At 64.4% G+C, this 109589-nt stretch carries 118 protein-coding genes, 1 tRNA gene and 1 riboswitch (2 of these 120 cut by a window edge); of the genes, 59 read left to right on the plus strand and 60 right to left on the minus strand.

The window, feature by feature from the left end; translation table 11 throughout:
- Positions 1 to 441: the 3' portion of a threonine aldolase family protein gene (locus tag ACP7BL_RS10195; RefSeq protein WP_426258269.1), read on the plus strand. 561 nt of this gene lie to the left of the window's left edge; the window shows 441 of its 1002 coding nt (coding positions 562–1002); its start codon lies off the left edge, out of view; the stop codon is at positions 439 to 441.
- Entirely contained in the window at positions 438 to 1355 is a 918-nt protein-coding gene (locus ACP7BL_RS10200) for a DMT family transporter (protein WP_426258270.1), read from the plus strand. The genes ACP7BL_RS10195 and ACP7BL_RS10200 overlap by 4 nt, the downstream gene beginning before the upstream one ends.
- Here ACP7BL_RS10200 and ACP7BL_RS10205 read toward each other — a convergent pair.
- Both ACP7BL_RS10205 and ACP7BL_RS10210 read right to left on the minus strand, forming a co-directional pair.
- Entirely contained in the window at positions 1265 to 2101 is an 837-nt protein-coding gene (locus tag ACP7BL_RS10205; RefSeq protein ID WP_426258271.1) for an NAD(P)-dependent oxidoreductase, read from the minus strand. The two genes, ACP7BL_RS10200 and ACP7BL_RS10205, sit on opposite strands and share 91 nt — an antisense overlap.
- A 1-nt stretch (position 2102) precedes the next feature.
- On the minus strand, positions 2103 to 3710 hold the full coding sequence (locus ACP7BL_RS10210; RefSeq protein ID WP_426258272.1) for a M28 family metallopeptidase: 1608 nt from the start codon (positions 3708 to 3710) through the stop codon (positions 2103 to 2105).
- 97 nt (positions 3711 to 3807) lie between these two features.
- Here ACP7BL_RS10210 and pepN point away from each other — a divergent pair, with 97 nt between their 5' ends.
- Positions 3808 to 6423 (plus strand): aminopeptidase N, encoded by a 2616-nt coding sequence (gene pepN / locus ACP7BL_RS10215; protein ID WP_426258273.1) that lies wholly within the window; start codon positions 3808 to 3810, stop codon positions 6421 to 6423.
- 52 nt (positions 6424 to 6475) lie between these two features.
- Here pepN and ACP7BL_RS10220 read toward each other — a convergent pair whose 3' ends face one another.
- From ACP7BL_RS10220 to rpmF, 5 genes are all read right to left on the minus strand, one after another.
- On the minus strand, positions 6476 to 6865 hold the full coding sequence (locus ACP7BL_RS10220; protein ID WP_033965869.1) for a MerR family transcriptional regulator: 390 nt from the start codon (positions 6863 to 6865) through the stop codon (positions 6476 to 6478).
- Between the two features lie 8 nt (positions 6866 to 6873).
- A complete protein-coding gene (locus ACP7BL_RS10225) occupies positions 6874 to 7173 on the minus strand; it encodes an integration host factor subunit alpha (protein ID WP_029622769.1) in 300 nt (99 codons plus the stop codon).
- A 91-nt stretch (positions 7174 to 7264) separates the two neighbouring features.
- On the minus strand, positions 7265 to 8224 hold the full coding sequence (locus tag ACP7BL_RS10230; RefSeq protein WP_033965871.1) for a beta-ketoacyl-ACP synthase III: 960 nt from the start codon (positions 8222 to 8224) through the stop codon (positions 7265 to 7267).
- Positions 8221 to 9252, minus strand: a complete 1032-nt coding sequence (gene plsX, locus ACP7BL_RS10235; protein WP_033965872.1) for a phosphate acyltransferase PlsX — start codon at positions 9250 to 9252, stop codon at positions 8221 to 8223. Before plsX ends, ACP7BL_RS10230 begins: the two co-directional genes overlap by 4 nt.
- Positions 9253 to 9292: 40 nt before the next feature.
- Complete coding sequence (rpmF, locus tag ACP7BL_RS10240; protein WP_010406047.1) at positions 9293 to 9472, minus strand: 50S ribosomal protein L32; 180 nt, start codon at positions 9470 to 9472, stop codon at positions 9293 to 9295.
- A gap of 213 nt (positions 9473 to 9685) precedes the next feature.
- Between rpmF and ACP7BL_RS10245 the strand changes: the two genes are divergently transcribed.
- Positions 9686 to 10123, plus strand: a complete 438-nt coding sequence (locus tag ACP7BL_RS10245; protein ID WP_426258274.1) for an MAPEG family protein — start codon at positions 9686 to 9688, stop codon at positions 10121 to 10123.
- A gap of 3 nt (positions 10124 to 10126) precedes the next feature.
- Here the strand turns inward: ACP7BL_RS10245 and ACP7BL_RS10250 are convergent, their stop codons facing one another.
- On the minus strand, positions 10127 to 10798 hold the full coding sequence (locus ACP7BL_RS10250; protein ID WP_426258275.1) for an MBL fold metallo-hydrolase: 672 nt from the start codon (positions 10796 to 10798) through the stop codon (positions 10127 to 10129).
- 96 nt (positions 10799 to 10894) lie between these two features.
- Here ACP7BL_RS10250 and pabB point away from each other — a divergent pair, with 96 nt between their 5' ends.
- The 3 genes from pabB to ACP7BL_RS10265 all read left to right on the plus strand — a co-directional run bounded on the left by pabB (position 10895) and on the right by ACP7BL_RS10265 (position 14212).
- Positions 10895 to 12697, plus strand: a complete 1803-nt coding sequence (gene pabB, locus ACP7BL_RS10255) for an aminodeoxychorismate synthase component I (protein ID WP_426258276.1) — start codon at positions 10895 to 10897, stop codon at positions 12695 to 12697.
- A 51-nt stretch (positions 12698 to 12748) separates the two neighbouring features.
- Entirely contained in the window at positions 12749 to 13948 is a 1200-nt protein-coding gene (locus ACP7BL_RS10260) for a pyridoxal phosphate-dependent aminotransferase (protein ID WP_426258277.1), read from the plus strand.
- A gap of 120 nt (positions 13949 to 14068) precedes the next feature.
- Positions 14069 to 14212, plus strand: a complete 144-nt coding sequence (locus ACP7BL_RS10265; protein ID WP_171010460.1) for a hypothetical protein — start codon at positions 14069 to 14071, stop codon at positions 14210 to 14212.
- Here the strand turns inward: ACP7BL_RS10265 and ACP7BL_RS10270 are convergent.
- From ACP7BL_RS10270 to recQ, 6 genes are all read right to left on the minus strand, one after another.
- Entirely contained in the window at positions 14202 to 14390 is a 189-nt protein-coding gene (locus ACP7BL_RS10270) for a hypothetical protein (protein ID WP_426258278.1), read from the minus strand. The genes ACP7BL_RS10265 and ACP7BL_RS10270 overlap by 11 nt on opposite strands.
- A gap of 17 nt (positions 14391 to 14407) precedes the next feature.
- Positions 14408 to 15994 carry a GMC family oxidoreductase gene (locus tag ACP7BL_RS10275; RefSeq protein ID WP_426258279.1) on the minus strand — a complete coding sequence of 529 codons (1587 nt, stop codon included), beginning with the start codon at positions 15992 to 15994 and terminating at the stop codon, positions 14408 to 14410.
- A gap of 24 nt (positions 15995 to 16018) precedes the next feature.
- Positions 16019 to 16939, minus strand: a complete 921-nt coding sequence (locus ACP7BL_RS10280; RefSeq protein ID WP_426258280.1) for a sterol desaturase family protein — start codon at positions 16937 to 16939, stop codon at positions 16019 to 16021.
- A 33-nt stretch (positions 16940 to 16972) separates the two neighbouring features.
- Positions 16973 to 17386, minus strand: a complete 414-nt coding sequence (locus ACP7BL_RS10285) for a hypothetical protein (RefSeq protein WP_033965882.1) — start codon at positions 17384 to 17386, stop codon at positions 16973 to 16975.
- The gene (locus ACP7BL_RS10290) at positions 17383 to 17817 is read right to left on the minus strand and encodes a TIGR01244 family sulfur transferase (protein ID WP_137902473.1); all 435 of its coding nucleotides are present in this window, start codon (positions 17815 to 17817) and stop codon (positions 17383 to 17385) included. The genes ACP7BL_RS10285 and ACP7BL_RS10290 overlap by 4 nt, the downstream gene beginning before the upstream one ends.
- 162 nt (positions 17818 to 17979) lie before the next feature.
- Positions 17980 to 19749: a DNA helicase RecQ gene (gene recQ / locus ACP7BL_RS10295; protein ID WP_426258281.1), complete on the minus strand. Its 1770-nt coding sequence runs from the start codon at positions 19747 to 19749 to the stop codon at positions 17980 to 17982.
- A 131-nt stretch (positions 19750 to 19880) separates the two neighbouring features.
- Here recQ and ACP7BL_RS10300 point away from each other — a divergent pair, with 131 nt between their 5' ends.
- Both ACP7BL_RS10300 and ACP7BL_RS10305 read left to right on the plus strand, forming a co-directional pair.
- Complete coding sequence (locus tag ACP7BL_RS10300) at positions 19881 to 20915, plus strand: sterol desaturase family protein (RefSeq protein ID WP_426258282.1); 1035 nt, start codon at positions 19881 to 19883, stop codon at positions 20913 to 20915.
- The gene (locus tag ACP7BL_RS10305; protein ID WP_426258283.1) at positions 20887 to 21159 is read left to right on the plus strand and encodes a GNAT family N-acetyltransferase; all 273 of its coding nucleotides are present in this window, start codon (positions 20887 to 20889) and stop codon (positions 21157 to 21159) included. The genes ACP7BL_RS10300 and ACP7BL_RS10305 overlap by 29 nt, the downstream gene beginning before the upstream one ends.
- Positions 21160 to 21310: 151 nt before the next feature.
- Here the strand turns inward: ACP7BL_RS10305 and ACP7BL_RS10310 are convergent, their stop codons facing one another.
- Positions 21311 to 23134 carry an ABCB family ABC transporter ATP-binding protein/permease gene (locus tag ACP7BL_RS10310; RefSeq protein ID WP_426258284.1) on the minus strand — a complete coding sequence of 608 codons (1824 nt, stop codon included), beginning with the start codon at positions 23132 to 23134 and terminating at the stop codon, positions 21311 to 21313.
- Between the two features lie 94 nt (positions 23135 to 23228).
- Between ACP7BL_RS10310 and ACP7BL_RS10315 the strand changes: the two genes are divergently transcribed.
- Positions 23229 to 23459: a hypothetical protein gene (locus tag ACP7BL_RS10315; RefSeq protein WP_033963578.1), complete on the plus strand. Its 231-nt coding sequence runs from the start codon at positions 23229 to 23231 to the stop codon at positions 23457 to 23459.
- Between the two features lie 56 nt (positions 23460 to 23515).
- Positions 23516 to 23929, plus strand: a complete 414-nt coding sequence (locus tag ACP7BL_RS10320) for a hypothetical protein (RefSeq protein WP_033963579.1) — start codon at positions 23516 to 23518, stop codon at positions 23927 to 23929.
- Position 23930: 1 nt separating this feature from the next.
- Here the strand turns inward: ACP7BL_RS10320 and ACP7BL_RS10325 are convergent, their stop codons facing one another.
- From ACP7BL_RS10325 to crtY, 4 genes are read right to left on the minus strand one after another with little or no spacing between them, the layout of a single operon-like run.
- On the minus strand, positions 23931 to 24878 hold the full coding sequence (locus ACP7BL_RS10325) for a phytoene/squalene synthase family protein (protein WP_033963580.1): 948 nt from the start codon (positions 24876 to 24878) through the stop codon (positions 23931 to 23933).
- Positions 24875 to 25456 carry a TIGR00730 family Rossman fold protein gene (locus ACP7BL_RS10330; RefSeq protein WP_426258285.1) on the minus strand — a complete coding sequence of 194 codons (582 nt, stop codon included), beginning with the start codon at positions 25454 to 25456 and terminating at the stop codon, positions 24875 to 24877. The genes ACP7BL_RS10325 and ACP7BL_RS10330 overlap by 4 nt, the downstream gene beginning before the upstream one ends.
- On the minus strand, positions 25453 to 26958 hold the full coding sequence (locus ACP7BL_RS10335; RefSeq protein ID WP_341204051.1) for a phytoene desaturase: 1506 nt from the start codon (positions 26956 to 26958) through the stop codon (positions 25453 to 25455). The genes ACP7BL_RS10330 and ACP7BL_RS10335 overlap by 4 nt, the downstream gene beginning before the upstream one ends.
- The gene (crtY, locus tag ACP7BL_RS10340) at positions 26955 to 28145 is read right to left on the minus strand and encodes a lycopene beta-cyclase CrtY (protein WP_426258364.1); all 1191 of its coding nucleotides are present in this window, start codon (positions 28143 to 28145) and stop codon (positions 26955 to 26957) included. Before crtY ends, ACP7BL_RS10335 begins: the two co-directional genes overlap by 4 nt.
- A 91-nt stretch (positions 28146 to 28236) precedes the next feature.
- Here crtY and ACP7BL_RS10345 point away from each other — a divergent pair, with 91 nt between their 5' ends.
- From ACP7BL_RS10345 to ACP7BL_RS10375, 7 genes are all read left to right on the plus strand, one after another.
- Complete coding sequence (locus ACP7BL_RS10345; protein WP_426258286.1) at positions 28237 to 29037, plus strand: sterol desaturase family protein; 801 nt, start codon at positions 28237 to 28239, stop codon at positions 29035 to 29037.
- Positions 28994 to 29398, plus strand: coding sequence for a DUF2141 domain-containing protein (locus ACP7BL_RS10350; protein ID WP_029622763.1), 405 nt, complete (start codon positions 28994 to 28996; stop codon positions 29396 to 29398). Before ACP7BL_RS10345 ends, ACP7BL_RS10350 begins: the two co-directional genes overlap by 44 nt.
- Before the next feature lie 69 nt (positions 29399 to 29467).
- Entirely contained in the window at positions 29468 to 30340 is an 873-nt protein-coding gene (locus tag ACP7BL_RS10355; RefSeq protein WP_426258287.1) for a MipA/OmpV family protein, read from the plus strand.
- A gap of 217 nt (positions 30341 to 30557) precedes the next feature.
- Positions 30558 to 31571 (plus strand): ferritin-like domain-containing protein, encoded by a 1014-nt coding sequence (locus tag ACP7BL_RS10360; RefSeq protein ID WP_426258288.1) that lies wholly within the window; start codon positions 30558 to 30560, stop codon positions 31569 to 31571.
- 43 nt (positions 31572 to 31614) lie between these two features.
- On the plus strand, positions 31615 to 32631 hold the full coding sequence (locus ACP7BL_RS10365) for a ferritin-like domain-containing protein (protein ID WP_033963587.1): 1017 nt from the start codon (positions 31615 to 31617) through the stop codon (positions 32629 to 32631).
- 46 nt (positions 32632 to 32677) lie between these two features.
- A riboswitch (TPP riboswitch) is annotated at positions 32678 to 32786 on the plus strand.
- 44 nt (positions 32787 to 32830) lie between these two features.
- The gene (gene thiC, locus ACP7BL_RS10370) at positions 32831 to 34732 is read left to right on the plus strand and encodes a phosphomethylpyrimidine synthase ThiC (protein ID WP_426258289.1); all 1902 of its coding nucleotides are present in this window, start codon (positions 32831 to 32833) and stop codon (positions 34730 to 34732) included.
- Between the two features lie 59 nt (positions 34733 to 34791).
- On the plus strand, positions 34792 to 36576 hold the full coding sequence (locus ACP7BL_RS10375; RefSeq protein ID WP_299109400.1) for an ATP-dependent nuclease: 1785 nt from the start codon (positions 34792 to 34794) through the stop codon (positions 36574 to 36576).
- Here ACP7BL_RS10375 and ACP7BL_RS10380 read toward each other — a convergent pair whose 3' ends face one another.
- From ACP7BL_RS10380 to ACP7BL_RS10390, 3 genes are read right to left on the minus strand one after another with little or no spacing between them, the layout of a single operon-like run.
- Entirely contained in the window at positions 36577 to 36759 is a 183-nt protein-coding gene (locus tag ACP7BL_RS10380; RefSeq protein WP_299109398.1) for a ribbon-helix-helix domain-containing protein, read from the minus strand.
- Positions 36760 to 36799: 40 nt separating this feature from the next.
- On the minus strand, positions 36800 to 37066 hold the full coding sequence (locus ACP7BL_RS10385) for a Txe/YoeB family addiction module toxin (RefSeq protein WP_299109395.1): 267 nt from the start codon (positions 37064 to 37066) through the stop codon (positions 36800 to 36802).
- Complete coding sequence (locus tag ACP7BL_RS10390; RefSeq protein ID WP_299109392.1) at positions 37063 to 37311, minus strand: type II toxin-antitoxin system Phd/YefM family antitoxin; 249 nt, start codon at positions 37309 to 37311, stop codon at positions 37063 to 37065. Before ACP7BL_RS10390 ends, ACP7BL_RS10385 begins: the two co-directional genes overlap by 4 nt.
- Before the next feature lie 117 nt (positions 37312 to 37428).
- Between ACP7BL_RS10390 and ACP7BL_RS10395 the strand changes: the two genes are divergently transcribed.
- Complete coding sequence (locus ACP7BL_RS10395; protein ID WP_126845840.1) at positions 37429 to 37911, plus strand: hypothetical protein; 483 nt, start codon at positions 37429 to 37431, stop codon at positions 37909 to 37911.
- Between the two features lie 9 nt (positions 37912 to 37920).
- Here ACP7BL_RS10395 and ung read toward each other — a convergent pair whose 3' ends face one another.
- From ung to ACP7BL_RS10410, 3 genes are read right to left on the minus strand one after another with little or no spacing between them, the layout of a single operon-like run.
- On the minus strand, positions 37921 to 38625 hold the full coding sequence (gene ung / locus ACP7BL_RS10400; RefSeq protein WP_126845838.1) for a uracil-DNA glycosylase: 705 nt from the start codon (positions 38623 to 38625) through the stop codon (positions 37921 to 37923).
- 9 nt (positions 38626 to 38634) lie between these two features.
- Positions 38635 to 38943: an alkylphosphonate utilization protein gene (locus tag ACP7BL_RS10405; RefSeq protein ID WP_299109382.1), complete on the minus strand. Its 309-nt coding sequence runs from the start codon at positions 38941 to 38943 to the stop codon at positions 38635 to 38637.
- 2 nt (positions 38944 to 38945) lie between these two features.
- A complete protein-coding gene (locus ACP7BL_RS10410; RefSeq protein WP_260591484.1) occupies positions 38946 to 39074 on the minus strand; it encodes a hypothetical protein in 129 nt (42 codons plus the stop codon).
- A 225-nt stretch (positions 39075 to 39299) separates the two neighbouring features.
- Between ACP7BL_RS10410 and ACP7BL_RS10415 the strand changes: the two genes are divergently transcribed.
- Positions 39300 to 39821 carry a ferritin-like domain-containing protein gene (locus ACP7BL_RS10415; protein WP_126845836.1) on the plus strand — a complete coding sequence of 174 codons (522 nt, stop codon included), beginning with the start codon at positions 39300 to 39302 and terminating at the stop codon, positions 39819 to 39821.
- 16 nt (positions 39822 to 39837) lie between these two features.
- Here the strand turns inward: ACP7BL_RS10415 and ACP7BL_RS10420 are convergent, their stop codons facing one another.
- Both ACP7BL_RS10420 and ACP7BL_RS10425 read right to left on the minus strand, forming a co-directional pair.
- Positions 39838 to 41148 (minus strand): S41 family peptidase, encoded by a 1311-nt coding sequence (locus ACP7BL_RS10420; RefSeq protein ID WP_126846165.1) that lies wholly within the window; start codon positions 41146 to 41148, stop codon positions 39838 to 39840.
- Positions 41149 to 41664: 516 nt separating this feature from the next.
- Complete coding sequence (locus ACP7BL_RS10425) at positions 41665 to 42717, minus strand: GGDEF domain-containing protein (RefSeq protein ID WP_033963597.1); 1053 nt, start codon at positions 42715 to 42717, stop codon at positions 41665 to 41667.
- Between the two features lie 173 nt (positions 42718 to 42890).
- Between ACP7BL_RS10425 and hisN the strand changes: the two genes are divergently transcribed.
- From hisN to ACP7BL_RS10465, 8 genes are all read left to right on the plus strand, one after another.
- Positions 42891 to 43673 (plus strand): histidinol-phosphatase, encoded by a 783-nt coding sequence (gene hisN / locus ACP7BL_RS10430; protein ID WP_033963624.1) that lies wholly within the window; start codon positions 42891 to 42893, stop codon positions 43671 to 43673.
- Between the two features lie 119 nt (positions 43674 to 43792).
- Complete coding sequence (rpmI, locus tag ACP7BL_RS10435) at positions 43793 to 43996, plus strand: 50S ribosomal protein L35 (RefSeq protein WP_010406001.1); 204 nt, start codon at positions 43793 to 43795, stop codon at positions 43994 to 43996.
- An 18-nt stretch (positions 43997 to 44014) separates the two neighbouring features.
- Positions 44015 to 44380: a 50S ribosomal protein L20 gene (gene rplT / locus ACP7BL_RS10440; protein WP_010406000.1), complete on the plus strand. Its 366-nt coding sequence runs from the start codon at positions 44015 to 44017 to the stop codon at positions 44378 to 44380.
- 198 nt (positions 44381 to 44578) lie between these two features.
- Positions 44579 to 44938, plus strand: coding sequence for a GIY-YIG nuclease family protein (locus tag ACP7BL_RS10445; protein ID WP_299109355.1), 360 nt, complete (start codon positions 44579 to 44581; stop codon positions 44936 to 44938).
- Positions 44916 to 46001 (plus strand): phenylalanine--tRNA ligase subunit alpha, encoded by a 1086-nt coding sequence (gene pheS, locus ACP7BL_RS10450; protein ID WP_299109352.1) that lies wholly within the window; start codon positions 44916 to 44918, stop codon positions 45999 to 46001. Before ACP7BL_RS10445 ends, pheS begins: the two co-directional genes overlap by 23 nt.
- A complete protein-coding gene (pheT, locus tag ACP7BL_RS10455; RefSeq protein ID WP_299109350.1) occupies positions 45998 to 48358 on the plus strand; it encodes a phenylalanine--tRNA ligase subunit beta in 2361 nt (786 codons plus the stop codon). Before pheS ends, pheT begins: the two co-directional genes overlap by 4 nt.
- A gap of 151 nt (positions 48359 to 48509) precedes the next feature.
- Positions 48510 to 49388 carry an aldose 1-epimerase family protein gene (locus ACP7BL_RS10460; protein WP_426258290.1) on the plus strand — a complete coding sequence of 293 codons (879 nt, stop codon included), beginning with the start codon at positions 48510 to 48512 and terminating at the stop codon, positions 49386 to 49388.
- 17 nt (positions 49389 to 49405) lie between these two features.
- Positions 49406 to 50992, plus strand: a complete 1587-nt coding sequence (locus ACP7BL_RS10465; RefSeq protein WP_426258365.1) for a peptide chain release factor 3 — start codon at positions 49406 to 49408, stop codon at positions 50990 to 50992.
- On the opposite strand, the gene ACP7BL_RS10470 is transcribed toward ACP7BL_RS10465, so the two are convergent.
- Both ACP7BL_RS10470 and ACP7BL_RS10475 read right to left on the minus strand, forming a co-directional pair.
- The gene (locus ACP7BL_RS10470; protein ID WP_426258291.1) at positions 50989 to 52743 is read right to left on the minus strand and encodes a sulfatase-like hydrolase/transferase; all 1755 of its coding nucleotides are present in this window, start codon (positions 52741 to 52743) and stop codon (positions 50989 to 50991) included. The two genes, ACP7BL_RS10465 and ACP7BL_RS10470, sit on opposite strands and share 4 nt — an antisense overlap.
- A 26-nt stretch (positions 52744 to 52769) precedes the next feature.
- Positions 52770 to 53852 (minus strand): MBL fold metallo-hydrolase, encoded by a 1083-nt coding sequence (locus ACP7BL_RS10475; protein ID WP_426258292.1) that lies wholly within the window; start codon positions 53850 to 53852, stop codon positions 52770 to 52772.
- A gap of 141 nt (positions 53853 to 53993) precedes the next feature.
- On the opposite strand from ACP7BL_RS10475, the gene ACP7BL_RS10480 reads away from it, so the two are divergent.
- Positions 53994 to 54599: a TetR/AcrR family transcriptional regulator gene (locus ACP7BL_RS10480; protein ID WP_310065935.1), complete on the plus strand. Its 606-nt coding sequence runs from the start codon at positions 53994 to 53996 to the stop codon at positions 54597 to 54599.
- Between the two features lie 22 nt (positions 54600 to 54621).
- Here ACP7BL_RS10480 and ACP7BL_RS10485 read toward each other — a convergent pair whose 3' ends face one another.
- The 3 genes from ACP7BL_RS10485 to cydD form a co-directional block, all read right to left on the minus strand.
- A complete protein-coding gene (locus ACP7BL_RS10485; RefSeq protein ID WP_249340808.1) occupies positions 54622 to 55413 on the minus strand; it encodes a formylglycine-generating enzyme family protein in 792 nt (263 codons plus the stop codon).
- Positions 55414 to 55564: 151 nt separating this feature from the next.
- On the minus strand, positions 55565 to 57187 hold the full coding sequence (locus ACP7BL_RS10490; RefSeq protein WP_137902483.1) for an ATP-binding cassette domain-containing protein: 1623 nt from the start codon (positions 57185 to 57187) through the stop codon (positions 55565 to 55567).
- Positions 57184 to 58848 carry a thiol reductant ABC exporter subunit CydD gene (cydD, locus tag ACP7BL_RS10495; RefSeq protein WP_137902484.1) on the minus strand — a complete coding sequence of 555 codons (1665 nt, stop codon included), beginning with the start codon at positions 58846 to 58848 and terminating at the stop codon, positions 57184 to 57186. Before cydD ends, ACP7BL_RS10490 begins: the two co-directional genes overlap by 4 nt.
- A 137-nt stretch (positions 58849 to 58985) precedes the next feature.
- On the opposite strand from cydD, the gene ACP7BL_RS10500 reads away from it, so the two are divergent.
- From ACP7BL_RS10500 to ACP7BL_RS10520, 5 genes are all read left to right on the plus strand, one after another.
- Entirely contained in the window at positions 58986 to 60557 is a 1572-nt protein-coding gene (locus tag ACP7BL_RS10500; RefSeq protein WP_137902485.1) for a cytochrome ubiquinol oxidase subunit I, read from the plus strand.
- 11 nt (positions 60558 to 60568) lie between these two features.
- Positions 60569 to 61717, plus strand: a complete 1149-nt coding sequence (gene cydB, locus ACP7BL_RS10505; protein WP_033965554.1) for a cytochrome d ubiquinol oxidase subunit II — start codon at positions 60569 to 60571, stop codon at positions 61715 to 61717.
- Positions 61718 to 61734: 17 nt separating this feature from the next.
- Complete coding sequence (gene cydX / locus ACP7BL_RS10510) at positions 61735 to 61839, plus strand: cytochrome bd-I oxidase subunit CydX (RefSeq protein WP_010405986.1); 105 nt, start codon at positions 61735 to 61737, stop codon at positions 61837 to 61839.
- A 287-nt stretch (positions 61840 to 62126) separates the two neighbouring features.
- Positions 62127 to 63464 (plus strand): oxygen-independent coproporphyrinogen III oxidase, encoded by a 1338-nt coding sequence (hemN, locus tag ACP7BL_RS10515; protein ID WP_137902545.1) that lies wholly within the window; start codon positions 62127 to 62129, stop codon positions 63462 to 63464.
- A gap of 77 nt (positions 63465 to 63541) precedes the next feature.
- On the plus strand, positions 63542 to 64345 hold the full coding sequence (locus ACP7BL_RS10520) for a universal stress protein (RefSeq protein WP_426258293.1): 804 nt from the start codon (positions 63542 to 63544) through the stop codon (positions 64343 to 64345).
- A 60-nt stretch (positions 64346 to 64405) separates the two neighbouring features.
- Here the strand turns inward: ACP7BL_RS10520 and ACP7BL_RS10525 are convergent, their stop codons facing one another.
- On the minus strand, positions 64406 to 65062 hold the full coding sequence (locus ACP7BL_RS10525; protein WP_209515872.1) for an OmpW/AlkL family protein: 657 nt from the start codon (positions 65060 to 65062) through the stop codon (positions 64406 to 64408).
- Between the two features lie 132 nt (positions 65063 to 65194).
- On the opposite strand from ACP7BL_RS10525, the gene ACP7BL_RS10530 reads away from it, so the two are divergent.
- The 8 genes from ACP7BL_RS10530 to ACP7BL_RS10565 all read left to right on the plus strand — a co-directional run bounded on the left by ACP7BL_RS10530 (position 65195) and on the right by ACP7BL_RS10565 (position 73469).
- Complete coding sequence (locus tag ACP7BL_RS10530) at positions 65195 to 66700, plus strand: PAS domain-containing sensor histidine kinase (protein ID WP_426258294.1); 1506 nt, start codon at positions 65195 to 65197, stop codon at positions 66698 to 66700.
- Positions 66697 to 67317 carry a response regulator transcription factor gene (locus ACP7BL_RS10535; RefSeq protein WP_033967485.1) on the plus strand — a complete coding sequence of 207 codons (621 nt, stop codon included), beginning with the start codon at positions 66697 to 66699 and terminating at the stop codon, positions 67315 to 67317. The genes ACP7BL_RS10530 and ACP7BL_RS10535 overlap by 4 nt, the downstream gene beginning before the upstream one ends.
- Before the next feature lie 70 nt (positions 67318 to 67387).
- The gene (locus tag ACP7BL_RS10540) at positions 67388 to 67765 is read left to right on the plus strand and encodes a response regulator (RefSeq protein ID WP_033967486.1); all 378 of its coding nucleotides are present in this window, start codon (positions 67388 to 67390) and stop codon (positions 67763 to 67765) included.
- Positions 67766 to 67975: 210 nt separating this feature from the next.
- Complete coding sequence (locus ACP7BL_RS10545; protein ID WP_137903134.1) at positions 67976 to 69049, plus strand: type III polyketide synthase; 1074 nt, start codon at positions 67976 to 67978, stop codon at positions 69047 to 69049.
- Entirely contained in the window at positions 69046 to 69732 is a 687-nt protein-coding gene (locus ACP7BL_RS10550) for a methyltransferase domain-containing protein (RefSeq protein ID WP_126849176.1), read from the plus strand. The genes ACP7BL_RS10545 and ACP7BL_RS10550 overlap by 4 nt, the downstream gene beginning before the upstream one ends.
- Positions 69711 to 70841 carry an NAD(P)/FAD-dependent oxidoreductase gene (locus ACP7BL_RS10555; RefSeq protein ID WP_426258295.1) on the plus strand — a complete coding sequence of 377 codons (1131 nt, stop codon included), beginning with the start codon at positions 69711 to 69713 and terminating at the stop codon, positions 70839 to 70841. Before ACP7BL_RS10550 ends, ACP7BL_RS10555 begins: the two co-directional genes overlap by 22 nt.
- Before the next feature lie 4 nt (positions 70842 to 70845).
- On the plus strand, positions 70846 to 71268 hold the full coding sequence (msrB, locus tag ACP7BL_RS10560) for a peptide-methionine (R)-S-oxide reductase MsrB (RefSeq protein ID WP_033967488.1): 423 nt from the start codon (positions 70846 to 70848) through the stop codon (positions 71266 to 71268).
- 56 nt (positions 71269 to 71324) lie between these two features.
- On the plus strand, positions 71325 to 73469 hold the full coding sequence (locus ACP7BL_RS10565; RefSeq protein WP_260591655.1) for a transglycosylase domain-containing protein: 2145 nt from the start codon (positions 71325 to 71327) through the stop codon (positions 73467 to 73469).
- Here the strand turns inward: ACP7BL_RS10565 and ACP7BL_RS10570 are convergent.
- The 3 genes from ACP7BL_RS10570 to ACP7BL_RS10580 are packed head-to-tail and all read right to left on the minus strand — an operon-like array spanning position 73445 to position 75165.
- Positions 73445 to 74119: a M48 family metallopeptidase gene (locus tag ACP7BL_RS10570; protein WP_033967489.1), complete on the minus strand. Its 675-nt coding sequence runs from the start codon at positions 74117 to 74119 to the stop codon at positions 73445 to 73447. The genes ACP7BL_RS10565 and ACP7BL_RS10570 overlap by 25 nt on opposite strands.
- Positions 74116 to 74547 carry a YcgN family cysteine cluster protein gene (locus ACP7BL_RS10575; protein ID WP_033967490.1) on the minus strand — a complete coding sequence of 144 codons (432 nt, stop codon included), beginning with the start codon at positions 74545 to 74547 and terminating at the stop codon, positions 74116 to 74118. The genes ACP7BL_RS10570 and ACP7BL_RS10575 overlap by 4 nt, the downstream gene beginning before the upstream one ends.
- Positions 74548 to 74556: 9 nt before the next feature.
- The gene (locus ACP7BL_RS10580) at positions 74557 to 75165 is read right to left on the minus strand and encodes an SCO family protein (RefSeq protein ID WP_033967491.1); all 609 of its coding nucleotides are present in this window, start codon (positions 75163 to 75165) and stop codon (positions 74557 to 74559) included.
- A 73-nt stretch (positions 75166 to 75238) separates the two neighbouring features.
- On the opposite strand from ACP7BL_RS10580, the gene ACP7BL_RS10585 reads away from it, so the two are divergent.
- Entirely contained in the window at positions 75239 to 75856 is a 618-nt protein-coding gene (locus ACP7BL_RS10585; protein WP_033967492.1) for an ankyrin repeat domain-containing protein, read from the plus strand.
- A 4-nt stretch (positions 75857 to 75860) separates the two neighbouring features.
- Here ACP7BL_RS10585 and ACP7BL_RS10590 read toward each other — a convergent pair whose 3' ends face one another.
- The 11 genes from ACP7BL_RS10590 to ACP7BL_RS10640 form a co-directional block, all read right to left on the minus strand.
- Entirely contained in the window at positions 75861 to 76367 is a 507-nt protein-coding gene (locus ACP7BL_RS10590; protein WP_126849179.1) for an MmcB family DNA repair protein, read from the minus strand.
- A 50-nt stretch (positions 76368 to 76417) separates the two neighbouring features.
- Positions 76418 to 76903: a cell wall hydrolase gene (locus ACP7BL_RS10595; RefSeq protein ID WP_231565385.1), complete on the minus strand. Its 486-nt coding sequence runs from the start codon at positions 76901 to 76903 to the stop codon at positions 76418 to 76420.
- 314 nt (positions 76904 to 77217) lie between these two features.
- Entirely contained in the window at positions 77218 to 77559 is a 342-nt protein-coding gene (locus ACP7BL_RS10600) for a DUF1491 family protein (protein ID WP_033967494.1), read from the minus strand.
- The gene (locus tag ACP7BL_RS10605) at positions 77556 to 78029 is read right to left on the minus strand and encodes a PaaI family thioesterase (RefSeq protein ID WP_033967495.1); all 474 of its coding nucleotides are present in this window, start codon (positions 78027 to 78029) and stop codon (positions 77556 to 77558) included. Before ACP7BL_RS10605 ends, ACP7BL_RS10600 begins: the two co-directional genes overlap by 4 nt.
- Entirely contained in the window at positions 78016 to 78483 is a 468-nt protein-coding gene (locus ACP7BL_RS10610; protein ID WP_126849181.1) for a PTS sugar transporter subunit IIA, read from the minus strand. The genes ACP7BL_RS10605 and ACP7BL_RS10610 overlap by 14 nt, the downstream gene beginning before the upstream one ends.
- Before the next feature lie 113 nt (positions 78484 to 78596).
- Positions 78597 to 79187 (minus strand): ribosome hibernation-promoting factor, HPF/YfiA family, encoded by a 591-nt coding sequence (hpf, locus tag ACP7BL_RS10615; protein ID WP_033967496.1) that lies wholly within the window; start codon positions 79185 to 79187, stop codon positions 78597 to 78599.
- A gap of 83 nt (positions 79188 to 79270) precedes the next feature.
- The gene (dnaQ, locus tag ACP7BL_RS10620; RefSeq protein WP_033967497.1) at positions 79271 to 79960 is read right to left on the minus strand and encodes a DNA polymerase III subunit epsilon; all 690 of its coding nucleotides are present in this window, start codon (positions 79958 to 79960) and stop codon (positions 79271 to 79273) included.
- A gap of 7 nt (positions 79961 to 79967) precedes the next feature.
- On the minus strand, positions 79968 to 80564 hold the full coding sequence (gene coaE / locus ACP7BL_RS10625; RefSeq protein ID WP_033967498.1) for a dephospho-CoA kinase: 597 nt from the start codon (positions 80562 to 80564) through the stop codon (positions 79968 to 79970).
- Positions 80561 to 81373 carry a shikimate dehydrogenase family protein gene (locus tag ACP7BL_RS10630; protein ID WP_426258296.1) on the minus strand — a complete coding sequence of 271 codons (813 nt, stop codon included), beginning with the start codon at positions 81371 to 81373 and terminating at the stop codon, positions 80561 to 80563. Before ACP7BL_RS10630 ends, coaE begins: the two co-directional genes overlap by 4 nt.
- On the minus strand, positions 81370 to 81966 hold the full coding sequence (locus tag ACP7BL_RS10635; protein ID WP_126849185.1) for a Maf family protein: 597 nt from the start codon (positions 81964 to 81966) through the stop codon (positions 81370 to 81372). Before ACP7BL_RS10635 ends, ACP7BL_RS10630 begins: the two co-directional genes overlap by 4 nt.
- Positions 81963 to 82790 carry a pyruvate, water dikinase regulatory protein gene (locus ACP7BL_RS10640; protein WP_033967499.1) on the minus strand — a complete coding sequence of 276 codons (828 nt, stop codon included), beginning with the start codon at positions 82788 to 82790 and terminating at the stop codon, positions 81963 to 81965. Before ACP7BL_RS10640 ends, ACP7BL_RS10635 begins: the two co-directional genes overlap by 4 nt.
- A gap of 314 nt (positions 82791 to 83104) precedes the next feature.
- Between ACP7BL_RS10640 and hemE the strand changes: the two genes are divergently transcribed.
- From hemE to ACP7BL_RS10660, 4 genes are all read left to right on the plus strand, one after another.
- Positions 83105 to 84127 (plus strand): uroporphyrinogen decarboxylase, encoded by a 1023-nt coding sequence (gene hemE / locus ACP7BL_RS10645; RefSeq protein WP_426258297.1) that lies wholly within the window; start codon positions 83105 to 83107, stop codon positions 84125 to 84127.
- A complete protein-coding gene (locus ACP7BL_RS10650; protein WP_341204089.1) occupies positions 84124 to 84591 on the plus strand; it encodes a CopD family protein in 468 nt (155 codons plus the stop codon). Before hemE ends, ACP7BL_RS10650 begins: the two co-directional genes overlap by 4 nt.
- Positions 84592 to 84773: 182 nt before the next feature.
- Positions 84774 to 86030 carry a transcription termination factor Rho gene (gene rho / locus ACP7BL_RS10655; protein WP_010405952.1) on the plus strand — a complete coding sequence of 419 codons (1257 nt, stop codon included), beginning with the start codon at positions 84774 to 84776 and terminating at the stop codon, positions 86028 to 86030.
- A 109-nt stretch (positions 86031 to 86139) separates the two neighbouring features.
- A complete protein-coding gene (locus ACP7BL_RS10660) occupies positions 86140 to 86769 on the plus strand; it encodes a YjbE family putative metal transport protein (RefSeq protein ID WP_033967500.1) in 630 nt (209 codons plus the stop codon).
- Here the strand turns inward: ACP7BL_RS10660 and ACP7BL_RS10665 are convergent.
- The gene (locus tag ACP7BL_RS10665; RefSeq protein WP_033967501.1) at positions 86766 to 87248 is read right to left on the minus strand and encodes a methylated-DNA--[protein]-cysteine S-methyltransferase; all 483 of its coding nucleotides are present in this window, start codon (positions 87246 to 87248) and stop codon (positions 86766 to 86768) included. The genes ACP7BL_RS10660 and ACP7BL_RS10665 overlap by 4 nt on opposite strands.
- 48 nt (positions 87249 to 87296) lie before the next feature.
- On the opposite strand from ACP7BL_RS10665, the gene ACP7BL_RS10670 reads away from it, so the two are divergent.
- The 6 genes from ACP7BL_RS10670 (at position 87297) to ACP7BL_RS10695 (ending at position 93043) form a co-directional block, all read left to right on the plus strand.
- Positions 87297 to 87521: a DUF6489 family protein gene (locus ACP7BL_RS10670; protein ID WP_033967574.1), complete on the plus strand. Its 225-nt coding sequence runs from the start codon at positions 87297 to 87299 to the stop codon at positions 87519 to 87521.
- Positions 87522 to 87534: 13 nt separating this feature from the next.
- Positions 87535 to 88818, plus strand: a complete 1284-nt coding sequence (gene mnmE / locus ACP7BL_RS10675; RefSeq protein WP_426258298.1) for a tRNA uridine-5-carboxymethylaminomethyl(34) synthesis GTPase MnmE — start codon at positions 87535 to 87537, stop codon at positions 88816 to 88818.
- 70 nt (positions 88819 to 88888) lie between these two features.
- Entirely contained in the window at positions 88889 to 90733 is a 1845-nt protein-coding gene (gene mnmG / locus ACP7BL_RS10680; RefSeq protein WP_426258299.1) for a tRNA uridine-5-carboxymethylaminomethyl(34) synthesis enzyme MnmG, read from the plus strand.
- The gene (gene rsmG, locus ACP7BL_RS10685; protein WP_426258300.1) at positions 90730 to 91347 is read left to right on the plus strand and encodes a 16S rRNA (guanine(527)-N(7))-methyltransferase RsmG; all 618 of its coding nucleotides are present in this window, start codon (positions 90730 to 90732) and stop codon (positions 91345 to 91347) included. The genes mnmG and rsmG overlap by 4 nt, the downstream gene beginning before the upstream one ends.
- Complete coding sequence (locus tag ACP7BL_RS10690; RefSeq protein ID WP_033967503.1) at positions 91344 to 92135, plus strand: ParA family protein; 792 nt, start codon at positions 91344 to 91346, stop codon at positions 92133 to 92135. Before rsmG ends, ACP7BL_RS10690 begins: the two co-directional genes overlap by 4 nt.
- Positions 92132 to 93043, plus strand: a complete 912-nt coding sequence (locus ACP7BL_RS10695; RefSeq protein ID WP_033967507.1) for a ParB/RepB/Spo0J family partition protein — start codon at positions 92132 to 92134, stop codon at positions 93041 to 93043. The genes ACP7BL_RS10690 and ACP7BL_RS10695 overlap by 4 nt, the downstream gene beginning before the upstream one ends.
- A 7-nt stretch (positions 93044 to 93050) precedes the next feature.
- Here ACP7BL_RS10695 and ACP7BL_RS10700 read toward each other — a convergent pair whose 3' ends face one another.
- Genes ACP7BL_RS10700 through ACP7BL_RS10715 form a run of 4 tightly spaced genes read right to left on the minus strand, consistent with a single transcriptional unit; the run spans position 93051 to position 97607 of the window.
- Complete coding sequence (locus ACP7BL_RS10700; RefSeq protein WP_137903139.1) at positions 93051 to 94073, minus strand: DNA polymerase III subunit delta; 1023 nt, start codon at positions 94071 to 94073, stop codon at positions 93051 to 93053.
- A 21-nt stretch (positions 94074 to 94094) separates the two neighbouring features.
- Positions 94095 to 94592, minus strand: a complete 498-nt coding sequence (gene lptE / locus ACP7BL_RS10705) for an LPS assembly lipoprotein LptE (RefSeq protein ID WP_033967511.1) — start codon at positions 94590 to 94592, stop codon at positions 94095 to 94097.
- Positions 94589 to 97144 (minus strand): leucine--tRNA ligase, encoded by a 2556-nt coding sequence (gene leuS / locus ACP7BL_RS10710; RefSeq protein ID WP_426258301.1) that lies wholly within the window; start codon positions 97142 to 97144, stop codon positions 94589 to 94591. The genes lptE and leuS overlap by 4 nt, the downstream gene beginning before the upstream one ends.
- 13 nt (positions 97145 to 97157) lie before the next feature.
- Positions 97158 to 97607 carry a DUF3576 domain-containing protein gene (locus tag ACP7BL_RS10715; RefSeq protein ID WP_010405938.1) on the minus strand — a complete coding sequence of 150 codons (450 nt, stop codon included), beginning with the start codon at positions 97605 to 97607 and terminating at the stop codon, positions 97158 to 97160.
- A gap of 531 nt (positions 97608 to 98138) precedes the next feature.
- Here ACP7BL_RS10715 and ACP7BL_RS10720 point away from each other — a divergent pair.
- Positions 98139 to 98564: a porin gene (locus ACP7BL_RS10720; protein ID WP_310065918.1), complete on the plus strand. Its 426-nt coding sequence runs from the start codon at positions 98139 to 98141 to the stop codon at positions 98562 to 98564.
- Here ACP7BL_RS10720 and ACP7BL_RS10725 read toward each other — a convergent pair.
- The gene (locus tag ACP7BL_RS10725) at positions 98561 to 99076 is read right to left on the minus strand and encodes a thiamine phosphate synthase (RefSeq protein WP_033967515.1); all 516 of its coding nucleotides are present in this window, start codon (positions 99074 to 99076) and stop codon (positions 98561 to 98563) included. The two genes, ACP7BL_RS10720 and ACP7BL_RS10725, sit on opposite strands and share 4 nt — an antisense overlap.
- A 22-nt stretch (positions 99077 to 99098) precedes the next feature.
- Here ACP7BL_RS10725 and ACP7BL_RS10730 point away from each other — a divergent pair, with 22 nt between their 5' ends.
- Together ACP7BL_RS10730 and ACP7BL_RS10735 are read left to right on the plus strand one after the other, a co-directional pair.
- A complete protein-coding gene (locus tag ACP7BL_RS10730; RefSeq protein ID WP_426258302.1) occupies positions 99099 to 99779 on the plus strand; it encodes a YggS family pyridoxal phosphate-dependent enzyme in 681 nt (226 codons plus the stop codon).
- A complete protein-coding gene (locus tag ACP7BL_RS10735) occupies positions 99776 to 100438 on the plus strand; it encodes an HAD family hydrolase (RefSeq protein ID WP_426258303.1) in 663 nt (220 codons plus the stop codon). Before ACP7BL_RS10730 ends, ACP7BL_RS10735 begins: the two co-directional genes overlap by 4 nt.
- Here the strand turns inward: ACP7BL_RS10735 and ribA are convergent.
- From ribA to ACP7BL_RS10755, 4 genes are all read right to left on the minus strand, one after another.
- The gene (gene ribA, locus ACP7BL_RS10740) at positions 100435 to 101496 is read right to left on the minus strand and encodes a GTP cyclohydrolase II (protein ID WP_126849193.1); all 1062 of its coding nucleotides are present in this window, start codon (positions 101494 to 101496) and stop codon (positions 100435 to 100437) included. The genes ACP7BL_RS10735 and ribA overlap by 4 nt on opposite strands.
- Entirely contained in the window at positions 101493 to 102287 is a 795-nt protein-coding gene (locus tag ACP7BL_RS10745) for an exodeoxyribonuclease III (RefSeq protein WP_426258304.1), read from the minus strand. The genes ribA and ACP7BL_RS10745 overlap by 4 nt, the downstream gene beginning before the upstream one ends.
- Positions 102288 to 102498: 211 nt before the next feature.
- Positions 102499 to 103110 carry a LolA family protein gene (locus ACP7BL_RS10750; protein WP_126849194.1) on the minus strand — a complete coding sequence of 204 codons (612 nt, stop codon included), beginning with the start codon at positions 103108 to 103110 and terminating at the stop codon, positions 102499 to 102501.
- A 62-nt stretch (positions 103111 to 103172) separates the two neighbouring features.
- On the minus strand, positions 103173 to 105476 hold the full coding sequence (locus tag ACP7BL_RS10755; protein WP_137903141.1) for an FtsK/SpoIIIE family DNA translocase: 2304 nt from the start codon (positions 105474 to 105476) through the stop codon (positions 103173 to 103175).
- Between the two features lie 126 nt (positions 105477 to 105602).
- Here ACP7BL_RS10755 and ACP7BL_RS10760 point away from each other — a divergent pair, with 126 nt between their 5' ends.
- On the plus strand, positions 105603 to 106820 hold the full coding sequence (locus tag ACP7BL_RS10760) for a UbiH/UbiF/VisC/COQ6 family ubiquinone biosynthesis hydroxylase (RefSeq protein ID WP_426258305.1): 1218 nt from the start codon (positions 105603 to 105605) through the stop codon (positions 106818 to 106820).
- A 70-nt stretch (positions 106821 to 106890) separates the two neighbouring features.
- On the opposite strand, the gene ACP7BL_RS10765 is transcribed toward ACP7BL_RS10760, so the two are convergent.
- Genes ACP7BL_RS10765 through ACP7BL_RS10775 form a run of 3 tightly spaced genes read right to left on the minus strand, consistent with a single transcriptional unit; the run spans position 106891 to position 108631 of the window.
- Positions 106891 to 107088, minus strand: a complete 198-nt coding sequence (locus ACP7BL_RS10765) for a hypothetical protein (RefSeq protein WP_033967521.1) — start codon at positions 107086 to 107088, stop codon at positions 106891 to 106893.
- 11 nt (positions 107089 to 107099) lie between these two features.
- Positions 107100 to 107738: an LON peptidase substrate-binding domain-containing protein gene (locus tag ACP7BL_RS10770; RefSeq protein ID WP_033967523.1), complete on the minus strand. Its 639-nt coding sequence runs from the start codon at positions 107736 to 107738 to the stop codon at positions 107100 to 107102.
- On the minus strand, positions 107735 to 108631 hold the full coding sequence (locus ACP7BL_RS10775; protein ID WP_033967525.1) for a tetratricopeptide repeat protein: 897 nt from the start codon (positions 108629 to 108631) through the stop codon (positions 107735 to 107737). Before ACP7BL_RS10775 ends, ACP7BL_RS10770 begins: the two co-directional genes overlap by 4 nt.
- A gap of 200 nt (positions 108632 to 108831) precedes the next feature.
- Between ACP7BL_RS10775 and ACP7BL_RS10780 the strand changes: the two genes are divergently transcribed.
- A tRNA-Gly gene (locus tag ACP7BL_RS10780) sits at positions 108832 to 108906 on the plus strand.
- A gap of 288 nt (positions 108907 to 109194) precedes the next feature.
- On the plus strand, positions 109195 to 109589 hold the start of the coding sequence (locus tag ACP7BL_RS10785) for a GH92 family glycosyl hydrolase (RefSeq protein WP_126848648.1). 1927 nt of this gene lie beyond the right edge of the window; 395 of the gene's 2322 nt are visible here — the first part of the coding sequence; its start codon is at positions 109195 to 109197; its stop codon lies off the right edge, out of view.

The following is a 109589-nucleotide window of genomic DNA, read 5'->3' on the forward strand; positions in this document are numbered from 1 at the left end:
ACGTGGCGTGCCGGGGTCGATGCGTTGAGCTTCGGCTTCGTCAAGAATGGCGGGATGAGCGCCGAGGCGCTGATCTTCTTCAAGCCAGAGCTTGCCGCCGCGACGCTCTATCGCCGCAAGCGCGCCGGGCTGCTGCTGTCCAAGGGACGCTATCTCGCCGCGCAATTGCTGGCGATGCTCGACGGCAATCTGTGGCTCGATCTGGCGCGGGGTGCCAATGCCGGGGCGGCCTTGCTGGCGCAGGCGGCGGGCGACCGGCTGGTCAATCCGGTCGAGGCGAATGAAGTGTTCCTGCGCGTTACCGCCGCCGAGGCCGAGAAACTGCGCGCGCTCGGTTTCGATTTCTATGATTGGGGTCCGGGCGAAGCGCGACTGGTCATCTCGTGGAACCAGCGGCCTGAAGACATCCGCCCGCTCGCCGACGCGATCGCTGCGCTTTGAGCGACGCGCCGCCCCCCAATTCCAGCCGCCTCGCGATACTGATTCCGTTCGGCATCGTCACGCTGATCTGGGGATCGACTTGGCTGGTCATTCGCGGGCAATTGGGCGTGGTCCCGCCAAGCTGGTCGGTCACCTATCGCTTCCTCGTCGCGGGCATCGTGATGCTCGGCTATGCCACGCTGCGGGGAGAGCGCATCCGGCTCGATGGGCGCGGCTGGGGCTTTGCCGCCTTGCTGGGGCTGATGCAGTTCTGCCTCAACTTCAACTTCGTCTATCGCGCCGAGGCGCATATCGCCTCCGGGCTGGTGGCGGTGGTGTTCGCGCTGATGCTGCTGCCCAACGCCTTGTTCGGGCGGATTTTCCTCGGCCAGCGGCTCGGGCGGCAATTGCTCGTCGGGGTCGGCGTGGCGATGATCGGGGTCACCTTGCTGTTCCTGCGCGAGATAAGGATCGATCCGCATGGCCCCGGCGAAGTGCTGACCGGGATCGGCTTCACCACGCTGGCGATCTTCTCCGCCTCGACCGCCAATGTCATGCAAGGCACGCGCACCGCGCGCGCCTATCCGATGAATTCGACCCTGGCGGTGGCGATGCTGATCGGTGCCGCCTTCGATGCCACCTTTGCCTGGGTGACCACCGGGCCACCGGTGATCGAGCCGACCTTGCCCTATCTCGCCGCCACGCTGTATCTCGGCGTGTTCGCCTCGGCGATCGCCTTCCCGCTCTATTTCGGCGTGATCCGCGTGATCGGCCCGGCCAAGGCGGCCTATTCGGGGGTGCTCGTCCCGGTCATCGCCATGTGTCTGTCGACGCTGTTCGAGGGCTATCGCTGGTCGCTGCTCGCAGGGGCAGGCGCGGCCTTGGTGATCGGCGGCCTGATCATCGCGCTCAGGGCGCGCAGACCCGCGCGGTAATCGGGGTAACGCGGCGACCAGCCGAGCACGCGCTTCGCCTTGCCGTTCGCCACCCGCCGATTCTCGGCATAGAAACCGCGCGCCATTGGCGACAGCGTCTCCAGCGGCACGAAGGCAGGCGCGGCGAGCCCCAACAGCCGCGCCGCGAACGCCACCACCGCATTCTGGCTGGCGGGGAGATCGTCGGCGAGATTGTATGCCCCCCGTGGCGCATCGAACCCCGCGATCACCCCGCGCGCTATGTCGTCGACATGGCAACGGCTGAACACCTGGTCGGCGACATCGACGCGGTGCGCCATACCGCTGGCGACACGATCCAGCGGCGACCGCCCCGGACCGTAAATGCCCGGCAAGCGAAACACCCGAGCGCCGATCTCCTGCCACGCGGCATCGGCTTCGGCCCGCGCATTGCGGCGACCGCTGCCGATCGCGGCACTCTCATCGACCCACGCCCCGCCAGCATCGCCGTAAACCCCGGTCGAGGACAGGTAGCCGAGCCACGCCCCGCTCGCGCGCAGGGCCGTGCCATAGGTGACCAGCACCGGATCGATCTCGCCCGCAGGCGGCACCGAGGACAGGATATGCGTCGCCGCGCCCAGTTCCAGCGCAACCGCCGCGCCATCATCGAAGCGGATCGTACCGTCGCGCCCGTCGCGCGTGGTGCCGACCACCACCCCGCCTGCGCCGCGCACCCGCGCCGCCAGCACTTGCGCGGTATAGCCAAGCCCGAAGATCAGCAGCCGCACATCACTTCGCCCCATAGCCATTGTACAGCAACCCGAAGAAATCGCCCTTGTTCCAGCGCGGCCGCGCATCGCCATCGGCAATCGCGCGCGCGATCGCATAATTGGCATCGACAAAACGGATGCCCTGCGCCCAGTCGATCGGCTGCGACAGGTCGTCGGCCGGCTGGTGATAGCGGTGCGCGAAGAACTCCGCCGTCGCCGCCTTGCCCGGCCCCTTCTGCCCTGGCCACAGGAACACCGAGGGCACGCCTTGCTGGACGAAGCGATAATGATCGGAGCGCACGAAAATGCCCTGCGCCGGATCGGGATCGGGCGACATCGTCACCCCCAAGGTGCCGACCGCCTGCGCGACGAGCGGCCCCAAGGTTGAGCGATCGGCCCCGAACACCGTCATGTCTTCAAAGGCGTAAGACAGGATCGGCATATCGAGATTGACGTCGGCGACGATGCTGGAGATCGGCACGGTCGGGTGCTTGGCGAAATAGTCGGAGCCGACCAGCCCCTTCTCCTCCGCCGTCACTGCCAGGAACAGGATCGAGCGGCGCGGGCGCTTGCCCGAAGCCTTGAAACGCTTGGCTTCCTCGATCAGCGAGGCGATGCCGACCGCATTGTCCTCCGCGCCGTTATAGATCGTGTCGCCCTTGGCATCGGGCCGCCCGACGCCGAGATGATCGAGATGCGCCGACAACACCACGACCTCCTTGGCGAGCTTGGGGTCGCTGCCCGGCAACATCCCGGCGACATTGCCGCTGCCCATCGCCTCGAACGCCGTCTTCAGCGACACCGTCATGCTGACGCAGAGCGGCTCCGCGCGGAAGACGGCCTCGCGGTCGGCCGCGCTTTTGGCGATCTCGCTCCACGGCGTCGCCCCGCCCGCGAACAGCTTGGCCGCCCCGGTCGCGCTCAGCGTCGCCAGCACCGGCGCGCCGACGGTCTCGCCCGTGCCATTGGCGCGCGCCCAGGTCGTGCGCGGCCGGTCGAAGCCCGCCCCGTTCCCCGGCAACGGACCCCGCGTCAGCACCACCACGCCGACCGCGCCATGCTGCGCCGCGATCACCGCCTTGGTCGCCACGCTTTGGAAATGCGCGCGTTCCTCGCTCTGGAAGCTGTTCGGCGCGCCCGCGAACAGCGCGACGATCTTGCCGCGCACATCCACCCCGGCATAATCGTCGCGGCGATAAGTGGGCGCGACCAGCCCGTAGCCGACGAACACCACCGGCGCATCGAGCGCGGTCTGCGCGGCACTCGCCACCGCGCCCGGCACATAATCCTCGCCAAAGACCAGCGTGCGCGGGCCCGCGCCCGCGCCGGTCAGCACGACATCGCCCTTGTCGGCAGCGCGATAGGTGACCAGCGGCACCTTCTGGATATAGCTGCCCGCATCCCCGGCAGGCTTCAGCCCGGCGGCAAAGAATTGCGCGGCGACATATTCCGCGGCGATCCTATATTCGGGGCTGCCCGCCTCGCGCCCGCGCAGCGCATCGGAGGCAAGAAACAGGACATGCGCCTTCATCGCGGCCTGATCGTCGGGCAAGGGCGCGTCCTGCGCGAGCCCCGCGCTTGCGCTCGCGAGCGCAATCATGCCCGCCATCCAGATCTTCATCGTCATCCCTTTTGCTATCCTGGCCCGCTACCATAGGGATTACCGCACGCAAAACGGGCGATTTCGGTGGCACGGCACGGTTGCGGGCCCTACATCGCAGGGAATGCTCGATATCCAGACCAGCTCCGCCCTGCCGACGGCCACGCCGCATGTTACGCGCCGTGAGGATTACACGCCGCCCGACTGGCAAGTGCCCGAGATCGCGCTCGACTTCGACCTCGACCCGGCCAGCACGCGCGTGAAGGCCATGCTGCACGTGCAGCGCAGCGACACGCATGATCGCCCGCTGCGGCTCGACGGGGCGGGGCAGACGCTATTGTCGGTCAGCGTCGACGGGGTCGCGGTCAATGACTGGACGATCGAGGGCGAAACGCTGGTGCTGCCGCTGGCGGGCTCGGCGCATGTCGTCGAAACCGAGGTCGAGATCGCGCCCGAGCGCAACACGCAGCTGATGGGCCTCTATGCCTCGGGCGGCAACCTCTGCACGCAGTGCGAGGCCGAGGGCTTCCGCCGCATCACCTATTTCCCCGATCGGCCCGACGTGCTCAGCCGCTACCAGGTGCGGATGACTGCGGACAAGGCGCGCTATCCGGTGCTGCTCGCCAATGGCGACCCGATCGCCTCGGGCGATTTGCCCGAGGGCAAGCATTGGGCCGAGTGGCGCGACCCCTTCCCCAAGCCGTGCTACCTGTTCGCGCTGGTGGCAGGCGATCTCGCGGTCAATCGCGGCAGCTTCGTCACCATGTCGGGCCGCGAAGTCGCGCTCGGCATCTGGGTGCGCGCCGCCGACGTGCCGCGCACCGACCATGCGCTCGCCGCGCTCAAAGCCGCGATGGCGTGGGACGAGCGCGTCTATGGCCGCGAATATGATCTCGACGTGTTCAACATCGTCGCGGTCGACGATTTCAACTTCGGCGCGATGGAGAATAAGGGGCTGAACATCTTCAACAGCCGCTACATCCTCGCCGACCCCGACACCGCGACCGATTATGATTATGACGGCATCGCCGCCGTCGTCGCGCACGAATATTTCCATAATTGGTCGGGCAACCGCGTCACGTGCCGCGACTGGTTCCAGCTGTCGCTGAAGGAAGGCTTCACCGTCTATCGCGACCAGTGCTTCTCGGCCGATCAGGGCTCGGCCGCAGTCAAACGGATCGAGGATGTGCGCGGCCTGCGTGCGTCGCAATTCCCCGAGGATGCCGGACCGCTCGCCCACCCGATCCGCCCCGATTCCTATCAGGAAATCTCCAACTTCTACACCGCCACCATCTACAACAAGGGTGCCGAGATCATCCGCATGCTGGCGACGATCCTGGGCGCGCAGGCGTTCCGCGCCGGCACCGACCTGTATTTCGACCGCTTCGACGGCACCGCGGCCACCTGCGAGGATTTCGTCGCATCGCTCGAAGACGCGAGCGGCACCGACCTGACGCAGTTCCGTCGCTGGTATTCGCAGGCCGGAACGCCGCGCATCACCGCTTCCTTGCTGCATCATGAGGGCTCAGGGCGCGCGGAACTGGTGCTGGCACAGAACACGCCCCCGACGCCGGGCCAGACCATCAAGCAACCGGTCGTGCTGCCACTCCGAATAAAATTGTTCGGTGCCGACAGCGGACAGCCCTATGCACCCGAGCAAACCGTGCTGCTGACCGAGGCGGAACACCGCATCGTTTTCGAAGACGTGCGCGAACGCCCGATCCTGTCGATCAACCGCGGTTTCTCCGCCCCGGCGATCCTCGAGACCGATCGCAGCGCCGCCGACCTGGCCTTCCTCGCCGCGCATGATGACGATCCGTTCGCGCGCTACGAAGCGTTGCAGCAACTCATGCTCGATACGCTGGTGGAAAGTGCCGGTGGTGCCCGCGTCGATCACACCGCCGTGATCGCCGCGATCGGCGGCACGCTCGCCAACCCGCAGCTCGACCGCGCTTTCGTCGCGGAAGCCGTGCTGCTGCCCTCGGAAAGCTTCATCGGCGACCAGATGACGGTGGTCGATCCCGAAGCGATCTTCCGCGCCCGGGAAGCCCTGCGCCGCGATATCGGGCGCACGCTGGAGGATGCGTGGCGCACTGCCTATCATGCGGCCCGCGCCACTACCGACGGCTATGTCTATTCGCCGGAGGCCAAGGGCCTGAGGCGGCTGAAATCGGTGGCGCTCGGCTATATTGCGGCGTCGGGGGCGGGTGATGCGGGCGCACTGGCGTTCGCGCAATTCGAAGCCGCCGACAATATGACCGACCGGCAAAGCGCGTTGACCACTTTGGTCGCGGGCGATTCCACCCAGCGCACGCCTGCGCTCGACATCTTCTACAATCGCTACAGCGACAATGCGCTGGTGCTCGACAAATGGTTCTCGGTGCAGGCGATGGCCCCGCGCGACGACACCGGCGCGATCGTGCTGGAACTGTCACAGCATCGCGATTTCACGCTCGCCAACCCCAATCGGGCGCGGGCGCTGATCGGTGCGTTTAGCGTCAACCAGCGCGCCTTCAACGCAGCCGATGGATCGGGCTATCGCTTCCTGGCCGATCAACTGATCGCGCTGGACCGGATCAACCCGCAAACCGCCGCCAAGCTGATTCCCCCGCTCGGCCGCTGGAAGCGCTTCGACCCCAGCCGCGCCGCGCTGATGCGCGCGCAGCTCGAACGGATCGTGGCGGTGCCGGGCTTGTCGAAGGATATGGCGGAACAGGCGTCGCGCAGCCTGGACGGGTGAAGCACGCGCGGGAAGCGGGCGCGGTCCGCTTCCCGTCCCTTCGGCACGCCGCTCACGCGTCGTCGGTGAGGGCCGTTGCCAAAGCGGTGCGCACCGCCAGAATTGCGTCCCGCGCTCTGTTATCGAGCGCGGCGTTGCGGGGCGACGGTGGTTTGCCCTCGAGCAACAGTGCCTTTTGCACGCCGCGAATCGTATAGCCGTCCTGCTCCAGCATCGCCGCAATACGCCGGACCAGCGCCACGTCCTCGGGACGGTAATAACGGCGATTGCCGGCGCGCTGCAGCGGTCGCAGCTGGGGGAAGCGGGTCTCCCAATAGCGCAAGATATGCTGCGGCAGCCCCGTCTCCCGCGACAATTCCCCGATCGTGCGATACGCGCCCGCCGCCTTGCCGCCCGACTCCGCTGCAGCAGGAGCGTCGGCTTTCGCGGGCGGAACCGCCATGGTCAGCGTCAGTCGGCGTCGACGATGCGATCGCGCATCATCTGGCTGGCGCGGAAGGTAAGCACGCGGCGCGGCGCGATCGGGACTTCGATGCCCGTCTTTGGATTTCGACCAACGCGCTCGCCCTTGTCGCGCAGGACGAAGGTGCCGAAGCCCGAAATCTTGACGTTGTCGCCCTTGGCCAGCGCACCACACATATGGCCAAGGATTTGCTCAACCAGCTTGGACGAATCCGCGCGCGACAGGCCAACACTATTATGGAGCGCCTCCGCCAGATCGGCCCGTGTCAACGTTCCTACAGATGCCATTCCGTTTCCCTCCCCGAAGAATGGTAGAGAACCGACCTAACACACAGAAGTGCTTGACTGAAAGTACTAGTTACTTCCTCGTAAGAAGGGATTAGAAGCGAATCACCGCGGCACCCCAGGTGAAGCCGCCGCCCATCGCTTCCAGCACAATCAGATCGCCATGCTTGATCCGCCCGTCCTTGACCGCGGTATCGAGCGCGAGTGGAACCGAGGCGGCCGAAGTGTTGGCATGCTGGTCAACCGTGACGACGACTTTGTCGGGCGACAGGTTGAGCTTGCGCGCCGTTGCATCCAGGATGCGGGCATTGGCCTGATGCGGCACCAGCCAGTCGACATCGCCCGCCGAAAGCCCCGCAACGGCCAGCGTCTCGGTCATCACCGAGGCGAGATTGACGACGGCGTGGCGAAACACCTCGCGCCCCTTCATCCGCACCTTGCCGACAGTGCCGGTGGTCGAGGGACCACCATCGACATAAAGCAGTTCGTTATGGCGGCCATCGGCGTGGAGCCGCACCGCGAGAATGCCGCGTGCGCCCGTGTCCTGCGCCTCCAGCACCACTGCGCCCGCGCCATCGCCGAACAGCACGCAGGTCGCGCGGTCTTCCCAGTCGAGGATACGGCTGAAGGTCTCCGCACCGATCACCAGCGCACGCCTGGCGGCCCCGCTGCGCAACATGCTGTCGGCAACCTGCAGCGCATAGAGAAAGCCCGAACAGACGGCGGCGACATCGAAGGCCACGCAATCATCGATGCCGAGCATCGCCTGCACCTTGGTCGCGCTGGCCGGGAAGGTCTGGTCCGGCGTGGCCGTCGCCAGCACGATCAAATCGATGTCCTGCGCCGCAATACCGGCGGAACCCAGCGCCGCGCGGCACGCGTCTGCGGCCAGCGTGGCGGTGGTCTCGTCAGGGCCGGCGATGTGACGGAAGCGGATGCCGGTGCGCTCGACGATCCATTCGTCCGAGGTGTCGACGGTTTCGGCCAGCTCGGCATTGGACACGCGCCGCGTCGGCAGCGCCGATCCGGTGCCGATAATCACGCTTTGCATCATGCCGCCTTTTTCTCGAAATCACCCAGATCTTCCGCGATTCGCCGCGTCAGATCATCGCGCACCATCTTCGCCGCCGCCGCGATTGCGGTGGCCACGCCCACTTCGTTGGCACCGCCGTGGCTTTTGACGACCAGCCCGTTAAGCCCCAGAAAAACGGCACCATTGTGGTTATTCGGGTCGAGATGATGGCGCAGCAATTCGGTTGCGGGGCGCGAGATGAGGAAGCCGATCTTCGAGCGGACCGAAGACCGGAAAGCCCGCTTGAGCAGATCGGCGACGAACCGCGCGGTGCCTTCGGCGGTTTTCAGCGCGATATTGCCGGAAAAGCCGTCGCACACGATCACATCGACATCGCCACGCGACAATTTGTCGCCTTCGATGAAGCCGGTAAATTCCAGTGGAAGATGCGCGGCGGCGCGCAAGGCGGTGGCGGCGTCGCGAATCGTCTCGGTGCCCTTCTGGTCCTCGCTGCCGATGTTGAGCAGCGCGACTCGCGGGCGCGCGAGATCCAGCGTCGTGCGCGCATAGGCCGCGCCCATCACGGCAAACTGAATGAGATTACGCGAATCGCACTCGGTATTGGCACCGAGATCGAGCACGACCGTGTCATTGTCGCCCAGCGACGGCATCAGCCCCGCCAGTGCCGGGCGGTCGATCCCCGGGATCATGCGCAGCGACAGCTTCGACATCGCCATCAGCGCACCGGTATTGCCCGCCGACACGCAAGCGGCAGCGCGGCCCTGCTTCACCATGTCGATGGCAATACCCATCGATGTGGTCTTGGCGCGGCGAATCGCCTGGCTCGGCTTGTCGCTCGAGCCGACAACCTCCGGCGCATGGACGATTTCGGAATGCGCGGTGAGGTTGGGGTGGTTCAACAGCCCAGCCCGAATCGCTGCCTCGTCGCCGACCAGAATGAAGCGCATGTCCTCGAACCGGCGGCGGGCACGCGCCACCCCGGCGAGCATCACCGCCAGCCCTTCGTCGCCACCCATCGCATCGATCGCGATCCGGGAGCTGTTCGTCACGCTGGCCGCTCCCTGTTCACTGTCCGAGCGTTGCGTCAGGTCAGCCTTCGACCGAAACGATCTCACGACCGTTATAATGGCCGCACGACGGGCACAGATTGTGCGGACGCTTCAGTTCGCCACAGTTCGGGCATTCCTGGAACGACGCGACGGTCAGCGAATCGTGCGAACGACGCATGCCGCGCTTGGACGGCGTGGTTTTTCTTTTGGGGACGGCCATTTCGGCGAAACCTTATGCTTGTCTGACAGGTGCGATACGCCCGGTCCGGGCTCTCCGCAACCAACGCCTGAGGTTGGCCGCGCAAGCGGCACCGATGCCAGACAAATCGCGAAGATGGCGGCCTATAGCGATTCTGCGCGGCGTTGCAAGCTTGAGGAATGGATGCCAAGGCCGCATCACCCGGTTTCCGGGCGTGCCTGGGGGAGAAGAACGATGAGTTCGATCGCGTTGCCAATCACATTGATGACGGCGGGTGCTGCTGCAATCTTGAATTTGTGGCTCGCCATGCGCACCGGATCGGTCCGTACCAAGGCCAAGATCGATATTGGCGACGGCGGCAACGCATTGCTGATTCGCCGGATGCGCGCGCACGCGAATTTCGTCGAATATACGCCCTTTATCCTGATCCTGATCGCCCTGATCGAATTCACCACGGGCACGTCGCTGTGGCTGTGGGTGGCGAGCGCGGTGTTCCTGCTCGGCCGAGTCGGCCATGCGCTCGGGATGGAAGGTTTGTCCGGCGGACGGATGGTCGGCACGATCATTACGTTCGCGCTGCTGCTCGGCCTGGGCGGCTATGCGGTGGTGCTGCCCTATCTGCCGCACGCGGCAACCAGCGTGACCGCCCCGAGCGCGGTGCGCGCGGGCTGACCCTCAGGCGGCGAGCGCTGCGTCGCTGACGAACATGTTGGTGCGGCGCTCATGCGCGAAACTGCTCGCCGGGCCGTGCCCCGGAATGAACGTCGTGTCGTCGCCGAGCGGCCACAGCTTGGTGACGATCGACTCGAGCAATTGCGGATGGTTGCCGCGCGGGAAATCGGTGCGGCCTACCGACCCTGCGAACAGCACGTCACCGACCAGCGCCAGTTTGGAGGGCGCGTGGTGGAAGACGACGTGGCCGGGCGTGTGGCCAGGCGTCTCATAAACATCGAGCACGAGATTGCCGACGGTGACGGTGTCGCCCTCGACCAGCCAGCGGTCGGGCTCGAAATTGACGCCGGTTATGCCGTATTGCGCACCACTTTCGGACAGCGTCGAGGTGAGGAAACGATCCTCCTCATGCGGCCCCTCGATCGCGACGCCGAGCTGTTCGGCGAGCGGCTTGGCCTCGCCGCAATGGTCGATATGGCCGTGGGTAAGGATGATCTTCTCGACCGTCACCTTGTGCTGCGCGGCGGCGGCGAGCAGCTTGGGCAAGTCGCCGCCCGGATCGACGAACGCCCCGCGCATCGTCGCGGTGCACCATAACAGCGTGCAATTCTGTTGCAGCGGCGTCACCGGGATGATCGTGGCGCGAAGCGGCGGCTGGGGGGGCTGAGCGGTCATGCGCCCTGAAATACGGTGAGTGCGGCGGAAAACCAAGCGCGCGAAAACCAAGGGTTGCCGACAGGGGCGTCGCCGGGGCATTTGTTACACGACATTATGCACACGCCATCGCCCAACCCGCTTGTCCTGCGGAGCCCCTTCGTCCTGCTGGACGACGCGCGCGATGGCGGTGCAGCGGCGCGGCTCTATTGCGATCCGGTGCGAATCGTCACGGCGCGATCGGTGTCCGAAGTCCGCCCGGCGCTGGAGGCGCTGCGCGCCGCGCGGGCTGGCGGGCTGCAGGCCGCCGGATTCCTGTCCTACGAAGCCGGTACGGCGTTCGAGTCGGTCGCGGGAGCGGAGCCGGACGAGACCGGGACTCCTTTGCTGTGGTTCGGCTTGTTCGAACGTTATACCGAGATCGCCCCCGACGCGGTGCCGGCCATGCTGCCCGATCCGGCGGGGGCGTGGATCGGTGCGCCCGAACCGGCGATCGACCGCGCGACCTATGATGCGCATTTCGCCGCCGTGCAGGCGCGCATCGTCGCCGGGGACCTGTACCAGGCCAATCTCACCTATCGCGCACACGCCCGTGTCCTCGGCGATCCGCTTTCGCTGTACGCGCGCCTGCGCAATGCAGCGCGCGCCGGGTTTGGTGCGCTGATCGACACCGGGGCCGAACGGATCCTCTCGCTTTCGCCCGAATTGTTCTTTTCGCTGGAAGGCGACACGCTGCTGTGTCGGCCGATGAAGGGCACGGCGCGGCGCGGCGATAGCGCCGATGCCGACCGCGCGATTGCCGCAGCGCTGGTCGAAGACCCCAAGCAGCGCGCCGAAAATTTGATGATCGTGGACTTGATGCGCAACGATCTGGCGCGCGTTGCCCGCGCCGGATCGGTCGCGGTGCCGCATTTGTTCGAGGTGGAAACCTACCCGACGGTGCATCAATTGGTCTCGACCGTCACCGCGTCGATCGCGCCCGACACCGACGCGATCGACGTGCTGGCGGCGCTGTTTCCGTGCGGATCGATCACCGGCGCTCCGAAAATCGCGGCAATGGAGGCAATCGCCGCGATCGAAGGGGGCGCACGCGGACTCTATACCGGAGCGATCGGCCGGTTGGATGCCGATGGCGATGCCATGTTCAACGTCGCGATTCGCACGCTGACGCTGCCGTATGGCGCGGAGTACGCCAGCTTTGGCGCGGGCGGTGGCATCGTCGCCGATTCGGTCGCGGCCGAGGAATGGGACGAAGCACGTGCCAAGACCGACTTCCTGACTCGAGATGCGCGCGCGTTCGACCTGATCGAGACGATGGCGTTCGATCCCGAGCACGGCGTCTTGCGGCTGGATCGCCACCTCCGGCGGCTTGCGGCGAGTGCGCAGGCGTTCGGCTTCGCGTTCGACCGGCACGGCACGCGCAATGAGCTGCAGGCGGCAACCTTCCGCCTGCGGACGCGGCGCAAGGTCCGCCTGGTGCTGGCACCAAGCGGCGCGGTCGCGATCGAAATCGCCGAAATGCCTGCGGCTTCGGATCAGCCCTTGTCGGTGGCGGTGGTTCCCCTGCCGGTCACCCCCGACGATTTTCGCCTACGCCACAAAACCAGCGACCGCGCCTTTTACGACCGCGTGCGTGTGGCTGCGGGCAGCGACGAAGTGGTGTTCGTGCGCCCCGACGGGCGGCTGACCGAGGGGAGTTTCACCTCGCTGTTCGTGCCGCGCGGGGATGTCCTCGTTACGCCGCCACTGGAGGACGGACTGTTACCAGGGGTGTTGCGCGCCGACCTGCTGGCGCAAGGCCGGGCGATCGAGGGTGTACTCACCGAGGCCGATCTGGCGCATGAATTTTTCGTCGGTAACGCCCTGCGCGGACTGATTCGTGCGCGACGCACGGTTGCGGCAACGCCGCTGCCGGGATAAGCGCTCGCGCGAGTTCCCCGCCGCCACGGCTTTTTCCCAAGGCTCTTTCTTATGCATCCATCCGCCGCGCTCGCCCGCATCAAGCCCTCGCCGACGCTGGCGATCACCACGCGCGTGCAGGAATTGAAGCGCGCAGGCGTTGACGTGATTGGTCTCGGCGCAGGCGAGCCCGATTTCGACACGCCCGATTTCGTGAAGGAAGCCGCGATCAAGGCGATTCGCGACGGCCAGACCAAATATACCAATGTCGACGGCACGCCCGAGTTGAAGGCCGCGATCGTCGCAAAGTTCGCGCGCGACAATGGCCTGAGCTATACGCCCGACCAAATCAGCGTGAATGTCGGCGGCAAGCACACTTTGTTCAACGCGATCGTCGCCACGGTCGATGTCGGGGACGAAGTGATCGTGCCCGCGCCCTATTGGGTGAGCTATCCCGATGTCGTGCTGTTCGCGGGCGGAACGCCGGTGTTCGTCGCGGCCGGGCCGGAGCAGGGCTATAAATTGCGTCCCGAGCAGCTTGAGGCCGCGATCACCCCGCGCACAAAATGGGTGATCCTCAATTCGCCGTCCAACCCGACCGGGGCCGCCTATAGCGCCGCCGAGCTGAAGGCGCTGGGCGAAGTGCTCGAGCGCCATCCGCATGTGTGGATCTTCGCCGACGATATGTACGAGCATATCCTCTATGACGGCTTCGAATTCACGACGATCGCGCAAGTATGCCCGTCGCTGTACGAGCGCACGCTGACCGTCAACGGCTGCTCCAAGGCCTATGCCATGACCGGCTGGCGGATCGGTTATGCCGGGGGCGCGTCGTGGCTGATCAAGGCGATGTCCAAGCTGCAGTCGCAATCGACCAGCAACCCCTGCTCGATCGCCCAAGCGGCTGCTGTCGCCGCACTCAATGGCGACCAGAGTTTCCTCAAGGAGCGCGCCGCCGTGTTCCAGGGACGGCGCGATCTGGTCGTGTCGATGCTCAACCAGGCCAACGGCATCACCTGCCCGCGGCCCGAAGGCGCGTTCTACGTCTATCCCGAATTCTCCGCGCTGATCGGCAAGTCGACGCCCTCGGGCAAACTGATCGACAGCGACGAAGCCTTCGTCGCCTATCTGCTCGACGATGCCAAGGTCGCCGCCGTCCAGGGTGCGGCATTCGGCCTGTCACCGGCGATGCGCATTTCCTATGCCACCTCCGACGCGCTGCTGCGCGAAGCCTGCGAACGCATCCAGACGGCCTGCGCAAACGTACGTTGAGCCATTGGTTCAGCTTTTAGCAACGATTGGTTGCTGAAAAGCCTCTTGCGAAACGATCGGACAATGTCGATTTGCTGCGTCGCAGCGATCGGCATTGGGCCGGGCGCGAAAGGGTTTACAATGCGCAGCGTTCTTAAGTCGGGTTTCTTGTGGCAGTTTGCGGGTGGCTTCGCGTTGGGCGCGGTCGCTCTTGTAACGCTGCACCCGACCGAAGGCGCGCGGGCCACCACCCCGACCGAGGCGAAAGCACCGGCTACCCGCTAATCGTCTGCTCGATGACGGGGTCCGCTTCGTGGGCCTCCGCTGCGGCCGCCGAGTCGCCCACGCTCTTCTGCCGATAGCGCCGCGCCATCAGGGCGGCACCGAGCAGAAAGCCCCCCGGCACCAGCACCACTGCTGCCGCCAGCCCAATCCGGTTCCAGTTCGTTTCTTTGCGTTCCATCCGGAGCGCTTAGACGATCATCCCAGATCCGCTGTCACAAAATCGGCACAGCGCTCCCCGATCATGATCGATGGGGCGTTGGTGTTGCCCGAAATGAGCTTGGGCATGACCGAGGCATCGGCCACGTACAGCCCTTCCACGCCGCGCACGCGCAACCGCGGATCGCACACCGCCGCGTCGTCCGATCCCATGCGCGCCGTCCCGACCGGGTGATACACCGTGTCGGCGCGCGCGCGGATCAGGCGCTCCAGCGCGTCATCGTCGCTCAGATCGATCGGGTAGCGATCGCGCCCCTTGTGGTTGCTCAGCGGCGCGGTCTCGAGAATGCGGTACATCGCGCGCACGCCGCGCTTCATCACCTCCATATCGCGCGCATCGCTGAAAAAGGCGGGGTCGATCAACGGTGCTGCGCGCGCATCGACCGAGGCCAAGCGCACCGTGCCGTGACTTTCGGGCCGGAGCACGCAGACGTGGCAGGAAAAGCCATGTCCCGGCACCTTGGTGCGGCCATGATCCTCGAGTGCTGCGATCACGAAATGCAGTTGCACGTCGGGGGCGGGGGCATCGGGCGATACGGTCAGAAAGGCGCCGGCTTCGGCAAAAGGCGTGGTCATCATGCCCTGGCGCTTGCGCAACCATTGGAAGAACGCGCTGCCCATCGCCAGCGTGCCCTTCAGCGATGAACCGACAAACTCGGTCCCCGGTGTCTCGAACGCTGCGACATAATCGATATGGTCCTGCAAATTGGACCCGACCGCAGGCCGGTCCACCCGCACCGCGATACCCTTTTCGCGTAAATGCACGCCGGGTCCGATCCCCGACAGCATCAGCAATTGCGCTGTGCCGAACACGCCGCCCGCCAGGATGACGCCGCGCCGCGCGCGAATCACCTTCGATTGGCCATCCTGCAGATAGGCGACACCCCACACGCGCCCTTCGTCGAACAGCACACGTTCGGCGGTAACGCCGGTCAGGATATGCAGATCGGGATTGGCCGGGCGATCCCCCAGATAGGCGCGCGCCGAGGTCCAGCGCTCGCCATTCTTCTGCGTCACCTGATACAGGCCGATCCCGTCCTGCCGTTCGCCATTGAAATCCATGTTGCGCGGGATTTGCAGGCTCGCGCCTGCCTCAATGAAATCAAGGCTGCCGGGATTGGCGAATTTCTGGTCGCTCACCCACAACGGCCCGTCGCCGCCATGATAGGCATCGCCACGCCGCACATTGTGTTCGCTGCGTTTGAACCAGGGCAGCACCTCGTCATACGACCAGCCCGGACACCCCATCGCCGCCCAATTGTCATAGTCCCAGCGATTGCCGCGAATATAGATCATCGCATTGATCGCGCTCGATCCGCCCAGCCCCTTGCCGCGCGGCTGATGCCCGCGTCGGCCGTTCAACCCGGCTTGCGGCACCGTCTCGTAATTCCAGTTGGTCTTGTCGGTCTGGAAAGCGAGGAAAGCCGGAATGCGCGTGCGCAAACCGGTGTTGCGCCCGCCCGCCTCCAGCAAGGCGACCGAGAATTTCCCGCCTTCGCTCAGCCGCCCGGCCGCCGCCGCTCCGCCAGATCCGCCCCCGACGACGACGATATCGGTTTCTTCCATTCGACCTCTCCCCACCCTGGTACTTTAGCGTACCCCGTCTGTGTTTTTTCCGTCTGCCATGCCGTCCAAGCGCGCGCGCCACTGCGCCTTGATCGTCTCCGACGTGTCGCGGCTGCCATCATGGCTCCACCCCGGCGGCATCACCAGATAGCCGAGCTTGGCACGAAGCCCGGGCGCGCGCCACACATCCTGCGCGATGCCGATCCATTCGTGGAACGCCGCCCATAACAGGTTGAAGCTGCCGAGATTCTTGACGATGCCGTATTGGGGCCGGTCATCGGCGCGCTCGGGCTCGAACGTGCCAAACATCTTGTCCCACACGATGAACACCCCGGCATAATTGGTGTCGAGATAGCGCGGGTTGGTCGCGTGATGCGCACGGTGGTGCGACGGCGTGTTCATCACCGCCTCGAACCAGCGCGGCATCCGGTCGATCACCTCGGTGTGGATCCAGAATTGGTAGATCAGGTTCAGCCCTGCAACGAAGAACACCATCGCCGGCGGAAAGCCGATCAAAAACAGCGGCAGGCGGAAAATGAACCCGATCGAGACAAAGCCCGTCCAGGTCTGCCGCAGCGCGGTCGATAGGTTATAATGCTGGCTCGAATGGTGGATGACATGGCTCGCCCAGAACCAGCGGACGCGGTGTGCCGAGCGATGGAAGACATAATAGGCCAGATCGTCGAGGACGAAGGCGAGCACGAACCAATACCATTGGTAGCCGATGTCGAACAGCCGGAACTGCCACACCCACAGCGCCATCGCATAAACCAGGCCGACCGACAGCGCCCCCGCGACGGTGCTGCCCAGCCCCAGCAAGAGCGAGGTCAACGTATCGCGCGGTTCGTAACGGGTGCGGTCGCGCATCCGGGCGACCACCATCTCGGCCAGCACCAGCACAATGAAGCCGGGCACAGCATATTGGACGGGATCGGGCAGCTCCATGACGCTACTTACACCCTTGTCAGTGCCTCTTTGTCAATGCAGCGTGACCACGACATCGCGCGGTCGGTCGGCCGATGCCTCGATCGCGCGCACTTCGATATCGGTTACGCCGAACAACAGCACGCTGCCGAACAGCCGCTCGCCCGTTTCGATCCGCACGCCCTCGATTCCCTGGCTGAGCTGAAGCGGCGCGATCAGGCGACGCGCGGCGATCCTCGCACCGTGGCGTTTGAGTAGGGCAACGGCACCATTGCCCGCGACCAGCGCCGCGCCACCATCGGTACCGATCACGGCGTCATGCGCGATGAACCCCGCCAGCATCTGCTCGGCGGTTTCGCGCGCTTGCGCCACACTCGCAATCCGGCTCTCGCCCAGCCGCAACCAGCGCGCGATCAGCGCGAGCGCGATCACGCCTGCAAGACTATAGCCGAGTTGCGTCCAGTTCATGCCGCCGTGGACAGCGCATCGAGCAGCGGCCGCAGGCCGGTCAGGTCATACCCCGCCGCCGCAGCCTTCGCCATTGCGGCGTCGGGGTGCGCGCCCGCCTTCACCGCCGCCAGCGCCCACAGATTGCACGACCGTGTGCCCGAGCGGCAATAGGCCAGCACCGGCCCTTTGGCCTCGCCCAGCACCGCTGCCATCGCGTCGATTTGCGGGTGCGAGAAACCGGCATGGGTGACGGGAATGGCGGTATAGCCAAGCCCGGCAGCCGCTGCGGCGGCGGCGATTTCCTCGCCGGTCGGCTGGCCGAAATCCTCGCCGTCGGGGCGGTTGTTGACGATGACGGTAAAGCCGGCCGCAGCGAGCTCCGCCAGATCGTCCAGGGCAATCTGCGGCGCGACGGAGATGGTGGCGTCGATGGTGCGGAGTGTGGTCATGCGGTTAATCTAACCAGCACGGTGGCGTTGCGAAAGCGACAGATTGTGGATGCGCGGAGAAGAAAAGCTAAACGCAAAGGCGCGAAGCGATTGGTCGCACAGCCATCCCCCTTTCTTCTCTTTGCGTCTTCGCGGCTTCGCGCGAGAACCCCTTCTTCTCGCCTAAAACCGCCGCACCACCGCCAGAAACGCCTCGCCATAGGCCTCCAGCTTGCGCGTGCCGACGCCCGTGATTCGCCCCATCGCCGCCAGTGTCGCGGGGCGCAGCGTCGCCATTTCGCGCAGCACCGAATCGTGGAAGATCACATACGGCGGCACACTTGCCTCCAGCGCAAGTTCGCGGCGCTTGGTGCGCAGCGCCTCGAACAGCGGATCGCCGCTCGGATTCAGTTGCGCGCCGGTGCCGCCGCGCGTGCGCCGCGTGCGCTTGGGCGGCACGATCAGATCGACGCGCTCGCCTTCCTTCAGGATGCCGCGCGCGCCCGGCCCGAACTCCAGCCCGCCAAAGTCGTTCGCGCGCAACGCATCGCGCAGCAACAACGCGCGTCCCACCGGCTTGATCAGCGCCGCTTCCTCCGGCGACGAGGCGATGCCGAACACGCCGAGCGACTCATGCCCGTTCATCAGGCTGCGCTCGCTCGACTGCCCCATCAGGACTTGTTCGATATAGCCCGCGCCAAAGCTCTGGCCTGTGCGAAACACCGCGGAGAGGAATTTCCTCGCCACCTCCGTCGCGTCGACCGCCGCCGGAGGGTTGAGGCAATTGTCGCAATTCCCACATGTTTCGGGGCTGTCATCGCCGAAATGCTTCAGCAGGATTTTGCGCCGGCACCCCGCCGTCTCGGCCAGCGCGCCCAGCGCCGCCAGCCGTTGCCGCTCGCCCGGCTGCCGCGCGGGTTCGACCTCGCCGATGCGTTGCCGCGCCCGCGCGAAATCCTCGGCACCCCAGAACAGATGCGCCACCGCCGGATCGCCATCGCGGCCCGCGCGCCCCGTTTCCTGATAATAGGCCTCGATCGACTTGGGCAGCCCGGCATGCGCGACGAAGCGCACATCGGGCTTGTCGATGCCCATGCCAAAGGCGACCGTCGCGCACATCACCATGTCCTCGCTGGCGACGAAATCGGCCTGATTCTTGGCACGCACATGCGGATCGAGCCCGGCATGATAGGCGCGCGTCGGCCGTCCGGTCTTGGCCAACGCCTCCGCCATTTTCTCCGTCCCCGCGCGGCTCTGGACATAGACGATGCCCGCCCCCGGCGTTTCCGCGATCAAATCGGTGATCTGGCGGGTGGCATTGTCCTTGGGGCTGATGCGGTACTGGATATTGGGCCGGTCGAACCCGGCGACGACCATCCCGTCGTGCGGAATGCCGAGCTGGTCGAGAATGTCGGCGCGGGTATGCGCGTCGGCGGTCGCGGTCAGCGCCAGCCGCGGCACCTCTGGAAAGGCATCGAGCAGCGGGCGCAGCAGCCGGTAATCGGGGCGGAAGTCATGCCCCCATTCGGACACGCAATGCGCCTCGTCGATCGCGAACAAAGCGAGCGGCGCCTGCCCCAACAAATCGCGAAAGCTGCCACTCGAAGCGCGTTCGGGCGCGACATAGAGCAAATCGAGCTCGCCGCGCCGGAAGCGCGCGATCGTCTCCATCTGATCGGTATCGACCGAGGTGAGCGTGGCCGCGCTGATCCCGATCGCGGTCGCCGCGCGCAACTGATCGTGCATCAGCGCGATCAGCGGCGACACCACGACGCAGGTGCCGGGAAGGGCGAGTGCCGGAAGCTGATAGCAGAGCGACTTGCCCGCCCCCGTCGGCATCACCGCCAGGGTGTTCTGCCCCGCCAGCACGCGCTCCACCACCGATCCCTGCACCCCGCGAAACGCAGGAAAGCCGAAGGTGGACTGCAATATGGGGAGGGGGTCGAGCGTCATGCCCCGATCTAGCGTGCCCCGCCCCGAAGCGTAAGGGGCACACCCACGCAATTAACCGGGCGCTCACAATCCGGTCCTAAACTCACCGCATCCCGAAACCCGGACCGGCTGGGGGTGCCGTGCACGCGACAATGACGATGGTTTGGGACGGTATCGGCTGGCTTGCCGGCTATTGGGCCAATCAACTCGGCGGAACCTTCTTCGGCACGGGGTCGACGCTGTCGATTTTCGGCCTGATGGTGACGGTGCTGATCGCCGCGTTCCTCGCGGTGCCGCGCGGGCGGCGGGCGATGCCCCGGCTGGCGGTGTGGCGGCGCGCGCTATTCCCCCGCCGGATATTCTCCAGCGCCTCGGGCCGCGCCGATCTGTGGTGGTTCGCATTCAGCCTGTTCGGCTATGGGCTGCTGTTCGGCTGGGCGGTGCTGTCGAGCGTGCAGATCGCCGCGCTGCTGCGCGGCATGATCGGCCCGGTCGCGCCGCTCGGCCTGCCGCCGATCGTGGCGGGCGCGGTGCTGACGCTGCTGCTCTATCTCGCTTATGAATTCGCTTATTGGCTCGACCATTATCTCAGCCACGCAGTCCCGCTGCTGTGGCAGTTCCATGCGGTCCATCACTCGGCCGAAAGCCTGTCGCTGTTGACGACCTTTCGCGTCCATCCGGTCGACACGATCGTCTTCGCCAATATCACCGCCATCATGATCGGGGTAACGCAAGGACTGGCCGGTCCGCTGCTGGGGGAACCGCACGGCGTGACGATCAGCGGCGTCAATGCCCTGACGATGATCGGTGCGATCGCGCTCACCCATCTGCAGCATTCGCATCTGTGGGTGACGTTCGGCCCGCGCTGGGGCCGGTGGCTGCTGAGCCCGGCGCATCACCAGATCCACCATTCGATCGACGCGCGGCACCACAATCGCAATTTTGGCAATACGCTCGCGCTGTTCGACCGGCTGTTCGGCACCTTGCATCTGCCCGCCGCACGCCGCGAGCCACTGCGCTTTGGCGTGGAGGGAGGCGGCACGCGCCCACATGGCTGGCGCACTGCGCTGTTTGCGCCGTTCGGCAAGGCCTGGGCACTGCGGCCGCGCACGCTACGCCCCCTTGCGCAACCCGATCCACCCCGTGCAAACGCGGGACATGGACACCGTTATCGACAACAAGGCTGAGGCCGAATTCGAATTGACCGTCGGCGGCAAGCGCGCCGTCGCGGCCTATCAGATGGAAGGCGGCACGATCGTCTTCACCCACACCATCGTGCCCAAGGCACTGGAAGGCCGCGGCGTCGGCTCGAAACTGATCCGCGCCGCACTCGACTCGGCGCGCGACCGGGGGTTGAAGGTCATCCCGCAATGCCCGTTCGTCGCGGCCTATATCGAGAAGCACCCTGAGTATCGGGAATTGCTGGGGTAATCTTCGCCATCCGGTAAGGGAGACGCCGCAATCGCCATAGCATCCGTCATCCCCGCGCAGGCGGGGATCCATAGTGGCGGACATTCGGCATCCTTTCCGACGTTGCGGCAATGGATTCCCGCCTGCGCGGGAATGACGGAATGGAACGCCCCTACTCCGCCGCCACCGATTCCTCCGCGCGCTCCTGCGCCTGGCGGTTCCACATTTCCGCATACAGCCCGTTCTTGCGCAGCAGCACGGCATGGCTGCCGCGTTCGACCACGCGCCCGGCTTCCAGCACGACGATCTCGTCGGCATGGACCACGGTCGACAGCCGATGCGCGATGACGATCGTGGTGCGGCCGCGTTCGATTGCCTGCAGCGTGTCGAGAATCTCGCCCTCGGTACGGCTGTCGAGCGCGCTGGTCGCTTCGTCCAGAATCAGCACCGGCGGGTTCTTGAGCAAGGTCCGCGCGATCGCCACGCGCTGCTTTTCACCGCCCGACAGCTTCAGCCCGCGCTCGCCGACACGCGTCGCATAGCCCTCTGGCTGGCGCTCGATGAACCCCGCAATCGCCGCGCCCCGCGCCGCAGCCTCGATCTCGTCCTGCCCGGCTCCTTCGCGGCCATACGCGATGTTGTAGCCGATCGTGTCGTTGAACAGCACGGTATCCTGCGGCACGATGCCGATCGCCGAGCGCAGCGATGCTTGCGTCACCTGCGCAATATCCTGCCCGTCGATCGTGATGCGCCCGCCGGTAAGATCGTAAAAACGGAACATCAGCCGCGCGAGCGTCGATTTGCCCGCGCCCGACGGGCCGACCACCGCCAGCGTCTTGCCCGCCGGAATATCCAGGTCGATGCCCTTCAGGATCGGCATCCCCGCATCATAGCCGAAGCGCACATCCTCGAAACGGACGTGCCCGCGCGCCACCAGCAGCGGCGTAGCGTCGGATGCGTCCACCACCTCGGATTGCGTATCGATCAGGTCGAACATCGCGCCCATGTCGATCACGCCTTGCCGGATCGTGCGATAGACCATGCCGAGCAGATCGAGCGGGCGGAACAGTTGCGACAGCAGCGTGGACACGAACACCACGTCACCCGCCGAGAATTTGCCGCTGCCCCAGCCCCAGGCGATGAACGCCATCCCGCCGCCGAGCATCAGGTTGGTGATCAGTGCTTGCCCGACGTTGAGCCACGCCAGCGAGTTTTCGGAAATGACCGCGGCATTGGCATAAGCCGCCATCGCCGCGTCATAGCGCTTGCCCTCGCGCTCCTCCGCCCCGAAATATTTGACCGTCTCGAAATTGAGCAGCGAATCGACCGCGTGGCTCACCGCCCCGGTGTCGAGATCGTTCATCCGCGTGCGCAGAGCCGCGCGCCAGTCAGTCACCATCCGCGTGAACCAAATATAGGCGACCACCATCGCCATCGTCGCGGCGACCAGCCCCCAGCCGAAGCTCGAACGGAAGATGTTGAGCACCAGCAGCAGTTCCAGCACCGTCGGCGCGATGTTGAACAGCATGAAATACAGCATCGTATCGATGCTCTTGGTGCCGCGCTCGACCACCTTGGTCACCGCACCCGTGCGCCGCTCCAGATGGAAGCGCAGGCTGAGCTGGTGGAGGTGGCGGAACACGCTCGCAGCGAGGCGCCGCGTCGCATCCTGCCCGACGCGCTCGAACACCGCATTGCGCAGATTGTCGAACAGCGTCGTCGCGAAGCGCGCACCGGCATAGCCCAGCACCAACGCGATCACGATCCACATTGCGGAGCGATCGCCCTGCGCCATCCGGTCGACCGCCCATTTCAGCGTATAAGCACTGACATAGACCTGGGTGACCTTGGACACCGCGACCAGCAGCATCGCCCCCACGATCCGCAGCCGCAGCATCGGCGCGTCCGCCGGCCACAGATAGGGCAGGAAACGCTTGAGCGTCGGCAGCATGGGCCGCTCGGACGCGGTCGAGGAGGTGGCGGTATCGGGGGGCATCTTTCCCTCATGTAAGCGCAGTCAAGCGGTATCCCAAGCGCTTCATGGAACAAGCAAGGCGTCTCGTCGGTTTTACAGGCGAACGGAGACGATCATGGAACCGCTGTTCTACGTCATGGCGATCATGGGTTGCGGCGACGGCAGCACCGCCTGCCAGCAGGCCCGCGTCGAGCCCGCGCATTACCAATCGATCCGCGCCTGCCAGATGGCGATGCCCGCCGCCCTGGCGCGCAACAGCGATATTGATTACCCCGTCGTGGCCGCATCGTGCCGTGCGACCGGCGAACGCATGGCACAGGTCGTGCCGCACTCGCCGCGCGGATGATTCCCAGCGCGCGCGGCGCGTGGTAAGCTCGCGCTTCCAAAGCGGGGCTGATGTGAATGCGTAAACTCTTTGCCGTCGCCGCGGGGTGTCTGGTCGCGTTCGCGCTCGTGGCTCTGTTCGATTTTATCGGCAGCGCGCTGTACCCCGTATCGGGCGACATCAATGCCGCCGACACAGCGACGCTGGCCGCGCTGATTGCCAGCATTCCCCTGCCCGCAAAAGTACTGATGGTCGTCGGCTGGCTCGCCTCGCCGCTCGGCGGTGCCTGGCTCGCCTTGCGCATTGCCGATGGCCATTGGGTCGGCTGGGTGGTGACTTTGGTGTTTCTGGTGGCAGGCCTGGTCAATCAGGCAATGCTGCCGCATCCGCTATGGATGCAAATCTGCGCGGTGGTTATGCCGTTGCTCGGCGGCTGGCTAGCGCAAAAGCTGCACCACAAACCTTATCCCGGCGAGCCCTTGCTCGGCTGAATCAGCGCGGCCGCGTCCACAGCGCCGGATCGCGCGGCTGTGGCGGATACAGCGTCGCGCGCTGCCGCGCCTCGCGCCATGCGCGCACGATGAAACCGATCTTGGCGATGCCCGAGGTGCTCACCCGCCGATCCCAGGCGCGTGCGCCAAAGGCTGCCACCTTGCGCCCGATCGCGCCATAAATCCCCGCCGCCGCCAGCACCGCCCAGGCCGAGCGGAACGGGAGCACCGGGGTGCCACGCCGCGCACTCGCCTCATAGCGCGCCGCCAGCGTGCCCAACCGCTCGCCCAATTGCCCAAGCCGATCGCGATGCTGTGGCGCAAGCAGGTCGTCCGCCGGAATCTCCAGCTCGTCGAGCCACGTCTGCGGCAAATAACACCGCCCCGCGCGCGCATCCTCGGCCACGTCGCGCGCGATATTGGCAAGCTGGAACGCCAGTCCCAGATCGCACGCGCGGTCGAGCGTCGCCTCGTCATCGGCGGGCACGCCCATCGCCAGCGCCATCATGCAGCCGACCGCGCCCGCGACATGATAGCAATAAAGATACAGATCCTGCTCGGTCTGCGGCCGCCACCCTTGCGCATCAAGCGCAAAGCCCGCGATCAGGTCACGCGCCAGCGCCGGGGGCAACGCCGTCTCCGCGGCAAAGATCCGTAGCGCATCGAACGCCGGGTCCCCGACCACGATCCCGGCCAGCGCCGCCTCGGTCAGCGCCGAGATTTCGGCCAGCCGCGCCGGGCCATCGCTGACCCCGGTCATGTCATGGCCGTGGTCCTGCCCGTCGGCAATGTCGTCGCACGCGCGGCACCAGGCATAGAGCAACCACGCCCGTTCGCGCGTCTTGGGCGCGAACAGGCGGCTGGCGGCGGCAAAGCTCTTCGATCCGCGTGCGATCGATTCCTGCGCGGTCGCGACGATCGCGTCGCGCGAGGGTGCCGCCGCGCTCAAAGGTCGCGTGCGCCGATCTTGGTGATCGTCTCGATCGGCTCGTGGCTCGCCATTTGCGCCAGCAGCCCGTCAAGCGCGCTGTCGATCAGCAGGATCCCGGCATGTTGCGGGCGCAGGAAACCGACGCTCGCCATATGGTGATAGAAAGCGATTAGATGGTCGTAATAACCCGCGACATTGAGCAGCCCGACCGGCTTGGCGTGATAGCCGATCTGCGCCCAGCTCAGCGCCTCCCACAATTCGTCCATCGTGCCGGTGCCGCCGGGCAGGTTGATGAAACCGTCGGACAGATCGGTAAACGCCTGTTTGCGCTGGTGCATCGTGCCGACGACATGGAGTTCGGTGAGGCCCTGATGCGCGACTTCGGCATCGACCAGCGCCTGCGGGATGATGCCGATCACCTCGCCGCCCGCCGCCATCGCCGCATCGGCGACCGCGCCCATCAGCCCCAGCCGGCCACCGCCATAGACGAGACCGATGCCCCGCTCGGCCAGCGTCCGGCCAACCTCTTTCGCGCAGTCAATATACACAGGGTCAGCCGGCGTCGCCGATCCGCAATACACCGCCAGACGCTTCACCGTTCATTCTCCAACATCAACGCCGCCGTCGCCTTCGCACTGCCGACCACGCCCGGAATCCCGGCACCCGGATGCGTGCCTGCCCCCACGAAATACAGATTGGGGATATGGTCGTCGCGATTGTGCACGCGGAACCACGCGCTCTGCGTCAAAATCGGCTCCAGCGAAAAGGCGCTACCCAGATGCGCGTTCAGATCCTGCGCGAAATCGTTGGGCGCATAATGGAATTTGGTGACGATCCGCTCGTGAATGTCCGGAATCAGCCGCCGCCCGACCTCGTCGAGGATGCGCTTCTCCAGGATCGGGCCGATCTCGTTCCAGTCGACCGGGAATTTGCCGAGATTGGGCACCGGTGCCAGCACATAGAAGGTCGAATGCCCCTCGGGCGCCATCGACGGATCGGTCACGGTCGGGTGGTGCAGATAGAGCGAGAAATCTTCCGGCAGCACGCCATGATCGTAAATGTCGGCGAGCAGCCCCTTATAGCGCGGCCCGAACAGGATCATGTGGTGCGGAATGCCCGGCCAGGTGCCCTTGATCCCGAAATGCACCACGAACAGCGACGGCGAATAGCGCTTGCGCGCCAGCCCGTTCTTGGTCCGCTGCGCACTGCGCGACGATTTGAGCAAGTCGCGATAGCTGTGCATGATGTCGCTGTTGCACGCGACCATATCGGCATCCTGGTGCCAGCCGCTCGCCGTGGTGACGCCCGTCGCACGGTCGCCCAGCGTGGCGATATCGACCGCGGCATCGTTCAGCCGCAACACCCCGCCCAGCCGCTCGAAATGCTTGACCATCCCGGCGATCAACTGGTTGGTGCCGCCCATCGCGAACCACACGCCGCCGTCTTTTTCGAGCTTGTGGATCAGCGCATAGATCGCGCTGGTGTTCATCGGGTTGCCGCCGACCAGCAGCGTGTGGAACGACAGCGCCTGGCGGAGATGCTCGTCCTTCACATAAGACGACACGATCGAATAGACCGAGCGCCACGCCTGATATTTGGCGAGCGCCGGGGCCGCCTTGATCATCGACGCGAAATCGAGAAACGCGACTGAGCCGAGCTTGCGATACCCCTCCTCATAGACCCCGGCCGAGTATTCAAGGAACTTGGCATAGCCCGCAACGTCGGCCGGGTTGAGCTTGGCGATTTCGGCGCGCAGCGCAGGTTCGTCGTTGGAATAATCGAAATTGACGCCATCGGGCCAATTGAGCCGATAGAATGGCGACACCGGTGCCAGCGTCACGTCCTCGGCCATGTCGCGCCCGGTCAGCGCCCAGAGTTCCTGCAGGCATGGCGGATCGGTGATGACGGTCGGCCCGGCATCGAACACGAAGCCGTCTTTCTCCCACACATAAGCGCGGCCACCCGGCTTGTCGCGCGCCTCGACGATGGTCGTCTCGACCCCGGCCGATTGCAGCCGGATCGCCAGCGCAAGCCCGCCAAACCCGGCGCCGATGACGATCGCGGTGCGTGGCGTACCGCGCGGTGCCGCCGAACTCATGCCGGCTTTCCCCCAACGACTGCGCGCAGCGCCCGCGCGATCGGGACGGGGGGCTTCCCGGTCAAAATCCGTACCTTGTCCATCATCGTCGATTGTCCTGCATAGAAGCGCCGCACAAGCTGCGGATCGAGCCGGTAGAACCGTTCGAGAATGCGGTAGCGCTCATCGGGGTCGGCGGCGCGGAACAGCATCCGGTCGAGCATACGATAGAAGCCGCGCGCCTGCCACGTTCGTTTTGCCACATCGTGCGTCAAGCGGTGCAACGCGCTGCCCGAAAGGTCGCTCGCCCGCGCGATTGCGGTGGCAAGGCGTACGGCATCGGGCAGCGAATAGCCCGTGGTCGGGTGGAACAGCCCGGCGCGCATCCCGGCCTTGGCCACCTTGTTGCCGCCCGATTGCCAATAGGCCTCGAAATCGCCGCCCATCGCCACCGGCAGCACGCCCCATTCCTCGCGCATGACGGTGCGCGTGTCCCAGCCATGCGCCGCGCCATAGTCACGGACGCGATCTGCGATAGGATCGGCGACGGTCTCGCCCGGCTCCGCCCGCGCCAGATCGGGCGTGTCGCTATAATAGGTATCCTCGATAAACAGCCGCGTCGCCGACAAGGGCAGCGTATAGACGAAGCGATAGCCGTCGATTTGCGGGACCGTGGCGTCCATCACGATCGGACCCGACAGCGCGTGCGGCTCCTCCAGCGCGAATTCCAGCCCGACGAACTTCTGCCAGCCAAGATCGAGCAGGGAGAGATCGCCCGAGCCGCGCGCATCGATCACGCCCTTCGCCTCGATCCGGTCGCCATCGGCCAGCACCACCGCCGTTGGGCTGGCGGCAAGTACCTTGCGCCCGGTCATCACCGCCTCGGGCGGGAGGACGGCGCGCACCACCCCATCGAGCCGTTCGGACTCGATCGAATAATAAGCGCTCTTCAGCGTGCGCCGATGCGCCGGAAACGCGATGTCATAATGCGTCCAGCCATAACAGATCAGCGGCGCGACCAGCCAGCGATCGTCCTGCGCGATGTCGCTGGCAAAAAACGACCATAAATGATTGCCGCCAATGCTGTCCGATCCCTCGACGATGCGGATATCGAGGCCGGGTCGCTGCTTGGCCAAAGCCAGCGCGATCAACCCGCCTGCCAGCCCGCCGCCGACGATGGCGATATCGCAGGGGATGATCGAAGGCATGGGCAAGCGATAGCCGAAACGCCGCATGGCGCAAGCACACTCCATGTCGAAACCGCCTGACGCCGGGCACCACACGCGCTAATGCGACATCATGGTTGCCATCGCTATCGTCGCCTCAGCGCTCGCCATGTCCGCGATCGTCGGCGTGCGCTATCTCCTCGTCTCGGGTGTGTTCGCGGCGGCGACACGCGCGCGCCATCCGGGATTGTATGACGGGCTCTCCGCGCAGATCCGGCGTGAGATCGGCTGGAGCCTGGCCTCCGCGCTGATCTATGGCGTGCCCGCCGGCGTGCTGGCCTGGGGTTGGCAGCAGCATGGCTGGACCCTCATCTACCGCGACGTCCACGCCTATCCCTTATGGTATCTGCCGCTGTCGGTGCTGTTGTACCTCTTCGCGCACGACACCTGGTTCTACTGGACCCATCGGTGGATGCACACACCGCGCGTGTTCCGCATCGCTCATGCGGTGCATCATGACAGCCGCCCGCCGACCGCCTGGGCGGCAATGGCGTTCCACCCGATCGAGGCGGTCACCGGCGCTGTGATAATTCCGCTACTGACGCTAGGGATTCCCATCCACATCGGCGCACTGGGCTTGGTGCTGGGCATCATGACGGTTATGGGGGTAACCAATCATATGGGGTGGGAGATTTTCCCCCGGTTCATGTGGGCCGGTCGATTAGGCGGCTGGGTGATTACCGCGAGCCATCACCAGCGGCACCACGATCTGTATCGGGGAAATTATGGGCTTTATTTCCGTTTCTGGGACCGCCTCTGCGGTACCGACAAGGGCATCGGCGATTTTGCCCGCGCCCATGCGCAGGCTCGCCGGCGTCGGCGGCGCGGCGATGGGGCTGCTCTTCTCCTTGTCGGGGGCGGTCGCGACGACTGATCTCGCGGTCGACATCGCCAACCTGCGCTCGCATAAGGGCATGGTCCGCGTCTGCCTGACCGCCGACCCCACCAATTTCCCTGCTTGCATCGACGATGCGAAGGCGGTGACGCGCTCGATCCCGGCGAGCGCCAACAGCCTCCATTTCGACGGGCTTCCGCCGGGCGGCTATGCCCTTGCGGTGATCCATGACGAGAATGGCAATAAGAAGCTCGATACCTTTGCCGGTATCCCGCGCGAAGGCTTCGGTTTTTCGCGCAACCCGCCGATCAGCTTCGGCCCGCCGCGCTTTGCGGCAGCCCGCTTCACGCTGACAGGTGATGCCGATCGGCAACAGGTGCGCATGCGATACTTGCTCTGATCGGGCAATAACGGAGCTAAACGGGTCGCGAGGACGTTAACCCGCCAAATCTTCTTCTCGGAGCTGCTTGTGATCAACCGCCGTTTATACCTTTCCGCCGCCGCACTGCTGCTGGCCGGTGCCGCCCCTGCCATCGCCCAGGAGCGTCCGGCGACGTCCGAACGCGATCAAATCGCTGCGGATTTCGACAAGGATAGCGTCACGGTCGGCATCGGCGGGGCCTATTTTCCCGACTATGAAGGGTCGAAGACCTATCGCTTCACGCCCGCGCCGGTGGTGATCGGTTCGGTGAAGGGCTTCGCGTTCTCGGTTATCGGCGACCGGGCCAGCCTTGATGTGATCCCCAACCGCCCCGGCCAGACGATCGATCTGCAATTGGGCCCGATCGGCGTGGTCAATTTCGATCGCTCGAGCCTCTCCAGCATCGATGACCCCCGAATCCGCGCGCTGGGCAAACGCGGCACCGCAATCGAGCTTGGCGGCTATGTCGGGATTGGCAAGACCGGGGTGATCACCAGCAAATATGACAAGGTGTCGGTGTCGGTCAGCTATCGCAAGGGCGTGTCCGGCGGGCACCGTAGCGACATTTGGGAACCGCAATTCACCTATCTCACCCCGGTCAGCACCAAGGCGGCCGTTGGCCTCTATGCTTCGGCCCAGCATGTCGGCCAGGGCTATGCCGACAGCTATTTCAGCATCACGCCGACCCAGGCGCTGGCCAGCGGCCTGCCGACGTATAACGCCCATAGCGGCTGGAAAAGCTATTCGGCGGGCGGGTTTGTCACCTATTCGCTCACCGGAAATCTGCTCCACGGCTTCAAGGTCCTGGCCGGCGGCAGCTATTCGCGCGAACTGGGTGACTTCTCCTATAGCCCTGTCACCCGCATCGCCGGTTCGCCCAATCAATGGCTGGGCGCGGTCGGGCTAGCCTACACCTTCTGAACAAGCCCCGATAAACTGGTCGACCCGGCAGAGGCGCAGTGGCGCGTCTGCCGGGTCGTTTGCTTGTGGCCGACAAAGCACGCTCGCTTGGACGTAACTCGCTCTAACTGGCGCAAACTTGATCAATGCTGCGAAATCCAGTCTTGCGTCGCCACGCCCGAGGTGCCACGCAGCCTGCGCCAGAAGGCCCGTTTCACGATAAAGAGGGTTCGCCCGCATGACCGATCTCCCCCAGGACTCCGGCGCACAGCTGCTCGAGCGACTCGAAGCGGGTGCCGAACGGCGCAGCGAACGCCGCGAATTCTTCCGCACCGCGCTTGGCGCAGGGGCGATCGCTGCGGTGGGCGCCGCAGCCGTGACGCTTGGCTCGCGTGCCATGGCGGACACCACCAGCGATACCAACCTTCTGAACATCCTGCTCAATTTCGAATATCTTGAAGCGCAATTCTATGCCTTCGCCGTCACCGGCGCGGGCCTTCCCAGCGCCCAGCTCGCCCCCGGCAGCGCCAGCACCACCACCGTCGGCGCAGTGACCGGCGGCAAGCAAGTCAGCTTCACCGATCCGCTCGTCGCGAAATATGCGCGCGAGATCGCCAATGAAAAGGCAGCGCAAGTCGCCTTCCTGCGCACCACGCTGGGCACCGCCGTCGTCGCCCAGCCCGCGATCGATCTCGGCAGCACCGCGACCAGCGCCTTCAGCGTGGCCATGCGTGCTGCGGGCATCGTCGCCTCGGGCGTGGCGTTCGATCCTTTTGCCAGCGACGAGAACTTCCTGCTGTCCGCCTTCTTCCTGGAAGATGTGGTGGTCACCGCATACAAGGCGGCGGCACAGCTTATTTCCACCCCCGCCTATCGCGATGCCGGTGCCGGACTGCTGGCGGCGCATGCGTATCACGCCGCGCTGATCCGCACCGTCCTGTACACCAAGGGCGCGACGACCGCCGCGCTGCGGACTCAGGCCGACGCGATTTCTGCGGTCCGCGACACGCTGGACGGGACGACCAAGGACGATGTCGGCATTTCGCCGGCAGCGATCGCCAACAGCCAGCTTGCGGCGCTCAATGGCTTGACCGCCTCGAACATCGTCCCCGCCGGTACCGATGGCATCGCCTATGGCCGCCTCGTGGCGAACGTGCTCAACATCTTCTATCTCAACAGCCTGGCAGTGACGAAGGGCGGGTTCTACCCGAACGGCCTCAACGCCACGGTCGTCACCAGCGCGGCCAACTGAGCGCCGCCTTCTTTATTGCCTTCGCCCGTATGGGAGAGTTACCGTGAACGACAGCGATATCCTCGTGCCAGCCCCCGATGCCAAGGAGCGCCGCCGCGCCGGGCGTCGTCACTTCCTGCGCAGCGCGAGCGTGGCGACGCTCGCCTTCGGCGGCAGCGCACTGCTTTCTGCCTGCGGCGGTTCGGGCACTTCGACCCCGAGCGCGACCGACAGCTCGACGCCGACGCCAAGCCCAAGCTCGACCGACACGCTGAACGATCAGGACAGCTTCAACTTCCTGCTCAACCTCGCCTATCTCCAGGCGCAATTCTACACCGTCGCGGTGACTGGCGCGGGCCTGCCCAACGCCTTGATCGCCAAGGGCGACGGCAACCAGACCGTGCAGGGCGCGGTAACGGGCGGGCGGCAAGTCACCTTCACCGATCCGCTGGTCGCACAATATGCGCGCGAGATCGCCGCCGATAAGGTTGCGCATGTCGCGTTCCTCCGCTCGGCGCTGGGTGCGGCGACGGTGGCGCAGCCTGCGATCAACATCGATGGCAGCGCGAGCGGCGCCTTCAGCGCGCTGGCGCAGGCGGCAACCGTCGTCGCGGCAGGCGCGGCGTTCGATCCTTATGCCAGCGACGAGAACTTCCTGCTGGCAGCGTTCATGCTGGAAGACGTGGTCGTCACCGCCTATACCGGTCGCCAATCGACGATCGCGACCACCCTGCTGATCGATGCGGCGGCAGGCATTCACGCCACCACGTCGTATCACGCCGGGCTGATCCGCACCGTGCTCTACGCCAAGGGCTCGGTCTCGACTCCGTCGCTGCTGACCAATGCTGGCCTTATCAGCAATGCGCGCGACGCATTCGACGGATCGACCGATCTCGACCAGGGCATTGTCGGCGATTCGGTCACGTCGAACATTTCCCCGCTCGACAGCAACGGCCTCGCGCTCGCCCGCACCGCGGGCCAGGTGCTCAACGTGCTGTATCTCAATAAGAATGCGGTGGTTGGCGGCGGGTTCTTCCCCGGCGGCGTCAACGGCAATATCAAGACCAGCGCGGCAAACTGAGCGACATTACGGGGCTTTGCAGCCGCCGCCAATGCGCCTAGACTGACACCATTCCCCGGGGGGCTGCGCCTGAGCAGCTGAGAGGTAGCTGAGGCTACGACCCGTTTGAACCTGATCCCGTTAGCACGGGCGGAGGGAGGGAGCGGTGTCCGCAGTGGGTTTCCGTTTTCGCTCCATTCCGAGTCTTTGGAGCGACACCATGGCCGACATCCCCGCCCGTACCGAAATCGGCGTCACCACCGGCGCCATCCGTGGCAGCCGCAAGATCCACGTCCCCTCGCCCAACATTCCGGGCCTGGGCGTGGCGATGCGCGAGATCGTGCTCGAACCCTCCGCCAACGAAGCCCCCTTGCGGGTCTATGACACGTCGGGCCCCTACACCGACCCCAAGGCGCAGATCGACATCAACCGCGGCCTGCCGCAGCTGCGCCGCGACTGGATTCTCGCGCGTGGCGACGTGGAAGAATATGACGCCCGCGAAATCCGCCCCGAGGATAACGGCCTCACCGGCCCCGATCGCTCGGCCGGCGTGCCGCAATATCCCAATGTCGTGCGGCGTCCCTTGCGCGCCAAATCCGGCCACAATGTCAGCCAGATGCATTATGCCCGGCGCGGCATCATCACGCCCGAGATGGAATATGTCGCGATCCGCGAAAATCTCGGCCGCGCCGCCGCCAAGGAACAATTGATCCGCGACGGCCAGTCGTTCGGCGCCAGCATCCCCGATTACGTCACCCCCGAATTCGTCCGCGATGAAGTCGCGCGCGGCCGCGCGATCATCCCCAACAACATCAACCACCCCGAATCCGAGCCGATGGCGATCGGCCGCAACTTCCTGGTCAAGATCAACGCCAATATCGGCAACTCGGCCGTCGCCAGCAATGTCGCCGCCGAAGTCGACAAGATGGTGTGGTCGATCCGCTGGGGCGCGGACACGGTGATGGACCTGTCGACCGGCCGCAACATCCACGACACGCGCGAATGGATCCTGCGCAACAGCCCCGTGCCGATCGGCACCGTGCCGATCTACCAGGCGCTCGAAAAGGTCGGCGGCGTCGCCGAGGACCTGACCTGGGAAATCTTCCGCGATACCCTCATCGAGCAAGCCGAACAGGGCGTCGATTATTTCACGATCCACGCCGGTGTCCGCCTCGCCTACATCCCGATGACCGCCAAGCGCGTCACCGGCATCGTATCGCGCGGCGGCTCGATCATGGCGAAATGGTGCCTCGCGCACCACAAAGAGAGCTTCCTCTACGAACGCTTTGACGAAATCACCGAGATCATGAAGGCGTATGACATCGCCTACAGCCTCGGCGACGGCCTGCGCCCCGGCAGCATCGCCGATGCCAATGACGAAGCGCAGTTCAGCGAGCTCTACACACTCGGCGAACTCACCCACCGCGCGTGGAAGAGCGACGTGCAGGTGATGATCGAAGGCCCCGGCCATGTGCCGATGCACAAGATCAAGGAGAATATGGACAAGCAGCTCGAAGTGTGTGGCGAGGCACCCTTCTATACGCTTGGGCCACTCACCACCGACATCGCGCCCGGCTATGACCATATCACCAGCGGCATCGGCGCCGCGATGATCGGCTGGTATGGCACTGCAATGCTTTGCTACGTCACGCCCAAGGAGCATCTCGGCCTGCCCGACCGCGACGACGTGAAAGTCGGCGTGGTGACCTACAAGCTCGCCGCGCACGCCGCCGATCTCGCCAAGGGCCACCCCGCCGCCAAGCTGCGCGACGATGCCCTGTCCCGCGCCCGCTTCGATTTCCGCTGGCGCGACCAGTTCAACCTGTCGCTCGACCCCGACACCGCAGAGCACTATCACGACCAGACGCTGCCTGCCGAAGGCGCCAAGACCGCGCATTTCTGCTCGATGTGCGGCCCGAAATTCTGCTCGATGAAGATCACGCAGGAAGTGCGCGATTTTGCGGGCAAGCAGAATCAGGGCGTCGAAGGCTTCATCGCGACCGGCCCGACCGGCGCGGAGACCGCGGCAGCCAGCAAGGCCGCGGCGATCAAGGGGATGGAAGAGATGAGCCGGGTGTTTAAGGAGACGGGGTCGGAATTATACATGCCTGAAAAACCATAGCCCCCCCACCCCCTTGCGTCGGTCACAATTAAAGGTACCTTGGCCGACGGAGGGGTACAATGAGGTTGATAGAGAGCGTAGAGATAAACTATTTCCGATCGCTGTATAAGGCTCATTTAAACCCGGCAGGCGACCTAACGATCCTGTTCGGTCGGAATGACAGTGGAAAATCTAATTTTCTACGGGCACTTAACCTATTTTTCAATTATGAAAGCGATCTCGATCGCGAGCCTGACTTTGACATAGACTTAAGCGACACTCGAAGGCTCGAAGCACAGCGCGGCTCTAGTCGGCAGTTTTTTAGTGTCCGCATTTATTTCAACGTTCCGGCAAATTATCGTAAATCCCTCGGCGAGACGATCTGGATAAAACGCCAGTGGAACAGAGACGGTGAGGTTACCGACACTTATCCGCGTGGCGTAACCAAAGGACAAAAAATACAGATAACAAAGTTTTTAGGAACGATTGATTATACTTATGTGCCAGCGATTAAAGATGTCGAGACATTTAGTCGATTAGTTCGTCGTATGTACGATGCTGCGGCCGAGAGCAAAGCTCTAGAGGCTGCCACAGGCCAATTCATTAACAGCATTCGGTCCGCCACTGATGAATTATCATCGTCGTTGGCACTGACACTCGGAGCCCCCGCTAGTCTAGCGGCCCCTAACGATATGGGCGACCTATTTAAATCTCTCGATTTTAGCCACGGAGATGATAATCATTCGCTATTACTTCAAAAAGGCGACGGCATAAAAGCCCGCCACATACCTGAGCTATTGAGATATATAAATCAAAATGAGAGCTCGTATAAGAGCTTCATTTGGGGATTTGAAGAGCCGGAGAATTCATTAGACTTAGGCGCCGCCGTTGCGGAAGCAAATAGGTTTGTTCAATTTGCTTCCCGCAACGATACTCAAATTTTCGTTACAAGTCATTCTCCGGCCTTCTATTTAGCATCATCTACGAATAATTCTGCGGTTGTACGTCGAGCTTTCGTTTCGAAACAAGGACGTGTGGGAGATAAGGTAGCACCTCCCCAGGCAATACGTCCGATCGATACAGTAGACCTTGCCGAAAGTGCAATGGGAGATGCCAGCCTCCACGAACTTCCATACGTAATCCGAAGATTGTCTGAGTTGCAGGCAGACAAAGAATTATTAGCTCAGCAAACTGAGGCTCTAAGCAATCAATTAAAAGAGATTAAACGCCCCTGCGTCTTCGTCGAAGGCGAAAGTGAAGTCGCATGCCTATCGCCGTTACTGAAGGCTATAAACGACCAAGCGATCGTTAAGAAACTGAAAGGTAGCCCTTCTACGACCGCAGAACTACTAAAGAAGGTCTATGCGGATGGTAGCGGCATATCCGAAACTAAAACAATTTTTTTGTTTGATTTTGATACTGCCGGACGGAACGCGTTCTCTAATATCACCGGCGTATCAGATTACAAAACGCCGTTCTCGGTTACGGAAAATATTAAAGCCTTATGCCTTCCAATCACTAACGAGTTCGAAGCTTTCTTAGACAAATACAAAATATCTTCCGAAAAATGCTTCTTCCCCCTAGAATTTCTTTATGACGGATCCACAGCAGCAAAAATACTTTATGGGTTAATGAATTCCTCACAAAAGGATGAGGCCGCAGTTCGCATTCGTGAAGAATATCATAAATCTCTCCCACAAGCTGTTTCACATGCGCTTCGTTCAGCCGAAGGCGGCACAGCCGAGTGGTTCTGGACTAGAGGGGTTCCCAACGCACTTAAGAGCGATTTTTTTAAGCACGTTAAAGCAAATAAGGTATCGTCGCGGTTGCCGGAGTTGTTAGATTTACTGGCTGCTCATCTATGATTAGATGATTCCGTCTGCCGAATCGATCGCTGCCTGCAACGCCTTGGCCTTCTCGGCATCGTCGCGGTCGCGCCGCACCAGATCGCAAATATAGTCGCCGGTAGAGCCAAACCCGCCCTCGACAGCGCGCGCGTCTGCCCAACTTTGGAGATCGTGGGGAAGGAAGACGTTTAGCTGCGCCATCGCCGAAATATATGATGACCGGACAAGACCGACAAGCACCTCAATAATGATACCGGCACTGCGCCACTTGCAATGTCTGCGCAGCCCCGCTCCCCACCACTCGGTACACCAGCCGGTGTTCCTGGCTGATCCGCCGCGACCACCAGCCCGATAAATTCCCGCCAAGCGGCTCCGGCTTGCCGGTGCCCTTGAACGGGTGGCGGCGGCATTCCTCGATCAGGGTGTGGAGCTTGTCGAGCGTCTTCGCGTCCTGCTCCTGCCAGTGGCGGTAATCTTCCCACGCCGTTGGCCAGAACGCCACGTTCACGGGAAAGACACGGCCTTCGGCTCTTCCGCCTCGAACCCGCGCACCGCCTCCAGCAACCGCTTGGCATTGGCGGGCGATGACAGCAAATACAGCGTCTCCTCGATCGACGCCCATTCGCTCGCCGACACCAGCACCGCCCCCTCGCCACGCTGGCGCGTGATGGCGAGCGGGGCGCGGTCGGCGACGACCTTGTCGATCATCGCCTTCAGATTCTCGCGCGCTTCGGAATAGGATACGGCTTGCATCCGCAAACTATGGACAAAACTTTGTCCAATGTCAAGATTTCTGTACCGCCTTCGAAACGACTCCTGCCGACGCGCGCTTTCTGTTACAGTCCCACCAGCATTCCGGGGGGAATCCGCATGATGTTCGGCCTGTCGCTCCACGCCTTCACGCTGCTCCACACCGCGATCAGCCTGGTCGGCATCGCTGCGGGGGTCGTCTTTTTCGCGAGCCTCACAACCGGGCGATGGCGTTCCACCGCCAACGCAATCTTTCTGGTGTTCACGATCCTGACCAGCGTTACCGGCTTCCTGTTTCCGCCCAAACCGATCGGCCCGCCCTTCATCTTCGGCGTCGTTTCGCTGGCATTGCTCGCGGTTGCGCTATTGGCGCTCTATGGCGGCAAGCTCGCCGGGCGGTGGCGGGCGCTGTTCCTGGCCACCGCCTTGCTCGCCCAGTGGCTCAACATGGTCGTGCTGGTGGTGCAATCCTATCAGAAGGTGCCCGCGCTCCACGCATTGGCACCGACCGGCGGTGAGCCGATCGTGCTCGCCACGCAGGCGCTGTTGCTGGTCGCGATTGGCTATACGGGATGGCGCACCGTCCTGCGCGCGCCGCGCTAGGCGACAGCTTCACACCGTCTCTGGCACCGTCCAGTCGATCGGCGCTCTGCCGTGCGCAACCAGGAACGCATTGGCCCGCGAAAACGGCCGACTGCCGAAAAATCCGTTATGCGCGGACAAGGGCGACGGGTGCGCCGATTTCAGCACCAGATGCCGCCCACCCTGCGTCGCGTCGGTGATGAAGGCGGCCTTCCTCTGCGCGTGCGCGCCCCATAGGATGAAGACGGTCGGCTGCGCGCTTTCCGCCACCAGCCGGATTACGGCGTCGGTGAAGCGTTCCCACCCCTGCCCCTGATGTGAGGCGGCGGCACCCTCGCGCACCGTCAGCACCGCGTTGAGCAGCAGCACGCCTTGGCGGGCCCAGCTCTCCAGAAAGCCATGCCGCGCGGGTGGAATGCCGAGATCGGCCTCCAGCTCCTTATAGATATTGCGCAGGCTCGGCGGCAGGCGCACCCCGGGCTGGACCGAGAAGCACAGGCCATGCGCCTGCCCCGCGCCGTGATAGGGGTCCTGCCCCAATATGACGACGCGCACGTCCTCGCGGGGCGTCAGATCGAGCGCGCGGAACCAGGCGGCGGGCTTGGGGAAGACCACCGTGCCCGCTGCGCGCTCGGCGGCGAGGAAGCCCTTGAGCGCCTGCATGTACGGCTGCTCGAACTCCGCCAACAGCGGTTCGCGCCAGCTCGGATGCAGCTTGATCGCGCGCTCGGCCACGCGGAAGGCTCAGCGCTTCTTGACGAACTCGGCGCGCAGCACGAGGCCCTTGATGCCCTCATACCGGCAGTCGATTTCCTGCGCGTCACCGGTCAGGCGGATCGACTTGATCAGCGTGCCGCGCTTCAGCGTCTGCCCGGCACCCTTCACGGTCAAATCCTTGATCAGCGTCACCTGGTCGCCATCGGCCAGCACATTGCCGACCGAATCGCGCACCACCACCGCGTCATCCTCGCTCGCCGCCGTGCCCACGGCACTGGCGGCGACCCATTCGCCGGTCGCTTCATCATAGACGAAGGTTTCGTCGTCGCCCGTCATGTTCATCCCTTGATATTGACCATCGCCACCGGCTGGCCCTTGGAGGTTGGGTTGGAGGCATTTGCCTTGGGGGCCTTTTCGGCCTTGGGCTTGCGCACTTCCTTGTTCGACTTCTTCTGGCTCTTGGCCATTGCGGTTCCTGACCGGGGCGGAAGGCCCCAAAGGACCTTAATCCCAAAAGGCATTGCAACCCGCATCAATTCGCGCGTCGTAAAAGGGCGTCGCTTGATCGAAGTCAACATGATTTCCGGGATGCCCCAGCAACCTCTTTGCGCGCGCACCGTTGATGGCAGACGCCGGGCGTGCCCCCTTCGCGCCCGGCGTACCGCCCCCGAAAATGCGTTAGGAGACATGCTGTGGGACTGTTCACCAAAGACATCGTGACATTCGAGGATCTGTTTCTGCATCAGTTGCAGGACGTCTATTATGCCGAGCATCAAATCCTGAAAGCGCTTCCCAAGATGGCCGAGAAAGCGACCAATGGATCGCTCAAGACGGGCTTTGAAACCCACCTGCGCGAAACCGAGGGCCAAGTTCAGCGCCTCGAGCAAGTGTTCGACCTGATCGGAGAGCAGCCCAAAGGGGCGACGTGTCCGGCGATCGAAGGCATCATCAAGGAAGCCAATGAAGTCGCGGGCGACATTGCCGACAAAGCGGTGCTCGATGCAGCGTTGATCGCATCGGCTCAGGCGGTCGAGCATTATGAGATTACGCGCTACGGCACCTTGATCGCCTGGGCCAATCAGCTCGGCCGCACCGATGTTGCCGCGATTCTGCAGGAAACGCTCAACGAAGAATATGCGACCGACGACAAGCTGACCGACCTGGCGACGAGCCGGGTTAACCTCACCGCCGAGGATGCGGTTCCCGCGCAGTAACCCTTGGACGACGTCGTCAGAACGCGCCCGGCACCTCCCGTTGGACGGTGCCGGGGCGTTCCGGCGACAGCAGTTCCATCGGCTGTTTGGGTGCGGCGATGCGGGTGCTCTGACCGCTTTGCAACGCGCCGCTGGCAGTAACCGCAGTACAACTGCGCCCGGCCAGATAGTCGAGCGCCGCACGGGTGGAATGCTCCTGCGGGCTGCCCATTGCGTGGGTCAAATCATCATCCGCCTGGCAACTGGCCTCCACCGTTCCCACAAGACCATTGTAATAGGCCCCCTGTCGGTTCGCATTCTGCAGCGCAAAGGCAATGACGCGGAGACGATCGTCGCATTGCGACCGGTCGAGCGCGATCTGGCCGACCGGCTTGCCGTAAGTATTGGTGCCGATCAGCGCGGCATTGGCGTGCAAATACGGGATTTGGGCGGCGATCACCAACTCGCTGGCCGACGCGGTGCCGGGGGTACCGATGAACGCAACTCTGGTTGGCGCAATCGACTCGGGCTGCGGCGCGAACATCGCGGTTATGTTGTTCGCCGCTTTCTCAGGGCGGAAGGTCGTGTAATCGATCACCTCCGAGGTGGAGCGGTTCGCACCGAGCAAATTGCTCATCAACTCGGCGATCGAAATCAACCCGCCGCCATTGTAGCGCAGGTCGATGATGATATTGGTCACGCCCGCCGCGCGGAAGGACGCAAAGGCGCTGCGCAATGCCGGGTCAGCCGTCGAAATGAAGGTGCGCAGGTTGATGTAGCCGACTTGCCGCCCGCCATCGTTGAGGATCTGCGCCCCAAAGCGGCTCGAAACGGGTGTCAGCGCATAATCCGCCTTGCTGATCGATACCGTGCGTGTGCCGCCAGTGTCGGTTACCTGGAACGTGCGACTCGTGCCGGAGGTGTCCGGCCCCAGCGCGTTGCTGAGCCCGGCGCTGCCCTCCGCCGCAAGGATCGCCGATACCGTGCGAAGGGTATTCGCACTGGTGCCGATGGCGAGAATCTCGGTGCCGCGGTCCAGCCCGGCGGAAAGCGCCGGCGCGCCTTCAAAGCTCTCCGCGACGAACAGCCGTCCCGCCGTCGGGTCAAGCGTCAGGCGAAAGCCGTAGCCCGCGCTGGTACCCGAATTATAATAAGCGTTTTCCGACGCGATCGAGGTCAGATAGGTGAAATAGCGGTCCTTGCGCTGCGCGCGCGCGGTCGCGGTCAGCGCGTCGATATAATCGCCTACAGTGGTGTAGGGCGTGGGATCGAGCGTGCTCGGCAAGGTATCCGGAAAGAGATACCATTCCCGCAACTGCGCCGCCGCCCAATCCTGCCGATCCCGCAAGGAACAAGTTCCGCCGCTTGCTGGCGTTGGGGTCGGGGTGGACGCGGTCGGCGTTGGGGTTGATCCGCTCGACGTGCCGCCCCCCTCGCCGCAGGCGGACAGCAATACGATCAGGCTAAAGAGAACCGTTGGGACGCGCGCACGGATCATACCCACCTCTTTGTCGTTGCGCGGAAACGTGCCACGAGCGGTGTGTGCGGTAAAGCGCTCCAATCAAACATTTAGCGAGAGACGCCGCCTCCGCCGATCATGCGATCGGGGAGAGCGACACGGCCGTGGATGCGAGAACGAAGGTGAAAGCGACGGCGGCGACGAGCGAAAAGGCAACGCGCGACAGCGATTCAAAACGAACGGACATGATGATTTTCCCTTTGTTACTTGGCGGTCCCGACCACCCGTCCGCCAACGCACAAAGGATTTGCAGGGAGCGTGCCAAGTTCTCAAGATATTGATGTACAATAACTATTGTGGCGAAAGGCGCTTGCGCTGCAATAATAAACTGGCACAACTTCCCAACTATTGGCAAAAAATGCCGTTGCTGCAAAGTTGGTTGCGGCCATTGTCCTTGGCCAAATACAAAAACCGGTCGGCACGCCCGAAAACCGAGCAGAGGGGCTCGCCCGGTTCGGCTACGGCGATCCCACCCGAAAACGTCACCGCGCCCAAGGGGGCGTCGGTTTCCCGGATGCGATAGCGCTTCGCCGCAACGGCGACCCGCGCAGTCTCCAAGGTAGCGCGGGCTTGCTCGGCATCTTCGCCTTGAAACAGGACGACAAATTCCTCCCCGCCATACCGTGCGACAAAGTGGCTGGCGCACGCCTCGCGCAATGCCGCCGCGATGGCGCGCAATACCCGGTCTCCCACAGAGTGGCCAAACTGGTCATTGACGCGTTTGAAGCGATCGACATCGCATACCGCCAGGCACAAACGCTGCCCATTACGGGATTGTTCGGAAAACGCCTCCTCAAAGGCACGACGATTGGGCAAACCGGTCAGCGGATCGCGACGCGCATCGCCCCGTGCCTCCTCCAGCTTCGCGCGCAACTGATCCGCTTCGCGCGTCGCGACGGCCAGGCGCGACTCAGCCGATTGCACGCGATCGAGCATTACGGTCGCCAGTCGCACGACATCGGCACCGGTGGCGGCCCCGCGCACCGCATTGGCGCTGGCAGCCAAATCGCGCCCGAAATCGGCCGTCTCCTCCTGCATGGACCGCATCATGTCGCTAAAGCCTTCGACGTGCATCTGGGTCTGTGCCACCAACCTGGCCGCGACGTCGTCATCGACCCTGGGGGTTAGTGCTTCTCCCCAATGCGTAGGGTTCTGGCTCGCAAGGCCGCCACCCAGGGCCTCGATGTCCCGAGTCGAAAGTCGGATACCGCCCTCGGTCAGGGTTGCCACCGATCGGGCCAGCGCGCCCGTCGGGTTGGTCATCACGTGATATGCGAAAGCGTAATGGACCGGGTCGGGGCCCAAGCGGTGAAGCGTCAAGAACGCGCGAATCCGGTCAAAGACGGCGTCAGCCCGCTCTTCGACGGCGATCAGCCTCGCTTCCCTTGCTGCCCCCATCGCTCCATTGGCCTCATTACGCCAAGCGTCGCTTGATAGCGCGCTCTGCCTGCAGGAACGAAGTAGCGCAAAACTGCTAACATTGGGTGACCGCAGGCGCGATGAGCGCACTCGGGCGGGAAACCGGGGCATGCGGGCTGGCGCAACGCGGCGAGCCGGTTTACGCAAGCAAGATGCGCGTTACCGACACCGATCTTGCCCTTGCGGCGGCTCTCGCCGATGCCGCCGGATCTGCCATTCGTCCTTATTACCGGGCCGACCACGGGCTTGAGGCAAAATCGGATGCCTCGCCCGTCACACTCGCCGACCGGGCTGCCGAGGGGGCGATGCGCGCGTTGATAGAACGGGCCTTTCCCGCCGACGCGATCATCGGGGAGGAATATGGCACCAAGGACGGCACGTCGGGTCGGACCTGGGTGCTTGATCCGATCGACGGCACCCGCGCCTTCATCTCCGGTCGCCCGATCTTCGGCACGCTGATTGCGCTGATGATCGACGGCTGGCCGATGATGGGCGTGATCGACCAGCCGATCCTGCAGGAACGCTGGCTGGGCGTGATGGGCCGCCCGACCCTGTTCAATGGCACCGCAGCCGTCGCGCGGCGCTGCCCCGACCTTGCCAAGGCCCTGCTGGCGACCACCTCCCCCGCTTTGTTCGACGATACCCAGCTCCACGCCTTCGAGCATCTCGATGCTGCTGTGATGAGCACGGTGCTCGGCGGCGATTGCTATAATTACGGCTGCGTGGCGAGCGGGTGGCTCGACGTGGTGGTCGAAGCGCAGCTCAAGATTTATGATTTCGCAGCGCTCGTCCCGATCGTCGAGGGCGCGGGCGGGCGGATGTGTGATTGGTCGGGCGATCCGCTCACCGGTGATTCGATCGGTGAAGTCATCGCTGCGGGCGACCCGGCGCGGATCGAGGAAATTCTCGAACTGCTCGCCTGTCGCGGCCATTGATCTTGCGTTTTGCGCGACTCACCGCTATGCGCCCGCCTTCCTGCGAGTAAGAGGAACTGCCCGGCCGGTATGGGCTGCCGTGGCCGTTCATAGATCGTCGCACAACTGAAAGGACGAAAATGCCCAAACTCAAGACGAAGAGCGGCGTTAAAAAGCGCTTCAAGCTCACCGCGAGCGGCCTGCTGAAGCACGGCGTCGCTGGCAAGCGCCACCGGCTGATGAGCCACAACGCCAAGTACATCCGCCAGAACCGTCGCACCAAGGTGCTGTCGAAGGCCGATACGGCAACCGTCAAGGCGTGGGCGCCTTACGGTCTGGGCTGAGCGGAAAGGAATTAAAGAATGGCACGCGTCAAACGGGGTGTAACCACCCACGCTAAGCACAAGCGGATCCTCAATCAGGCGAAGGGCTATTATGGCCGTCGCAAGAACACGATCCGTATCGCCCGTCAGGCCGTCGAAAAGGCTGGCCAGTACGCCTATCGCGACCGCAAGGTTAAGAAGCGCAACTTCCGCGCACTGTGGATCCAGCGCATCAACGCTGCTGTCCGTGCCGAAGGCCTGACCTACGGCGTGTTCATGCACGGCCTGAAGCTCGCCGGTGTCCAGCTCGACCGCAAGGTCCTGGCCGACATCGCGATGCACGAAGGTGCCGCGTTTAGCGCCATCATCGCGCAGGCGAAGGCGGCTCTGCCCCAGGCCGCCTAAAGGCGACCTGCTGCGAGACGAAAGATTGGGGCGTCGGTGGCAACACCGGCGCCTTTTTCTTTTGGAGGTTTGCCGCACCCTTGCCGTCATCCCCGCGCAGGCGGGGATCCATAAGGGCGAACGACCGGGCAGATGTGCTATCGTTACGCCAGTGGATTCCCGCCTGTGCGGGAATGACGGCAAGGGAGTGAAGCGAGCATGGAAAAACAGCCCTGCGTCTACATCCTCGCCAGCAGCAAATGCGGCACCTTGTACATCGGCGTTACGTCCAACCTGATCGGTCGCCTGCAACAACACCGGGCAGGGTTGATCAAGAGCTTTACCTCCCGCTACGGGGTCGTGCATCTGGTCCACTTCGAGATGGCGGACACGATGGAAGCCGCGATCCTCCGGGAAAAGCAGCTCAAAAAGTGGAACCGAGACTGGAAGCTCAATTTGATTGAGCGGTCCAATCCCGACTGGACGGACCTGGCGGTCGGACTGGGCTTAGCTCCGATCGCCAAAGATGTGATTATGGATTCCCGCCTTCGCGGGAATGACGGAGATATGTGTGGCTGACCTCGCCGATACTGAATCGCTGCTGCCCAAAATCGGCGAAGCCGACGCGGCTGAACTCGAATCGCTCCGCGTTAGCCTGCTCGGCAAGCAGGGCAGCATCACCGCCTTGCTCAAGACGCTGGGCGGCATGTCGCCCGACGAGCGGCTGGTGCAGGGCCCGCGCATCCAGGGCGTGCGCGAGGCGGTGACCACCGCCATCGCCGAGCGCAAGGCCGCACTCGACCGTGCCGAACTCGATGCAAGGCTCGCGCGCGAGACGCTCGACATGACGCTCCCGGCAGAGGCCGCACCGCAGGGGTCGGTCCACCCGGTCAGCCAGGTGCTCGACGAAATGGCGGAGATATTCGCCGATCTCGGCTTCGCGGTCGCCACCGGCCCCGAGATCGAGGATCAGTGGCACAATTTCACCGCGCTCAACATGCCCGAGAGCCATCCCGCGCGCGCGATGCACGACACCTTCTACCTGAAGGCGGGCGAAGGCGAAGAGGCCAAGGTTCTGCGCACCCACACCTCGCCCGTCCAGATCCGCACGATGATGGGGCAGGAGCCGCCGATCCGCATCATCGCGCCGGGCCGCGTCTATCGCTCGGACTGGGACGCGACGCACACGCCGATGTTCCACCAGATCGAGGGGCTGGTGATCGACAAGGGCATCACGCTCGGCCATCTCAAATGGACGCTGGAGACCTTCCTCAAGGCGTTCTTCGAGCGCGACGACATCGTGCTCCGCCTGCGCCCGAGCTATTTCCCCTTCACCGAACCCTCGGCGGAGGTCGACGTCGGCTGGACGATGGAAAAGGGCCGCCGCGTGCTCGGCGGGTCGGAGGGCTGGATGGAGTTGCTCGGCAGCGGCATGGTCCACCCCAAGGTGATCGCCGCGTGCGGGCTCGATCCCGAGGAATGGCAGGGCTTCGCCTTCGGCGTCGGGGTCGATCGCCTCGCCATGCTCAAATACGGCATGGATGATCTGCGGCCCTTCTTCGAAGGCGATGCGCGCTGGTTGAAGCATTACGGTTTCTCGGCACTCGACGTGCCCACGCTGAGCCAGGGAGTCGGCGCATGAAGGTCACGCTCGATTGGCTGAAGCAGCATATCGACACCGACGCCTCGCTCGAGACGATCGTCGAGACGCTGACGCGCATCGGCCTTGAAGTCGAAGGCGTCGAGAATCCCGGTGCCAAGCTCGCCGCGTTCCGCGTGGCGAAGGTGCTCAGCGCCGCCCCGCACCCGCAGGCGGACAAGCTCCAAGTCCTGTCGGTCGATGCCGGCGACGGCCCGCTGCAGGTCGTGTGCGGTGCGCCCAATGCGCGCGCAGGCCTTGTCGGCGTGTTCGGCTCGCCCGGCGCGACGGTGCCCTCGAACGGCATGGTGCTCAAAGTCGCCGCCATCCGCGGGGTCGAATCGAACGGCATGATGTGTTCGACGCGCGAGCTGGAACTGGGCGAGGACCATGACGGCATCATCGAGCTTCCCGCCGATGCGCCGATCGGCATGGCCTATCCCGATTATGCCGGGCTGAACGACCCGGTGATCGAGATCAACGTCCTCCCCAACCGCCCCGATTGCATGGGCGTGCGCGGCATCGCGCTCGATCTGGTCGCCGCCGGGCTCGGCACCGCCAAGCCGCTCGCTTATGCGCCCGTCGAAGGCACAGGCGCGGGCCCCGACGTCCGCACCGACGATGCCGAAGGCTGCCCCGCTTTCTACGCGCAGAGCGTCACCGGCCTGGTCAACGGCACCGCGCCCGAATGGATGCGCCGCCGCCTGACCGCGATCGGCCAGCGGTCGATTTCCACGCTGGTCGACATCACCAATTACGTGATGTTCGATCTCGGCCGCCCCTTGCACGTCTATGATCGCGCCAAGCTGTCGGGCGGCCTCGTCGCGCGCAAGGCGGCGGGCGAGCAAGTGCTCGCGCTCAACGGCAAGACGTACACGCTCACCGAGACGATGACCGTCATCGCCGATGACGCGCACGTCCATGACATTGGCGGCATCATGGGCGGCGAGGATTCGGGCGTGACGCCCGAGACCACCGATATCGTGATCGAATGCGCCTATTTCGATCCCGACGGCATTGCCCGCACCGGCCAGGCGCTGATGCTCACCTCCGACGCGCGTTCGCGCTTCGAGCGCGGCGTCGATCCGGCGTTCCTCGAACAGGGCCTCGCCATCGCGACGCGGCTGGTGCTCGATCTGTGCGGTGGCACGGCCAGCCTGCCGACCCATGCTGGCACCCCGCCGACCACGCGCAAGCGCATCGCTTATGATCCGGCGCGCGCGGAAACGCTCGGCGGTCTGGCGGTTGCGCCCGAGCGTCAGCGCGAGATCCTGACCGCGCTCGGCTTCACGGTCGAGGCCGACTGGACCGTCCTGCCGCCGCCCGCGCGCCGCGATGTCGATGGCCCGGCCGATCTGGTCGAGGAAGTGATCCGCATCGTCGGCATCGATTCGGTGCCCGCCACCCCGCTGCCGCGCGCGGCGGGGGTCGCCAAGCCGACCGCGACGCCTGCGCAAAGACTCGAAAGCCGCGTCCGCCGCGCCGCCGCCGCGCGCGGTCTCAACGAGACGATCACCTGGAGCTTCCTCTCGGAAACCCAGGCCGAGGCGATCGGCGGCGGCACCTGGACGCTCGCCAACCCGATCAGCGAGGAGCTGAAGGTGATGCGCCCGTCGCTGCTCCCCGGCTTGCTGTCGGCAGCGGAGCGCAATTTGAAGCGTGGTGCTGGCGGCGTTCGCCTGTTCGAGCTTGGGCGACGCTATCTTGCCGACGGCGAACGCCCGACGCTGGGCGTGGTGCTGGCCGGCGAAGCGCGGCCGCGCGGGTGGCAGAACGGCAAGGCCACACTGTTCACCGCCTTTGACGCAAAGGCCGAGGCGCTGGCGCTGCTGGCGGCGGCTGGGGCACCGGTCGATAACCTGCAAGTCATGGGCGACGCGGGCGATGCCTGGCATCCCGGCCAATCGGGCACGCTACGGCTGGGGCCAAAGACCGTGCTCGCGGCGTTCGGCATGGTCCACCCGCTGACGACGCGCGCCTTCGACGTCGATGGCCCGGTCGCGGCGGTCGAGCTGTATCTCGACGCGATTCCGCCCAAGCGCGCGTCGAGCTTCGCCCGCGCGGCCTATGCGCCACCGGCGCTGCAGGCGGTGCGGCGCGACTTCGCCTTCCTCGTGCCCGACAGCGTGTCGGGCGACGCGCTGGTGCGCGCGGCGCGCGGCGCGGACAAAGCGGCGATCGTGGCTGCGCGCGTGTTCGACGTGTTCACCGGCACGGGCGTCGAGCCGGGCCACAAGAGCATCGCGGTCGAAGTCACGCTCCAGCCGGGCGAGAAGAGCTTCACCGAGGCGGAATTGAAGGCGGTGGCGGACAAGGTCGTGGCGGCGGCGGCGAAGCTTGGGGCAAGTTTGCGGGGGTAAGGCCGAGCGTCACCCCGCATCCACCCCGGCGAAGGCCGGGGCCCAGCAGGGCGGGTCGAGGTAATAGGGCACGGCACTCGCCATGCCCGGCCCGCGCCTGGGCCCCGGCCTTCGCCGGGGTGGTCGTGGTTTTTATTGGAGGATCGACGCTATGCCCCAACCCAACCTGATCACCATCGCCACCGCGCAGCTCTCCGCCGCGATCAACCCGTTCGGTGCGGAACTCACCCACCTGCGCGATGCCGACGGCCGCGAACTGATGACCGATGCCGACCCCGCTTTCTGGACCGGCCACGCGCCCTTGCTCTTCCCGATCGTCGGGCGGCTCAACGGCGACGTGCTGCACATCGATGGCGCGGACTATCCGATGAAGCAGCACGGCTTCGCCCGCCGCAGCCTGTTCACGCTGGTGGAGCAAAGCGCGACGCACGCGGTCTTTCTGCTTCAGGACAGCGCCGAGACCCGCGCGGTCTATCCCTTCGCCTTTGCACTCCGCGTCACCTACACGATCACCGACGCGACGCTCGAGATCGCAGTGGCGATCGAAAACCGCAGCGAGTCCCCCCTGCCCGCCAGCTTCGGCTTCCACCCCGCCTTCGCCTGGCCCCTGCCATATGGCCTGCCCCGCGCCGACCACCGCATCGTCTTCGCCGAGGATGAACCCGACCCTTTGCGCGAACTCGTCGGCAGCGCGATTTCCAGCGGCCGCCGCCCCTCCCCGCTGCAAGGGCGAACCCTCGCCCTCGACCACGCGCTGTTCACCCAGGACGCGCTGATCTGGGACCCAGTCCATTCGCAAAGCGTCCGTTATGGTGCCTCGACCGGCCCGCAACTCCGCGTTGATTTCCCCGACACGCCGATGCTCGGCATCTGGACCAAACCTGGTGCCGCCTTCGTCTGTATCGAGCCATGGCACGGCATCGCCGACCCCGAGGGCTTCACCGGCGACATCCGTGAGAAACCCGGCATCGTCACCATCGCACCGGCTGCGACATGGCGCTGCGCGATGCAGGTGACGTTGGAGGCCTGAAGCGCTACAGCGCGGCGATGAATCACACCTCCGACCGCCGCACCTTCGCGATCATTTCCCACCCCGACGCCGGCAAGACCACGCTGACCGAAAAGCTGTTGCTGTTCGGCGGCGCGATTCATTTGGCGGGCGAGGTCAAGGCGCGCGGGCAAAACCGGCGTGCGCGCTCGGACTGGATGAAGATCGAGCAGCAGCGCGGCATCTCGGTCACCTCCTCGGTGATGACCTTCGAGCGCGAGATCGAAGGCATGGGCGGCCTCACCTTCAACCTGCTCGACACGCCGGGCCACGAGGATTTCTCGGAGGATACCTATCGCACGCTGACCGCGGTCGATTCGGCAGTCATGGTGATCGACGCCGCGCGCGGTATCGAGGCGCAGACGCGCAAATTGTTCGAGGTCTGCCGTCTGCGCTCGGTGCCGATCATCACCTTCGTCAACAAGGTCGATCGCGAAGGGCGTCCGCCGTTCGAATTGCTCGATGAAGTCGCAGAAATGCTCCAGCTCGACGTCACGCCGATGAGCTGGCCGGTCGGCATGGGCAGCGATTTCGAGGGCATTTACGATTTCCACGCCAATGCGCTGAGCCAGCCCGAGGGGCCGAGCCGCGAATTCATGGGCAAGGCGCGGCGTTTCACCGGGCTAGACGATCCCGCGCTGGAAGGCGTGCTGAGCGCGCCCGGCCTCGCGACGCTGCGCGACGAGGCCGAACTCGCGCTTGGCGGCTATGGTGCCTTCGACGTCGAGGCGTATCGCGCGGGCGACCAGACCCCGGTCTATTTCGGCTCGGCGCTCAAGGACTTTGGCGTCGCCGAGCTGATCGACGCGCTCGGTCGCCACGCGCCCGGCCCACGCCCGCAACCGGCCGAGCCCGCCGAGGTGCGGCCCGATCGCGCCGATGTCACCGGCTTCGTGTTTAAGGTCCAGGCCAATATGGACCCCAACCACCGCGATCGCATCGCCTTCATGCGGCTGTGTTCGGGCACCTTCAAGCGTGGCATGAAGCTGACGCCGACCGGCCATGGCAAGCCGATCGCGATCCATTCGCCGATCCTGTTCTTCGCGCGCGAACGCGAACTGGCGGATGAGGCGTTTCCGGGCGACATCATCGGCATTCCCAACCACGGCACCTTGCGGGTGGGGGATACGCTGTCCGAACGCGCCGATGTGCGCTTCACGGGGCTCCCCAATTTCGCGCCGGAAATCCTGCGCCGCGTTGCGCTGAAGGATCCGACCAAGACCAAGCAGTTGCGCAAGGCATTGGACGACATGGCCGAAGAGGGCGTGACCCAGGTCTTCTATCCTGAGATCGGCTCGAACTGGATCATCGGCGTGGTCGGGCAGCTCCAGCTCGAAGTGCTGCTGAGCCGGCTCGAGGCCGAATATAAGGTCGATGCCGGGCTCGAAATGGCTCCTTATGATACCGCGCGTTGGGTGTCCGCAGCCGATCCGGCCGACCTCAAGGCGTTCATGGACTTGAATCGCACCTCCATGGCGAAGGATCGCGACGGCAATCCCGTGTACCTTGCGAAGACGGCCTGGGACGTCAGCTATGTCGCGGACCGCTATCCCAAGGTCACCTTCGCCGCGACACGCGAGCGCTAGCGCGCTTTGATCGCGGCACGGCGACGTCGACGCCAAAGTACGACGCCGACTGCGAACGCCGCCGCCGCGACCCCCAGCACCGCCGGGAGGAGCCTGGGCAACCAATACCGAAGGGCATTGTCGCTGATCTGCTGGTCGGCGGTGTAACCGGCGGGCATTGGCAGCACCTGATCGCGCCGGGCAAAGGCGTCGTAATCGCGGCGCATGCCGATGAAACGATCGGGTTGCTCGATCGACAGATCGTGTGTCTCGCCGGGATCGTGCATGATGTCGAACAGCTGCCAGCGACCGTCGCCGAGCGGCGGCAGGTTCTTGACGAGCTTATAGTCGCCGCGGAACAACGCCGCATTGCCCGATAGCTCATAGCCAAGCGGCGTATCGCCATGCACATTGGTGCGTCGGCCCAGCAGCATATCAGCCAGGCTGAACCCAACCATCGGCTCCACCGCCCGCCCGGCAAAGTGCCCGGTCTGCGCGGGCACCCCGGCCAGCGCAAGCAAGGTGGGCGCAATATCGGTCACATGCGTGAAGCCGCCAACGATCGTGCCGCTGCGCATCGCAGGATTACCGGGCCAGCTCACGATCAGCGGCACGCGCAAGCCACCTTCTCCGGCCGAAAACTTGTAGCCCGCAAGCGGCGCGGCGGCGGCACTTGCCCAACTCGGCCCAATCGCGGTCAACGTGCCGCGCTCGCCCTGATGGTCGGGCGCGAAATCGCGCAGCAGCCCGAGCACCAGCCGGTTGAGCAGCCGCCCGCGCGGGTCGGTCGGTTCCGGGCCATTGTCGGACAGGAACACGAAGATCGTATTGTCATACGCACCCGTCGCCTTCAGATGATCGATCAAACGCCCGATCTCATGATCGGCCGCCTCCGCCATCCCGCCATAAGCCGCCATCGCCCGGGCCGCCGCATGGCGTTGATCGGGCGACAGCCGGTTCCAGTCGGCGGTCGAGCGCATCACCGCCGCGCGCGTTTCCGGTGGAACCAGCCCCATGGCGATTGCCCGCGCCTGCCGCGCCGCGCGCAAAGCGCGCCAACCGCCATCATAGGCATGGGCATAGCGCGCGATGTACGCGTCGGGCGCTTGCACCGGAATGTGGTTGGCCAGGAAATTGACCGAGGCGAAGAACGGCTTGCCCGATCCCCGCCCGGCATCGATGTAGCGCAGCATCGTATCGACGATGAAGGTCGAGGAATAAAACGGCGTCGGCAAGGTGGCGGGTCTACCGTCCTCGGTCCAGTCGGCCTTGTCATAGAGCCCGGCGATCGGCTTCTGCTCGAAATTGTCCGCCCCGGCATCCGCCAGCGAAAAGGCATGGTCATAACCACGCGCGGTCGGCAGCCCGTCGCTCGCCTTGCCCAAATGCCATTTGCCGGTGAGATAGGTGCGATAGCCCGCCTGGTGCAGCACCTCCGCCAACGTCACCACATGGTGGTTGAGCACGGTGTTATAACCCGGTTTGCCGATATGCTCGGGCGGAATGGTTTCGGGCATGTTGCCGAGCCCGGCGCGGTGGCTGCTGACGCCGGTCTGCAACATAGCGCGGGTGGGAGCGCACGATCCGGCGACGTGGAAATTGGCGAAGCGGACGCCGTGCGCGGCGAGCGCATCAATATTGGGGGTGCGGATCTCGCTACCGAAGCTGCCAATGTCCGAATAGCCCCAATCGTCCGCCACCAGCAGGACGATATTGGGGCGGGGCGCGGGCGGAGCACCCACGGCGGGAAGCGGCATCAAGGCCAGCGCCATCGCCAGCCTTTTTTGGACCGCGCGCGTCACTCGAGCCTGCTTTGTGAGATGGTGGTCGTGCCGGCGGGCAGGCTAAACAGCATCCCGTCCTCGCCCACGGTAATCGGCCCCGCGAAATGGTGCGCGGAGTCCCCCAGAAACGCCGGATAGGCGAAGCGCAAAGGCAATGGCGGCACGATATGATTGAGCACCAGCCGCTTTACTCCGGCGGCTTTTGCAGCATCCGCAGCCTGCTCGGGTGTCGTGTGATAGTTGCGAATATCGCGCGTGACTTGCGCCAGATTGTAGCGATGGTTCCGCTCAAGCGCAGCGGTCAACAAGCCGACCAGCTGCGGCTGCAAGGCCTCATGGACCAGCAGGTCCGCTCCCTTGGCCGCCGCAACCAGCGATGCGCTTGGCCCCGTATCCCCGCTGAATACAACCGAACGGCCTTTATAGTCGAAGCGATAGCCGACCGCCGGGCGAACCGGGCCATGATCGACGCAGAAGGCGGTAACCCGCAGCCCATCATGTGCGAACACGACCTCGGGCGCATCGGGCTTGGGCATGGCGAACGGAATCGCCCCCGCACCTGCGCCGCTCGGGGGTGCGACGCCGGCACCATGATGCGCGGTGCGATACCGTGAGTCGGTCGCATAGGCCGCATCGAATCCCGCCACTACCGCCTCCACTCCGACCGGACCGTGCACCGGTAGCGGGGACGTGGCGGAGCTCGCGATCCAGCTTTGCAACATCAACGGACCGAGTCCGTCGATATGATCCGAATGGAAATGCGTCAGGAACAGCCCCTCAATTCGCCCGATCGGCAAACCCATCCCAACGATCGTGCGTGCGCCGCCTTCGCCGATATCGACCACGAAAAGGTGCTTCCCCGCGATCACCACCGAACATGGCCCCGCCCGGGTCGGATCGGGCAAAGGCGAACCCGTTCCGCACAACGCGACATGCAGTCCATCCGGCAATGTCTCGGTACCGTCTCGCCCCACCCGCGCATCGACAATCCACGCCAGCATGGCGGTCGCGATTTGCCGCTGGAAGAGGCTGACCAGCGTCATCCCGACAAGGCCAATCAGGGCAACGGCCAACGCCCACTTCCCGTATTTGCGCATTCGGCCACCCTCCTCCCTTGGGCGTATGTCGTTGCGGTTGAGCCTGCGACAAAATTATGACACATTCAATGCCACATTGGGAGGACAATAGACCGAGGTGGATCAGAGGGATAAGCGCACCACGTGGATATGAAGCGCAGTATGACGCCGGTCTCTGGACCAAAAGACAACTCAGCAGCCGACGGGCGCCGTGCGCGCAGTGAAAACAGCCGCGCCAAGATCGTCGCCGCGATGCTCCATCTCGTCGGCAAAGGCGATATCGCCCCGAGCGCTGCGCGCGTCGCCGAAACCGCCGGTGTCGGCTTGCGGTCTGTGTTCCGGCACTTTGCCGATATGGACACGCTCTACAGCGAAATGTCCCAGGTCATCGAAGCACAGGTCTTGCCGATGGCGCTCAAACCCTTGACGGGGGCGAGCTGGCGCGACCGGCTGCTGGAAATCACTCAACGTCGCGCGCTCGTCTTCGAGGCAATCCTGCCCTTCCGTATCTCGGCCAATATCAAACGCTTCCAGTCGGAATTCCTGATGCAGGATTATCGCCGCATGCTGCGGCTGGAGCGCAGCTCGCTCGAAGCGGTGCTGCCGCCGCACGTCCTTGCCGACACCACGCTCGTCGATGCGCTGAATGTGCCGCTCAGCTTTCAGACATGGCGCTTGTTGCGGCACGACCAGGAATTGACCATTGCCGAGGCCCGCGCCGTGGTGGTGCGGCTCATCGAAGCGATCCTCGCCCATATCGACGATTGAGCCGGCCTGCGGTCCGCGTCGATCAACCCGGCGGCGCGCGGCGATTGTCGACCAGCCGCACACCGATATGATCGGTGCCGAGCCCCAATTCCTGAAATTGCCGTGCCGCCGGGCGGTAGCGCGCGCAATAATTGGCGGCACATAGATACGACCCGCCCTTGATCACACGCCGGTCGCCGTCGGCAACCCCGCTGGTCCATTCCCACACATTGCCGATCATGTCGTACAGGCCATAGCCGTTGGCAGGGAAGCATCCGACCGGCGCGCGACCGCGATAGCCATCGATGCCAAGATCGCGGGCCGGGAACACGCCTTGATAGTAATTGGCGGTCGGCGTGCCGTGCGCGTCGATCGGTTCGGGCAAAGCAGGCTGGCCACCCCGCGCGGCATATTCCCATTGCGCTTCGGTCGGCAGGGCCTTGCCCGCCCAGCGCGCATAGGCCTCGGCATCTTCATAGGCGATCTGGACGACGGGAGTCGTACCCTTGCCGACGATCGATTCGTTCGGGCCCGCCGGATGTTGCCACGTCGCCCCCACCACCCACCGCCACCAGCGCGGATCGTCGCCGGACGGGACCGCGAACACCGCCGACCCCGGGACCCGCATCTCGGGCGGCGCGCCCGGCAGAACCGGCGGTCTCCGTTCCGCCATCGTGCGATAGCCGGTCGCCCTCACGAAGGTGGCGAATTCGGCGTTGGTCAGCTCATGCGTGTCGATCCAGAAGCCGGGCACGGTGACGGTGCGTGGCGGTCCTTCTTCAGGATAATGCGGATCTTCCCCCTGGACGAAGCGCCCCGCCGGAATCCAGCGCATCGCTCCGGGCGCGAACGTGGCACACGCGTGTTGAACGGGCGCGCCCGCTGGAGCCCGCGAGCAGGCGCTCATCGCCAACAGCCCAACAATCGCCAACCACCGCAATCTCATCGGGTCATCGATCCCCTCCAACCGACACCCTAGCGAGATTTCAGCCGACGAACAGCACGCCCCTATGGTCTGAAGCCGCGGTCCGCGAAGCGGGCATAATTTCACCATCCAGCGCCAGCGCCGGTGTCAGCGGCGCATGGCTCACGATCAGCAGCCCCTGCCCGCGCCGCCGCAACCGATCGTCCAACCGTTCGAGAACGATCCGTGCGGTGACGGAGTCGAGGCCCTCGGTCGGCTCGTCCAGCAGCAGCCACGGCGCGGGCTTGAGATACGCCCGCGCAAGCGCCAACCGCCGCCGTTCACCGCCGGACAGACTCGCCCCATTGTCGCCGATCCAGCTATCCAGCCCCTGCGGCATGGCGCGCACCCGCTCCGCAAAGGCGGCATCCTCCAGCGCTTCCCACAACGCCGCATCCGGCGCATCGGCCTGCGCCAGCAACAGCGTGTCGCGCACCGTCCCCGCCAGCAGTGCCGCATCCTGCGGCAGCCACGCGAACGACGCTCGCAACGTGGTCGCGGGCAGCAAAGCGATATCGACCCCGCCCAGCGCCACTTCGCCCGCGATCGGGGTACGCAGCCCGACCAACCGTTCGACCAGGCTGGACTTGCCGCTACCTGACACCCCCCGCAGCGCAATCCGCGCTGGCGGCGCAATCGGCGTACCGCGAAGGATCAGGTCTGGTTTCAGCGCGACCGTTGGTACGGTGGTCCGGGGGGCGTCCTCGAGCAACGCGCCGAGCCGAGCATAAGCGGCGTGCGCGGCGCGCGCTTGCGTCACTTGCCGGATCGCGGGTGCCAGGCCGTCAAGCGCCATCGCCGCCGCCAGCGCGGCCAAGGCAGCGATCGCCGCCCCTTGGGGTGCCGCCAAGACCAGCGCCAACGCCGCCCCACCCCCGATCGCAACCGGCGACGCCACCTCGATCCACGCACGCACATCGCTGTCGCGCCGTTGGGCGGCGGCGAGTGCGGTGCCGCCGTCGACGATGCGCGCCACGGCCCAATCTTCCAGCGCATAACAGCGCAGCTCGGCCGCGCCCTCGACCAGAGCGGCGGTCTGGGCCTTTAGCCGTTCCGCCTCGCGCAACAGCGCACTTCCGCTGGCCTCGAGCTCGCGCGACACCGTCCAGATCGCCGCGTACAGCAGGACCGCGACCAGCGCGACGGCGACGACCGGAAGCGGGCCGGCGAGCGCGATCAAGGCTCCGCCCGACAGGATCGCCACGGCCCCGCCGACTGTACCCGATCGCAGCACCAGCGCCGTTTCGATCGCACTCGCATCCTGCACCAAACGGGTGGAGGCTTCCCCGGTCGACAGGCTCAGCGCGCGCGCCACCGGTGTCGCCGCGAGCGCGGCGAACAGCGCCGGGCGCACCCGCGCAATCGCCGACAGGGCCGCATCATGGCTGGCGAGCCTTTCGCCATAGCGCGCACCGGTCCGCACGATCGCAAACAGCCGGATCGCGGCACTGGGCAGCATGTAATTAAACGCCAGCGCCGTCCCGGCCCCCGCCGCGAGCGCCGCCGCCGTGAGGAACCACCCCGATAAGGCGAGCAGCGCGACCGAGGCGACCGCCACCAAGGCAGCACACAGAACGGCGCGGCGAACCGCTTGTCGTTCGGTGCGTGGACGGTCGGCCAGCAAATCTTTCAACGTGCCGTTCACGCAACACCCCCGAGATCGACGATGCGATCAGCAAGTGCGGCCAGCGCGGCGCTGTGCGTCGCGATAATAACAGTACGCCCGACACAGGCACGGGCAATGACGGCGATCAGCGCGGCCTCGGCGGCGTGGTCAAGATGGGCGGTCGGCTCGTCCAGCAGCAGGAGCGGCGCGTCCTTCAGCAGCGCGCGCGCCACCCCGATGCGACGGCGCTCGCCGCCCGACAAGCCGCCACCGCGATGATCGAGCCGCTCCTCGAGCCCACCGACGCGCCGCGCCAGGGCATCCTCCAGCCCGACCGCCGCCGCCACCGCCGCGACCTCGGCGGGTGCCGCATCCGCGCGTCCCAGCCGGATATTGTCGGCAATCGACCCCGCGAGCATGAGCGGAGCCTGCCCCGCCCAGGCCGCGAAAGGGGCGACGCTGCCGATCTCCAGAAGCGGCTTGCCATCGATGGTAACCTGACCCTCCTGCGCCGGAACCAGCCCAAGCAACAGGTGCAGCAAACTGCTTTTGCCGCTTCCCGAGGGCCCGACCAGCGCGACGATCTCGCCCGGCCGAATATCGATCGACAAGTCGCCGACCGCATCGCGTTCCTCCCCCGGGTAACGGATGGTGATGTGGTCGAACGCGATCGCCGGGGCCGCCACCACCGCAAGACCTTCCCTTACAGGCGGCATGGCCGCCGCATCGAGCGCGGCCAGCCGTGCACTGGCGGTCTCGGCCGCCTGTCGGTCGTGATAGGCAGCAGCGAGGCGGCGCATCGGCGCGTAAAATTCCGGGGCCAGCGCCAGCACGAAGAATGCGCGCACCAAATCGAGCCGTTCGGGAGCATGAAAGGGCAACTGCCCAAGCAAAGCAAACCCGGCATAGACCGCGACCAACGCCACCGACAGCGCGGCGAAAAATTCCAGCGACGCCGAGGACAGGAAGGCGACGCGAAGCACCCGCATCGTCCGCGCCGCAACCTCCCGTGCGACATATCCGAGGCGCTCGGCCTCGCGGGATTCGCCGTGAAAGGCGAGAATCACCGGCAAGCCGCGGACTCGATCGGCGAACAGGCCAGACAGGCGCGACAGCGCATCGAATTGTCGCCGCGACTGGTCCGCTGCCGCCCCGCCTGCAAGGATCATCGCCCCGATGAAAGGTATCAGCGTGCCAAGCAGGATCAGTGCCGCTACCGGACTGGCGAACGCGATTGCCCCCAGCACGATCATCGGTGCGATCGCCGCCGCGCGCCGCGCAGGCAGGAAACGGGCGATGTAGCCGTCAATCGCCTCGACCTCATCGACCACCGCACCGAGCAGCGCGCCTACCGACCCACTTCCAGCCGGTCGACGCAGCGCCGCCCGCGCAGCGGTCCGCCGCAGCGTGGATTTGGCAATCGCCGCCGCGCCGCTCCCCAGCCTAAGCGATCCCCACAGACACGCCGCGCGGGCGAAACCTGCCAGCCCCATCAGCAGCGCCCAGGGCCATGCCGGCAGACCGCGCGCAACTGCGGCGACACCCCCTGCGACTCCGGCGGCAAACAAAATCGCCGCAACGGCGTCCCCCAGCAGACACACGCTCGATCCGCGGGCACGGTTGCCTGCCGCAGCGGCCAAAGCGGGGCCCGGCAATACGCGTCGCGCTCCAGCGCGGGCTTGTACGATAGGTGCGGCCATAACGCCGCCTATACGCCCGGCAGTAGCGTCTCGAATACGTACTAATCCCAATACTCTGCTAAACATCATTCCGGTTGAAGGCCCGGCGTCGGTGCCGGGAGGCTGCGCCGTCGACCGGCGATGATGGAGTTACACGCATGGATATTGGTGTCGTCGATCTGTCGCGGCTGCAATTCGCGCTAACCGCCCTGTATCATTTTCTGTTCGTGCCGCTGACGCTCGGCATGAGCTTCATGCTCGTCATCATGGAAGCGATCTATGTGATGACGGGCCGCGCGATCTGGCGCGAAATCACGCGGTTCTGGGGAAAGATCTTCGGGATCAACTTCGTTCTCGGCGTCGCTACCGGACTGACCATGGAGTTCGAATTCGGCACTAACTGGTCGTATTTCTCGCATTATGTCGGCGACATTTTCGGCGCGCCGCTCGCGATCGAAGGACTGATGGCCTTCTTCCTTGAAGCAACCTTCGTCGGATTGATGTTCTTTGGCTGGGATCGTTTGTCGAAACTGGGGCATCTGGCGGTGACCTTCATGGTCGCGGTTGGGACCAATCTCTCCGCGCTGTGGATTCTCGTCGCCAATGGCTGGATGCAAAATCCGGTGGGCTCGGCCTTCAACCCCGATACGATGCGGATGGAAGTGACCGACTTTGGCGCAGTGCTGTTCAACCCCGTAGCCCAGGCAAAGTTCGTCCACACCGTGAGCGCCGGATATGTCGCCGCCTCGCTCGTCGTGCTGGGCGTATCGTCTTTTTATCTTCTGCGCGGGAAGTGGACCGCCGTCGCGCGGCGCTCCTTCGTCGTCGCGGCGGCGTTCGGACTGGCGTCGTCGCTGTCGGTGGTCGTGCTTGGCGACGAGAGCGGCTACACGCTCACCGACAACCAGAAGATGAAGCTCGCCGCGATCGAGGCGGAATGGCACACCGAGCCGGCACCGGCAGGGATCACACTGTTCGGCTTGCCCGACATCGCCACCCGCACCACGCGCTATGCCGTCAAGGTCCCGTGGGTGCTCGGTCTGATCGCGACCCGCAGCGTCGACAAGGAAGTCACCGGCATGTCCGAGCTGGTGCTGAAGGCGCAGGAGCGGATCGAATCGGGGGTGATCGCCTATCGCGCGCTCGACGTGCTGAAGCGCAACCCGACCGATCGCGCGGCGCGCACCGTGTTCGAGGCACACCGCAACAACCTTGGCTACGCCTTGTTGTTGAAGGCGCATATCGCGGATCCCGGCAAAGCCAGCCCCGCGCTGATCGCATCGACCGCGTGGGACGTCGTGCCAAGCGTGCCGGTGATGTTCTGGACGTTCCGTATCATGGCCGGAATCGGCTTCCTGATGATCGCGCTGTTCGCCACCGCCTTCCTCCTCGCGAGCCTGCGCCTGCACATGAAGGCGCGCTGGTTCCAGCGCATCGCGCTCTGGGCGATCCCGCTGCCCTGGATTGCGATCGAACTGGGCTGGGTGACCGCCGAGCTCGGCCGTCAGCCCTGGGCGATTGACGGTGTCCTGCCGACCTTCCTCGCCAATTCCACGCTGACCCCGGCGATGCTGTGGACGACGATCATCGGTTTCACCGCGCTGTACGGAACGCTGGCGGTGATCGAGGTACGCCTGATCCTGGCGACCATCGCGCACGGGCCGGTCGAAGATCCGCTCGAAGCCGCGCCGCACCCCACCGACGCGCCCGCCCTGGCCCCCGCTGCCTGAGGAGCATGATGATGCATCTATTGTTCGACTATGAAACCTTGCGCCTGATCTGGTGGGCGCTGCTAGGGGTGTTGCTAATCGGCTTTGCGCTGACCGACGGGTTCGACCTTGGCGTTGCCGCATTGCTGCCCTTCGTCGCGCGAACCGATGGCGAACGTCGCCTGACGATCAACACCGTCGCGCCGACCTGGGAAGGCAACCAAGTGTGGTTCATCCTCGGCGGCGGGGCGATCTTCGCCGCCTGGCCGTATGTCTATGCGATCAGCTTCTCGGGCTTTTACCTTGCGATGTTTCTGGTGCTGGCCGCGCTGATCCTGCGCCCGGTGGGGTTCAAATATCGGTCGAAACGGCCAGGGCGCGCCTGGCGCAGCGGCTGGGACTGGGCGTTGTTCGTTGGCGGCTTCGTTCCTGCTCTGGTGTTCGGCGTCGCGGTCGGCAATGTCCTGCAAGGCGCGCCGTTCCGCATCGATAGCGACATGCGCGCCAGCTATGAAGGCGGTTTGCTCGGCCTGTTCACGCCGTTCACGCTTCTTTGCGGGTTGTTGTCGGTGGCAATGCTGGTGCTGCATGGCAGCGCATGGCTGGCGATGAAGGTCGAGCGCGGTGCCGTGCAAGACCGGGCTCGCCTGTATGGCACGGGTGCCGCTATCGCCTCGATCGTGCTGTTCGCGCTTGGCGGACTGTTCGTCGCGCGCGGCGGCATGGGTTTCGAGCTGACCTCCGCAGTCGATCCGAGCGGCCCTTCCAACCCGCTGCGCTCAACCTCGGTCGCGTCCGGCGGCGCGTGGCTTAACAATTATGCGGCGCATCCGTGGATGCTGGTGGCACCTGTGCTGGGCTTTGTCGGCGCGGCGCTGGCGCTGGTCGGCATTCGCGCCAAGAGCGAGCCTGCGGCCTTTGCCGGATCCACACTGTCGGCCGCAGGTATCATCGCGACGGTCGGATTGTCGATGTTTCCCTTCATCCTGCCATCCAGCATCGACGCGCATTCGAGCCTGACGGTGTGGAACGCCTCATCGAGCGAATCGACGCTGTTCCTGATGGTGATCGTGACGGTCGTCTTCCTGCCGATCGTGCTCGCCTACACCGCGTGGGCGTACCGCGTGATGTTCGGCCGGGTGAGCGAGCGCGCGATCGCCGCCAGCCATGACTTCTACTAAGAAAAGGACCGCGATCGATGTGGTATTTCACTTGGGTTCTCGGCCTCGGCCTCGCTGTCGGCTTCGGCATCCTCAATGGCTTGTGGCATGAATTCCACTTGCCCGACGATGGCGACGCCTGACCAAAAAGGCCGCTGCGGCAGGGGTACCGCAGCGGCCAGGAGGGAGGGTCGAATGACTATTCGGTGCCGGGTGGCGGGTTCGGATCGCGATCGCTGACCGAAGCGAACAGCATCACCGCCATGAAGCAGGCCGTTGCCCCAACCACGAGGCCCAGAAACCAAGTGTCCGACAGCATCGCGCTCTCCCGTTTTTAATGATCCAGCACGCGATCTACGGCGCTGAAGCGGCGCTTTCCTTGATTGCCGTCAAATCCCGAAGGGCATTGCCGATGCACGCTGCCGCCATCATGCACCGCTATTATCCCGATCTGGCCGGACGCACCGTCCCACGCTATACCAGCTACCCGACGGCAGCGGCGTTCAAGCCGCTGCCCGATGCGCACGCTGCCGCCCTTGCCAGTGTCGCCGACGACACACCGGTCTCGCTTTACCTGCACATCCCCTATTGCCATGAAATCTGCTGGTATTGCGGGTGCAACACCGGTGCGCTTGGCCGCCCGGCACGAATGGACAGCTATCTCGCCGCGCTTGAGGGAGAGATCGCGCGCGTTGGCAGTATGCTCCGCGCGCCGGTCGGATCTGTGCATTTCGGCGGCGGCAGCCCCAATGCCATGTCGCCAACCGCCTTTCTCGCGCTCAGCGCGACCTTGCGGCGGCATTTCGCGATCGCCGCCGATGCCGAATGGGCGGTCGAGATCGACCCCCGGCACTTCACACAAGAAACGGCGCAGAGCTATGCAGCGGCGGGGGTGTCGCGCCTCAGCATCGGCGCGCAGACCTTTTCGCCCCAGGTCCAGGCCAGGATCGGGCGGCTGCAGCCATGGCGTCAGATTGCCCAGACAATGGCCGACGCGCGCCGTGCAGGGATCGCCCGGTTCAACCTCGATCTGATGTACGGCCTGCCCGGCCAGACGCTCGACGATATCGCGGCAACGCTCTCTGCTGCCTTTCTGCTCGCGCCCGATCGGGTGGCGATGTTCGGTTACGCGCATATGCCGCAGCTCCTGCCGCGACAGCGCCGGATCGATGATACACTCCTTCCTGATGCCGAAGCGCGCTTCTGGCAAAGCGCACTGGCGCATGACTTGCTGATCGGAGCAGGGTTCGAGGCGATCGGCTTCGATCACTTCGCGCGCGCCGAAGATTCGCTCGCCCGCGCCGCGCGCGACGGCACGCTGCGCCGCAATTTTCAGGGTTTCACCGACGATCGCGCAACCACGTTGATCGGCCTTGGAGCCTCCGCGATCAGCCAGTTTGACGGGCTGTTCCTGCAAAATGAGAAGCATGTCGGCAGCTATCGGGTGGGAGCCGCCAACGGGTTGCTGATGGGATCGCGCGGCTTGCTGCGCACGCCCGAGGACCGCATGCGCGGGGCGTTGATTGAGCGGCTGCTCTGTACCGGTCGCGTCGATGTTGCGGAGGTCGCCGCCGAACACGGCCAAAGCAGTCGCGCCGTAATTGGGGACATGGACCGGCTGGCAGAGTTCGCCGAACGCGGCCTCGTCCTGACGCGGGGCACGACCGTAACGATCAGCCCGGTGGGTCGGCCCTATGCGCGTCTCGTCGCTTCGGCGTTCGACACCGCGCTGCAGGCGCGTGAAGCGCGTTTCAGCACTGCGGTGTGAGCGGTCCGTAAAGCTACGCATTGTTCGAAGATCGGGATCGCCCAATCCTGGCTGCTCTCAATGCGAGGAGCCGACCGATGAAAAGCATCCTGCTGCTGGTACACGATGATTCGGGACAGGAAGGGCGCCTGCAAGTGGCGCTGGACCTGACTCGCGGCCTGCGGGGCCATCTCACCTGTCTCGACGTATCGATCGCCCCGGAGGTGATGGACGATTACGTATCGCTGGGTGGCGCTGCGCTGTTGATGGAAGACGAGCGCGCGGCCGAAGCCCGCAACCGCAGACGGATCGAACCGCGCCTGTCGCATGAGGACGTGCCATGGGACTGGATCGACGTCGCCGGCAACCTCGGTGATCAGGTGGTGCGGGCGGCGCGGCTCAGCGACATCATCGTGGTCAGCGAAAAACTCCCCAATTTCGCGACGCACGACATGGCGAACTTGCCGGGCGAACTGCTGATCCGCACCAATCGGCCAATCCTGGCGGTGCCCGAAGACGCCACCGGCCTTGATCTCACCGGCACTGCGGTGGTCGCATGGGATGGTTCTCCGGAAGCGGAAGCCGCGCTCCGCGCCGCCGTCCCGCTGTTGCAGCTCGCCAAATCGGTAACGTTGCTCGAGATTGACGACGGCTCGGTTGCGCTGCCCGCAGGCGACGCCGCTACTTACCTGTCGCGGCATGGCGTCAAACCGGTGGTCAGCACGCTGGCCGCGGGCGGCAACAGCGCGAGCACGGTGATCCTGAACGAAATCGGCAATCAGGCAGCGGACTATCTGGTGATGGGCGGGTTCGGCCATGCGCGCCTGACCGAGGCCTTGTTCGGCGGGGTTACGCGGCGGATGCTGGCAGAATGCCCGGTGCCGACGCTGCTCGCGCATTGACCAACAAAAACCCCGGGTCGCACTGGCGGCCCGGGGGGATTGGAGGCGGGGGATTTAGATTTAGAGGCGGAAGCCCAAGCCCACGCCGAACACCAACGGATCGATATCGATCCGCGCGGTGTTGATCGCGCCGCCAGTGTTGAGCCGCGCAGTGGTCTTCATCCCGATATATTTGACGTCGAGGTTCAAGAACACTTTTTTGGTGATGTCGATATCGGTGCCGGCCTGCAGCGCATAGCCAACACTGTCATTCATATGGACGCTGGTCGGCCCGATCGCCTTGACCAGTTCGTCGCTGGCCTTGGTCGAATAATAGATCGTGTAGTTGATGCCCGCGCCTACATAGGGCCGGATTTTGGCATCGGGCAGGAAGTGATATTGCAGCGTCAGCGTAGGCGGCAGCACCCAGGTCTTGGCCAGAGTCGGAACGCCGGAGAGGGTGCCCCGGCCCTGTGCCTTGTGTTCGGTCGTCGCGAGGATCAGCTCGGCACCGATGTGCTTGGTCGCCATGTAGGTGAAGTCGATTTCCGGCATCACCGAATCCGACACCCCGACCTTGCTGCCAGGAAACGCCGGAGTCACCGGGCCGCTGCGTTCGTTGGGCGCGACGACGATTGCGCGTACGCGCACCAGGACGTCGCCCTTTTCGGCATAAGCGGGCGACGCGACGATCGCCGTCGAAACAGCTGCGAGCGCCAAAAATCTATATGTGCGCATAGGGTCCTCCGTGTTTAAGTTCTATGGCTGGGTATGGCCATGGCGCGCTCGCGGATTTGATCCGGCGCAAAACAGGGACCTAGGTGGATTCACGGATGGGACGCACAGCACGTGGACGGCAAAGACACAGATATGGCGATCGGCGATACGGTAGACCCCGAAACGCTCGCGCTCTTCGTCGAGGGCGCAACCGACCGCGCCATGTTCGTGCTGGATACCGAGGGACGGATCCGGTCTTGGAATGTGGGAGCAGAGATCTTGTTTGGATATCGGCCCGATGCCGTGATCGGCCAAAGCGGCGAAAAGCTCTATAGTCTGCAAGATCGCGGCGCAGCCAAGCCCGATGCGGACATGGCCAAGGTTCGCGCGCGTGGTCGCCTGCGGGAAAACACCTGGCGGGTGCGTCAGGATGGTTCCGAATTCTTCGCCGACGTCGCGATCACCGCGATCCACAGCGCCAATGGGACGCTGCGCGGCTTCGGGCAGATGATCTATGACATCACGGGCCGCCAGGCAGCCGCCGCCGCACTGGCGCGCAGCGAATTGCACCTACGCTCGATCCTCGCAACCGTCCCCGATGCGATGATCGTTATCGACGAGCGCGGCATCATCCTGTCGTTCAGCAGCGCCGCCGAGCGCCTGTTCGGCTACAGCGAAGCCGAGGTCGTGGGAGCGAATGTCGAAATCCTGATGCCGCCATCGGATGCCGCACGGCATGACCGTTATATCGCCCATTATCGCGAAACCGGGGAGCGCCGCATTATCGGCATCGGTCGCATCGTCGTCGGCCAGCGTCGCGACGGCACCGAATTCCCCATGAAGCTATCGGTCGGCGAGGCCAATAGCGACGGACATCGCATCTTTACCGGCTTCATTCACGACCTGACCGAACAGCAGCACGCGGAATTGCGGTTGAAAGAGCTCCAATCCGAGCTGATTCACGTATCGCGGCTGAGTGCGATGGGTACGATGGCTTCGACCTTGGCGCATGAATTGAACCAGCCGCTGACCGTGATCGCCAATTATCTTGAGGCGGGTCGCGAACTGCTTGACGCCGGTGGTGCCGAGGCAGCCACGCTGCTGCGCGAGGCGATCGAGGAATCCACCAGCGAAGCCTTGCGCGCTGGCAAGATCGTCCGTCGCCTGCGCGATTTCGTGGCGCGTGGCGAGGTCGAGCGGCGGGTGGAGGATCTACCGCGATTGATCGACGAGGCGAGTCGCCTCGCCCTGATCGGCGCGCGTGAACGAGGCGTTCGCGCCTTTTTCGAGCTGGCCCCCGATATTACCACCGTCACGGTCGATCGTGTCCAGATCCAGCAAGTTCTCGTGAACCTGATCCGGAACGCGATCGATGCCGTGGCCGGGCAGGAAGTCCGCGACATCACGATCTCGACCTGCGCGCTCGATAACGCCATGGTCGAAGTCTCGGTCGCCGACACGGGCCCGGGGCTTTCGCCGGACATCGCCGCGCGACTGTTCCAGGCCTTCGCGACCACCAAACCCGCAGGCATGGGGTTGGGCCTGTCGATCTGCCGAACGATCGTGGAAGCGCATCGCGGACACATCCGCGCCGAGCCGCGCCCGACGGGCGGAACCGTCTTTCGTTTCACGCTTCCAGTAGAGGAGTTTGCGGCATGAGCGACCAACGTCTGATCCATGTCGTCGACGACGATGATTCGGTGCGACGTTCGGCTGGGTTCCTGCTGCGAACCTCTGGCTATGCTGTACGCTTGCACACGTCTGGAGTCGCGTTCCTGCGCGAGATCAAGGCAGCGGAACCGGGTTGCGTCTTGCTCGACGTGCGCATGCCGGAGATCGATGGCCTTGCGGTGCAGGAGGAATTGGTCGCACGCGGCATCACCATGCCCGTCATCATCCTCACCGGCCATGCCGATGTCTCGATCGCGGTTCAGGCGATGAAGACGGGTGCTGTCGACTTCATCGAAAAACCCTTCGAAAAGGCCGTGCTACTGTCGGCGATCGACCGCGCCTTCGCGCGGATCGCGCATGCCGATGCAGCCGCACGATCGAGCGAGGCGGCGAAGCTGTGGGTCGCGCGCCTCACCCCGCGCGAACAAGAGGTGTTGGACCGGCTGGCACAGGGGTTGCCCAACAAGACGATCGCCTATGATTTGGGCATTTCGCCGCGCACGGTCGAAGTTCACCGCGCCAACGTAATGACCAAGCTGGAGGTCCATGCGCTGTCGGACGCGCTGCGTATCGCCTTTGCCGCCGGCCTTGGAGAGCAATCCTAGGAAGTCTACGTAAAGACAACTTTGCCCGCGACCGCCATCCGTGCCCCCGATGACATGGGAAAGCGGTCCAATGGACGATGACAACGCGGTCGACACCGGACCGCGTCCGCAATTGTTGCTGGTAGAGGACGATGAAGGCGTGCGGCGTTCGCTGCATCTGCTGCTGCACTGGCGCGGCTTCGATGTGCGCTCTTACGCGAGCGCGCGTGCCCTGCTTGAGGATACCGACGTGTCGACGGCCGAGTGGCTGATTACCGATTACCGGCTGCCCGACGGCGACGGGATCGGGGTGCTCCGGTCGATGCAGCGCCGTGATTGGCATGGCCGATCCATACTGATCACGGCTTATCCCGACCCGACGCTCCGCGCGATAGCCAGTATGAACGGATTTCACGCGGTGCTCGACAAGCCGATCCGCCAGCACGAGTTGATTGCCGCACTGGCGTGAGCTGAAACCTTCATCCGCGCTCGATATGCTCTCGATTAAGCGGCGGCTGCTCCTCTTGCGACCAAATCTTGTGCGCCGACGCATCCAAATGCCGTGCTCAAACGTAGGGTAGGTACGAGTGCGTAACGTGGGTGTCTTCCCGGATCGGAGCAGCCGTCGTAGCGTTGTTCGTTGGCCGGATGCTCCCGCCCGCCTCCGCAAAGGTCCCATGTGTCCAGCACTGCCCACATCGCCGCGATCGGCACCGCCGTTCCGGCGCAGGACATCCATGCGGCGTTCCTTGACTGGGCCCGCGCGCGCTTGCCTGACGCACGGGCCGTCCGGATCTTCGACCGGATGGCCGCGCGCGCCGCGATCGCGCATCGCTGGTCCGTCCTACCCGTTGGAGCGCAAGGCGGATCGCCCGTCGATCCGGACGGTTTTTATGCCGATCCGGTGCTGCCCGGCACTGCCGAACGTATGCGACGCTATGGGCAGGCGGCCCCGGAGCTGAGCATCGCTGCGATCGAGGCATTGGGCGCGCAGGTTTCACTCGATGCCATCACCCATCTGGTCGTGGCGAGTTGTACCGGCTTCGTCGCGCCGGGCATCGACCAGATCATCGCTGCGCGAATCGGCCTTGCGCCGTCGGTCGAGCGCCTGCTGATCGGCTTTATGGGATGTTACGCGGCGGTCGCCGCGCTCCGCAGCGCGCGCCATATCGTGCGATCCGATGCCGACGCGCGGGTGTTGGTGGTCTGTGTCGAATTGTCCACGCTGCATCTGCAGGACAATCCCGCGCTCGAACCCCTGCTCGCCATGCTGCAATTCGGCGACGGTGCCGCAGCGGCGCTCGTCACCGCCGCCCCTCGCGGATTTGCACTCGACCACCCCTTTGCGACCACGCTCCCCGATTCGGCGGCGTTGATCCGCTGGGATATTACCGATCACGGCTTTGCGATGCATTTGTCGGGCGAAGTTCCCGCCCGCATCGCCGCCGGGCTGAGCGACCCTGCCTTCGCCGCCGCCGCGACCGGTGGGCGCGCGCCGCTGGAGATCGATGGATGGGCAGTCCATGCCGGAGGACGATCGATCCTCGACGCGGTCGAACATAGCCTCAAACTGCCGGACGACGCGCTCGACGCCTCGCGCGCGGTGCTGTCGGATTACGGCAATATGTCCTCCGCCACCTTGATGTTCGTGCTGGCGCGGCTGCTCGACGGGCCGCCGGTCCGCAACGGGGTGGCGCTCGCCTTCGGCCCGGGCCTTGCCGCCGAGGGCTTCGGCTTCCGGAGCGCGGCATGAGCCTGCGCGCGCGCGCCATCGCGGAGGAGCTGATGGACGCCGACGATCTCGACCCGGAGGTTTATGCGGCGGTGGTCGGCGACCTCGCCAAGGTCAATGTCGTGACGATGGCAGCGCGGCCGACGCTAGATTTCCTGCGGCGCGGGTCGCTTGGCCTGCGTCGTTTCAAGCTGCTCGATGTCGGCTTTGGCGATGGTGACATGCTGCGCCGGATCGCGCGTTGGGCCGCGCGGCGGGGTATCGCGGCCGAGCTGGTCGGCATCGACCTCAACCCCCGCAGCGCGCTCGCCGCGACCGCGCATTCGCCCGCCGACGTACCGATCCGTTATATCACCGGCGACTATGCCGATCTGGCGGGCGAGAGATGGGATTTCGTCATCTCCAGCCTCGTCGCACACCACATGACGCACGATCAGCTGATCGCGTTTCTGCGCTTCATGGAGCGGGCGAGCGCGAAGGGATGGCTGATCAACGACCTCCATCGCCACGGCTTTGCGCATTTCGGGTTTCCGATTCTGGCGACGCTGGCGCGTTGGCACCCGATCGTGCGCCATGACGGCACCCTGTCGATCGCCCGCTCCTATCGGCCCGCGGAATGGGCACCGATCCTTGCAGAGGCAGGCGTCACCGCGCAGGTCTACCGCGCCTTTCCGTTTCGGCTATGCGTCGAACACCTGCGCTGATCGTCGGCGGCGGCCCGGCAGGTGCGAGCGCTGCGATCGTGCTGGCGCACGCACGCGCCCCGCACCTGCTGGTGGAACGCAGCCGCGAAACCGGCGACGCGATTTGTGGCGGCTTTCTAAGCTGGCGAACGCTCGAATCGCTACAAAAGCTTGGCGTGGAACCTGCCGCGCTGGGCCCGGCGCGGATCACCACGGTGCGTCTGATCGCGGGCGAGCGGCTGGTCGAAACGCCGCTGCGCCGCGCCGCCCACGGAGTGTCGCGCCGCCTGCTCGACAGCGTGTTGCTCCAGCGCGCGATCGATGCAGGTGCCGCTGTCGAGCGCGGCGTAGCGGCGCGGGCGATCGACGGCTTGACGGCGCGGCTCGACGATGGTGCCGACCTGGTCGGCGACGCGCTGTTCCTCGCCAGCGGCAAGCACGACGTTCGAGGCACCTCCCGCCCGGCCGAAGCGCGCGGGCACGACCCGGTCTTGGGTCTGCGCGTTCGCCTCGCGCAGACGCCCGGCCTCGATCGACTGATCGGCGATGCGATCGAACTGCACCTGTTCGATCGCGGCTATGTCGGGATCGTTCGCCAGGAGGACGGCAGCGCCAATGTCTGCCTGGCCGTGCATCGCTCGGCCATGCTGGAAGCGGGATCTCCCGCCGCACTGCTCGACCAGCTCGCGCGCGATCAGCCCCGGTTGGGCGAGCGCCTGGCATATCGCAGCGACGGCCTGCCGATCGACGCGATCGCCAACGTCCCTTATGGATGGCGCGCTACGCGGGGGGCACAGGGTCTCTTCCGGCTCGGCGATCAGGCCGGAGTCATCCCCTCGCTCGCCGGAGAAGGCATGGGCATCGCGATCGCGAGCGGAATCAGGGCGGGCCATGCCTATCTCGCGGACGGGCCGGGCGGGGCACACCGTTTCCAGAGGCGCTTCGCAAGCGCCACGGCTCGACCGATCCGGTTGGCCGGAGCGGTACGCAACGCAGCCGAATGGCCTGCGCTGGCGGCGGCGCTCCTGCCGCTGCTCGGTCGCTTCCCTGGTATGATCGATACGATTGCCGCGTTCACGCGGATCGGGCATTCACGACTTGACCGCGCACCCGCGCCACAGGATCATTAGCGTCATGGAACACTTCACCCTGTCTGAAACCGAATGGCGCAAAAAGCTGAGCCCGGAGGCCTATCATGTCCTGCGCGAGGCCGGGACAGAGCCTGCCTTTTCCGGGCGGTATAACAACAACAAGGCCGATGGCGTCTATCGCTGCGGCGGTTGCGCGCAGCCGTTGTTCGATTCGGCCGATAAATATGATTCGGGCTCGGGCTGGCCGAGCTTTACCCAGCCGATCTCGCCCGACTATGTCACCGAGCATACCGATCGTACCCACGGCATGACGCGGACCGAAGCGCGCTGCGCCCGCTGTGACGGACATCTCGGCCATGTTTTCCCCGATGGTCCGCCGCCGACAGGCCTGCGCTATTGCATGAACTCGCTTAGCCTGGATTTTCGCGCTCGGGGGAGTGTTGATAGCGACGAGTCGCATGGCTGATTGCGGCGGCGACGGCTTGCCGGAATGACCGGCAAAGCCTAACGCTGCAGCGCTCAATGGCTCGCTCCTCATCCCCCGCCCCTCGCTCGATGCGTGCGCCCTTGTGGCGTCGGCGTCTGGTCCTGCTCGCGCAAATCAGCGGCGGTCTCGCGCTGATCGCCTTCATCGCGTTGATCGTAACCGTCTATGTCTCTGAAGGGCAGCTGCCGAGTTTCGACGAGCTGAAATCGTCCCCCAATGGCCAGATGATCCGCGTCCACGCGGCCGACGGGACGGTGATCGTGTCGATGGGCCCAAGCTATGGCGAGTGGCTACCCTATGACCGCATCCCCACAGTGATGCGCGAGGCGATGGTGTCGGTCGAGGATCGCCGCTTTCGATCGCACCCGGGGGTCGATCCGATCGGGATGGTGCGCTCGGTCCAGGTGCGGCTCGAGCGTGGGCGCTGGATGCAGGGTGGATCGACCATCACGCAACAGCTCGCCCGTAACATTTTCCTCAATTCCAGCAAGAAATTCGGTCGAAAGATCCGCGAGGGCATTCTCGCCCTCGCGCTGGAGCGCAAGTTCAGCAAGGACCAGATCCTCGAACTGTATCTCAACAAGGTCTATTTCGGTGGCGGTGCCTATGGCATCGACGCGGCCTCGCGCAAATTCTTCGGTCACGGTGCCGAACGGCTGAGCCTGACCGAAGCGGCGGTGATCGCGGGGTTGGTCAAGGCACCGTCCAATTACTCGCCGACCGCCGACATCGATGCCGCCCGCGGGCGCGCCGGCGTTGTGCTCAAGCTGATGCAGCAAACCGGGGCGATCACCGCCGCCCAGGCTGCCGACGCGCAAATCGACCAGATCGCCTTCGTGCCCGAGGCGCGCCAGAACAGCGTGCGCTACTTTACCGATTGGGCGTTGCCGCAGCTGGAACTGCTGATCGACGAGACGCAACGTCCGCTGGAAGTGTGGACAACGCTCGACCTCACTATGCAGCGCGCCGCCGATGCCGCAATCCGCGACAATGCCCCCAAGGGCGCGCAAGGTGCGCTGGTGGCGATGGACCGCGATGGTGCCGTCCGCGCGATGGTTGGCGGCACCGATTATGTGACGTCCAACTATAATCGCGCGACACAGGCGGAGCGGCAGCCGGGCTCGGCGTTCAAACTGTTCGTCTATCTCGCAGCGCTCGAGGCCGGGCACAAGCCCGAGGATCAGGTGGTCGATGAACCCGTGACGATCGACGGCTGGAGCCCGCGCAACGATTCACGCCACAATAGCGGCGCAATGTCGCTGCGCACCGCCTTTGCCTATTCGGTCAACACCGTGGCGGCGAAGCTCGGACAGGAAATCGGCTTCAACACGATCGCCGACATGGCGCGGCGCTTCGGCATCACCACCAAGGTCAACACCCACCCGTCGATGGTGCTCGGTTCCTCCGAAGTACGCCTGCTCGACATGACGCGCGCCTTTGCCAGCGTCGGCAACAAGGGGGTGGCGGTGACGCCATATGGCATCACCAAGGTGACCGCGGCGGGAGAAACGATCTACGCCCAATCGGTCGACACCAGCCATGTGCTCGTCGCACCCTATGTGGCCGCCGAAATGACCGATCTGCTGCAGACGACCGTCAACACCGGCACCGGCAAAGCGGCCCAAATCGGTCGCCCGGTGGCGGGCAAGACCGGCACCACCACATCGAACAAGGATGGCTGGTTCCTGGGCTTTTCCAGTGGGCTCACGACGGGCGTATGGATGGGCCGCGACGATGCCAAGCCGATTGCCGGTTTGCACGGCGGCACCGCGCCCGCGCGTGCCTTTGCCGCCTTCATGAAAGTGGCCGTCGCCAACCGCCCGGTCGAGCAGTTCGATACGAAAGTGACGCTACCCGAATTCCAGCTCGAGCCCGACCAGGAATCCTATTTCGGCGAAGCCGATAATGGCCTGTTCGTCGATGCCGACGGCAATCCGGTCGATCCCGGGCAGGCTCCGCCCGCGCAGCCCGGCCAGCGCGTCGATGCCGATGGCAACCCGATCGAAGCGCGGCCGCCGCAGCAATCCGATACGCCACCACCAGTGGAAAAGAAAAAGGGCGATGGCGACAAACTCGACCAGGCCTGGCTCGATCGTGTCCTCGGCCGCGATGGGCCCCGCCCGGCCCCGAGCCCGACGCACGCGCCGGCCGATCGTCAGGATTCGCGCCCGACCCAGTGAATCGCGGCACCGTTCGCGCGCAGCCAGCGACGCGATTCCTCGGGGTCGCGTTCGTCGAGCAACGCGAGCACGCGGTAGAAGTGTGCGCTGTGATTCATGTGCAAGCGGTGCGCCACCTCATGCGCGACGGTCGAGCGGCGCACGAAATCGGGCATCAGGATCAACCGCCAGCTATAGCGGATCGTGCCGCTCGAGGCGCAACTGCCCCAGCGAGTCTTGGGGTCGCCAACCGCAACCTTGGTCACGCTGACCCCGGCACGTGCGGCGAACTCGGCGGTCTCGTCGCTCAACACGCGCAGGGCCTCGCGCTTCAACCACAGACCCACGCGTCGCGACAGGCCATCGCGCGTGCCGCCACAGCGCAGGAGGCTACCGTCCCGCTCAACCCGGCGGGCAGCGGCCTCATCCCACAGGATCATCAAATGACCATCGCCGAAAGGGATACGCGCGCCGGGTTCGAAGGGCCGTGGCTGCGGCAAGCGCGCGCGCTGTGCCGCAATCCACGCCGCTTTCCCTTCCGCCCACGCCAAAGCAGCCTTCAACGGTGCGCGCGACGGCAGCACCAGCCGTACCCGGCCGGTCGCCGAATCCACCGATAACCGTGCCCGCCGTGCCCGCGCGTTGCGCACGACCTCGAGCGGTGCACTCACAATTCGCGATCGACCAGATGGAATTCCAGCTCACCGGCATCGTCCTCCGACACCGTCCAGCCACGCACCGATTGCCCGACGCGGTGGACCGCCTCGCGGTCCCCGCAAACCAGATAGTGCCAGTCATATAGTGGCTCGTCCGCCGCACGCAGCCGGTACGCGCAAGTCGCAGGCAGCCAGTCGATCGTCCGCACATTGGATCGACTCAAGCGCACGCACTCGCTGACATAGGCATGGCGGTGCTTGTAATTGGAACACAAGGCCGTCTCGCGGTCGAGCAATCGGCACGACACGTTGGTCGGCAATAGCTCGCCCGTTTCTTCATCTTCCAGCTTATGGACACAGCATTTGCCACAGCCATCGCACAAGGCTTCCCACTGGCCGCGATCGAGCGTGTCGATTGGTTCTTCCCAGAAACGGCTAGTCATCAGCGTGGCTCATCGTACCCATCGGTCGAGTTCGGTTGCGACGTCTTGCGGCGTCTTGTCCTGCGGCAACAAGGCGACGGGCTTGCCCGCCGGATCCATAAGATAGGCAAGGCGGGCGTGCGCCACCAGATAGCCACCCTCCGCATTGGGCTTTTCCGCCTCGAAATACGCGCCATACGCCTTGGCAACGGCGGCAATCGCCTGTGGGCTGCCCGTCAAACCGACCATGCGCGGGTGAAAGGCGGATACGAACGCCTTGAGCACGGCCGGTGTATCGCGCTTTGGGTCGACGGTCACGAAGATCGGTACGACCTTCGCCCCTCGCACGGGATCCTTCGCCTCGAACAGCCGCAGCCCGGCACCGACGGTCTGCATGTCGGTCGGGCACACGTCCGGGCAGAAGGTGTAACCGAAATACATGATGCGGTAGCGCCCGGCGAAATCGCGATCGGTACGGGTCCGGCCGTCCTGATCGGTCAAGGTGAACGGGCCGCCCAGAGCCACACCGTCGAGCGGTGCCCGCGCCGGTGTGGCGGGTCCGCTACAGGCGACCGGCAAAACAGCAAGAAACAGCGCGGAAAGCGCGCGGGCGATCTGGTTCATAGCGCGACTAGCCATGATCTGTTAGGTCCTTAGGCGCAAGCTTTGCTCCAAACCGCTCGTGTCTCTCGACCATGCCAGGACGTTTTCGATGACCCTCCGCACCGCCTCCATCGCCCTTGCGTTGCTCGCCACTGCCCCCCTCGCCATCATGGCCGGTCCCGCCGCCGCGCAGCTCGGCCAATCGCCTGGCTATAAATTTCTCCAAGCAATCAAGGATGGCAAGAATGACGAGGTCATCGGCTTTCTCGACAAGCCCGGCGCAACCTTAGTCAACACGCGCGATTCGGACTCAGGCGAGGGGGCGATCCACATCGTCGTGCGGCGCGGCGACATGCCCTATCTGAATTATCTCCTGTCAAAAGGGGCCGACGCCAATCTGAGAGATCGTCGCGGTGAATCGGGCATCCTGCTGGCCGCCCGCCTCGGCCGGCTCGAAATGATTCAGGTGCTCGCAAAGGCTGGCGGCAACATCAACCTCGCGAACGCCAGCGGCGAGACGGCGCTGATCGTCGCGGTGCAGCGGCGCGATACAACGATGGTGCGCGCCTTGCTCGACCTCGGGGCCGATCCGGACCAGGCCGATCGCCTCCAGGGATTTTCAGCGCGCGACTATGCGCATCAGGATTCGCGCGGATCGGCAATCGCGACGATGATCGATGCCACGCCCAAAAAGGAACGCCGCGCCGTTTCCGGACCTAAGCTGTAACCCTTCACCCCAATCCGACATCGGCCTCAGGGTCGATCAAACCGATCAAGCGTCGTCCGGCCCGCCGTCCAAAGGCAAGTGTCGCGCGTTTGCGGGTTGCGGCAGGCAAGGGGACGCTATGCGCCTCGCGCACGATGGCAGCATCGTAGCGATCGGCAACGATAATACCGGTGCGTTCAGGCAAAAAGGCCGTTCCGTGGAGCGGCGTGACATCGAAGCCGGGCGGGACCGCCCAATAGAAGCGGTCGCAACATCCAAGATAGTCGGTCCATTTGGCATCGCCGAGAAGGTCGGCGCGCGATACCTTCACCTCTACGATCACGATGTGACCGCGCGCGTCAATCGCCATCAAATCGGCGCGGCGGTTCCCGTCCAACGGCACTTCGGCCAACGCGACCAGATCATGGCGCAACAGCATCCGTACCGCGCCGCGCACGACCTGTGCGGCAGATAACGGGAAATCGGACACGCTTGATGCAGGAAGCGTGGGGTCGGGGGACGACGATAGCATCCTCCGACCTTAGAACATTTCACGAACGGGTCAAATATGACCCGCGTTTGTCACCGGAAAAAAACGTGATTCCCGATCGCAGCGACCTGCTCCCGATGCCAACTCGCTGCGGCACCCCGAGCGTGGAAATACATCGCGCCCGACGCGGGGCTGTCCCATGCGTCCGCCAAAGCGACGCGGGCAACGGCGAGGGCGGTGCGATATTGCTTGTTCTGCGCGATGGTCGGAACCCGCCCGCCCCGCACGAACGAAAATTGGCCAGGCTGCTTTACGACCGAGCACACCGTCTTGGGAAAGCGGCCCGACTTCGAACGGTTCAGAATGACTTCGGCGACGGCAAGCTGGCCACTGAGGGGCTCGCCTTTGGCTTCGAAATAGATCGCGCCGGCCATGCACTGCAATTCTTCATCGATCGTATCAGGAATGGCCTGTGCGGCGACCGCAGCGGCCAGCGTGCCATAAGCTACGCTGTCGTCGTCCTGCTCGTCATCGGTCTTGGCGGCGGGAAGCGAGGGGGTATTCGTTACCGTCGTCACGACGGCGGGATTCATAACGGGCTGGGGAACGGAAGGCTGAGACTGGGCGTTGATGACACGACCAAGGTCTTGAGCGAAGCCCGGTGTGCCGAGACCGATGAGAGCGGTAACGGCCAAAGAGAGCGCCGCAATGCTTGCGACGCGATTCGAAAACGACATGAACACTACAAAAATGCGGTTGGTGCGCGGACAGGGTCGACCCAATTGTCACCCCGCCGGACAGCCCCCCGACTGCGTAACCTGGTCGGATCGCACCCGACACGGCACAACGCACGTGGCTAATACCCCGTCTTCTAGGGGGAGATCGGCTCGGGTCAACCGAGCGTGATCGTTTCTGCGGCGAATCGTTCCGCCGACGCGATGTCCAGTTCGACCACCCACAGATCCGGATCACGGTCGCGGCGCTTACGCCAATAGGCCTCGCGCGCTGCCACATCGCTCGGGTCGGCAGGGCCCGTCTCGACCAAAATCGTCGTGCCAAGCGGGCCGAAGGCCCGCTCCATCACTTTGGATATCCCGTTATTTTCATTTAATATTAGTAAGATAGATCCAGAATCCGCGTCCCCCTTTGCGCGCACCATCCCCATCCCGCCGGAATCGTTCACCCGTTTCAACAAGGCCGATACCAGGATATGCGAGGGGAGCGCCCCGCTCATTCCGCGCGGTAGCCGGGTAAACCTGCCAATGCGATCCGCGAACGCATGAAGGTTCCCGTGCCGCGCGCGGCTTCCTCTCCATCGGAGTCGATGAGACGCGCCTCGGCGACGAACACCCGACGTTGTCCCGAAACCCACCGCCCTTCGGCGATTACCGGCCCCTCGCGCAATGGCTTGGTCAGCAGCAGGTTGAAAGCCGTGGTCAACAAGAAGCGATCCGTAACCAGGCTGTTCGCCGCATAAAAGGCCGCGTCGTCGAGCATCTTGAAATAGCTCGTCCCGTGCGCGGCCCCGCCGGCATGAAAATACCGCTCATCGATCGTAAAATGGATCCGGGCGATGCCCGGCTCGGGGATGACCAAGGTCGATTCAAACAACCGGTTGATCGGAGCAGCCGCGTATAGCGCCTCCAATGCCCGAAAATGCGCCGCCTGCCCCGATGGTCCGGGATTGCGCTCAGGCTGCGTCACGGACCTGCTCGGCGGTTAGCAAAGCCACCAGCGCATCGCGCGATCCCGCACCGCGGAGCTTTTCGACCAGCAACTGATCGCGCAGCGCCCGCGACACCCGCGCCAGAGCCTTAAGATGCGTGGCTCCGGCGTCGGGTGGCGACACCAGCATGAACACGACGTCGACCGGAAGATCATCGACCGCGTCGAAGTCGAGGGGATGCGCCAACCGCGCGAACACGCCACGCACCTGCGTCAGGCCCGGCACCTTGCCATGCGGAATTGCCACACCACCGCCAAAAGCCGTCGATCCCAACTTCTCGCGTGATGCCACCGCCTCCTGCACAATCCCGGCGTCCAACCCGTAGATGTTTGCGGCCGCCGCTGCGAGCTGCTGGAACAACGCCTTGCGCGTTCCCGCGCTTACGCGCTCAAGCACCGCGTCGGGTGCCAGAATATCGTGCAGGTCGGTCATTACGATCCTCATGCCCGCGTAGCGGCGGGTTCTTGTGGCAGGGCCATAGCGCCGATCCTGCAGCCGCGAAAGCGCGAGCATACCGTTAGGACATGCCCGCGCAGAAACCGCGATCAGGCTTGGCGTTGCGGCTCGACCCAACCGATCGTGCCGTCACCGCGGCGATAGACCATATTATAGGTGCCGGATCCGCTGTTGCGAAACAGCAACGCGGTGGTGTTACGCAAATCGAGCATCATCACCGCATCCGAAACCGATGCATCGGGTACGTCCACCCGTGTTTCGGCGACGATCAAAGGATGGTCCTCGACCTCTTCCTCGTCGGTGCTTTCCTGGAAGAGGGTGTAGCCCGCATTGTCCGCGGCGATGCCTGCATCGACCGCGACAGCCGTCACAGACCCGCCATTGCGGTCCTTCAGACGACGCATATAGCGGCGCAACTGCTTTTCGATCTTGCTGGCCGCCCCTTCGAAAGCGGCATGAGCCTCCGACGCGTCGCCGCGTCCCTTCAAGATGAGGCCTTGCATGACGTGGGCGACAATGTCGCAGGTGAAACGATTATCGTGCGGTCCCTTGCCGAAGGTGACCTGCGCAGAAATGGCGCGCGCGAAATATTTGGTGGCGATGGCTTGGAGCCGGTCGTCGACATGGGTCTTGAGCGCCGCGCCCGTTTCGACCTGATGGCCGGAAACCCGAATATCCATGAACCTTCTCCTTCAATAGGCTGGCGTCGCTGTGACGATCGTCAGCTGGCAGTTGACACCGTCCGGGTGCCACGGCCCCCCAATCACATCGCGTGGTCGCTCCCCCACAAAGGGTTGACCACGGTCTTCAAAAACGCCGCGTGGCGCACGCGCTCCTCTTCGCTGACACCGAACACGCGCGGCGGCCGGACGACCGCCGCAGCGACCGCCTGAGTCGGCGCTGCTTCGACCACGACTTCGCTAACCAGGCCAAGACCGATCTGCCGACCACCGGTCAGCTCGACATAGACCTGGGCCAGCAGTTGCGCGTCAAGCAAGGCCCCGTGCAACGTGCGATGGCTGCGATCGATCCCGTAGCGGCTACACAAGGCATCAAGGCTGTGCTTGGCACCGGGGTGGCGCATCCGCGCCATCGCAACGGTATCGACCATCCGCTCCATCGCGACGGCGGTACGCCCGCAGCGCTTCAGTTCTCCGTTGAGAAAGCCGAAATCGAAGCTGGCATTGTGCGCGACGAGCGGGCTGTCCCCGATGAAGTCGAGCAAATCGTCGACCAGATGCGGAAACAGCGGTTTGTCGGCAAGGAAAGCGTCACTCAGCCCATGGACGCGTTGCGCCTCGGGCGGCATTGCCCGCTCCGGGTGAAAATACGCATGGAACGTGCGGCCCGTTTCGACGCGATTGACCATCTCCAGGCAACCGATCTCCACCATGCGATCGCCATCGGCAAAACTGAAGCCGGTGGTCTCGGTATCGAAGACGATCTCGCGCATAGGGGTATTATAGTGGGACGTCGCGGGCCGCTAAGCAAGCGATGATGGCATGGACTGCACGCCGCGTATCTTCATGCGATCCGCCGGTCGGCACGACAAAATCGGCCCGTGCCACCTTCTCGGCATCGGGCATTTGCCGGGCATGAATGGAATCGAGCTTTTCCACGGACATACCGGGCCGAGCCAGCACGCGCGCACGCTGGATGGACTCCGGTGCCGACACCACCACCACGGTATCCACCCGCGTTTCGCCGCCGGTTTCGAACAATAAGGGGATGTCGAAGACCACCATCGGCGCATCGGCATGGCGAACGAGAAACGCGGCGCGCTCTTCCCCCACCGCGGGATGAACGATCGCTTCGAGTCGCGCGAACGCGGCGGGATCGTTCAGCACCATCGCCCCAAGACGCGTTCGATCGACGCCGTCGGGGCCGGTAGATCCGGGAAAGGCTGCTTCGATCGCGTCGACCAGCCGCCCGCCTTTGGCCTGCAGGTGATGCACCGCAGCGTCAGCATCGAATACCGGGATACCCGCCTCGGCAAACATCGCTGCCACAGTCGATTTGCCCATCCCGATCGACCCGGTCAGGCCGATTGCAATCATGACGTCAAAAGCGCCCGTAACCGGTCATCACTGGCTTCGTCGCGCGGTGGCGTCACGCCGAAAAACAATTCGAACGCCAACCCCGCTTGGCCGATCAGCATGTCCAGCCCATCGACCGTCCCCAAATCGCGCGCCCGCGCTGCCGCCAGTAGCGGCGTTTCGAGCGGGGCATATACGACATCATAGACCACCGCCTCTTCGGGCAAAGGATCCAGATCCAGATCGAGTGGGGGCTGGCCGACCATGCCGAGCGCGCTTGCGTTGACCAGCAGCGCCGCCGGCGGCAGCGTCGCGTCGAGCGGCAAGGCTTTCCCTTTCAACCCGAAGGACGACAGCAATGCCGCCGCCTTCACCACGTTGCGATTGAGGATCGTAACCGGGCCGACGCCCAGGCGCGAAAGCGCGAACAACACCGCCCGCGCCGCGCCGCCGGCCCCGATCACCACCACCGGCGCGCCTGCAAGATCAAGCTCCGCGATCGGTGCATAAAAGCCAGCCGCATCGGTATTGGTGCAGGCGAGCGTACCGTCCTCTGTGCGAAACACGGTGTTGACGGCACCGATGGAAGCCCGCACCTCACCCGGATCGGCGACATGATCGAACACGGCTTGCTTATGGGGAATCGTGACGTTGCATCCCCGCCAGTTCGGATCCGTCGCGCGCTCGGCAAAATAACGCCCGAGCCCCTCCGCCGTCACGTGGCGAGCCGCGTATCGCGCTTCCAATCCCAGCGCTTCGATCCAGAAACCGTGGATCAGCGGCGATTTGGAATGGCCGATCGGATCCCCGATCACCTCAGCAAACATCATGACGTCATCACCCCGCGCACTCGCAGATAATCAAGAACCGGCAACAGCGGTAGGCCGAGCACGGTAAACTGGCTTCCCTCGATCCGGCTGAACAATTGCGCGCCCGGCCCTTCGATCCGGTAACACCCGACGCACCACGATATCTCGGGCCATTCCAGGTCGAGATAGGACTCGATGAATGCGTCAGACAGGGGGCGGACGTGCATCCGCGCCCGATCGACGACACGCCACACCGGACGCCCGCCCTCGGCCATGACGGCCGCACTGACCAGTTCATGGCGCTTGCCCGACAATCGCCGCAGATGCTCGGCCGCTTCGGTACGGTCGCGCGGCTTGTCGAGCATCGAGCCGTCCTCGAGCGCAACCACCGAATCGCAGCCCAGCACCAGCGCCTGACCATCCCCCGATGATACCTTGATCGCTTTCAGCTCAGCCAGCGCATCGGCCATGTCGCGCGCGCCAAAACCATCGGCGATCAGCGCGGCTTTGGCCGATTCCTCGTCGACGCCTGCGGACACCGGCTCGAACGGTACGCCCGCCGCGGTCAACATCGCGCGGCGGGAGGCGCTTTGCGATGCCAGCACGACTCTCATATATCCCCCCGGACATCACCGCGCCGCTCACCCACCAAAGCGATGATCGCTGCTGCCGTTTCCTCGATCGAACGTCGCGTTACGTCGATCACCGGCCAGCCATTGTCAGCAAACATCCGCCGCGCAAATGCGACTTCGCGCGTGACGGCCTCCTGGTCGACATATGCGGTCTCGACCTTCTGGTTGAGCGACAGCAGACGATTGCGCCGCACCTGGATCAACCGATCCGCGCTTGTCGTGAGCCCGACCACGATCGGATTTTTCAACGTATACAGACTTTCCGGCGGCGGACTTTCCAGCACGATCGGAATGTTGGCGGTCTTGAAACCGCGATTGGCGAGATAGATCGACGTCGGCGTTTTGGAAGAACGCGACACACCGGCCAGCACGATGTCGGCTTCTTCCCAATCTTCCGCCAGAATTCCGTCATCATGTGCGATGGTGAATTGAATCGCATCGACCCGCGCGAAATACGCGGCATCGAGCACGTGCTGGCGCCCCGGACGCGCCTTGGCCGCCTGTCCGAGCAACCCGGAAAGAGCCCCCGTCACGCCGTCGAGCGGCGCTACGGCTGGCAGGCCGAGCGCACGACAGCGCGTTTCCAGTGTGCGCCGCGTCTCGCTGTTCACCAGCGTGAACAGCACCAGCCCCGGATTCTGCGAGATTTCCTGAAGGATCCGCTCCAGATGCGCCTCGGTGCGGACCATCGGCCAGAAATGACGGATCGTTTCGACATCGTCATATTGCGCAAGCGCGGCTTTGGCGATGTTCTCAAGCGTTTCGCCCGTCGAGTCCGACAGCAAATGGAGATGCAAGCGCATCAAAAAGGCCGGCTGGGCGATGCTGTGGACAACATGGGGAGAAGCGCTAGCGCAACTTCGCGATCCCGCAAAGCGTCATGCCGACGGTGGATAAACCGCAGCTTGTCCACAATCGTGCGCACAGCCAATGATTCCGTCAACAGGCTGTGGATAACGAGGACAGAAACGCCGACTCACGTCAGAGTCGGCATTGGCCAAACGCCAGCCTGTTGGCTTTTCGGGGATGACCGCATAAGCCCCGCTATCGACGCGCCTACAACCACTTCATCCTTTCAAGATTCTAGAATCTTATAGAAGAGGGTCCGACCATTCCGACGATGAAGAAGCCTTTGCTCGCGACGCTCCTGGGCGATCGTCAGCCCACTCCCCCGGTCTGGCTGATGCGACAAGCTGGCCGATATCTCCCTGAATATCGGGCGCTTCGTGCGGAAAAAGGCGGTTTCCTCGCCTTGGTGAACGACAGCGCCGCAGCGGCGGAAGTGACGATCCAGCCGATCCGCAGGTTCGGCTTTGACGGCGCTATTTTGTTTTCGGACATTTTGATGGTGCCGTCTGCCTTGGGCCAGGACTTGAGCTTTGGCGTTGGCGAAGGCCCGGCACTAAAACCCGCGCTGGTCGATCATGCCCTGCAAAGCCTTCAGGCGGCCCCTGAGCGGCTCGAACCTGTCTATGAGACCGTGCGCCAGGTCGCGGCCTCACTGCCGTCCCAGACCACTTTCCTGGGCTTTGCGGGAAGCCCGTGGACCGTCGCCACCTATATGGTTGCTGGCCATGGCAGCAGGGACCAGGGGGAAACGCGGCGCTTCGCTTATACCGATCCTGCCGCGTTCCAGGAGATCATCTCCGCGATCGTCACGGTGACGGTGGACTACCTCTCGAAACAGATCGAGTCGGGCGTTGAGGCGGTGCAGCTATTCGACAGTTGGGCCGGCAGCCTCAGCCCGGCACAGTTCGAACGCTGGGTCATCGGCCCCAATGCCGCTATTGTCGGGGCGCTGCACGAACGCCATCCAGGCGTACCCGTTATCGGTTTCCCAAAGGGTGCCGGCGCAAAGCTTACCGCTTATGTTCGGGAAACCGGGGTCGACGCGGTCGGGCTCGACGAAACGATCGATCCGGCATGGGCTGCCGCCGCGTTACCCAAGGATTTGCCCGTTCAGGGAAACCTCGATCCGCTGGTACTGATTGCCGGTGGCGAGGCGATGGAACAGGCCGCCGGGCGCATCCTTGCGGCCTTTGCCGAGCGCCCCCATGTCTTCAACCTCGGGCACGGTATCCTGCAGGATACTCCGATCGCCCATGTCGAGCAGTTGCTCGCTTTTGTTCGGAGCGTTGGATGATTGGAATGCTCGGCAACGCCTATCTCTGGGTCAAGGCGGCACATGTCATCTTCGTGGTGTTCTGGATGGCGGGCATGTTCATGCTACCGCGCTATCTCGTCTATCATCAGGAAGCACTGACCAGTGGCGGCAGTAGCTCGCCAGAAGCACTTTTGTGGGTTGAGCGCGAGCGCAAGATCCGCAACATCATCTTAACCCCGTCGATGATCATGGTGTGGATCCTGGGGCTGGCGCTGGCGGCCAATGTGGGTCTGTTTTCCGGGCAACACGGGCTTGGCTGGCTGCACTTGAAGCTGGCGTTGGTTCTGATCCTCAGCGGTTATCATGGCTGGGCGGTGGGCTATGCGCGCAAGCTCGCGGCAGGCAAGCCGACGCTGACGGGGCGGCAATTGCGCCTAATCAACGAGGTGCCCGCAGTGCTGGTCACCTTCATCGTCATCCTGGTCATTGTCCAGCCCTTCTGAGATACCCCTTTCGAGATGCCATGTCGCGCCTTGACGCGCGCAGTGTGGCCCCGTATCTCAAGGTCGTGTCGTGAGGCGGCGGGTCCACCCGTTCGGTCGCGGCCTCCTTCCTCAAGCATCGTCGCGTACCCTTCGCCGACCGAAGCTCCTTCCCCAGCATCCTTTATGCCCGGACGCCCGCAATGCATCTCAAAGACCTGAAGAACAAAAAGCCGGCCGAGCTGGTCGCGATGGCCGAAGAGCTCGGCATTGAGAGCGCGTCGACGCTGCGCAAGCAGGATTTGATGTTCGCGATCCTCAAGGTGCAGGCCGAAGAGGGTGAGCAGATCATGGGATTGGGCACGATCGAAGTGCTGCCCGACGGTTTCGGTTTTCTCCGGTCGCCTGAAGCCAATTATCTGGCTGGCCCCGACGACATCTATATTTCGCCCAACCAGGTCCGCAAATTCGGCCTGCGCACCGGCGACACCGTCGAGGGCGAAATTCGCGGGCCCAAGGATGGCGAACGCTATTTCGCTTTGGTCAAGCTGACCGCGGTCAATTTCGATGATCCCGAGGCGGTGCGCCACCGCGTCAATTTCGACAACCTCACCCCGCTTTACCCCGATGAGAAGCTGACGCTCGATCCGTCGGACCCGACGATCAAGGACAAGTCGGCGCGGGTGATCGACATCATTTCGCCGCAGGGCAAGGGGCAGCGTACGCTGATCGTGGCGCCACCGCGCGTCGGTAAGACGGTGATGCTGCAGAATATCGCCAAGGCGATCACCGATAACCACCCCGAGGTGTTCCTGATCGTCCTGCTGATCGACGAGCGCCCCGAGGAAGTCACCGACATGCAGCGCTCGGTCAAGGGCGAGGTGGTCAGCTCGACCTTCGACGAACCCGCCACGCGCCACGTGCAAGTTGCCGAAATGGTGATCGAAAAGGCCAAGCGCCTGGTCGAGCACAAGAAGGATGTGGTGATCCTGCTCGACTCGATCACGCGTCTCGGCCGCGCCTACAACACCGTGGTGCCCAGCTCGGGCAAGGTGTTGACCGGCGGTGTCGACGCCAATGCGCTGCAACGGCCGAAGCGCTTCTTCGGTGCCGCGCGCAATATCGAGGAAGGCGGCTCGCTTTCGATCATCGCGACGGCGCTGATCGATACCGGCAGCCGCATGGACGAAGTGATCTTCGAAGAATTCAAGGGCACGGGTAACTCTGAAATCGTGCTCGACCGCAAGGTTGCCGACAAGCGCATCTTCCCGGCGCTCGACGTCGGCAAGTCGGGCACGCGCAAGGAAGAGCTGCTGGTCGATCAGAGCAAGCTCTCCAAGATGTGGGTGCTGCGCCGCATCCTCATGCAGATGGGCACGATCGATTCGATGGAATTCCTGCTCGACAAGATGAAGAATTCCAAGACCAACGAAGATTTCTTCGACAGCATGAACCAGTAATCGGGGCTGGGTCCGTCGGCGGGGTGCCGACGGACTCGCATCGCCTCGACCGACGGGCTAAGCGGCAGACGGCGTGGGGGTTTGCCATGCCTCTTGTTAAGGCCTGCCCATGTTCAACATCGCAGACGTATTCACGACGGCCGGGCTGGCGACGCTCGGTCAGGTAATCCTGATCGATCTGATCTTCTCCGGCGACAATGCCATGGTGCTCGGCACGCTCGCCGCCGGGCTACCCTCCAAACAGCGCAAGCAGGTTCTTGCGCTCGGCGTGATGATGGCAATGGTATGCCTGATCGGCTTCGCGCTGATCGCGACGCAACTCTTGCATGTCGTCGGCTTGCTGCTGGCCGGAGGCATATTGCTGCTGTGGGTATCGTGGAAACTCTATCGCGAGATCGGTGGCGCGGCGGACGCGACGAGCGGTGGTCATGCCACGGCGAAACAGCCCAAAACGTTCGCACAGGCGGCCATCCAGGTGGCCATTACCAATTTATCGCTCAGCCTCGACAATGTTCTGGCCGTGGCGGGTGCGGCCCGCGAACATCCAGCGGTGCTATTTTTCGGGCTCGCTTTGTCGGTCACGCTGATGGCGGTTGCCGCGAACTTCATCGCGCGCCTTATCGGGCGGCATCCTTGGATCGCCTATATCGGCTTGGCCGTGATTCTCTTCGTTGCCGGCCGCATGATTTATGATGGCATCGTCGATCACGAAATCGGCGTGCTGCGCCTGCTTTTCTAAAGCAGGCGATCGCGGCGGTCGCGCCGTTCGAAATCGAGCAACCAGCGCTTGGTCGCCGGCCCCTCTCCCGCCGAATAAGCCCCAAGCGAACCGTCGGCATTGCTGACGCGGTGGCATGGCACGATGATCGGAAAAGGATTGCGTGCGCAGGCTTGCCCGATTGCGCGCGCGCTTGATCCGATCGTGGCAGCAAGCGCGCCATAGCTCAGCACTTCGCCATAGCCGATCGCCACCATTGCATCGCGTAACACTTGCCCCCGGATGGTTCGAGCGGCGGTGAGCGGCAGATCGAAGTTGGTGCGCTCGCCTGCGAACCATGCCTGGATTTGATCGGCGGCGGCACGTACCGGCAGCGAAGCGCCCGATATTGGAGGGCCCGCAACGGCGTCGATTTGGATCGAGGCGATCGCGGCATCGTCGCCATAAATCGTGACAACACCGACAGGCGTTGCGATCCGGGCCATATCGCGCGCATACATGGCCAGAGTATGCAGCGCGGCGCAGGCCCGCTCAAGCGGAGAAGCGCGATGAAGATCAATGTCGAAGTCGATTGCACCCCGGAAGAAGCGCGGCGCTTCATGGGCCTGCCCGACCTTGCCCCCGTCCACGAGAAATATGTCGCGATGCTCACCGATACCATGGACGGTGTGGTGGCCCCCGACCTCCTCGATAATATGGTGCGGAGCTGGATGCCGATGAGCGATGCCGGCATGGGGATGTGGCGCAAAATGTTCGAGAGCACGACCAAGTAGTCCAGCGGTGACCATGCGCGAGACCATTTTCGCCACATCGAGCGGCGCACCGCCCGCCGCGATTGCCATTGTTCGGCTGAGTGGACCGGGCGCCTTTACGATCGCGAGGGGATTGGTCGGCGATTTACCCGTGCCGCGCCGTGCCGCGTTGCGCGCGTTGCATGACCCGCGCGACGGGAGTGTGCTTGACCGAGCGATCGTCCTTGTGTTCCCCGGCCCACGCACTGCGACCGGCGAAGATCTCGTAGAGTTTCAGGTCCATGGGGGCCGCGCAGTGGTGCTCGCGGTGGAAGCGTGCCTCGCCGCACAGCCTGGTGCCCGCCATGCCGAAGCTGGCGAATTTACCCGCCGCGCGCTTGAGAATGGGGTCATCGATCTGACGGAAGCAGAGGGTTTGGGGGACTTACTGTCCGCGCAAACCGAGACACAGCGGCGCGCGGCCTTGCGCGTTGCCGAAGGCGGTTTGCGAGCGCAGGTCGACCGTTGGACCGATCGCCTGATCGACATCGCGGCCAGGATCGAAGCGCAGTTGGACTTTTCCGACGAGGACGATGTGACGTCCGAAAACAGCGACGAGATCGTGGCCGTCATCGCAGCTACGGCGGCGGAGATCGCGCGCTTGCTCTCCGCCCCCCCGGTGGAGCGCTTGTACGACGGCGTTCGCCTTGTGCTCGCAGGGCCGCCCAATAGTGGGAAGTCCACATTGTTGAATGCGCTGGCAGGGCGCGAGGTTGCGATTGTCTCAGCGATATCAGGAACCACACGCGACCGGATCGAAGTGCCGGTGGAGCGCGGTGGTATCGCCTATCTTCTCACCGATACCGCGGGGCTTACCGATTTTCCGGGAGATGAGATCGAACGGATCGGGATCGAGCGCGCGGCCGACGCGATCGCGAGCGCGGATATCGTTGTGTGGCTGGGCGACGACGCCCCAAGCGATCCAGCCCATCTGCGGGTTCACGCGCGCGCCGATCTTCCGGGACGCGACGCCCTCCCCTCGGATCGCGTTCTCGCCCTGTCGGCCAAAACAGGCGAGGGTCTTGATGGGCTTTGGGAAGTCATCGCGCAAAGAGCTCGTGCTTTGTTGCCGCAAGAGGACGTACTAACGACAAACCGTCGACAGCGGGGACTGCTGTCAGCCTGTCTCGAACACCTCCAAGCCGCGACCGGCAGCGATTTTTTGATTGTCGCCGAAGAGGTGCGTGGAGCGCTTAAGGCGCTTGACGCGGTTGCCGGTCGAAGCGGAATAGAGAATGTACTGGATGCGATTTTTTCGCGCTTTTGCATCGGCAAATGAAGCGACGTTCCACGTGGAACATACCACCCTCCCCTTTGACAGCGCGACGCCTACGACCTAGCGACAGCGTATGAGCGAATTCGATGTGATCGTCGTTGGTGGCGGACACGCCGGCACCGAAGCTGCGGCTGCGGCTGCGCGGTGCGGCGCGCGCGTCGCCCTGATCAGTTTTGATCCGGTAAAGATCGGAGCGATGTCCTGCAATCCCGCGATTGGCGGGCTTGGCAAAGGGCATCTCGTCCGTGAGGTCGACGCCTTCGATGGCCTGATTGGTCGCGCTGCCGATGCTGCGGGGATCCATTACCGCATGCTTAATCGCAGCAAAGGGGCTGCGGTGCAGGGGCCCCGAGTCCAGGCAGATCGTCGGCGCTATGCGGCCGCGATCCAGGCTATGCTTCGCGCCCAGGATGGCTTGGATATCGTCGGCGGTGAAGTCGCAGCCCTGCTGCGCGACGTGGACGGGGTCGTGAAGGGGGTTCGGCTCGCAAGCGGCCAAAGCCTGACGGCCCGCGCGGTGGTCCTCGCCACCGGGACCTTCCTCGGCGGCCGGATGTTTCGCGGCGAGGAGCGTTTCGTAGGGGGCCGGGTTGGCGAAGCTGCAGCCTCGGAACTCGCTGAGCAACTGCGGGCTGCGCGTCTACCAATGGCGAGGCTCAAGACCGGAACCCCCCCGCGTCTGGACGGGCGGACGATCGACTGGGCCCGCCTTGCGCAGCAGCCGAGCGACGCAGACCCATGGACGATGTCACCGATATCGCCGTCCCGTCCCCTGCCCCAATTGCATTGCGCGATAACCCGAACGACCCAGGAAACGCATGCGATCATCCGCAGCGGACTGGACCGTTCGCCGCTATTTGGTGGCGCTATCGCTGGTCAAGGGCCGCGTTACTGCCCGTCGATCGAGGACAAGATCCACCGCTTCGGCGACCGGGACGGCCATCAAATCTTCCTGGAGCCGGAAGGTCTGGACGACGCGACCGTATATCCCAACGGGATTTCGACGTCGCTTCCGGTCGATATTCAGGCAGCGATGATCGCCTCGATCCCGGGGCTTGAGCATGCGCGCATCGTCGCGCCGGGCTATGCCGTCGAATATGATCATATCGATCCCCGCGCCTTGTCGGCGACGCTGGAAGTGCGCGCGATGGCAGGTCTGTTCTGCTGCGGCCAGATCAACGGTACGACGGGGTATGAGGAGGCGGCCGGACAGGGCCTGATCGCGGGCCTCAATGCAGCGGCACATGCGCTGGGCGCTGCCCCGATCATACTCGACCGGGGATCGAGCTATTTAGGGGTGATGATCGATGACCTGGTGCTCCAGGGCATCACGGAGCCGTATCGTATGCTCACGGCACGCGCGGAATACCGTTTGCGGCTGCGCGCCGACAATGCCGAGACCCGCCTTGGCCCGCTTGCGGCGCGCATTGGGTGCCTCGGGCCGGAACGCCTGGGCCGTCTCGAGCGGCGCGCCGAGCAGCGCGTGGCGGTCGAAACCCGGCTCGCGCAATCTGTGACGCAGGATGTTTTGGTTGCGGGAGGCGCGCCTTTGGCTCCCGATCCACAGGCGCGCACGGGAGAGCAATGGCTCCGGGTGGCCGGCGTGGAAATTGGGATGCTGATTCCCGAGCTGATGGGCAGCGTGGAGGCTGCCCTGTTGGCCGAGATCGCCGAGGATGCACGCTATGCCCCTTACCTTTTGCGCCAGGAAACCGAGATCGCCAGCCTGCGCGCGCAGGATGAGATTGCAATCCCTGCTTCGGTTGATTTCGCCGCGATCCCGGGTCTCTCGACGGAGATGATCGAGCGCCTGGCGCTTGCGCAGCCCGAGACATTGGGCTCCGCAAGCCGTATCCGCGGAATAACGCCCGCCGCTTTGACGGCGATCCTGCTGCACCTTCGCAGGAAGGCCGCATGACCGAGGATGAGGCAAAAGCGTGGATTGAGGAGCGCTTTGGACTGGGCGGCGTTGCCGCGATGGCCGCATTTGCGGCAATCGTGCTGGGGGAAACGCGGCAGCAAAATCTGATCGCACCGTCTACGATTGATGCGATCTGGAGCCGTCACATCGTCGATTCCGCGCAGCTGATCGGCTTTGCGGGCGACGATAAGGACAATCGATGGATCGATATCGGCAGCGGAGCGGGTTTTCCCGGGTTGGTGGTTGCCGCTTTAACGGAGCGGGAGGTGTGGCTGGTAGAGCCACGAAAACGGCGCGCGGCCTTCCTCGCAGAGACTGCCGCGACGCTCGGAATTGGCGATCGAACGCATGTCGTGTGCGGCCGAATCGAAAATATGCGCCAGACTGCGGGGATAATTTCGGCCCGAGCAGTTGGGCCCTTGACCGAGTTGTTCGGGTGGGCGAGGGATTGTTCGACCCCCGATACGCGGTGGATCTTGCCCAAGGGCCGGTCCGCTCGCGAGGAGGTGGCCACCGCCGAACGGGAATGGCATGGTGTGTTTCACGTGGAACATAGTCTTACCGATCCGGATTCGTTGATCGTTCTCGCATCAGAGGTGTCACGCCGATGAACGTCATTGCCGTAGCGAACCAAAAGGGCGGCGTGGGCAAGACCACTACCGCTATCAATCTCGGTACCGCACTGGCGGCGACCGGATTGCGCGTGCTGTTGCTCGACCTCGATCCTCAGGGAAATGCTTCGACCGGCCTTGGCATCGCGCGCGCCGACCGCCACCATTCCACTTACGATATCTTGCTGGGGGAAACGACAATCGAAGCGGCAGCGCTACCGACGATTGTCCCTAAACTCGATATCGTCCCCGCCACGGTCGATCTGTCTGGCGCGGAAATCGAACTTGTCGAATATGAGGAGCGGACGCATCGTCTCTCCCGCGCGCTCGCCCGTTCCGATCACCGTTGGGACGTCGTCCTGATCGATTGCCCGCCATCGCTTGGGTTGCTGACCCTTAACGCGATGGTAGCCGCCAATTCGCTCCTGGTCCCGCTGCAGTGCGAGTTTTTCGCCCTTGAGGGGCTCAGCCAGTTGCTGAGCACAGTGGAGCGTATTCGCGAGCGGTTCAATCCCGGCCTGTCGATCATGGGGGTAGCGCTGACCATGCATGACCGGCGTAATCGGTTGACCGATCAAGTCTCCAACGATGTTCGTGCGGTGCTCGGCGGGGTGGTGTTTGAAACCGTTATCCCGCGCAACGTTCGCTTGTCGGAAGCTCCGAGCCACGGCTTGCCAGCCTTGATTTACGATTATCGCTGCCCCGGTTCGGAAGCCTATATCGCGCTTGCCCGTGAATTGATTGCACGACTGCCCAATATCGAACCCCAACCTGCAAGGGCCGCATGACAGACTCGACCGTGCCGCAGAACGCTCCGCAGGCTCGCCCGAAGCCGCGCTCCGGCCTTGGCCGCGGTCTCAACGCATTGATGGGCGATCTGGCCCGCGAGGAGCCGGTTGGCGGGAATAAGGAAACATCGCCCGGTATCCGTTCGCTTCCGGTGGGGTCATTGACGCCGCATCCGGGCCAGCCGCGCCGGCATTTCGATGAAGCTGCGCTTGAGGAATTGGCGCAGTCGATTGCGCAACGCGGGGTGCTGCAGCCCATCGTCGTGCGACCGCACGGGACGGGATACCAGATTGTCGCGGGTGAGCGCCGCTGGCGCGCGGCGCAGCGGGCGCGGTTGCACGAAGTGCCCGTGATCGTTCGGGCATTCGACGATACCGAGACGCTCGAAGTTGCGCTGGTCGAAAATATTCAGCGGCAGGACCTCAACGCGATCGAGGAGGCCGAGGCTTATCATCGGCTGATCGAAGACTTTGGTCACACCCAGGAAGCGCTGGGCAAGCTGGTCAACAAGTCGCGTAGCCATATTGCCAATTTGCTGCGATTGTTGGAACTGCCGACGCCGATCCAGGAACGCGTTGTCACCGGTACGCTGACGATGGGCCACGCCCGCGCCCTCATCGGGGCGGCCGATGTCGAGGCACTGGCCGATCAGGTCGTCGCGCGCGGTCTGTCGGTACGCGACACCGAGCGACTGGCACGGGCGGCGAAGCCTGCACCGCGAAGCCAGAGCACCGAAAGCGGTGGACGCGATCCGGATCTTGCAGCGCTGGAGCATCAGCTTGCCGATCTGCTCGGCCTCTCGGTACGCGTGACCTATGGTGCGAAAGGCGGCACGCTGGTGCTGTCCTACTCGACGCTCGATCAGCTCGATATGGTGTGCCAGCGGCTCACGGGCGAGCGGATTTAACGCCCGCTTACCCGCGCTGGCGCGCAGCCATCCTTGCGACGGCGACCATCGCCGAATCGGCTAGGACCGCACCTGCATTTGCCGTCGCCATCGTCGCGCGTTCGGCGCGGCGGACTCGATCGATCGCTTCGCTGATCTTCGGTGCAGACCAGATGTGCAGCGCGCGCGCGGTGGTGGCGCGTTCGCGAAAGAATACGCGCTCGATGACGGCGTTAACGCTCGCCCCGCCGTCGATCTCGGCGCGCAGCTCGGCAAGTGTCATCAGGCGTCGTGCCAATTGGCGGAGGAGCGGAATCGGCGAAACCCCGGCAACCCTTAAGCGGCCGAGTTCGTCCGCCAGGCGATCGGGCCCCCCATCGATCGCGGCGTCGATGGCGCGCGAAATTTCTGAATCCCCTAGATCGGCACCGATCGCATCGAGTGTAGCATCGTCGATTTCGCGAGGGCGTTCCGGTGCGGCATCCAGATATAGAGCGATTTTTTCAAGCTCGCGCGTCATCACTGCGCGGTCCCCCCCGGCCGCGAGCGCAATGCGGGCGGCGGTTCCGCCCGTCGTCCGCAGCCCCTGCTCGCGCGCAATGCTAGCGGCAATCTTGTCGGCCTCCCCCGCCTCCGGGACATAAAAGACGCAGGCCATCGCGCGTGGACTGGCGGTCGCAAGTTTCACCAGGGCGGACGACCCCTTCACTGTGGGGGCGATCATGACGACGGGATTGCCCGCCCGTTCGGCGGACAGCAACAGGGTGCATGCCTCAACGCAGTCTTCCCCTGCCCCAGCGACGCGGATGTACCGCGCGGTTCCGAAAAGGGACATGGACGCGGCTTCGTCGGCCAGTCGACCGGGATTGGTCTTTAGCATCCCCGGTTCAAGATCCACACGCTCGGCATCGGGCCCCATGATCCGACCAAGGCGGGCCGCCACGTCGCGTGCTCCGGCTTCGTCAGGGCCGTGCAGCAGGTACAGGCGGATATCGGGATTGGCCGCCACCGCATCGATGGCGCGAGTCAATTGGTTGAGATTGGCCTTCATATGCGGGCCCTATCCATCGGATCAGGGCTTTTCAGGCGAGGTTCGCTGCACATAGGTGGCGACGCGCGCGATGATTTGATCCGCAACGATGCCGGAAAGCCGCTCCAGCGCGGTGTTCTCCGCCGCGATCGTGGCATATTCGGAATTGACCACGTCGATTCCGGCATCCGAGCCGGAGGCCGCATCCAGCAGCACCGCACCATTGCTTAGATCGATAAGTTGATAGCGCGCGCGCAAGGTGCGGCGTTCGCGCGAAATGCTGTCGTCGCGGCGAACGCCAAGCCCAACGATCTTGTCGTCCAGTTTGACCTCGAGCCGATAGTGCGGGGTAGCGGCCGAGTGCAGACGATCGCGCAAGGCGTTGGCCATGAGCCATCCAGCTTTGCCCTCGATCGGCGCGACATCGACCTGTGCCAGCGTGATCGCAACCGTGCCGGAGCTTCCACCCGAATAGAGCGGGTGCAACCCACATCCCGACAGAGCGAAACCGGCGGTTACAAGGGCGAGGGCAAGCCTCATGCGACGATGTTCACAAGGCGGTCTGGCACGACGATCACCTTTCGCGGCGGTTTGCCGTCAAGGATGCGGACGATCTTTTCCGAAGACAGCGCTGCTGCCTCAATCTCTTCGCGTGCCAAGCCCTTGGCCAGCACGAGCGTATCGCGCAGCTTACCATTGATTTGTACCGCGACCGTGACTTCGTCTTCGATCAATAGCGCGGCGTCTACGGTCGGCCAGGGGGCGTCGGCGATGAGGCCGGGCTTGCCTGCGGCGGACCATGCTTCCTCGGCCAGATGCGGGGCCATTGGCGCGATCAGGCGCATGAGCGTATCGATCGCGGTATCGCGCGACGCCGACGCTTCGGCGCGTTCGATCGCATTGACCAGTTCATACAGCTTGGCGACGGCCTTGTTGAACGCGAGCGCTTCGATATCGATGGCAATGCCCGCGATGGTCTGATGCAGCTTGCGCTCGAGCGCGATATTGTCGGTACCGGTCTCGAGCCCGCTGCGCTCGCCGTCGAACAGCCGCCACAGCCGCTGGATAAAGCGCCACGATCCTTCGATCCCGGATTCGCTCCACGGCAAATCCCGCTCTGGCGGCGAATCCGACAGCATGAACCAGCGCGTGGCGTCCGCCCCATATTGATCGACGATGCCGGTCGGGTCGACGGTGTTCTTCTTCGACTTCGACATCTTCTCGACGCGGCCGACCGTTACGGTTTCGCCGGTCAGGCGCTCGATATAGCCGTCGCCGTGCTTCTCGATCTCGTCCAGCGAAAGCCAGCGCGACTTGGTGATCGAATCCACGCCGTCGCTGCCGAGCTCGGTGATCTGGCGGCTATAGGTTTCGTGCGTCACCATGCCCTGGGTGAACAGCCCGGCAAAGGGCTCGGCAATGTCGAGCATGCCGATATGCCGCAGCGCGCGCGTCCAGAAGCGGGCATAGAGCAGATGCAGGATCGCATGCTCGACCCCGCCAATATATTGCGCGACCGGCAACCATTGCTCGGCCACAGCGCGGTCGAACGGCTTGTCCTTGGGCTGGCTGGCGAAGCGAATGAAATACCAGGACGAATCGACGAAGGTGTCGAGCGTATCGGTCTCGCGTCGCGCAGGGGCACCGCAGGACGGGCAGGCGACATGCTTCCAGGTCGAGTGACGATCGAGCGGATTGCCGGGGATGTCGAAGGTCACGTCCTCGGGCAGCACCACGGGCAGCTGATCCTTGGGCACGGGCACCGCGCCGCAGGCATCGCAATGGATGATCGGGATCGGCGTGCCCCAATAGCGCTGACGGCTGACGCCCCAGTCGCGCAGGCGGAACACCGTCGAGCCGGTGCCCCAGCCCTCGTCTTCGGCGCGGCTGATCACCGTCCGCTTGGCGTCTTCAACGTCCATGCCGTCGAGGAAGTGCGAATTTACCAGCGTGCCGGGCCCGGTATAGGCGGTGTCGCCGATGAACACCGGATCGGTCTCCTCGCCGTCGGACACCACGCGGTGCACCGGCAAGGCGTATTTGCGCGCGAAATCCAGGTCGCGCTGGTCGTGTGCCGGCACGCCGAATACCGCGCCGGTGCCATAGTCCATCAACACGAAATTGGCGATATAGACGGGCAACTGCCGATCGGCATCGAACGGATGCTGCGCGGTCAGCCCGGTGTCGAAGCCAAGCTTCTCCTGCGTGTCGAGTTCAGCCGCCGTCGTCCCGCCGCGCTTGCACAAGGCGATAAAGGCGGCCGCATCCGCATTTCCTTCGGCCAGCGCCTGCGCGATCGGATGATCGGCAGCGACTGCGACGAAGCTCGACCCGAAGATCGTATCGGGGCGCGTCGTGAACACCTCGACCGAACCACCGTCGGACAGCGCGAAGCGGAATTGCAGGCCCTGGCTGCGGCCGATCCAGTTTTCCTGCATCAGCTTAACCTTGTCGGGCCAATGCTCGAGCGATCCCAGGCCTTCGAGCAGCTCGTCGGCAAAATCGGTGATCTTAAGGAACCATTGCGACAGCTTGCGCCGCTCGACCAACGCGCCTGATCGCCAGCCGCGCCCGTCAATCACTTGCTCGTTGGCGAGCACGGTCATGTCGACCGGATCCCAGTTGACCGAGCTTTCCTTGCGATAGACCAGCCCGTGCGCGAACAGGTCGAGGAACAGCGCTTGTTCGTGGCCGTAATAGTCCGGCTCGCAGGTCGCCAGCTCGCGGGTCCAGTCGAGCGCGAAGCCAAGCCGTTTGAGCTGTGCCTTCATCGTGGCGATATTGTCGCGGGTCCAGCCGCCCGGGTGAACGCCCTTTTCCATCGCGGCATTCTCGGCCGGCATGCCGAACGCGTCCCACCCCATCGGATGCAGCACTTCCATGCCCGTCATCCGGCGATAGCGCGCCAGCACGTCCCCCATGGTGTAGTTGCGGACATGCCCCATATGGATCCGCCCCGAAGGATACGGAAACATTTCAAGAACATAAGAGCGCGGCTTGGGCGAATCGTCGCGTGCGGCGAAGGTGCGGGCGTCATCCCACACCTTCTGCCAAGCCGCGTCCGCCTTCAGCGCGTTGAAGCGTGACGCCATGAGAACGGGGATCCTACTGGGCTACGGCAGCGCGGCGCAGGTCACGCGCTTTGGTCAGGATGATATCTTCCAGCTTCTGCACCGTGGAGGCTTCGACCGGGGCCGCGACCCACTGGCCACCTTGATTGACCTGGCGCAGCGCGGCGACGCGAAGGCCATCGGCGCGAAGGTCCTGGTCGAGGATCGTTACCGTAACCTTGATCCGCTCGGCGGGGGCTGCCGGGTTGATATACCAGTCGGTCACGATCACCCCACCGTTGGAATCGGTCTGCAGCAGCGGCATGAAGCTCAGCGTGTCGAGGCTGGCACGCCACAGATAGGCGTTGACGCCGATCGTGGTCACTTTCGAAGCGGCGAGATCGGCGCTTTGCGGCCGGGCACGCTTATGGGCGCAGGCCCCCAGCGACAAAGAGGCGGCAAGAGCGAACGAAACCACGATCGCGGTGCGTGGGCGGCGGGTCATCGGCGGTTCCTGAACAAAACTGGGTGTTGGGGGACGTCGGTATCTATAGAATGTCTCGCGCATGCCGCAAGCGACACATCCAGCGCCTCCGGGTGCGTGCGCCGTGTGTGTCCTTCGAGACACTGTCTTGAGAAAATGAGTCAAGATAGTGGCGGTGCGGAATTGAATCGTGATAGGCGCAATGACACATGACGGTACCAATAAGGTGCTGATAAGGGGCTTTGCGTGTTTTCTGCTCGTTGGATGTCCGGGATTGCTGCGGGAGCGCTAGTCGCCCTCGGCATCGCTGTGGCTCCGGCAGTTGGCGCTAGCGACATGCCTGGCACGCGACCTGCGCCCAAGCGCAACGCACTTGCGGTGCGGGGAATCGGCTCTTTCACGCCGGCTTCAGCGGATCCTAGGCTCGCGGCTTTGTTCGCGCGCGGCGGTCTCGATACGAGCGGTTTTCGTTTCACACCATCGGATGGCCGACGAGACGGCTCGCATGCGGTAACGATCGCAATTCGTGCACGGTCGGCGCGTGGAACCACGGTGGTCGATCGCAGCGCGCCTGTTCCCGCTGCGACGGTCAACCTTACGCCGATCGCTTATAATCTCGGCGTCGCGGTCGGGTGGAAGCGCTTTGCACTGTCGGGCGATGTGTCCAAGGTCGATTTGGCGGGGCTGCCGGGTGGTCGCGAAGCAGCCGAAGTCGGGGTCAGCTACACGGGCAATCGCTTCACCGGTCGCGTGAAGGCGGGTGCCGATCGTCCGCTCGCGGGCGCGCCCAAGCTGATCGAAGACGCACCGGCTTACTCGATCGACGTCGGCGGTTCCTATTCGCTGACGCGTCGCCTCGATGTGACGGCAGGCGTGCGCTATAAAGACGAGCGCGAGCGTTTGATCACCCAGCCGAACACCGATACCGGCCGCCGCGACAGCCAGGCGGTGTATATCGGAACCGCCTTCCGCTTCTAATCGGTGGCGGCACTGCGGGGGGTCAGCCCGTCAATAGCCGCCCAACCCGCGAAACCGAGTCTTTTCAGAAGACGGAATCGGTGTGCCGTCACGCCGCCAAGCGCAATTGCGGGAAGGCCGACAGCGCGCGCAATCTGCGCCGCGCGTATTGGCCCCAGGGCGCGGGCTCCCGGATGGGTTCGCGTCGGATAGACGGGCGACACCAGAACAGCATCGGCTCCGGCGCGCCGCGCCGCCATTCCTTCCCGCACCGAATGGGCAGCACCCAGCCGGACCGGCTGCCGGTCCCCTCCAGGCTTCACCAACACCAGGCCGCGTCGCCGTGCGAGTTTTGCGATGCGGTTGAACGTGGCGATCCGCGCTGCCTCCGGTGTCGCGAAGTGGCGAAAGACAACCCCGCTCCCGCGGGGCAGCGCCGCCAGCGCCGCCCATAAGCCCTCGCCCATCCGTTCGTCGGTCATCAGCCACAGTGTGGGGAGTGCGCGAGCGCTTATGGGGTGACGAACAGCCATGTCGCCGCCTATAGCGCCGCCAATGGCCAACGACGACCCCACCACCACACCCGCTTCCGCGCTAGCCAGTGTCCAGGCGACGATCGCCCGCGCCGCCGCGCTTGCCGACCGTAATCCCGAGGGCGTGACGCTGATCGCGATTTCGAAGACCAAATCCGCCGCCGAAATCGCGCCTTTGCTGGCGGCGGGACAGCGCGTTTTTGGCGAGAATCGCGTACAGGAAGCGCAGGACAAATGGCCCGCGCTACGCGAGTCATTCCCGGATATTACGCTGCATCTGGTTGGGCAATTGCAATCGAACAAGGCCGAGGATGCAGTCGCGCTGTTCGACGCGATCCATTCGATCGACCGCCCTTCTCTCATCGCCGCGCTCGCCCGCGCGATGGAGCGGCAGGGTCGCCGCCCGGCGTGCTTCCTCCAGGTCAATATCGGCGACGAAGCGCAAAAGGGGGGCTGCCCGATCGGCGACCTCCCTGCCCTGCTCGACGCGGCTCGTGCGGCGGATTTGCCGATCGCTGGCCTGATGGCGGTGCCGCCGGCAGGGACCGAGGCTGCGCCCTACTTCGCGTTGCTTGCCAAGCTGGCGCGAGACCACGGCCTCGCTGGGCTCAGCATGGGCATGTCGGGGGATTATGAGACGGCGGTGATGCTGGGGGCGACACATGTCCGCATCGGCAGCGCCTTGTTTGGAGCGCGTGCATGAAGTTCGACGGCATCATCTTCGATTTCGACGGCGTCCTGATCGAAAGCGAAGCGGTCGGCAATCGCCAGATTGCGGCCTATCTGACGAGCATCGGCCATCCGACGACGCCCGAGGATTCCTTCGCCAATTTCATGGGATTGTCGGGCGCATCCTTCATCGGCGCGATCGAAAACTGGATCGGCCGGTCGCTGCCGGAGGACTTCCACGCCGCGCGCAGCATCGAGGACCAACGCGCGATGCGCGACGGCGTCGATGCGGTCGAGGGCGCGGTCAAGTTCGTGCTGAGCCTGCCCGCCGATTTGCCCAAGGCGATCGCCTCGTCGAGTACGACCGCCTGGATCGCACGCCACCTCGAGCATATCGGTCTGCGCGAGGTGTTCGGCGACCGGATCTTTTCGGGCAAAGAGCATGTCACCCGCGGAAAGCCTGCGCCGGATATCTATCTCCACGCCGCCAAGGCGCTTGGCATCGACATCGCGCGTGCGGTGATCGTCGAGGATTCGCCCGTAGGAGCAACCGGCGCGGTTGCGTCGGGTGCGCACGTCATCGGTTTCGTCGGTGCGACGCATTGCGGCCCCGATCATGCCGCCAAGTTGCGCTCGATCGGTGTCGATGCGGTGGCCGAAGACTTCGATCAGATCGCCGCTTTGGTCGCCTAGAACTGGTGGCCGGTGCGGTCGCGCTTGGTCGCGAGATAACGCTCGTTATGCGGGTTTGCGGGCAGGATGTGCGGCACGCGCTCGACCACAGAGATCCCTGCAGCTTCGAGCTGCGCGACCTTTTGCGGGTTGTTGGTCAGCAGTCGAACCGATCGTTGGCCCAGCAAGTCGAGCATCCGCGCCGCCACTGCAAAATTGCGTGAATCGACGGCAAAGCCCAGCCGCGTATTGGCATCGACGGTATCGAACCCCTGATCCTGCAGCGCATAAGCCCGCAATTTGTTGATCAGGCCGATGCCGCGCCCTTCCTGGCGCAGATACAGGATCATGCCCCAGCCACTCGCCGCGACCGCATCGATCGCGGCATGGAGTTGCGGTCCGCAATCGCATTTCAGGCTGCCGAGCATATCGCCGGTCAGGCATTCGCTGTGCAGCCGCACCAGCGGGGGGCGACCATCGGGCTTGCCGATCAGCAGCGCGATATGCTCGCCGGGCATTTCGGGGGTGCGAAATGCGACGATCTCGGCGTCTTCCGCGCCCGCCACCGGCAGATGCGCGCGCGTCGCGATCGTCAGGCGTGCGGCATTCTCATGGGCATCGACATCATCCGGCGTGATCACCAACGCCGCCGATTCGCCCGGCAATGCGAAGAAAGCCGGTAGCATCCCCGCGATCCGTGCGAGGCGCAGCGCCGCCGCGCCGGCATCGCGTTCGGCCAGGCATAGGGCGCGGAACGGGCCCTTCATCGGCACCTGAAGGTCAAATTGCGGATCTGCCAGCGCGGTCGCAGTCGCGAAATCGAGCCATGGCGCGCGCTCGATCACGACGGGCGCATCGGGTGCGGCGGCGTCGCGCTGATTGGCGAGCGTCAGGGTGGCTGCGCGTCCGGCGGAGAGCAAGATGCTCGCCACCCCGCCCGGGTCGAACGCGGCGAGCCGCGCAGGGTCGGCGGTTTCGATCGGCAGCAGCGCCAGGGTGCCGTCGGCCCCGGCAAGGGCTATCGGCCAGCCACGGCGTAAGGCATCAATGGCAAGCGCTGTCTTGTGGGGATCGCTCAAACGTCGAACTCGGTCATGATGGGGACGTGGTCGGAAGGTTTCAGCCAGCTACGGCATTCTTCGAAGACATGGTGACGCCGCGCGGTCGCGGCAACATCTGCCGTCGCCCACATATGGTCCAGCCGCCGACCGCGATCGTTGACCGTCCAATCGGCCGAACGATAGCTCCACCAGGTATGAAGGCGCGCAGGTGCCGGGAAAAAATGCCGCCCGAGATCGACCCAGCTGTTGGACGCCTTGAGCCGGTCAAGCGCGGCGACCTCGATCGGTGTATGGCTGACGTCGTTCAGCAATTGCTTGTGGCTCCACACGTCGGATTCCAGTGGCGCGATGTTGAGATCCCCAACCAGCAGCGTCGGCACGGCAAGCGATTCGGACCAAAGTGTCATCCGCTCCAGAAAATCGAGCTTTTGGCCGAATTTGGGGTTCACTTCGCGATCGGGCACGTCGCCGCCGGCCGGGACATAGACATTCTCGATCCGCATGCCCGATTCGAGCCGTACCCCGACATGACGCGCCTCGCGGTTGGCTTGCCAGTCGAACCGGTCATCCTCGACCAGCGGCACCTTGGACAGAATGGCGACGCCGTGGTGCATCCGCTGCCCATGCAGCACGATATGACGATAGCCGAGCGCGCGGAACGAAGCGGTCGGGAAGTCCTGGTCGATCACCTTGGTTTCCTGCAGGCACAGGATATCGGGCGCGGATTCGCGCAGGAATTTCTCAACAATCTCGATGCGGAACCGTACCGAGTTGATGTTCCAGGATGCGATCTTGAGCAAAGCGGTCATCATCCTGCTCTAGCGAGGCCATGCCTGCCACGCCAGCGGTGGCCGCCCCGGACATGGAAAGGCCCTCGCTCCGGGGGCATGGAGCGAGGGCCGACCTAGCGTTCGTCACGCAGGCGGGAAGCGAAGGTTCGGGTAACAGGGGGAAATCCCGAACGTCCTCATCCGCGAAACCGTCTTTATGCGCGGCAACCTGTCGCCAATATGAATGAAACTATTTTTTCCCGGTCGGGCGCACAGGATCGCGCCACTGAAAGGCATTGTCGGCGACGGGCGCGTTGAACCGCTGGTTCGACAGCCGGATGGTCGTACGATTGTTCTGCGAATCGAGCGCGACCCAGCCCTGCAACATCAATCCGCCCGGCGCAGTCGGATTGCGCGCGAACACCAGGCTGATCCGGCCATATTCCGGATGCTTGGGGTCGGCTGCGTCCACGGCGATCACATTGGGATTGTCCGTCGTGACCACGGAAGCGATCTTGCTCATATCGCGCGAGGGATCGAGCAGGATGCCAAGCGGGGAACCGGCGATCGGCCAGCGTTGCTTTTGGGCGACCGAATAATCGAGGAACCACAAGGATTTTCCGTCACTGACGATCAGGATCGGCACGCCTTTTTCATATTGAAAGCGGATCTTGCCGGGCTTCTTCAGCGTCAGCACGCCAGTCAGCACCTTCCCCGATCGGTCCGTCTGGGTGAAGGTCGCCGTCATGCTTTCGACTGCGCGTAGATGATTTTGCACTTGTGCCAGGTCGCCGACCGGGGCGGCCGCCACCAGCGCGGGGACTGCGAGCAAAGCGAAAGCAGGTTTAAACTGGTTGAACACACATATCTCCTGATCGGCCGCTATACAGCGCCACCGGCTTGAACCCGCTCTGAACCGCAGCCTTAGACGGGATGACCGTCGCGGTCGCGCAGCACTTCGCGGCGGCCGACATGATCGGGGCGACCGACGATATTGTCCTTCTCCATCCGCTCGATCAGCCGCGCGGCGCTGTTATAGCCAACGCGTAACTGGCGTTGCAGCCACGAGGTCGAGGCTTTTTGGCTCTCCACCACCAACTGCACCGCCGCGCGATATTGCTGGTCCTCGGCCGAATCTTCGCCGATCGGCGCGCCGTCGAGCGCGAAGCCGTCCTCCGGCTCTTCGGTCACCGCCGTGTTGTAGTCGGGCCGCCCTTGCGCGCGCCAGTGATCGGCTACCGCGCGCACTTCGTCATCGGATACGAAGGGCCCGTGCACGCGCACGATGCCTTTTCCGCCGGGCATATACAGCATGTCGCCCTTGCCGAGCAGCTGTTCGGCCCCCTGCTCGCCCAGGATGGTGCGCGAATCGATTTTGGAGGTGACGTGGAAGCTGATTCGCGTCGGCAGATTCGCCTTGATCACACCGGTGATGACGTCGACCGACGGGCGCTGCGTTGCCATGATGAGGTGAATGCCGGCCGCGCGCGCCTTTTGCGCCAGCCGCTGGATCAGGAATTCGACCTCTTTGCCCGCGGTCATCATCAGGTCGGCCAGTTCGTCGACAATCACCACGATCTGCGGCAGCACCTGATAATCGAGCGTTTCCTCTTCATAGATCGGCGCGCCGGTGACGGGTTCATAGCCGGTCTGCACCTTGCGCCCGAGCGGCTGGCCCTTGGCCTTGGCCGCGCGCACCTTGTCGTTGAAGCTGGCCAGGCTGCGCACGCCGAGCGAGGACATTTGCCGATAGCGGTCCTCCATCTGCTCGACCGTCCATTTGAGCGCGCGCACCGCCTTGGCCGGGTCGGTCACGACGGGTGCGTAGAGGTGCGGAATGTCCTCATACATGCTCAGTTCGAGCATCTTGGGATCGATCATGATCATCCGGCACTCTTCCGGCTTGAGCCGATAGAGCAGCGACAGGATCATGCAGTTGAGCCCGACCGACTTGCCCGAACCCGTCGTACCCGCAACGAGCAAATGCGGCATCGGGGCGAGATCGGCGATGACGGGATCGCCCGCGATATTCTTGCCCAGCACCAGCGACAGCGCGCCCGGCTGATCGTCGAGCGAATCGATGAGTTCGCGCAGGCCCACCGTCTCGCGCCGCGCATTGGGCAACTCGATACCGATTACGGTGCGCCCGGGAATGGTGGCCACGCGTGCCGACACCGCCGACATGTTGCGCGCGATATCGTCGGCGAGCTGAATGACGCGGCTCGCCTTGATGCCGGCCGCCGGTTCCAGTTCGTACATCGTCACCACTGGGCCCGGTCGCACATTGATGATCGACCCCTTGACGTGGAAATCGCTCAGCACCGTCTCCAGCAATCGCGCATTGCGGTCGAGCGCAACCTTGTCGATCGGGCCACCGACCGAGGGTGGAGTCGGCTTGAGCAGATCGACCGAAGGCAAATGCGACTTGTCGCCGAAGTCCATCGACGTCTGCTTTTCGCGCGGCTTGGCGGTGGTGACCGGCGTCATTTGCCGTTCGGAAATGACCGGACCCGGTCGGACATCGGGGGTCGCCACCGCACGCGGCATCGACAATTTGCGCGGCGATTCGGGCACGAATCGCTCGGGTTCGATCTCTGCTGCGCCGCGCCGGTCGGTCAGTCGCTTCGGCTCGCGTGGCGCGCGGGCCGGTCGTTCGGCCATGTCGATGGTGAAGCTATAGGCCCATAGCGCCAGCCCGCAGAGGCCGACAATCGCGGCCGCACCGCGCGTCGTCCACAGCACCGCCTCGCTATTCCCGATCAGCGCAATCGCGGCGCGGAGCAGGTCCGACACGGCAAGGCCGAGGATCCCGCCCCACCCGGCCGGCAACCACCCCACCGCCGCGCCGGACACCAGCGCGAATGCGGAGCCGAGCAACGCGATGCCGCCCGCTGCGGTGAGCAATATCCGCCGCCAACGCCCAACGGGCACGTCGCGCCACAGCCGCAAAGCAATCAGCAGCAGCGTCGGTAGCAACAGCGCGATTCCCGGACCCAGCAACCAGAAGGCTCCGTCGGCGACCAAAGCCCCGCCGCGCCCCAACCAGTTGCGCGCCGGGCCGGCCGAAGCCGTATTGAGCGACGGATCGCTGGCATGATAGCTCGCCAGCGCAATCACGATCACCACCACCAACGTCACCAGCGCGATCGCAGCGATCAACGCGCCGCTGCGCACCGCGCCGGCCCGGACGGTTTCACGCCACAACGGTGGCTGCGCGCGGCTCGCCATGCTTTCCAAATCCCAAATGTTCGCTGTCTGTCCCCAGGAATCATCGCGCGCGCGCGGGCTTGCGTCAAGGCTGGAGCGGTGGGGCGAAGCCGTTGGCACGCCCCCGCCGAAGCGCTACAGCGGGCTATGAACCAAGCAGACGTCATCATTCTCGGCGGCGGGCTCGTCGGCAGCGCGCTCGCCGTGGCGCTCGATCGGCACGGGCTCAGCGCCATCATCATCGACATCGCCGATCCGGAGGTGATCCTTGCCGCCGGCTTTGACGGCCGCGCTTCGGCGATTGCCGGTGCGCCGTGGCGGATGCTCGGTGCGATCGGTGTGGCCGATCGTCTTGCTGCTTTTGCCTGCCCGATCCAGGGGATTCGCGTCAGCGATGGGCTGGAGCCCGGTGCGCTCGATTTCGAGCCGGATGCGGGCGAGGATGCGCTTGGGCATATGGTCGAGAATCGACGGCTGCGCGCGGCGTTGTTCGAAGCGGCATCGGCGGCCCCGCTGGTCGACGTGCGGATGAAAACGCGCGCGGTCGCGGTCGATCGCGGTGAACACGGCGTTACCGTCACGCTCGATTCGGGCGCGGTCGTCACCGCGCCGCTGCTGATCGCGGCAGAAGGTCGCAATTCACCGACGCGCGAGGCGGCGGGCCTGCGTGTCGCGCGCTGGACGTATGACAATGCTGCGATCGTCACGTCGCTGCACCATGAACACCCCCATGAGAACATCGCCTTCGAGATCTTCTATCCCGATGGTCCGTTCGCAATCCTGCCACTCAACGATGATGAACAGGGCCACCGCTCGTGCATCGTCTGGTCGGTGACGCGCGATCAGGCCCCGGGGATGATGAAGCTGTCCGACCGCGGTTGGCTGGCCGAGGCGGACAAGCGTATCGGCGGGTTTCTCGGCGCGCTCGGGCCGCTTGGCAAACGGATGAGCTATCCGCTCGGCTTTCACCATGCTGCCAAGATCGTGTCGAACCGGCTGGCGCTGGTCGGTGACGCGGCGCACGGCATCCACCCGATCGCGGGCCAGGGTGTCAATGTCGGTTTCCGCGACGTGGCGACGCTGGTCGAAGTGCTGGTCGAGGGCAAGCGCACCGGGCTCGACCTCGGCGATCCGCAGTTGCTCGCACGCTATGATCGTTGGCGCAGCCTCGACACCTTCATGGTGGCGGCGGCAACCGATGGGCTCACGCGGCTGTTCGGCGTGCCGGGCAAGACCGCCAACGCGGTGCGGCGTTTCGGCTTGTCGGCCGTGCAGCACATGCCCCCGCTAAAGCGCCGCTTCATCGCCGAAGCGCGCGGCGAGAGCGGCGACGTACCCAAGCTGCTGCAGGGAATGACGGTTTAGCCGCGAGCGGCGGCGCAGGTCGCTGCGTTGATTGGGGTCGCGCGTCCACCGGTAGCCCGCAGAGCCGTGGTCAGTTGCGCACATTTTCCCCGGCGGCAGGCGGCGCACTGGCTGTCGCTGCGATACGCGCGTCCTCGTTGCCAATCCGTCGCTGCGTAGCGACATGTTCCACCGCTGCCGCCTTTTTCGGGTCGAACAGCGTGGCGAAGAACATCCCGATCATCATCGCCGCGCCGCCGAGGCGGCCCTTGCGCTTGGCCTTGCTCATTGCGCTTGCCTCTATTGCAGCGTCACCGAATCCTCGCCGTCATGCCGCCCGAAGAACTGCATGAGCTGGATGATCAGTTCGGCGCGGTTCTCGATACCGCCGGCTTCCAGCAACGCCTGCTTTGCCGCGACGTCGAACGGGGCGATCTGCGCGATCCCGTTGACCAGCGATTCGTCGTCGAGCCGCGCTACCGCGTCCCAATCGACCGCATAGCCCTGCGCATCGGCAAAGGTGCGCGATTCGCTTTCCAGCGCGGAGCGGCGCGACAGCGAAAGCATTTCGGGGCTGGCAGGGCCAGCGATCAGTTCGGCCTCGACCTGGCGGAAAGCCGTGGCCACATCCAGCTCGCGCACGATCCGGAACAGCGACAGCCCTTCGAGGATGAGGTTGTAGCGTCCGTCCTCGCTTGCCTCGAACTCGGCGATCTTGCCGACGCAGCCAATGTCGAACAGCGCGGGCCGTTCGACGCGATTGGCGGCGTTCGCGGGGAGGGTGGGTCGCGGCTGCACCATGCCGATTCGCCGGTCGCGCGCCATGGCGTCGGAAATCATCGCGCGATAGCGCGGCTCGAAGATGTGCAACGGCAAATGCATCCTCGGGAAGAGCAATGCCCCTGCCAGCGGGAAGATCGAGAGCCGCGTCGTCGTCACCCGAACAGGATTGCCGACAGCTTGCGCCGCTGCGCCGACACCCACGGATCTTCGAGTCCGACCACCTCGAACAGCTTGAGCAACTGCGTCCGCGCGGCACCCTCGTTCCAGCTGCGGTCATCGGCGATCATCGCCAGCAGCGTGGCCGCAGCCCCGTCGCGGTCACCCGCTGCCATCTGGCCACCGGCCAGGGCAAAACGCTTGTCGAAATCCTGCGGATTGGCAGCGACTTCGGCGGCAAGCCCAGCCAGATCATCGACCGGCTTGGCCTCGCGGGCCAGTGCCAGCGCACTGCGCGCGCGCTCAATCTCGGGCAGCTTGGCTATCTCTTCGGGCAACGCCGCGATCGCCGCTTCGGCGGCATCGGTCTGCTTGTCGGCAACCAGCGCGCGCACCATTCCCGAAAGAACGGCCGGATGCTCGGGGGCCATTTCGGCGAGCTGTGTGAATACGCTGACGGCACGCGCGGCATCGCCCTCGACCAATACCTGCTCGCCCATCGCGATCAGCGGTTCGAGTTCGGCTTCCAGGCTTGCCTCGGTGCTTTCGATCGGCAGCTGCTTCAAGATCTGGTCGAGCATGGTGCGCAACTGCGTCTCGCTGCGCGCGGGTGTCAGGTCCGCGACCAATTGCCCCTGGAACATGGCATAGACGGTCGGGATCGACTTGATCTGGAATTGCGCGGCGATGAACTGATTCTTGTCGGTGTCGATCTTGGCCAGCACCACACCCTTGTCGGCATAAGCGGCAGCAACCTTTTCGAGCAGCGGCGTCAGCGCCTTGCACGGCCCGCACCATTCTGCCCAGAAATCGATGATCACCAATTTGGTCATCGACGGTTCGACGACGTCGCGGCGGAAGCTTTCCACGGCTTCGCGTTCGGCGCTGCTCATACCCAGGGTAGCCAAGTGTCGCTCCAATCCAGTGTGCCCGGCCTTATGTGGTTGCTCAGGCCGCGAAGCCAACCCTTTTCGCATGATTGGGGCAGGGAATGCACTTTGCTGCGATAAGGGGGTTGCCGAGTCCGCATGTCGCTGTTAGAGCCCGCCGCCTTACCCGCCCAGTCAGCGACTGATTGGGCCGTAACGCCAGAGCGGGCGTAGCTCAGGGGTAGAGCACAACCTTGCCAAGGTTGGGGTCGAGGGTTCGAATCCCTTCGCCCGCTCCAGTTTTCCGAATCGGCAGTTCACAGCGTGAATTGCTCCGGCACCAAAACCTGAAATCCCCTTGGAGTCGCACCGATCGCGGGCCTTCTCCTATGTCCCGACGGGGGCTGACGCGAATTTGAAGTCTGGCGGTGTGCGGCGTTCGATCTTCCGATCGACCCAGCCGGGCCCAAGGTTGAGCTACCTGCTTTTTGCCTGCCGCCATTTTTGACGCTCCCGGAAGCGACATCCGTTGATACGGTCCGATGCGCGGCCTTCCGCCGAACGCGCAGCAATGCTCTAAGCGTGCTATGAGGATTGCCCGTATACACCTGCCGCTGATTTTGATCGCTGCGCTTGCCGCCGCGCCGCTTGGCGCACAATCCACCTTCGACCACGTCGATCCGATGATCGGGACAGGTGGTGAAGGGCATACCTTCCCCGGGGCTGCGGCACCGTTTGGCATGGTGCAGCTGAGCCCCGATACCGATACCGGCCATGTCATCCGCGACAGCTATAAATGGGCGGCGGGATATCGCTATTCCGACCCGACCATCGAAGGCTTTTCAGCGACCCATTTCTCGGGCGCAGGGCATTCCGATCTCGGCGATTTCCTGGTGATGCCGACGTCGGGCGATGCTGTCCCGCTCGAGCCCGGCGACGTGGCCAAGCCGGGGTCGGGCTATCGATCGCGTTTCAATCATGC

The organism is Sphingomonas sp. DC1600-2, assembly GCF_049897605.1.
Classification (GTDB): domain Bacteria; phylum Pseudomonadota; class Alphaproteobacteria; order Sphingomonadales; family Sphingomonadaceae; genus Sphingomonas.

Excerpts from the sequence above, each read along its gene's own strand:
- ACP7BL_RS10210 (WP_426258272.1), bottom strand. The coding sequence starts at position 3,710 with ATGACGATGAAGATCTGGATGGCGGGCATGATTGCGCTCGCGAGCGCA.
- pepN (WP_426258273.1), top strand. The coding sequence starts at position 3,808 with ATGCTCGATATCCAGACCAGCTCCGCCCTGCCGACGGCCACGCCGCAT.
- ACP7BL_RS10220 (WP_033965869.1), bottom strand. The coding sequence starts at position 6,865 with ATGGCGGTTCCGCCCGCGAAAGCCGACGCTCCTGCTGCAGCGGAGTCG.
- ACP7BL_RS10225 (WP_029622769.1), bottom strand. The coding sequence starts at position 7,173 with ATGGCATCTGTAGGAACGTTGACACGGGCCGATCTGGCGGAGGCGCTC.
- ACP7BL_RS10230 (WP_033965871.1), bottom strand. The coding sequence starts at position 8,224 with ATGATGCAAAGCGTGATTATCGGCACCGGATCGGCGCTGCCGACGCGG.
- rpmF (WP_010406047.1), bottom strand. The coding sequence starts at position 9,472 with ATGGCCGTCCCCAAAAGAAAAACCACGCCGTCCAAGCGCGGCATGCGT.
- ACP7BL_RS10245 (WP_426258274.1), top strand. The coding sequence starts at position 9,686 with ATGAGTTCGATCGCGTTGCCAATCACATTGATGACGGCGGGTGCTGCT.
- ACP7BL_RS10250 (WP_426258275.1), bottom strand. The coding sequence starts at position 10,798 with ATGACCGCTCAGCCCCCCCAGCCGCCGCTTCGCGCCACGATCATCCCG.
- pabB (WP_426258276.1), top strand. The coding sequence starts at position 10,895 with ATGCACACGCCATCGCCCAACCCGCTTGTCCTGCGGAGCCCCTTCGTC.
- ACP7BL_RS10260 (WP_426258277.1), top strand. The coding sequence starts at position 12,749 with ATGCATCCATCCGCCGCGCTCGCCCGCATCAAGCCCTCGCCGACGCTG.
- ACP7BL_RS10265 (WP_171010460.1), top strand. The coding sequence starts at position 14,069 with ATGCGCAGCGTTCTTAAGTCGGGTTTCTTGTGGCAGTTTGCGGGTGGC.
- ACP7BL_RS10270 (WP_426258278.1), bottom strand. The coding sequence starts at position 14,390 with ATGGAACGCAAAGAAACGAACTGGAACCGGATTGGGCTGGCGGCAGCA.
- ACP7BL_RS10275 (WP_426258279.1), bottom strand. The coding sequence starts at position 15,994 with ATGGAAGAAACCGATATCGTCGTCGTCGGGGGCGGATCTGGCGGAGCG.
- ACP7BL_RS10280 (WP_426258280.1), bottom strand. The coding sequence starts at position 16,939 with ATGGAGCTGCCCGATCCCGTCCAATATGCTGTGCCCGGCTTCATTGTG.
- ACP7BL_RS10285 (WP_033965882.1), bottom strand. The coding sequence starts at position 17,386 with ATGAACTGGACGCAACTCGGCTATAGTCTTGCAGGCGTGATCGCGCTC.
- ACP7BL_RS10290 (WP_137902473.1), bottom strand. The coding sequence starts at position 17,817 with ATGACCACACTCCGCACCATCGACGCCACCATCTCCGTCGCGCCGCAG.
- recQ (WP_426258281.1), bottom strand. The coding sequence starts at position 19,749 with ATGACGCTCGACCCCCTCCCCATATTGCAGTCCACCTTCGGCTTTCCT.
- ACP7BL_RS10300 (WP_426258282.1), top strand. The coding sequence starts at position 19,881 with ATGACGATGGTTTGGGACGGTATCGGCTGGCTTGCCGGCTATTGGGCC.
- ACP7BL_RS10305 (WP_426258283.1), top strand. The coding sequence starts at position 20,887 with ATGGACACCGTTATCGACAACAAGGCTGAGGCCGAATTCGAATTGACC.
- ACP7BL_RS10310 (WP_426258284.1), bottom strand. The coding sequence starts at position 23,134 with ATGCCCCCCGATACCGCCACCTCCTCGACCGCGTCCGAGCGGCCCATG.
- ACP7BL_RS10315 (WP_033963578.1), top strand. The coding sequence starts at position 23,229 with ATGGAACCGCTGTTCTACGTCATGGCGATCATGGGTTGCGGCGACGGC.
- ACP7BL_RS10320 (WP_033963579.1), top strand. The coding sequence starts at position 23,516 with ATGCGTAAACTCTTTGCCGTCGCCGCGGGGTGTCTGGTCGCGTTCGCG.
- ACP7BL_RS10335 (WP_341204051.1), bottom strand. The coding sequence starts at position 26,958 with ATGAGTTCGGCGGCACCGCGCGGTACGCCACGCACCGCGATCGTCATC.
- crtY (WP_426258364.1), bottom strand. The coding sequence starts at position 28,145 with ATGCCTTCGATCATCCCCTGCGATATCGCCATCGTCGGCGGCGGGCTG.
- ACP7BL_RS10345 (WP_426258286.1), top strand. The coding sequence starts at position 28,237 with ATGGTTGCCATCGCTATCGTCGCCTCAGCGCTCGCCATGTCCGCGATC.
- ACP7BL_RS10350 (WP_029622763.1), top strand. The coding sequence starts at position 28,994 with ATGGGGCTGCTCTTCTCCTTGTCGGGGGCGGTCGCGACGACTGATCTC.
- ACP7BL_RS10360 (WP_426258288.1), top strand. The coding sequence starts at position 30,558 with ATGACCGATCTCCCCCAGGACTCCGGCGCACAGCTGCTCGAGCGACTC.
- thiC (WP_426258289.1), top strand. The coding sequence starts at position 32,831 with ATGGCCGACATCCCCGCCCGTACCGAAATCGGCGTCACCACCGGCGCC.
- ACP7BL_RS10375 (WP_299109400.1), top strand. The coding sequence starts at position 34,792 with ATGAGGTTGATAGAGAGCGTAGAGATAAACTATTTCCGATCGCTGTAT.
- ACP7BL_RS10380 (WP_299109398.1), bottom strand. The coding sequence starts at position 36,759 with ATGGCGCAGCTAAACGTCTTCCTTCCCCACGATCTCCAAAGTTGGGCA.
- ACP7BL_RS10390 (WP_299109392.1), bottom strand. The coding sequence starts at position 37,311 with ATGCAAGCCGTATCCTATTCCGAAGCGCGCGAGAATCTGAAGGCGATG.
- ACP7BL_RS10395 (WP_126845840.1), top strand. The coding sequence starts at position 37,429 with ATGATGTTCGGCCTGTCGCTCCACGCCTTCACGCTGCTCCACACCGCG.
- ACP7BL_RS10405 (WP_299109382.1), bottom strand. The coding sequence starts at position 38,943 with ATGACGGGCGACGACGAAACCTTCGTCTATGATGAAGCGACCGGCGAA.
- ACP7BL_RS10410 (WP_260591484.1), bottom strand. The coding sequence starts at position 39,074 with ATGGCCAAGAGCCAGAAGAAGTCGAACAAGGAAGTGCGCAAGCCCAAG.
- ACP7BL_RS10425 (WP_033963597.1), bottom strand. The coding sequence starts at position 42,717 with ATGGGGGCAGCAAGGGAAGCGAGGCTGATCGCCGTCGAAGAGCGGGCT.
- hisN (WP_033963624.1), top strand. The coding sequence starts at position 42,891 with ATGCGCGTTACCGACACCGATCTTGCCCTTGCGGCGGCTCTCGCCGAT.
- rpmI (WP_010406001.1), top strand. The coding sequence starts at position 43,793 with ATGCCCAAACTCAAGACGAAGAGCGGCGTTAAAAAGCGCTTCAAGCTC.
- rplT (WP_010406000.1), top strand. The coding sequence starts at position 44,015 with ATGGCACGCGTCAAACGGGGTGTAACCACCCACGCTAAGCACAAGCGG.
- ACP7BL_RS10445 (WP_299109355.1), top strand. The coding sequence starts at position 44,579 with ATGGAAAAACAGCCCTGCGTCTACATCCTCGCCAGCAGCAAATGCGGC.
- pheS (WP_299109352.1), top strand. The coding sequence starts at position 44,916 with ATGACGGAGATATGTGTGGCTGACCTCGCCGATACTGAATCGCTGCTG.
- pheT (WP_299109350.1), top strand. The coding sequence starts at position 45,998 with ATGAAGGTCACGCTCGATTGGCTGAAGCAGCATATCGACACCGACGCC.
- ACP7BL_RS10460 (WP_426258290.1), top strand. The coding sequence starts at position 48,510 with ATGCCCCAACCCAACCTGATCACCATCGCCACCGCGCAGCTCTCCGCC.
- ACP7BL_RS10465 (WP_426258365.1), top strand. The coding sequence starts at position 49,406 with ATGAATCACACCTCCGACCGCCGCACCTTCGCGATCATTTCCCACCCC.
- ACP7BL_RS10470 (WP_426258291.1), bottom strand. The coding sequence starts at position 52,743 with ATGGCGCTGGCCTTGATGCCGCTTCCCGCCGTGGGTGCTCCGCCCGCG.
- ACP7BL_RS10475 (WP_426258292.1), bottom strand. The coding sequence starts at position 53,852 with ATGCGCAAATACGGGAAGTGGGCGTTGGCCGTTGCCCTGATTGGCCTT.
- ACP7BL_RS10480 (WP_310065935.1), top strand. The coding sequence starts at position 53,994 with ATGACGCCGGTCTCTGGACCAAAAGACAACTCAGCAGCCGACGGGCGC.
- ACP7BL_RS10485 (WP_249340808.1), bottom strand. The coding sequence starts at position 55,413 with ATGCGCTGGATTCCGGCGGGGCGCTTCGTCCAGGGGGAAGATCCGCAT.
- cydD (WP_137902484.1), bottom strand. The coding sequence starts at position 58,848 with ATGGCCGCACCTATCGTACAAGCCCGCGCTGGAGCGCGACGCGTATTG.
- ACP7BL_RS10500 (WP_137902485.1), top strand. The coding sequence starts at position 58,986 with ATGGATATTGGTGTCGTCGATCTGTCGCGGCTGCAATTCGCGCTAACC.
- cydB (WP_033965554.1), top strand. The coding sequence starts at position 60,569 with ATGCATCTATTGTTCGACTATGAAACCTTGCGCCTGATCTGGTGGGCG.
- cydX (WP_010405986.1), top strand. The coding sequence starts at position 61,735 with ATGTGGTATTTCACTTGGGTTCTCGGCCTCGGCCTCGCTGTCGGCTTC.
- hemN (WP_137902545.1), top strand. The coding sequence starts at position 62,127 with ATGCACCGCTATTATCCCGATCTGGCCGGACGCACCGTCCCACGCTAT.
- ACP7BL_RS10520 (WP_426258293.1), top strand. The coding sequence starts at position 63,542 with ATGAAAAGCATCCTGCTGCTGGTACACGATGATTCGGGACAGGAAGGG.
- ACP7BL_RS10525 (WP_209515872.1), bottom strand. The coding sequence starts at position 65,062 with ATGCGCACATATAGATTTTTGGCGCTCGCAGCTGTTTCGACGGCGATC.
- ACP7BL_RS10530 (WP_426258294.1), top strand. The coding sequence starts at position 65,195 with ATGGCGATCGGCGATACGGTAGACCCCGAAACGCTCGCGCTCTTCGTC.
- ACP7BL_RS10535 (WP_033967485.1), top strand. The coding sequence starts at position 66,697 with ATGAGCGACCAACGTCTGATCCATGTCGTCGACGACGATGATTCGGTG.
- ACP7BL_RS10540 (WP_033967486.1), top strand. The coding sequence starts at position 67,388 with ATGGACGATGACAACGCGGTCGACACCGGACCGCGTCCGCAATTGTTG.
- ACP7BL_RS10550 (WP_126849176.1), top strand. The coding sequence starts at position 69,046 with ATGAGCCTGCGCGCGCGCGCCATCGCGGAGGAGCTGATGGACGCCGAC.
- ACP7BL_RS10555 (WP_426258295.1), top strand. The coding sequence starts at position 69,711 with ATGCGTCGAACACCTGCGCTGATCGTCGGCGGCGGCCCGGCAGGTGCG.
- msrB (WP_033967488.1), top strand. The coding sequence starts at position 70,846 with ATGGAACACTTCACCCTGTCTGAAACCGAATGGCGCAAAAAGCTGAGC.
- ACP7BL_RS10565 (WP_260591655.1), top strand. The coding sequence starts at position 71,325 with ATGGCTCGCTCCTCATCCCCCGCCCCTCGCTCGATGCGTGCGCCCTTG.
- ACP7BL_RS10575 (WP_033967490.1), bottom strand. The coding sequence starts at position 74,547 with ATGACTAGCCGTTTCTGGGAAGAACCAATCGACACGCTCGATCGCGGC.
- ACP7BL_RS10580 (WP_033967491.1), bottom strand. The coding sequence starts at position 75,165 with ATGGCTAGTCGCGCTATGAACCAGATCGCCCGCGCGCTTTCCGCGCTG.
- ACP7BL_RS10585 (WP_033967492.1), top strand. The coding sequence starts at position 75,239 with ATGACCCTCCGCACCGCCTCCATCGCCCTTGCGTTGCTCGCCACTGCC.
- ACP7BL_RS10590 (WP_126849179.1), bottom strand. The coding sequence starts at position 76,367 with ATGCTATCGTCGTCCCCCGACCCCACGCTTCCTGCATCAAGCGTGTCC.
- ACP7BL_RS10600 (WP_033967494.1), bottom strand. The coding sequence starts at position 77,559 with ATGAGCGGGGCGCTCCCCTCGCATATCCTGGTATCGGCCTTGTTGAAA.
- ACP7BL_RS10610 (WP_126849181.1), bottom strand. The coding sequence starts at position 78,483 with ATGACCGACCTGCACGATATTCTGGCACCCGACGCGGTGCTTGAGCGC.
- hpf (WP_033967496.1), bottom strand. The coding sequence starts at position 79,187 with ATGGATATTCGGGTTTCCGGCCATCAGGTCGAAACGGGCGCGGCGCTC.
- dnaQ (WP_033967497.1), bottom strand. The coding sequence starts at position 79,960 with ATGCGCGAGATCGTCTTCGATACCGAGACCACCGGCTTCAGTTTTGCC.
- coaE (WP_033967498.1), bottom strand. The coding sequence starts at position 80,564 with ATGATTGCAATCGGCCTGACCGGGTCGATCGGGATGGGCAAATCGACT.
- ACP7BL_RS10630 (WP_426258296.1), bottom strand. The coding sequence starts at position 81,373 with ATGATGTTTGCTGAGGTGATCGGGGATCCGATCGGCCATTCCAAATCG.
- ACP7BL_RS10635 (WP_126849185.1), bottom strand. The coding sequence starts at position 81,966 with ATGAGAGTCGTGCTGGCATCGCAAAGCGCCTCCCGCCGCGCGATGTTG.
- hemE (WP_426258297.1), top strand. The coding sequence starts at position 83,105 with ATGAAGAAGCCTTTGCTCGCGACGCTCCTGGGCGATCGTCAGCCCACT.
- ACP7BL_RS10650 (WP_341204089.1), top strand. The coding sequence starts at position 84,124 with ATGATTGGAATGCTCGGCAACGCCTATCTCTGGGTCAAGGCGGCACAT.
- rho (WP_010405952.1), top strand. The coding sequence starts at position 84,774 with ATGCATCTCAAAGACCTGAAGAACAAAAAGCCGGCCGAGCTGGTCGCG.
- ACP7BL_RS10660 (WP_033967500.1), top strand. The coding sequence starts at position 86,140 with ATGTTCAACATCGCAGACGTATTCACGACGGCCGGGCTGGCGACGCTC.
- ACP7BL_RS10665 (WP_033967501.1), bottom strand. The coding sequence starts at position 87,248 with ATGTATGCGCGCGATATGGCCCGGATCGCAACGCCTGTCGGTGTTGTC.
- ACP7BL_RS10670 (WP_033967574.1), top strand. The coding sequence starts at position 87,297 with ATGAAGATCAATGTCGAAGTCGATTGCACCCCGGAAGAAGCGCGGCGC.
- mnmE (WP_426258298.1), top strand. The coding sequence starts at position 87,535 with ATGCGCGAGACCATTTTCGCCACATCGAGCGGCGCACCGCCCGCCGCG.
- mnmG (WP_426258299.1), top strand. The coding sequence starts at position 88,889 with ATGAGCGAATTCGATGTGATCGTCGTTGGTGGCGGACACGCCGGCACC.
- rsmG (WP_426258300.1), top strand. The coding sequence starts at position 90,730 with ATGACCGAGGATGAGGCAAAAGCGTGGATTGAGGAGCGCTTTGGACTG.
- ACP7BL_RS10690 (WP_033967503.1), top strand. The coding sequence starts at position 91,344 with ATGAACGTCATTGCCGTAGCGAACCAAAAGGGCGGCGTGGGCAAGACC.
- ACP7BL_RS10695 (WP_033967507.1), top strand. The coding sequence starts at position 92,132 with ATGACAGACTCGACCGTGCCGCAGAACGCTCCGCAGGCTCGCCCGAAG.
- ACP7BL_RS10700 (WP_137903139.1), bottom strand. The coding sequence starts at position 94,073 with ATGAAGGCCAATCTCAACCAATTGACTCGCGCCATCGATGCGGTGGCG.
- lptE (WP_033967511.1), bottom strand. The coding sequence starts at position 94,592 with ATGAGGCTTGCCCTCGCCCTTGTAACCGCCGGTTTCGCTCTGTCGGGA.
- leuS (WP_426258301.1), bottom strand. The coding sequence starts at position 97,144 with ATGGCGTCACGCTTCAACGCGCTGAAGGCGGACGCGGCTTGGCAGAAG.
- ACP7BL_RS10715 (WP_010405938.1), bottom strand. The coding sequence starts at position 97,607 with ATGACCCGCCGCCCACGCACCGCGATCGTGGTTTCGTTCGCTCTTGCC.
- ACP7BL_RS10725 (WP_033967515.1), bottom strand. The coding sequence starts at position 99,076 with ATGGCTGTTCGTCACCCCATAAGCGCTCGCGCACTCCCCACACTGTGG.
- ACP7BL_RS10730 (WP_426258302.1), top strand. The coding sequence starts at position 99,099 with ATGGCCAACGACGACCCCACCACCACACCCGCTTCCGCGCTAGCCAGT.
- ACP7BL_RS10735 (WP_426258303.1), top strand. The coding sequence starts at position 99,776 with ATGAAGTTCGACGGCATCATCTTCGATTTCGACGGCGTCCTGATCGAA.
- ACP7BL_RS10745 (WP_426258304.1), bottom strand. The coding sequence starts at position 102,287 with ATGACCGCTTTGCTCAAGATCGCATCCTGGAACATCAACTCGGTACGG.
- ACP7BL_RS10755 (WP_137903141.1), bottom strand. The coding sequence starts at position 105,476 with ATGGCGAGCCGCGCGCAGCCACCGTTGTGGCGTGAAACCGTCCGGGCC.
- ACP7BL_RS10760 (WP_426258305.1), top strand. The coding sequence starts at position 105,603 with ATGAACCAAGCAGACGTCATCATTCTCGGCGGCGGGCTCGTCGGCAGC.
- ACP7BL_RS10765 (WP_033967521.1), bottom strand. The coding sequence starts at position 107,088 with ATGAGCAAGGCCAAGCGCAAGGGCCGCCTCGGCGGCGCGGCGATGATG.
- ACP7BL_RS10775 (WP_033967525.1), bottom strand. The coding sequence starts at position 108,631 with ATGAGCAGCGCCGAACGCGAAGCCGTGGAAAGCTTCCGCCGCGACGTC.